This window comes from Stutzerimonas stutzeri RCH2 (genome assembly GCF_000327065.1).
GTDB lineage: Bacteria > Pseudomonadota > Gammaproteobacteria > Pseudomonadales > Pseudomonadaceae > Stutzerimonas > Stutzerimonas stutzeri_AE.
Window position 1 is genome coordinate 3,105,468 of sequence record NC_019936.1, and the last position, 111,217, is coordinate 3,216,684.

113 protein-coding genes, 4 tRNA genes and 1 riboswitch (2 of these 118 only partly in view) are annotated in these 111,217 nt (G+C 62.5%); of the genes, 40 read left to right on the forward strand and 77 right to left on the reverse strand.

From position 1 onward, the window contains the following. The 3 genes from PSEST_RS14175 to PSEST_RS14185 all read right to left on the reverse strand — a co-directional run. Window positions 1-369: the beginning of a S1 RNA-binding domain-containing protein gene (locus PSEST_RS14175; protein WP_015277664.1), read on the reverse strand. The gene continues 468 nt to the left of window position 1, outside the view; the window shows 369 of its 837 coding nt (coding positions 1-369); its start codon is at window positions 367-369; the stop codon falls past the left edge of the window. Window positions 370-410: 41 nt separating this feature from the next. Further along, a complete protein-coding gene (locus PSEST_RS14180) occupies window positions 411-2,741 on the reverse strand; it encodes a glucose/quinate/shikimate family membrane-bound PQQ-dependent dehydrogenase (RefSeq protein WP_015277665.1) in 2,331 nt (776 codons plus the stop codon). 171 nt (window positions 2,742-2,912) lie between these two features. Beyond that, window positions 2,913-4,061, reverse strand: coding sequence for a PQQ-dependent sugar dehydrogenase (locus tag PSEST_RS14185; RefSeq protein ID WP_015277666.1), 1,149 nt, complete (start codon window positions 4,059-4,061; stop codon window positions 2,913-2,915). A gap of 178 nt (window positions 4,062-4,239) precedes the next feature. Here PSEST_RS14185 and PSEST_RS14190 point away from each other — a divergent pair, with 178 nt between their 5' ends. The 4 genes from PSEST_RS14190 to PSEST_RS14205 all read left to right on the forward strand — a co-directional run bounded on the left by PSEST_RS14190 (window position 4,240) and on the right by PSEST_RS14205 (window position 6,749). Then, window positions 4,240-4,419 (forward strand): hypothetical protein, encoded by a 180-nt coding sequence (locus PSEST_RS14190; protein WP_015277667.1) that lies wholly within the window; start codon window positions 4,240-4,242, stop codon window positions 4,417-4,419. A 77-nt stretch (window positions 4,420-4,496) separates the two neighbouring features. Beyond that, window positions 4,497-5,222 (forward strand): RNA pseudouridine synthase, encoded by a 726-nt coding sequence (locus PSEST_RS14195; RefSeq protein ID WP_015277668.1) that lies wholly within the window; start codon window positions 4,497-4,499, stop codon window positions 5,220-5,222. A 129-nt stretch (window positions 5,223-5,351) separates the two neighbouring features. Beyond that, on the forward strand, window positions 5,352-6,122 hold the full coding sequence (locus PSEST_RS14200; RefSeq protein ID WP_015277669.1) for an ABC transporter substrate-binding protein: 771 nt from the start codon (window positions 5,352-5,354) through the stop codon (window positions 6,120-6,122). A gap of 78 nt (window positions 6,123-6,200) precedes the next feature. Beyond that, window positions 6,201-6,749: a hypothetical protein gene (locus tag PSEST_RS14205; protein WP_015277670.1), complete on the forward strand. Its 549-nt coding sequence runs from the start codon at window positions 6,201-6,203 to the stop codon at window positions 6,747-6,749. Window positions 6,750-6,774: 25 nt separating this feature from the next. On the opposite strand, the gene PSEST_RS14210 is transcribed toward PSEST_RS14205, so the two are convergent. Further along, window positions 6,775-6,963 carry a hypothetical protein gene (locus PSEST_RS14210; RefSeq protein ID WP_015277671.1) on the reverse strand — a complete coding sequence of 63 codons (189 nt, stop codon included), beginning with the start codon at window positions 6,961-6,963 and terminating at the stop codon, window positions 6,775-6,777. A gap of 180 nt (window positions 6,964-7,143) precedes the next feature. Between PSEST_RS14210 and PSEST_RS14215 the strand changes: the two genes are divergently transcribed. Next, on the forward strand, window positions 7,144-8,007 hold the full coding sequence (locus PSEST_RS14215) for a DUF6279 family lipoprotein (protein ID WP_015277672.1): 864 nt from the start codon (window positions 7,144-7,146) through the stop codon (window positions 8,005-8,007). A gap of 17 nt (window positions 8,008-8,024) precedes the next feature. Here the strand turns inward: PSEST_RS14215 and PSEST_RS14220 are convergent, their stop codons facing one another. Then, a complete protein-coding gene (locus PSEST_RS14220) occupies window positions 8,025-12,383 on the reverse strand; it encodes a DEAD/DEAH box helicase (protein WP_041757032.1) in 4,359 nt (1,452 codons plus the stop codon). Window positions 12,384-12,500: 117 nt separating this feature from the next. Between PSEST_RS14220 and PSEST_RS14225 the strand changes: the two genes are divergently transcribed. Both PSEST_RS14225 and PSEST_RS14230 read left to right on the forward strand, forming a co-directional pair. Beyond that, window positions 12,501-12,806, forward strand: a complete 306-nt coding sequence (locus PSEST_RS14225) for a hypothetical protein (RefSeq protein ID WP_015277674.1) — start codon at window positions 12,501-12,503, stop codon at window positions 12,804-12,806. 9 nt (window positions 12,807-12,815) lie between these two features. Next, window positions 12,816-13,514, forward strand: coding sequence for an SDR family oxidoreductase (locus PSEST_RS14230; RefSeq protein WP_015277675.1), 699 nt, complete (start codon window positions 12,816-12,818; stop codon window positions 13,512-13,514). Between the two features lie 2 nt (window positions 13,515-13,516). On the opposite strand, the gene PSEST_RS14235 is transcribed toward PSEST_RS14230, so the two are convergent. Beyond that, window positions 13,517-14,332: an OBAP family protein gene (locus PSEST_RS14235; protein ID WP_015277676.1), complete on the reverse strand. Its 816-nt coding sequence runs from the start codon at window positions 14,330-14,332 to the stop codon at window positions 13,517-13,519. Between the two features lie 149 nt (window positions 14,333-14,481). Here PSEST_RS14235 and egtB point away from each other — a divergent pair, with 149 nt between their 5' ends. From egtB to PSEST_RS14250, 3 genes are read left to right on the forward strand one after another with little or no spacing between them, the layout of a single operon-like run. Continuing rightward, window positions 14,482-15,777, forward strand: a complete 1,296-nt coding sequence (gene egtB / locus PSEST_RS14240) for an ergothioneine biosynthesis protein EgtB (protein ID WP_015277677.1) — start codon at window positions 14,482-14,484, stop codon at window positions 15,775-15,777. Between the two features lie 2 nt (window positions 15,778-15,779). Next, window positions 15,780-16,742: an L-histidine N(alpha)-methyltransferase gene (gene egtD, locus PSEST_RS14245; RefSeq protein ID WP_015277678.1), complete on the forward strand. Its 963-nt coding sequence runs from the start codon at window positions 15,780-15,782 to the stop codon at window positions 16,740-16,742. Between the two features lie 3 nt (window positions 16,743-16,745). Next, window positions 16,746-18,524 carry a S8/S53 family peptidase gene (locus PSEST_RS14250; RefSeq protein ID WP_015277679.1) on the forward strand — a complete coding sequence of 593 codons (1,779 nt, stop codon included), beginning with the start codon at window positions 16,746-16,748 and terminating at the stop codon, window positions 18,522-18,524. A 6-nt stretch (window positions 18,525-18,530) separates the two neighbouring features. On the opposite strand, the gene PSEST_RS14255 is transcribed toward PSEST_RS14250, so the two are convergent. Next, window positions 18,531-19,004: a MarR family winged helix-turn-helix transcriptional regulator gene (locus PSEST_RS14255; RefSeq protein ID WP_015277680.1), complete on the reverse strand. Its 474-nt coding sequence runs from the start codon at window positions 19,002-19,004 to the stop codon at window positions 18,531-18,533. 175 nt (window positions 19,005-19,179) lie between these two features. Between PSEST_RS14255 and PSEST_RS14260 the strand changes: the two genes are divergently transcribed. From PSEST_RS14260 to PSEST_RS14280, 5 genes are all read left to right on the forward strand, one after another. Further along, complete coding sequence (locus PSEST_RS14260; RefSeq protein ID WP_041756705.1) at window positions 19,180-20,952, forward strand: N-acetylglutaminylglutamine amidotransferase; 1,773 nt, start codon at window positions 19,180-19,182, stop codon at window positions 20,950-20,952. Between the two features lie 136 nt (window positions 20,953-21,088). Then, window positions 21,089-22,828, forward strand: a complete 1,740-nt coding sequence (ngg, locus tag PSEST_RS14265) for an N-acetylglutaminylglutamine synthetase (RefSeq protein ID WP_015277682.1) — start codon at window positions 21,089-21,091, stop codon at window positions 22,826-22,828. Window positions 22,829-22,947: 119 nt separating this feature from the next. Then, a complete protein-coding gene (locus PSEST_RS14270; protein ID WP_015277683.1) occupies window positions 22,948-24,153 on the forward strand; it encodes an osmoprotectant NAGGN system M42 family peptidase in 1,206 nt (401 codons plus the stop codon). 199 nt (window positions 24,154-24,352) lie between these two features. Beyond that, window positions 24,353-27,097 carry a hybrid sensor histidine kinase/response regulator gene (locus tag PSEST_RS14275; protein ID WP_015277684.1) on the forward strand — a complete coding sequence of 915 codons (2,745 nt, stop codon included), beginning with the start codon at window positions 24,353-24,355 and terminating at the stop codon, window positions 27,095-27,097. Window positions 27,098-27,141: 44 nt separating this feature from the next. Beyond that, window positions 27,142-27,369: a YheU family protein gene (locus PSEST_RS14280; protein ID WP_015277685.1), complete on the forward strand. Its 228-nt coding sequence runs from the start codon at window positions 27,142-27,144 to the stop codon at window positions 27,367-27,369. Between the two features lie 12 nt (window positions 27,370-27,381). On the opposite strand, the gene PSEST_RS14285 is transcribed toward PSEST_RS14280, so the two are convergent. From PSEST_RS14285 to PSEST_RS14305, 5 genes are all read right to left on the reverse strand, one after another. Next, complete coding sequence (locus PSEST_RS14285; protein ID WP_015277686.1) at window positions 27,382-27,810, reverse strand: hypothetical protein; 429 nt, start codon at window positions 27,808-27,810, stop codon at window positions 27,382-27,384. 110 nt (window positions 27,811-27,920) lie between these two features. Further along, a complete protein-coding gene (locus tag PSEST_RS14290) occupies window positions 27,921-29,051 on the reverse strand; it encodes a CynX/NimT family MFS transporter (RefSeq protein ID WP_041756707.1) in 1,131 nt (376 codons plus the stop codon). 128 nt (window positions 29,052-29,179) lie between these two features. Continuing rightward, entirely contained in the window at window positions 29,180-29,989 is an 810-nt protein-coding gene (locus tag PSEST_RS14295; protein WP_015277688.1) for an SDR family oxidoreductase, read from the reverse strand. 241 nt (window positions 29,990-30,230) lie between these two features. Then, window positions 30,231-31,886 carry a cation acetate symporter gene (locus tag PSEST_RS14300; RefSeq protein ID WP_015277689.1) on the reverse strand — a complete coding sequence of 552 codons (1,656 nt, stop codon included), beginning with the start codon at window positions 31,884-31,886 and terminating at the stop codon, window positions 30,231-30,233. Beyond that, window positions 31,886-32,200: a DUF485 domain-containing protein gene (locus PSEST_RS14305; RefSeq protein WP_015277690.1), complete on the reverse strand. Its 315-nt coding sequence runs from the start codon at window positions 32,198-32,200 to the stop codon at window positions 31,886-31,888. Before PSEST_RS14305 ends, PSEST_RS14300 begins: the two co-directional genes overlap by 1 nt. Before the next feature lie 278 nt (window positions 32,201-32,478). Between PSEST_RS14305 and PSEST_RS14310 the strand changes: the two genes are divergently transcribed. From PSEST_RS14310 to PSEST_RS14325, 4 genes are all read left to right on the forward strand, one after another. Next, entirely contained in the window at window positions 32,479-32,703 is a 225-nt protein-coding gene (locus PSEST_RS14310) for a DUF2061 domain-containing protein (RefSeq protein WP_015277691.1), read from the forward strand. A gap of 203 nt (window positions 32,704-32,906) precedes the next feature. Further along, the gene (locus PSEST_RS14315; RefSeq protein ID WP_015277692.1) at window positions 32,907-34,199 is read left to right on the forward strand and encodes a hypothetical protein; all 1,293 of its coding nucleotides are present in this window, start codon (window positions 32,907-32,909) and stop codon (window positions 34,197-34,199) included. A 4-nt stretch (window positions 34,200-34,203) separates the two neighbouring features. Beyond that, on the forward strand, window positions 34,204-34,959 hold the full coding sequence (locus PSEST_RS14320; protein ID WP_041756710.1) for a VacJ family lipoprotein: 756 nt from the start codon (window positions 34,204-34,206) through the stop codon (window positions 34,957-34,959). 92 nt (window positions 34,960-35,051) lie between these two features. Further along, window positions 35,052-35,894 carry a pirin family protein gene (locus PSEST_RS14325; protein ID WP_015277694.1) on the forward strand — a complete coding sequence of 281 codons (843 nt, stop codon included), beginning with the start codon at window positions 35,052-35,054 and terminating at the stop codon, window positions 35,892-35,894. A gap of 52 nt (window positions 35,895-35,946) precedes the next feature. Here the strand turns inward: PSEST_RS14325 and PSEST_RS14330 are convergent, their stop codons facing one another. Then, complete coding sequence (locus tag PSEST_RS14330; protein WP_015277695.1) at window positions 35,947-36,888, reverse strand: lipid A biosynthesis lauroyl acyltransferase; 942 nt, start codon at window positions 36,886-36,888, stop codon at window positions 35,947-35,949. A gap of 158 nt (window positions 36,889-37,046) precedes the next feature. Here PSEST_RS14330 and minC point away from each other — a divergent pair, with 158 nt between their 5' ends. The 5 genes from minC (at window position 37,047) to PSEST_RS14355 (ending at window position 41,043) form a co-directional block, all read left to right on the forward strand. After that, window positions 37,047-37,772, forward strand: coding sequence for a septum site-determining protein MinC (gene minC, locus PSEST_RS14335; RefSeq protein ID WP_015277696.1), 726 nt, complete (start codon window positions 37,047-37,049; stop codon window positions 37,770-37,772). A 95-nt stretch (window positions 37,773-37,867) separates the two neighbouring features. Beyond that, window positions 37,868-38,683 (forward strand): septum site-determining protein MinD, encoded by an 816-nt coding sequence (minD, locus tag PSEST_RS14340; protein ID WP_015277697.1) that lies wholly within the window; start codon window positions 37,868-37,870, stop codon window positions 38,681-38,683. Next, a complete protein-coding gene (gene minE / locus PSEST_RS14345) occupies window positions 38,680-38,937 on the forward strand; it encodes a cell division topological specificity factor MinE (RefSeq protein ID WP_003301267.1) in 258 nt (85 codons plus the stop codon). Before minD ends, minE begins: the two co-directional genes overlap by 4 nt. 61 nt (window positions 38,938-38,998) lie before the next feature. Then, a complete protein-coding gene (locus PSEST_RS14350; protein ID WP_015277698.1) occupies window positions 38,999-39,634 on the forward strand; it encodes an RluA family pseudouridine synthase in 636 nt (211 codons plus the stop codon). 119 nt (window positions 39,635-39,753) lie between these two features. Further along, on the forward strand, window positions 39,754-41,043 hold the full coding sequence (locus tag PSEST_RS14355; RefSeq protein ID WP_015277699.1) for a M18 family aminopeptidase: 1,290 nt from the start codon (window positions 39,754-39,756) through the stop codon (window positions 41,041-41,043). A 69-nt stretch (window positions 41,044-41,112) separates the two neighbouring features. Here the strand turns inward: PSEST_RS14355 and PSEST_RS14360 are convergent, their stop codons facing one another. Next, a complete protein-coding gene (locus tag PSEST_RS14360) occupies window positions 41,113-42,075 on the reverse strand; it encodes an NAD(P)H-quinone oxidoreductase (protein ID WP_015277700.1) in 963 nt (320 codons plus the stop codon). A 173-nt stretch (window positions 42,076-42,248) separates the two neighbouring features. Between PSEST_RS14360 and PSEST_RS14365 the strand changes: the two genes are divergently transcribed. Then, window positions 42,249-44,333: a carboxy terminal-processing peptidase gene (locus PSEST_RS14365; protein WP_015277701.1), complete on the forward strand. Its 2,085-nt coding sequence runs from the start codon at window positions 42,249-42,251 to the stop codon at window positions 44,331-44,333. A gap of 583 nt (window positions 44,334-44,916) precedes the next feature. Here PSEST_RS14365 and PSEST_RS14370 read toward each other — a convergent pair. From PSEST_RS14370 to PSEST_RS14455, 18 genes are all read right to left on the reverse strand, one after another. Then, window positions 44,917-45,384, reverse strand: coding sequence for a sel1 repeat family protein (locus PSEST_RS14370; RefSeq protein WP_015277703.1), 468 nt, complete (start codon window positions 45,382-45,384; stop codon window positions 44,917-44,919). Next, window positions 45,384-45,752: a hypothetical protein gene (locus PSEST_RS14375; RefSeq protein WP_015277704.1), complete on the reverse strand. Its 369-nt coding sequence runs from the start codon at window positions 45,750-45,752 to the stop codon at window positions 45,384-45,386. The genes PSEST_RS14370 and PSEST_RS14375 overlap by 1 nt, the downstream gene beginning before the upstream one ends. Then, window positions 45,749-46,078 carry a helix-turn-helix domain-containing protein gene (locus PSEST_RS14380; RefSeq protein WP_015277705.1) on the reverse strand — a complete coding sequence of 110 codons (330 nt, stop codon included), beginning with the start codon at window positions 46,076-46,078 and terminating at the stop codon, window positions 45,749-45,751. The genes PSEST_RS14375 and PSEST_RS14380 overlap by 4 nt, the downstream gene beginning before the upstream one ends. Before the next feature lie 157 nt (window positions 46,079-46,235). After that, entirely contained in the window at window positions 46,236-46,688 is a 453-nt protein-coding gene (locus tag PSEST_RS14385) for a YkvA family protein (protein WP_015277706.1), read from the reverse strand. A gap of 353 nt (window positions 46,689-47,041) precedes the next feature. Continuing rightward, complete coding sequence (locus PSEST_RS14390) at window positions 47,042-47,356, reverse strand: ComEA family DNA-binding protein (RefSeq protein WP_015277707.1); 315 nt, start codon at window positions 47,354-47,356, stop codon at window positions 47,042-47,044. Window positions 47,357-47,476: 120 nt separating this feature from the next. Continuing rightward, entirely contained in the window at window positions 47,477-48,745 is a 1,269-nt protein-coding gene (gene flgL / locus PSEST_RS14395; protein WP_015277708.1) for a flagellar hook-associated protein FlgL, read from the reverse strand. A 12-nt stretch (window positions 48,746-48,757) separates the two neighbouring features. Beyond that, window positions 48,758-50,773, reverse strand: a complete 2,016-nt coding sequence (gene flgK / locus PSEST_RS14400) for a flagellar hook-associated protein FlgK (protein ID WP_015277709.1) — start codon at window positions 50,771-50,773, stop codon at window positions 48,758-48,760. Window positions 50,774-50,776: 3 nt separating this feature from the next. Then, complete coding sequence (flgJ, locus tag PSEST_RS14405; RefSeq protein WP_015277710.1) at window positions 50,777-51,949, reverse strand: flagellar assembly peptidoglycan hydrolase FlgJ; 1,173 nt, start codon at window positions 51,947-51,949, stop codon at window positions 50,777-50,779. 10 nt (window positions 51,950-51,959) lie between these two features. Continuing rightward, the gene (locus PSEST_RS14410) at window positions 51,960-53,060 is read right to left on the reverse strand and encodes a flagellar basal body P-ring protein FlgI (RefSeq protein WP_015277711.1); all 1,101 of its coding nucleotides are present in this window, start codon (window positions 53,058-53,060) and stop codon (window positions 51,960-51,962) included. Between the two features lie 14 nt (window positions 53,061-53,074). Continuing rightward, entirely contained in the window at window positions 53,075-53,770 is a 696-nt protein-coding gene (gene flgH, locus PSEST_RS14415) for a flagellar basal body L-ring protein FlgH (protein WP_015277712.1), read from the reverse strand. Window positions 53,771-53,854: 84 nt separating this feature from the next. Further along, window positions 53,855-54,640 carry a flagellar basal-body rod protein FlgG gene (gene flgG, locus PSEST_RS14420; RefSeq protein ID WP_015277713.1) on the reverse strand — a complete coding sequence of 262 codons (786 nt, stop codon included), beginning with the start codon at window positions 54,638-54,640 and terminating at the stop codon, window positions 53,855-53,857. 35 nt (window positions 54,641-54,675) lie between these two features. Continuing rightward, a complete protein-coding gene (flgF, locus tag PSEST_RS14425; protein ID WP_015277714.1) occupies window positions 54,676-55,416 on the reverse strand; it encodes a flagellar basal-body rod protein FlgF in 741 nt (246 codons plus the stop codon). A 195-nt stretch (window positions 55,417-55,611) separates the two neighbouring features. Further along, window positions 55,612-57,198 (reverse strand): flagellar hook protein FlgE, encoded by a 1,587-nt coding sequence (locus PSEST_RS14430; protein WP_015277715.1) that lies wholly within the window; start codon window positions 57,196-57,198, stop codon window positions 55,612-55,614. A gap of 30 nt (window positions 57,199-57,228) precedes the next feature. Next, window positions 57,229-57,912 carry a flagellar hook assembly protein FlgD gene (gene flgD, locus PSEST_RS14435; protein WP_015277716.1) on the reverse strand — a complete coding sequence of 228 codons (684 nt, stop codon included), beginning with the start codon at window positions 57,910-57,912 and terminating at the stop codon, window positions 57,229-57,231. 19 nt (window positions 57,913-57,931) lie between these two features. Then, window positions 57,932-58,375, reverse strand: a complete 444-nt coding sequence (gene flgC / locus PSEST_RS14440; protein ID WP_013982229.1) for a flagellar basal body rod protein FlgC — start codon at window positions 58,373-58,375, stop codon at window positions 57,932-57,934. A gap of 11 nt (window positions 58,376-58,386) precedes the next feature. Continuing rightward, window positions 58,387-58,791 carry a flagellar basal body rod protein FlgB gene (gene flgB, locus PSEST_RS14445; protein WP_015277717.1) on the reverse strand — a complete coding sequence of 135 codons (405 nt, stop codon included), beginning with the start codon at window positions 58,789-58,791 and terminating at the stop codon, window positions 58,387-58,389. A gap of 195 nt (window positions 58,792-58,986) precedes the next feature. Then, window positions 58,987-59,856 (reverse strand): protein-glutamate O-methyltransferase CheR, encoded by an 870-nt coding sequence (gene cheR / locus PSEST_RS14450; protein ID WP_375708256.1) that lies wholly within the window; start codon window positions 59,854-59,856, stop codon window positions 58,987-58,989. Next, window positions 59,846-60,778, reverse strand: coding sequence for a chemotaxis protein CheV (locus tag PSEST_RS14455; protein ID WP_015277719.1), 933 nt, complete (start codon window positions 60,776-60,778; stop codon window positions 59,846-59,848). The genes cheR and PSEST_RS14455 overlap by 11 nt, the downstream gene beginning before the upstream one ends. Window positions 60,779-60,869: 91 nt before the next feature. Here PSEST_RS14455 and flgA point away from each other — a divergent pair, with 91 nt between their 5' ends. The 4 genes from flgA (at window position 60,870) to PSEST_RS14475 (ending at window position 63,365) form a co-directional block, all read left to right on the forward strand. After that, the gene (gene flgA, locus PSEST_RS14460; protein WP_041756714.1) at window positions 60,870-61,610 is read left to right on the forward strand and encodes a flagellar basal body P-ring formation chaperone FlgA; all 741 of its coding nucleotides are present in this window, start codon (window positions 60,870-60,872) and stop codon (window positions 61,608-61,610) included. 113 nt (window positions 61,611-61,723) lie between these two features. After that, entirely contained in the window at window positions 61,724-62,053 is a 330-nt protein-coding gene (flgM, locus tag PSEST_RS14465) for a flagellar biosynthesis anti-sigma factor FlgM (RefSeq protein ID WP_015277721.1), read from the forward strand. A gap of 36 nt (window positions 62,054-62,089) precedes the next feature. Next, window positions 62,090-62,560, forward strand: coding sequence for a flagella synthesis protein FlgN (locus PSEST_RS14470; protein WP_015277722.1), 471 nt, complete (start codon window positions 62,090-62,092; stop codon window positions 62,558-62,560). Between the two features lie 58 nt (window positions 62,561-62,618). Continuing rightward, window positions 62,619-63,365 carry a flagellar brake protein gene (locus PSEST_RS14475; protein WP_015277723.1) on the forward strand — a complete coding sequence of 249 codons (747 nt, stop codon included), beginning with the start codon at window positions 62,619-62,621 and terminating at the stop codon, window positions 63,363-63,365. Window positions 63,366-63,457: 92 nt separating this feature from the next. Here PSEST_RS14475 and PSEST_RS14480 read toward each other — a convergent pair. Continuing rightward, window positions 63,458-63,534 (reverse strand) — tRNA-Arg (locus PSEST_RS14480). Window positions 63,535-63,792: 258 nt separating this feature from the next. On the opposite strand from PSEST_RS14480, the gene PSEST_RS14485 reads away from it, so the two are divergent. The 3 genes from PSEST_RS14485 to PSEST_RS14495 all read left to right on the forward strand — a co-directional run bounded on the left by PSEST_RS14485 (window position 63,793) and on the right by PSEST_RS14495 (window position 64,785). Further along, on the forward strand, window positions 63,793-64,005 hold the full coding sequence (locus tag PSEST_RS14485) for a hypothetical protein (RefSeq protein ID WP_015277724.1): 213 nt from the start codon (window positions 63,793-63,795) through the stop codon (window positions 64,003-64,005). A 42-nt stretch (window positions 64,006-64,047) separates the two neighbouring features. Then, entirely contained in the window at window positions 64,048-64,233 is a 186-nt protein-coding gene (locus tag PSEST_RS22520; RefSeq protein ID WP_015277725.1) for a PA3371 family protein, read from the forward strand. Between the two features lie 225 nt (window positions 64,234-64,458). Then, on the forward strand, window positions 64,459-64,785 hold the full coding sequence (locus PSEST_RS14495; protein WP_041756717.1) for an Arc family DNA-binding protein: 327 nt from the start codon (window positions 64,459-64,461) through the stop codon (window positions 64,783-64,785). Between the two features lie 304 nt (window positions 64,786-65,089). On the opposite strand, the gene PSEST_RS14500 is transcribed toward PSEST_RS14495, so the two are convergent. The 4 genes from PSEST_RS14500 to mgtE form a co-directional block, all read right to left on the reverse strand. Continuing rightward, window positions 65,090-66,226 (reverse strand): sodium ion-translocating decarboxylase subunit beta, encoded by a 1,137-nt coding sequence (locus tag PSEST_RS14500; RefSeq protein WP_015277727.1) that lies wholly within the window; start codon window positions 66,224-66,226, stop codon window positions 65,090-65,092. Between the two features lie 10 nt (window positions 66,227-66,236). Then, window positions 66,237-68,015, reverse strand: coding sequence for a sodium-extruding oxaloacetate decarboxylase subunit alpha (gene oadA, locus PSEST_RS14505; protein WP_015277728.1), 1,779 nt, complete (start codon window positions 68,013-68,015; stop codon window positions 66,237-66,239). A 22-nt stretch (window positions 68,016-68,037) separates the two neighbouring features. After that, on the reverse strand, window positions 68,038-68,280 hold the full coding sequence (locus PSEST_RS14510) for an OadG family protein (protein WP_015277729.1): 243 nt from the start codon (window positions 68,278-68,280) through the stop codon (window positions 68,038-68,040). Between the two features lie 140 nt (window positions 68,281-68,420). Beyond that, window positions 68,421-69,857 (reverse strand): magnesium transporter, encoded by a 1,437-nt coding sequence (mgtE, locus tag PSEST_RS14515; RefSeq protein WP_015277730.1) that lies wholly within the window; start codon window positions 69,855-69,857, stop codon window positions 68,421-68,423. Between the two features lie 335 nt (window positions 69,858-70,192). Here mgtE and PSEST_RS14520 point away from each other — a divergent pair, with 335 nt between their 5' ends. Further along, window positions 70,193-70,675, forward strand: a complete 483-nt coding sequence (locus tag PSEST_RS14520; RefSeq protein WP_015277731.1) for a DUF4124 domain-containing protein — start codon at window positions 70,193-70,195, stop codon at window positions 70,673-70,675. Window positions 70,676-70,726: 51 nt separating this feature from the next. Here the strand turns inward: PSEST_RS14520 and PSEST_RS14525 are convergent. From PSEST_RS14525 to rnd, 12 genes are all read right to left on the reverse strand, one after another. Continuing rightward, a tRNA-Arg gene (locus PSEST_RS14525) sits at window positions 70,727-70,803 on the reverse strand. 70 nt (window positions 70,804-70,873) lie between these two features. Beyond that, window positions 70,874-70,950, reverse strand: a tRNA-Arg gene (locus PSEST_RS14530). A gap of 109 nt (window positions 70,951-71,059) precedes the next feature. Continuing rightward, a tRNA-Ser gene (locus PSEST_RS14535) sits at window positions 71,060-71,150 on the reverse strand. A 62-nt stretch (window positions 71,151-71,212) separates the two neighbouring features. Beyond that, window positions 71,213-71,398 carry a carbon storage regulator CsrA gene (gene csrA / locus PSEST_RS14540; protein WP_003283978.1) on the reverse strand — a complete coding sequence of 62 codons (186 nt, stop codon included), beginning with the start codon at window positions 71,396-71,398 and terminating at the stop codon, window positions 71,213-71,215. Between the two features lie 180 nt (window positions 71,399-71,578). Continuing rightward, window positions 71,579-72,817, reverse strand: coding sequence for an aspartate kinase (locus tag PSEST_RS14545; RefSeq protein WP_015277732.1), 1,239 nt, complete (start codon window positions 72,815-72,817; stop codon window positions 71,579-71,581). A 112-nt stretch (window positions 72,818-72,929) separates the two neighbouring features. Next, on the reverse strand, window positions 72,930-75,554 hold the full coding sequence (gene alaS / locus PSEST_RS14550; RefSeq protein WP_015277733.1) for an alanine--tRNA ligase: 2,625 nt from the start codon (window positions 75,552-75,554) through the stop codon (window positions 72,930-72,932). Window positions 75,555-75,725: 171 nt separating this feature from the next. Continuing rightward, a complete protein-coding gene (ltaE, locus tag PSEST_RS14555) occupies window positions 75,726-76,751 on the reverse strand; it encodes a low-specificity L-threonine aldolase (RefSeq protein ID WP_015277734.1) in 1,026 nt (341 codons plus the stop codon). A 49-nt stretch (window positions 76,752-76,800) separates the two neighbouring features. Further along, complete coding sequence (locus tag PSEST_RS14560) at window positions 76,801-78,021, reverse strand: hypothetical protein (protein ID WP_015277735.1); 1,221 nt, start codon at window positions 78,019-78,021, stop codon at window positions 76,801-76,803. Window positions 78,022-78,093: 72 nt separating this feature from the next. Further along, entirely contained in the window at window positions 78,094-78,543 is a 450-nt protein-coding gene (locus PSEST_RS14565) for a YcgN family cysteine cluster protein (protein ID WP_015277736.1), read from the reverse strand. Between the two features lie 112 nt (window positions 78,544-78,655). Then, window positions 78,656-79,060, reverse strand: coding sequence for a hypothetical protein (locus tag PSEST_RS14570; protein WP_015277737.1), 405 nt, complete (start codon window positions 79,058-79,060; stop codon window positions 78,656-78,658). Window positions 79,061-79,150: 90 nt separating this feature from the next. Beyond that, entirely contained in the window at window positions 79,151-79,444 is a 294-nt protein-coding gene (locus PSEST_RS14575) for a YcgL domain-containing protein (protein WP_015277738.1), read from the reverse strand. Further along, entirely contained in the window at window positions 79,441-80,565 is a 1,125-nt protein-coding gene (gene rnd / locus PSEST_RS14580; protein WP_015277739.1) for a ribonuclease D, read from the reverse strand. The genes PSEST_RS14575 and rnd overlap by 4 nt, the downstream gene beginning before the upstream one ends. 141 nt (window positions 80,566-80,706) lie before the next feature. On the opposite strand from rnd, the gene PSEST_RS14585 reads away from it, so the two are divergent. Both PSEST_RS14585 and PSEST_RS14590 read left to right on the forward strand, forming a co-directional pair. Continuing rightward, window positions 80,707-81,552 (forward strand): sulfurtransferase, encoded by an 846-nt coding sequence (locus PSEST_RS14585; protein ID WP_015277740.1) that lies wholly within the window; start codon window positions 80,707-80,709, stop codon window positions 81,550-81,552. A 195-nt stretch (window positions 81,553-81,747) separates the two neighbouring features. Then, on the forward strand, window positions 81,748-83,010 hold the full coding sequence (locus PSEST_RS14590; RefSeq protein WP_015277741.1) for an OmpP1/FadL family transporter: 1,263 nt from the start codon (window positions 81,748-81,750) through the stop codon (window positions 83,008-83,010). A 45-nt stretch (window positions 83,011-83,055) separates the two neighbouring features. Here the strand turns inward: PSEST_RS14590 and PSEST_RS14595 are convergent, their stop codons facing one another. After that, the gene (locus tag PSEST_RS14595) at window positions 83,056-83,604 is read right to left on the reverse strand and encodes a glutathione peroxidase (RefSeq protein WP_015277742.1); all 549 of its coding nucleotides are present in this window, start codon (window positions 83,602-83,604) and stop codon (window positions 83,056-83,058) included. Window positions 83,605-83,752: 148 nt separating this feature from the next. Here PSEST_RS14595 and modA point away from each other — a divergent pair, with 148 nt between their 5' ends. The 3 genes from modA to modC are packed head-to-tail and all read left to right on the forward strand — an operon-like array spanning window position 83,753 to window position 86,290. After that, window positions 83,753-84,511, forward strand: coding sequence for a molybdate ABC transporter substrate-binding protein (modA, locus tag PSEST_RS14600; RefSeq protein ID WP_041757035.1), 759 nt, complete (start codon window positions 83,753-83,755; stop codon window positions 84,509-84,511). Continuing rightward, a complete protein-coding gene (gene modB, locus PSEST_RS14605; protein ID WP_198286387.1) occupies window positions 84,492-85,196 on the forward strand; it encodes a molybdate ABC transporter permease subunit in 705 nt (234 codons plus the stop codon). The genes modA and modB overlap by 20 nt, the downstream gene beginning before the upstream one ends. Next, on the forward strand, window positions 85,193-86,290 hold the full coding sequence (gene modC, locus PSEST_RS14610; protein ID WP_015277745.1) for a molybdenum ABC transporter ATP-binding protein: 1,098 nt from the start codon (window positions 85,193-85,195) through the stop codon (window positions 86,288-86,290). The genes modB and modC overlap by 4 nt, the downstream gene beginning before the upstream one ends. 6 nt (window positions 86,291-86,296) lie before the next feature. Here the strand turns inward: modC and PSEST_RS14615 are convergent, their stop codons facing one another. Continuing rightward, window positions 86,297-86,701 (reverse strand): RidA family protein, encoded by a 405-nt coding sequence (locus PSEST_RS14615; RefSeq protein WP_015277746.1) that lies wholly within the window; start codon window positions 86,699-86,701, stop codon window positions 86,297-86,299. A gap of 130 nt (window positions 86,702-86,831) precedes the next feature. Between PSEST_RS14615 and PSEST_RS14620 the strand changes: the two genes are divergently transcribed. Further along, window positions 86,832-87,767 (forward strand): LysR family transcriptional regulator, encoded by a 936-nt coding sequence (locus PSEST_RS14620; RefSeq protein ID WP_015277747.1) that lies wholly within the window; start codon window positions 86,832-86,834, stop codon window positions 87,765-87,767. On the opposite strand, the gene PSEST_RS14625 is transcribed toward PSEST_RS14620, so the two are convergent. From PSEST_RS14625 to btuB, 13 genes are all read right to left on the reverse strand, one after another. Further along, the gene (locus PSEST_RS14625; protein ID WP_015277748.1) at window positions 87,764-88,495 is read right to left on the reverse strand and encodes an adenosylcobinamide-GDP ribazoletransferase; all 732 of its coding nucleotides are present in this window, start codon (window positions 88,493-88,495) and stop codon (window positions 87,764-87,766) included. The genes PSEST_RS14620 and PSEST_RS14625 overlap by 4 nt on opposite strands. 10 nt (window positions 88,496-88,505) lie before the next feature. Continuing rightward, window positions 88,506-89,084 carry an alpha-ribazole phosphatase family protein gene (gene cobC, locus PSEST_RS14630; RefSeq protein ID WP_015277749.1) on the reverse strand — a complete coding sequence of 193 codons (579 nt, stop codon included), beginning with the start codon at window positions 89,082-89,084 and terminating at the stop codon, window positions 88,506-88,508. Then, a complete protein-coding gene (cobT, locus tag PSEST_RS14635; RefSeq protein WP_015277750.1) occupies window positions 89,081-90,130 on the reverse strand; it encodes a nicotinate-nucleotide--dimethylbenzimidazole phosphoribosyltransferase in 1,050 nt (349 codons plus the stop codon). Before cobT ends, cobC begins: the two co-directional genes overlap by 4 nt. After that, window positions 90,130-90,648, reverse strand: a complete 519-nt coding sequence (cobU, locus tag PSEST_RS14640) for a bifunctional adenosylcobinamide kinase/adenosylcobinamide-phosphate guanylyltransferase (RefSeq protein ID WP_015277751.1) — start codon at window positions 90,646-90,648, stop codon at window positions 90,130-90,132. Before cobU ends, cobT begins: the two co-directional genes overlap by 1 nt. A gap of 2 nt (window positions 90,649-90,650) precedes the next feature. Then, window positions 90,651-92,108, reverse strand: a complete 1,458-nt coding sequence (locus PSEST_RS14645) for a cobyric acid synthase (RefSeq protein WP_015277752.1) — start codon at window positions 92,106-92,108, stop codon at window positions 90,651-90,653. Further along, window positions 92,105-93,094, reverse strand: coding sequence for a threonine-phosphate decarboxylase CobD (gene cobD / locus PSEST_RS14650; protein WP_015277753.1), 990 nt, complete (start codon window positions 93,092-93,094; stop codon window positions 92,105-92,107). Before cobD ends, PSEST_RS14645 begins: the two co-directional genes overlap by 4 nt. Further along, window positions 93,087-93,998, reverse strand: a complete 912-nt coding sequence (gene cbiB / locus PSEST_RS14655; protein WP_015277754.1) for an adenosylcobinamide-phosphate synthase CbiB — start codon at window positions 93,996-93,998, stop codon at window positions 93,087-93,089. The genes cobD and cbiB overlap by 8 nt, the downstream gene beginning before the upstream one ends. Then, entirely contained in the window at window positions 93,995-94,795 is an 801-nt protein-coding gene (locus PSEST_RS14660; RefSeq protein ID WP_015277755.1) for a cobalamin-binding protein, read from the reverse strand. The genes cbiB and PSEST_RS14660 overlap by 4 nt, the downstream gene beginning before the upstream one ends. Then, entirely contained in the window at window positions 94,792-95,439 is a 648-nt protein-coding gene (gene bluB / locus PSEST_RS14665) for a 5,6-dimethylbenzimidazole synthase (protein WP_015277756.1), read from the reverse strand. Before bluB ends, PSEST_RS14660 begins: the two co-directional genes overlap by 4 nt. Continuing rightward, complete coding sequence (locus PSEST_RS14670; protein ID WP_015277757.1) at window positions 95,436-96,728, reverse strand: cobyrinate a,c-diamide synthase; 1,293 nt, start codon at window positions 96,726-96,728, stop codon at window positions 95,436-95,438. Before PSEST_RS14670 ends, bluB begins: the two co-directional genes overlap by 4 nt. A gap of 124 nt (window positions 96,729-96,852) precedes the next feature. After that, window positions 96,853-97,464, reverse strand: coding sequence for a cob(I)yrinic acid a,c-diamide adenosyltransferase (gene cobO / locus PSEST_RS14675; RefSeq protein WP_015277758.1), 612 nt, complete (start codon window positions 97,462-97,464; stop codon window positions 96,853-96,855). Next, window positions 97,461-98,030, reverse strand: coding sequence for a hypothetical protein (locus tag PSEST_RS14680; RefSeq protein WP_015277759.1), 570 nt, complete (start codon window positions 98,028-98,030; stop codon window positions 97,461-97,463). The genes cobO and PSEST_RS14680 overlap by 4 nt, the downstream gene beginning before the upstream one ends. A gap of 46 nt (window positions 98,031-98,076) precedes the next feature. Further along, a complete protein-coding gene (gene btuB / locus PSEST_RS14685; RefSeq protein ID WP_015277760.1) occupies window positions 98,077-99,930 on the reverse strand; it encodes a TonB-dependent vitamin B12 receptor in 1,854 nt (617 codons plus the stop codon). Window positions 99,931-100,047: 117 nt separating this feature from the next. Further along, window positions 100,048-100,264, reverse strand: a riboswitch (cobalamin riboswitch). Between the two features lie 145 nt (window positions 100,265-100,409). Here btuB and PSEST_RS14690 point away from each other — a divergent pair. Beyond that, window positions 100,410-101,213 (forward strand): metallophosphoesterase family protein, encoded by an 804-nt coding sequence (locus tag PSEST_RS14690; RefSeq protein WP_015277761.1) that lies wholly within the window; start codon window positions 100,410-100,412, stop codon window positions 101,211-101,213. 24 nt (window positions 101,214-101,237) lie between these two features. Here PSEST_RS14690 and nhaD read toward each other — a convergent pair whose 3' ends face one another. The 13 genes from nhaD to PSEST_RS14755 all read right to left on the reverse strand — a co-directional run. Then, entirely contained in the window at window positions 101,238-102,491 is a 1,254-nt protein-coding gene (gene nhaD / locus PSEST_RS14695) for a sodium:proton antiporter NhaD (protein WP_015277762.1), read from the reverse strand. Between the two features lie 191 nt (window positions 102,492-102,682). After that, window positions 102,683-103,207 (reverse strand): C40 family peptidase, encoded by a 525-nt coding sequence (locus PSEST_RS14700; RefSeq protein WP_015277763.1) that lies wholly within the window; start codon window positions 103,205-103,207, stop codon window positions 102,683-102,685. 76 nt (window positions 103,208-103,283) lie between these two features. Beyond that, the gene (locus PSEST_RS14705) at window positions 103,284-103,916 is read right to left on the reverse strand and encodes a C40 family peptidase (protein WP_015277764.1); all 633 of its coding nucleotides are present in this window, start codon (window positions 103,914-103,916) and stop codon (window positions 103,284-103,286) included. 67 nt (window positions 103,917-103,983) lie between these two features. After that, a complete protein-coding gene (locus tag PSEST_RS14710; RefSeq protein WP_015277765.1) occupies window positions 103,984-104,748 on the reverse strand; it encodes an NAD-dependent protein deacylase in 765 nt (254 codons plus the stop codon). A 134-nt stretch (window positions 104,749-104,882) separates the two neighbouring features. Continuing rightward, the gene (locus tag PSEST_RS14715) at window positions 104,883-105,173 is read right to left on the reverse strand and encodes a cyd operon YbgE family protein (protein ID WP_015277766.1); all 291 of its coding nucleotides are present in this window, start codon (window positions 105,171-105,173) and stop codon (window positions 104,883-104,885) included. 5 nt (window positions 105,174-105,178) lie between these two features. Continuing rightward, entirely contained in the window at window positions 105,179-105,283 is a 105-nt protein-coding gene (cydX, locus tag PSEST_RS21845) for a cytochrome bd-I oxidase subunit CydX (protein WP_003292563.1), read from the reverse strand. A gap of 48 nt (window positions 105,284-105,331) precedes the next feature. Beyond that, window positions 105,332-106,474: a cytochrome d ubiquinol oxidase subunit II gene (gene cydB, locus PSEST_RS14725; protein ID WP_015277767.1), complete on the reverse strand. Its 1,143-nt coding sequence runs from the start codon at window positions 106,472-106,474 to the stop codon at window positions 105,332-105,334. Window positions 106,475-106,484: 10 nt separating this feature from the next. Further along, window positions 106,485-108,125, reverse strand: coding sequence for a cytochrome ubiquinol oxidase subunit I (locus PSEST_RS14730; RefSeq protein WP_015277768.1), 1,641 nt, complete (start codon window positions 108,123-108,125; stop codon window positions 106,485-106,487). Next, window positions 108,122-108,301, reverse strand: coding sequence for a cytochrome oxidase putative small subunit CydP (cydP, locus tag PSEST_RS14735; protein ID WP_015277769.1), 180 nt, complete (start codon window positions 108,299-108,301; stop codon window positions 108,122-108,124). The genes PSEST_RS14730 and cydP overlap by 4 nt, the downstream gene beginning before the upstream one ends. 328 nt (window positions 108,302-108,629) lie before the next feature. After that, the gene (locus PSEST_RS14740) at window positions 108,630-109,184 is read right to left on the reverse strand and encodes a putative natural product biosynthesis protein (protein WP_041757037.1); all 555 of its coding nucleotides are present in this window, start codon (window positions 109,182-109,184) and stop codon (window positions 108,630-108,632) included. 108 nt (window positions 109,185-109,292) lie between these two features. Then, window positions 109,293-109,658, reverse strand: coding sequence for a DUF2946 family protein (locus PSEST_RS14745; RefSeq protein ID WP_015277771.1), 366 nt, complete (start codon window positions 109,656-109,658; stop codon window positions 109,293-109,295). 58 nt (window positions 109,659-109,716) lie between these two features. After that, on the reverse strand, window positions 109,717-110,388 hold the full coding sequence (locus PSEST_RS14750; RefSeq protein ID WP_015277772.1) for a DNA-3-methyladenine glycosylase I: 672 nt from the start codon (window positions 110,386-110,388) through the stop codon (window positions 109,717-109,719). A gap of 76 nt (window positions 110,389-110,464) precedes the next feature. Next, window positions 110,465-111,217, reverse strand: the 3' portion of a protein-coding gene (locus tag PSEST_RS14755; protein ID WP_015277773.1) for a 3-deoxy-7-phosphoheptulonate synthase. It continues 321 nt past the right edge of the window; the window shows 753 of its 1,074 coding nt (coding positions 322-1,074); the start codon falls outside the window, past its right edge; it ends in the stop codon at window positions 110,465-110,467.

Here is a 111,217-nt window from a genome sequence, read left to right on the forward strand (position 1 = left end):
CTTGTCGATGTAGACGTAGACCACACAGTAATCGCCGACCTGCAACGGCCGCTTCTCTTCCGAGTGCGGCAGCAGCAGATCCTTGGGCAGCCCCCAGTCGAGGAACAGTCCGACACGGTTGATCTCGGCGACCTTGAGACTGGCGAACTCGCCGACCTGCACCTTGGGTTTCTCCGTGGTGGCGATCAGCTTGTCCTCGCTGTCGAGGTAGATGAATACGTTCAGCCAGTCATCCACCTCGGTCGGCGTGTCCTTGGGGATGTAGCGGTTGGGCAGCAGGATCTCGCCGTCCGGTCCGCCGTCGAGATAGAGGCCGAAACCGGTGTGCTTGACGATTTGCAGGCTGTTGTAGCGTCCGATTGCGGCCATGTGGGCGGTCCCGAATATAAAGGCGGCGATTCTAGCGCCAGTCAGCGTGGCAATGCATAGGCGATCACCGAATCACCGGCCTTGGTGCCCAGCGAACCGTGTCCGCCAGCGACCACCACGACCATCTGCCGGCCGGAGCGGCTCTGGTAGGTCATCGGCGTGGCCTGGCCTCCCGCCGGCAGACGCGCCTTCCACAATTCGCGTCCGGTCATTACGTCGTAGGCGCGCAGGTAGTAGTCCAGCGTGCCGCTCAGGAACGCGACGCCGCCAGCAGTAAGCATCGGCCCGCCGAGGTTGGGCACGCCCATCTTGAATGGCAGCGGAATCGGCGAGCGATCGCGTACGGTGCCGTTCTTGCGCAGCCAATGGGTCTTGCCGGTGCGCAGATCGGCCCCAGCCACATAGCCCCATGGCGGCGCGGTGCATGGCAGGCCGATGGGCGAGACGAAGGCCTTCAGCTCCACCGCAAACGGCGAACCGAAATTCTCGTTGAGGAACGGCTCCTGCTCGGATACGTAGGTCGTTTCAGCGTCCTCGCGCGGGATCAGTTTCGAGGTGAAGGCGAGATAGGCCGGGGTGCTGAAGACCATCTGCCGCACCGGGTCGACGGCCACGCCGCCCCAGTTGAACACGCCGAAGTTGCCCGGATGCACCAGCGTGCCCTGGGTTGAAGGCGGCGTGTAACGGCCTTCGTAGCGCAGGGAATGGAACTGGATATGGCACATCATCTGGTCGATCAGCGTGGCGCCCCACAGGTCCTTGCCCTGCAGCTTCGGCGGCTCGTAGGACAGCGCCGACGCCGGCTGCGTCTTGGCGACCCAGTCGCCTTCGGCCGCACCCTGCGGCGCGGGTACCTCGCGCACCGGCAGGATCGGCTCGCCGGTGCGGCGATCCAGCACATAGATGTCACCCTGCTTGGTCGGCGCCACCACGGCGGGAACCGGACCGTTCTCGGTCTGGATGTCGACCAGGCTCGGCTGCGCCGGCACGTCCATGTCCCAGAGATCATGGCGCACGGTCTGGAATACCCAGCGCAACTGGCCGCTGTCCAGATCCAGCGCGACGATGGACGATGAAAAACGCTCGCTGTTCTCGTTGCGCCGACCACCCCACTGGTCCGGCACCTGATTGCCCAGCGGCACGTAGACCATGCCCAAGGCCTCATCGGCGCTGGAGATACTCCAGCTGTTCGGACTGCTGGGGCTATAGGTCTGCCCCGCGGCGATGGGCTCGGTGGCGTCGGGGTTGCCGGGGTCCCAGTTCCACTTCAGTTGGCCGGTATAGACGTCATAGGCACGGATGACGCCAGACGGCTCCTGAGCACGCACGTTATCGTTCACCGCGCCGCCGATGATGACCAGATCCCGCGCCACCACCGGCGGCGAGGTGGAGTAATAGAAGCCTTCTTTCGCGTGGGGCATGTTTGCCCACAGGTCGATCTCGCCGTTGTCAGCGAAGCCGGGGCAGATTTCGCCGGTCTTGGCATCCAGGGCGATCAGCCGCGCGTCCGCCGTGGGCATGAACAGCCGCTGCCGGCAGGCCTGGACATCGCTGCCCTGCGGCGCAGCGTGATAGGACAGGCCACGGCAGGTCAGGTGCTGGCGGTTGACCGAGTGCGGCACCTTGGGATCGAAGCGCCAGCGCTCCTGGCCGGTTTCGGCATCCAGGGCGATCACCAGATTATGCGGCGTACACAGATAGAGGCTGTCGTCGACCTTGAGCGGCGTGACTTCGTAGGTGGTTTCGTCCGGATCATCCGGACCACGCAGATCACCGGTCTGGTAATGCCAGACCGGTTCGAGGCGGTCGACATTCTGCGGCGTGATCTGCGCCAGCGGCGAATAACGCTGGCCGTGCTGGCTGCGCCCATAAGCATGCCAGTCGCCCGCCGGCACGCTATCGTCCGCAGCAGGGGCTTGGGCCAGCGGAGCCGGCAACATGCCCTTGATGTCGTGGCCGTCGTGTCCCACCGCATACACCGTCGCCGCGCCCCAAAGCCCGACCGCCAGCATCAGCGGCAGCGCCGCACCACCCCAGGCACGAAAGCCGAAATGCTGCCAGCCGAGGCGCCGGGCGATCCACGGCGTCAGCAGCCACAGCCCGAACGGCGCGATGATGCTGCCGCGTGGCGCCAGCTGCCACCAGTCCAGCCCCACCTCGTAGACCGCCCAGCCGAGCGCACCAAGCATGAGCAATGCGTAGACCCACAAGGCGGTGCGACGTCGCATCAGCAACAAGACACCGGTCAGCAGGAATCCCGCCGCCACGATGGCGAAATACCAGGTACCGCCCAGGCTGACGACCTTGGCGCCACCGACGCCGAGTGCAATGCCAACGATGATGCAGAACAATCCGCTGATAACCACAGCCACGGCCCATCTCCCTCGATCTTGTTATCGAACCCGCCAGACTTCCGATGGCCAGCAGGCGTGGCCATCAATGAGAGTGGGACAGGCGATGGGCGGGAATGCTCCGTGGGATAAGAAGATTGGCGCGACACAGATGGTCGACGGCGGCACCGACCGTGCCGCCATGCCTGCAGATCACTCGGCCTGCAAGCCCACCTGCAGCAGCTTGCCGTCGCCGGCGTCGGTCAGCAGGTAGACGTAGCCGTCGGGGCCGACCCGGACATCGCGGATGCGCGCGCCGAGATCCTTGAGCAGGCGCTCCTCACCAACGATACGATCGCCATCGAGCCGCAGGCGAATCAGCGACTGGTCCACCAGCGCGCCGATGAACAGGCTGTGTTGCCAGGCCGCAAAGCGCTCGCCATCGTAGAACGCCATGCCGCTGACGCCCGGCGACTTCCCCCAGACATGATGGGGCTGCTCGGTACCCTCCACCGCCTTACCCTTGGCCTCGGGGATCGGCAGCATGCTGTAGTTGATGCCGTGGGTCGCCAGCGGCCAGCCGTAGTTCTTGCCGGCCTGGGGAATGTTCACCTCGTCGCCACCGCGCGGGCCGTGTTCGTTAGTCCAGAGCACGCCGCTCCACGGGTTGAGTGCGGCGCCCTGCTGATTGCGGTGGCCGTAGGACCAGATCTCCGGCCGCACGCCCTCCTGGCCGATGAATGGATTATCGTCCGGCACGCTGCCGTCCAGACCGATGCGCACCACCTTGCCCTGGTGCTTGTCGAGGTCCTGCGAGGTCGGTCGCTGATTGTTCTCACCGAGCGCGACGAACAGATGTCCGTCGTTATCGAAGACCAGCCGCGAACCGAAGTGGATGCCGGTGGACAGCTTCGGCAGCTGGCGGAAGATGACTTCGAAGTTCTCGAGCTTCGAGTGATCATCGCTCAGCCGCCCACGCCCCACCGCGGTGCCGGCCTTGCCCTGTTCGCCCGCCTCGGCGTAGGTCAGGTAGACCAGACGATCGGACTCGAAGTCCGGAGACAGACGCACGTCCAGCAGCCCGCCCTGGGCCTGGGCGAATACTTCAGGTACGCCTTCAAGCGGCTTGGAGCGGCTGCCGTCCAGCCCGACCAGTCGTAAACGACCGGGCCTTTCGGTCACCAGCATGTGCTCGCCGTCCGGCAGAAATGCCAGCGCCCAGGGATTCTCGAAGCCCGCGGCGATCTCGCGGACCGTCACCTCGCCGGCCTCACTGGGATAGCGCTGCGCTTCGGCGAAAACCTGGAACGAAGCGGCAATGGCGAAACCGCAGAGCGTGGTGCAAAAGGCATGACGCAGCATGATGGTCCTCCGGATTGTTCAATGTCGCGAAACCTGCGTAGCCGCTTCATTGAAGACCAGACGGCAGCCTTGGTGGTTGCCAAAAACGCATCAAGAAATGACGGGGCACAAATAACTGAACAAAATTTGATCAAATCTGTATAATGCCCGGTTCGACTGATTAAAGGACAAGCGACCCATGGCTACGAAAACCACCAGCGCCAAGCGCAAACCCGAACCCGCCTCTGAAACCAGCCAATCCCTTGCTGCGCAAATGGCGGCATTCCTCAAGGCCGGCGGTGAGGTCCAGACCATCCCCAACGGCGTCAGTGGCCAGACCAACGGTCCGTCCCGCCAGATCACCATCAGCAAGAAGTGATCATCTGAACCGCTTTCGGCGAGCCTGCAGTTTGGCTCGCCGCGTTCAACCCCTCCTTTCTCGTCTTCGAGCGCACCATGACTGACCCCGTACGCCTTGCCAAACGCCTCGCCGAGCAACTCGGCTGTTCCCGGCGCGAGGCCGAGCTGTATATCGAGGGCGGTTGGGTAACGGTCGACGGCGAACTCGTCGAAGCGCCTTTCCTCAAGGTCAGCCCCCAGCAGCGTATCGAGCTGCGCGACGGCGCTACAGCGCGGGAAATCGCGCCTGTAACCCTGCTGCTGCACAAGCCTGCCGGCCTGGCGATCGACGTCGATGCCGACAGCGTGCGCCGCGTCTTGGTGGCCAGCGAACACTGGAGCGACGACCCCAGCCGCATCGAGCCGCTGCAGCGTCATCTGCTCCAGCAGAACATCCTGCTGCCGCTGGACCCCGAGGCCAGCGGCCTGACGGTGTTCAGCCAGCAGCGTGAAGTGATCCGCCTGCTGACCAGCACGCGCGACAAGCTGGAGCAGGAATACGTCGTCGAAGTCAGCGGCGAAGCCGAAGAAAACGGCTTCGCGCTGCTTGCCAAGGGCATCGGCCATCGCGGCAAGATTCTGCCCAAGGCCAAGGTCAGCTGGCAGAGCGAGAACCGCCTGCGCCTGGTGATCAAGGAACCTGCGCCCGGCGAAGTCCGCCTGCTCTGCGAAGCCATCGGTCTGCGCGTACTGGCCTGCAAGCGCATCCGCATCGGTCGCCTGTCCATGGCCAAGCTGCCGGTCGGACATTGGCGAATCGTCGGCGAACACGAGCGTTTCTGACGCCTCTGACTACGCCTTCGGCAGCACCGATCGGCGGAGCGCACTTGCGTTACAGGTAACGCTGAATCAGTCTTGAGCGGCTCGTTGCGGCAGATCGCCACGACGGTTCCTTCGCCGAACAGGATCGCGATGCCGAAACTGCTGCTCTTGCTGCTGACCCTGTTTCCACTGCATATCCTGGCGGCCAAGCCTGTTGCCGTCTGGGCATACCAGCCTTCACCGCCTTTCGCCTCCGAGCACAACCCGGGTCTTTCCGAATCCCTGGTGCAGCTGCTCAATGAGCATCCGACGAACCAGGGTCTCTACGACTTCAAGCTGACTCAGCTGCCGCGCAAGCGCCTCGATGCCCGCCTTGCCGCCAACGCGCCTGGCGTGCTGCTGTGGGCCACACCCGAGTTCTTTCCCGAGCGCCTGACCGCCAATGCGAGCTGGACCCGACCACTGCTGTGCGACATTCAGGATTTCGTCTCCCGCAGCGACGCACCTTTCGACTACAAGGGGCCGCGCTCGCTGCACGGCATGCGCCTGGGTGGTGTTCTTGGCCACCGTTACCGGGAACTGCAAAACGACATCGACCGCGGGCTGATCCGGCGCGAGGACGTGCACAGCGATCTGCAGAACCTCAACAAGCTGATGTCCAGGCGCATCGACGTCGCCCTGATGCCCCGTTCCTCCCGGCTCTTCTACGGTCTGACCGAGGTCGCGGACGCGCAGCTGCACGTATCGCCCAGCCCACTCTACATTTTCGATCGACATGTGCTGATGACCGCCAGCCTGCCTGCCGAGACCACGCAGTTCGTCCAGCAGCTCATCGCCGACCTGCCGCACAGCGCGCGCTGGCAGACGCTACTCAGACGCTACGGCCTGCAACAGATGAACGCGCCCTGCTCCACCTACTGAGCGAACGTAAGCGGCGCTGGCGAATCGAAGCTGGCACGGCCCATACTGGCAAAAAGAGAACGGAGTACCAATTCAGCCATGAAAAAGGCAATGCTGTTCGGCCTGCTATTGACCCTCGGCGGCTGTGCCAGCCAACCCTGCGATGAGTCCCGTAGCGACAGCTGCCGTGCCGAACGCCTGCTCTATCAGAACGATCTGATGCAGGCGAAGATTCTGATCTCCATCGCTGACGAAGACAGCTACGAATTGGCCCAGGCCCTGCTCGACCGCAGTGCGAAGCTGGACCGGCGTGGCGAGACCGAGTTCTATCAGGCCTTGCTGCTGATTCGCCAGGGCCCGGAGACTTCGGAAGTGCTGGAGTTGCTGGAAAAGGCCAAGAGCAAGGGTCATCCCCATGCGGTGGCACTGCTCTACAAGATCTATGGTGAGCCGTACCTGCTCACCGAAGCCGATGTACTGCGCGCGGAGTACTACCGCGAAGCCTACGGCGAGCTGGATGTCGCTCGCAGCGGCTATCCGTCATTCGACAAATCGCTGGAGCTGGTCAACCAACTGGTCGCGCCGCCGCCACCATCGGTGCCATACCAGGCGCCGTGCCCGCAGCACTGCCTGGATCAGTCGCGCTAGCTACGGGCTGCGGCGTGTGTGGCGTTCAGGGTGCCGGGGTTTGCGAGATGCGTGGCTCTTCCTTGCCTTCGGCCACGGCGCGGGCTTCTTCTTCGGTGGCGTAGGGGCCAGCGACGACGGTGCCGTTCAGTTCCACTACCCAGCACACGGCCCAGGTCGGGCGCCAGGCTTTGGGTACGTCGTCGCCGCTGAGGTGCTTGATCTGAGAGGTCATGGCATTTCTCCATCATTGCTGGGATAAGACGGCCGCCTCGCCGCGACAAGGCCGGCCCCATGCAATGCAGACCACAGGGCGGCCGTCTTTGCTCGTCCGGCACGACGAAACGGCCCAGCGAACGAACCCCTGGCAGCGTCACGGCTCTACACAACAGGCGCCGCACAGCGAGGAGAGACGATGCGCACCACCACCCGCCTGCTACTGCTGACGCTGCTCACCGCGCTGCTGATCTCCGGTTGCAGCCGCGCAACCCTGGTCTATCGCAACCTCGACATGCTGGTGCCCTGGTCGCTGAACGATTACCTGGACCTGGATCGCAGCCAGCAGCGCGACCTCCGCGAACGCTTGCGCCAGCACCTGGCCTGGCATTGCAGCACGCAGCTGCCGGAGCTACTCGCCAGCCTCCAACAACTGGAACGCGAAAGCGCCAGCGGCCGGCTCGAGCGCGAGGATCTGGCGCCGCATTACCACGGCGTTCGCGAAGCCATGCACAGCATCGCCGTGGAGGTCACCCCCACTGCCACCGACTTGCTGCGTGCACTCAGCGATGCTCAGGTTGACGAGCTGCGCCGCTCGCTGGCAGAAAACCGTCGCGAGCACCGGGAGAAGTACCTGGAGCCGCCCCTGGAACAGCAGATTCGTGAGCGCGCCGAGCGCATGCAGGAGCGCCTGCAGTACTGGTTCGGACCGCTCAACGCGGAGCAGCGCCAGCGCGTACTGCTCTGGGCGCATACCCTTGGCGAGCAGAACAGGCGCTGGCTGGACAATCGTGAACGCTGGCAGCAGATGCTGCTCGCTGCCGTCGAGAAGCGTCACAGTGACGACTTCGACGCCCGCATTGCGCGGCTCTTGCAGGAGCGCGAAGCGCTGATGAACGACAGCGATCGAGCAACCCTGCAACGTGCCGAACGGGCCGGCCTGGAGCTGGTTGCCGACTTGCATACACTCGCCGACGATGGCCAGCGTGCGCACCTGACCAACCGACTCGCCCAGCTGCAGACGGATTTCGGCAGCCTCAAGTGCCTGCCGCCGACGGCCTGACGAGCGCGCTCGGCGCCCTAACGTCTAGCCGATAGCAGCAGGCGACGCGCCTCGAGCTGCCCGGTTTCGTCCAGCTCGACCAGCCATTGCGGCTTGCCGGCGACCAGCACCGCCAATGGCGTCCCGTCACGGTAAAGAATCCGATTGGCCGCAAGCGCTGGCACCTTGCTCCCGGGCAACAAGGTACCGAGCTGATTCAGCGGATCCACCGCCGATACCGCCAGCATTTCTCCCGTCAGCGGCCGCTTGCGCACTTCGCGCAGCAGGCCGACCGCCCCGGGCAGGGCGAACTGCTCACCGGCCACACCGGCGACAAAGCGCCCGCCGCGGATCTCTCCCCGCGCCTCAAGCCGGTGATAGACCCGCAACAGTTCGCGCCAGGGCGGCAACCAGTCGGCCTCACGCGCCAGCAAGCGCCAGAACACCACGCCGTAGCGGCGCAGCAGTACACGGGCGATATGCTCCAGCGCCTCGGCGTCGACCTTGGCCGGGCGCGATGCATCGTTTGCCGTGCCCGGCTTGCGCACCAGCGCCCAGCGGCCGGCATCGTCCATGCCGCCGATGAAGGCACCGCCACGGCTGCGCCGGGCCGCTCGCGAGCGCTTGCTGGCAGGTGCCAACAGGCTGCGCAGACCGGCAAAGCTGTCCGCATTCACCAGCCCCACCGCCACCAGTTCGCCAAGGGCATCCTCCAGCTCGCTGCGCAGCAAATGCGCGTCATGTTGCAGCTCATCGAAGAACAGCGCGCCGTGGGTCTGCAGGTAGTCGAACACCCGCTGCGCCCGCGATGACAGTTCCGGCATCGGCGCGTCACCTGCCAGCGCATACCAGGCTGGCAACTGGCGGCGCGGCAGCAGCACGACGGGCGTGCCACGCACCGGTCCGCCGCTAGCCTTGAGCCGACCAGCCAGGCGCGTCCAGACGATGCGCCCGGAGCGGCACAGTTCGTCCAGCCAGGTGCCGCCGTAGTCTTTCAGGCGTGTTGGCAAAAGATCGGCTTCCCAGGCCGCGGCCGCTGCCTGATAGCCCTCCAGCTGCTCCACCACGCTGGCCAGCGCCTCACGACCCTGCATACGCGTGGTCGCGGACAGATGCTGCCAGTCGGCGAGAAAGCGCATGAAATCGGCACGCTCGACCGGCTCGATCTCGCGCCGGAGACGCTTGACCGTATAGCGATGGATGCGCGCCAGCAGATGCCGCTCGCACCACTCGTCCTCTACTGCGCCGGCGCTGAAACGGCCGCGCATCACATAGCCCTGACTTTCCAGGCGGATCAGCGCCATTGCGACGGCAGAGGCTGGCAAGGCCAGCGGCCGCGCAATCAACGACACGGGTAAAGGGCCGAAGCCGCTCAATCGAGCGCGGATCAGCTCGACCAGCGCATCCTCTTCCGCGAGCGGTTGGTCGTACCCGACGGGCGCCTGCAGATGCGGCTCGAAAGGGGCCTGCGGATAGATCGCGCGCAACAGCGCCAGCCGTTCGAGCGGCAGCCAGAGGACGCGGTCGTGGGCGATCTGCATGCGCGTCGCCCGCCCGGCACGGGCCAGCTCAGTCAGCCACGCCAGCCACTGTGGCTGCGCGGCGGCCTCGGCTTCGGCGATACAGCCCAGGGCCGTTAGCGCTTCGTGCATCTCGTCGGCATTACGCGCCTCGGGCCAGGCTTCCTCACGCACCGCGGCAATCGCCTCAGGGTCCAGCGCGCCAAGGTCATCGCTGGACTCCGGGTCGCTCCAGCGCCGCGCCAGCACCGCCTGGGTACGCCGCTCTTCCAGCGGCGCGTCATCGAGAAAGGCGTAGGGCCGCGCGCCGAGAATCTCCATCGCCAGCGGTGACGGCGCCGGCAGGTCCCGCGCCAACAGCTCGATCTCACCGCGCTCCATGCGGCGCAGCAGCGCGAGCCAACCTTCGCTGTCCATGGCCTCGTGCAGGCAATCGTCGAGGGTCTGGCGCACCAGCGGATGGTCGGGAATTTCGCGCTCGCCGACGATGTTTTCCAGGCAGGCCACCTGATCGGGGAACACCGTGGCCAGCAGGTCTTCACTCTTCATGCGCTGCAGCTGCGGCGCCACCTTGCGCCCGCCGGCCATGCGCGGCAGGGCCAGCGCGGTGGTGGCAATCCAGCGCCAGCGTACGCCGAACAACGGTGCATCCAGCAGCGCCTGGATCAGCACCTGCTCGGCGCTGGCCGAATGCAGGTAGCGCCAGACGTCCGCCAGCGGGAAGCTGTGGCTGGTGGAAAGCGAAAGGATGATGGCGTCTTCGGTGGCCGCGGCCTGCAGCTCGAAGTTGAAGGTGCGACAGAAGCGCTTGCGCAGCGCCAGCCCCCAGGCGCGGTTGATGCGGCTGCCGTAGGGCGAATGAATGACCAGTTGGGTGCCGCCTGGCTCGTCGAAGAAGCGCTCCATGACCAGCCGCTGCTGGGTTGGCAAGGCGCCCAGGGCCGAGCGGGCGCGGGCCAGATATTCGACGATCTGCCGCGCGGCGTCGTCCGAAAGGCCAAGGCTGCCAGTAAGCCAGTCGATGGCCGGCGCCAGGCGCGAGCTGGCGCTTGAAACGACGCCCGGCGACTTGGCGGCGTCGTCCGCCGCTGTTGCGGCATCGTGCAGCCGTCGATCGATCTCATCGCGCAACCGCGCCACGGCAAAGGACAGCTCGTCGCTGCGCCCCGGCGCTTCGCCCAGCCAGAACGGAATGCTCGGTGGCATGCCCTGGGCGTCCTCGACGCGCACCCGGCCCGACTCGATCTTGAGGATGCGATACGAGGTGTTGCCCAGCTGGAACACATCGCCCGCCAGGCTCTCAATCGCGAAGTCTTCATTGACGGTGCCGATGTTCAGCCCCTGCGGTTCCAGCAGCACGGCATAGTCGGCATTGTCGGCGATGGTGCCGCCGGAGGTCAGCGCGGTTAGCCGCCCGCCGCGCCGGCCACGCAGGCTTCGTGTAGCCAGGTCGCGATGCAGATAGGCGCCGCGGGTGCCATGGCGGGTGGTGTAGCCCTCGGCGAGCATCCGCAGCAGCGCCTGGAAGGTCGCTTCGTCCAGCGCGGCATAGGGCATCGCCCTGCGCAAAAGCTGGAGCAACGCGCCCTCTTCCCATTCCCGACAGGCCACCTCGGCGACGATCTGCTGCGCCAGCACGTCCAGCGGCGCCTGCGGAATCTTCAGTGTGTCCAGCTCACCGCGGCGCACGGCGTCGAACAGCGCGGCGCACTCGATCAGGTCGTCCCGCGAGCCGGGAAACAGCCGGCCTTTGGAGACACCCGCCACCTGATGCCCGGCCCGCCCGACCCGCTGCAGGAAAGCCGAGATCGAGCGTGGCGAGCCGAGCTGGCAGACCAGTTCGACATCACCGATGTCGATGCCCAGCTCCAGCGAGGCAGTCGCGACCAGTACCCGCAACTCGCCGCGCTTGAGCTTCTGCTCGGCGCTCAGCCGCTGTTCGCGGGCCAGGCTGCCGTGATGCGCAGCGACCACCTCTGCCCCCAGCCGCTCGGCCAGATGCCGGGTGGTGCGCTCGGCCATGCGCCGCGTGTTGACGAACACCAGCGTAGTGCGATGCTCGCCAGCCAGTGCCGCGAGGCGGTCGTAGACCAGCGCCCAGGCGTCGTTGCTCATCACCGCTTCCAGCGGCACCGACGGCACTTCCAGCGCCAGGTCGCGGGCGCGGCCATGGCCGATGTCGACGATCTCGCACGGCCGCTCGACGCCGGCCAGAAAGCGCGCCACCGCATCGATCGGCTTCTGCGTAGCCGACAGGCCGACACGCACCAGCGGCCGATTGCAGAGCGCTTCCAGTCGCTCCAGCGACAGCGCCAGATGGCTGCCGCGCTTGTTGCCGGCGATGGCGTGGATCTCGTCGACGATCACGCTCTGCACATCGGCGAGCATTTCCCGCCCCGACGCCGAGCTGAGCAGTACGTAGAGCGATTCCGGCGTAGTCACCAGGATATGCGGCACGCGCTTGCGCATCGCGTTGCGCTCGGCCTGCGGCGTGTCGCCGGTACGCACCGCCGTGCGGATTTCCAGCGGCGGCAGGCCCAGACGTGCCAGTTCCGCCGTGATTCCGGCGAGCGGCTCTTCCAGGTTGATATGGATGTCATTGGACAAGGCCTTCAGCGGCGAGACGTAGAGCACCCGCGTCGCGTCGGCCAGGCCTCCCTCGGCCAGCCCCTGCTGCACCAGACCATCGATGGCCGCGAGAAAGGCGGTCAGGGTCTTGCCCGAGCCGGTCGGTGCCGCCACCAGTGTCGAACGACCGGCGCGGATCAGCGGCCAGGCAGCCGCCTGGGCCGGCGTCGGCGCGGGAAAACTGCGGGAAAACCAGCCCGCTACGGCGGGGTGGAAACGGCCAAGCGGACCGGCGGATGAGATGCTCATGTCGATGAATATGGTGGCGCCCCCGGCATTGCACAAGCGACAGCCGGTCGGCGATAGGGAAACGGCCATGACATATGGCGGTCAACTTGAAACATCCGCAACGCAACGGAGACGACCATGACCACTACCCCGCTCAGCCTCGACAACGCCATGCAACTGGCCTCGGAAGCCTTTCTGCCCTGCGGTTGCGTGACCAGCGCCAACGCCGAGGACGATAGCTTCGGCTTCACCGTGATGAACGGCAATGGCGAGGAAATCACCCGTGTGGCGCAGGTGCGCGACTACGCCGACCCAATGCGCGTGGCGCAGGTGATCGAGCAGACCCGCCAGGAGCTGATCGGCAAGGGCTGCACGCTGGAACCCTGGACGATGCCCTTCATCACCGATGACAGCGCCATTCCGGAAACCACGCCGAACTACTGAGGAACGACCATGAGCGATCCAGTGCTGCTGATCACCGGCGCCTCGTCCGGTATCGGCGCCGCAACCGCGCGACTGGCCGCAGCCGCGGGGTATCGGCTGGCGCTCGCCGCACGCTCCGAGGACAAGCTGCAGCATCTGGTCGACGAGATCGGGCCGCAGCGCGCCCTCGCCATTCCCTGCGACGTGACCGATTACGCCGCGCAGCGGGCCATGGTGCAACGCGTGCTCGATCACTATGGCCAGCTCGACGCCGTCTATGCCAACGCCGGCATTCCCGGCAGCGAAGGCGGCTTCAGCGGCGCCGATCCCGAGGTGTGGAAAACCATGCTGCTGACCAACGTCTACGGCGTCGGGCTGACCCTGCGCTGCAGCCTGGCCGCGCTCAAGGCCAGCCGCGGCCATCTGCTGCTCACCGGTTCGGCAGCCGGGCGCTTCGTCATTCCCGGTTCGATGTACAGCGCCAGCAAATGGGCGGTGACCGGCATGGGCCTGAGCGTGCGCGAGGAACTGCGCGGCACTGGCGTGCGGGTCACGCTGATCGAACCGGGCATGGTCGACACGCCACTGTTCGACCAGCCGCCCGCCTATGCCCTGCAACCCGAAGACATCGGCCGCGCAGTGGTCTACGCGCTATCGCAGCCGGCCCATGTCGACGTCAACGAAATCCTGATTCGCCCGACGCCACCTGTGGTAGACGGCGATCAGTAACCTCAGCGCTCATCGCTGCGCTGCTGCTGTTGTTGCAGGCGTCCCGACTGATTGACTTCCGACCGCCCGGCAGCGTCGCCGTGGCGGTGCTCGCCGGCGCCGTGTACCCGCTGCAGCTGAATCACCTCGCCCTTCTCCCAGGCATTCGCCGCCGGATCGACGCGGGGCTGCGGTATCGATTTACGGCTGCGGCGAATGGCCTGGGTATCCACGCCGAGGCGCTGGTCACGGGCCGTCTCCAGCGCCGGATCGAGCTGACCGTCCGCGGTAAAGCCCATCATCAGCGCCGGGATACCGTAGGGCAGCTCCTTGTCGCGGTCGGTATGCCAGGTGTGCCAGGTCTTGCCATAGGTGCTGACAACTTGCTCCATCAGCTGCTTTTCCGCGATCTGCGGCAGGCCGGGGGCGACCAGCGAGCCGGACATCACCTCGTAATCGTGGCTGTGCCAGAGCTTCTTCTCGTCCTCGGGCAGTGTCGCGAACAGGCGCGCGCTGATGATGTATTCGACGCCCATGAGCTTGGCATCGCTGCCGTTGCCATCGTAGATCAGCGCCTGCATCACGTCTTCATTCAGCCGCGTGACGTAATGGTGCGCCTCCATCTGTCCATCCATGTCGCCGTTATAGAAGTGAAAGCCATTGAGGTACGCGCTGACCGCATTCAACGGCGCCTTGCCCTGCAACAGCTTTGCGCCGGCCTCCAGCGTGCGCGTTTCTGCGCTTTTCGGCGCGCCCGCGGCGGCCGTATAGGACGCCGTATTGTGCTGCCCACAGGCAGCCAACAGCAGCGCGGAACTCAGAACGAATAACTGTCGCATGGCTCGATCCCCTGCTTTGCTCATACAGAGTGACCAGGGCGCCGCCGGTTCTTCTTCAACATTGCCAGGCCGGCCGGCAGAAACTTTTGCCCGGCGCACCGGGTCGCTATGGGAGGCCGTTTCGGTCGTCAAACCGTAGGGGGACAGCCATGGGCAACCTGGCAGAGCAGCCACATCCGCATCCGGCACTGGCAGAGCTCGATCTCTTGCTGCAGCGCTACCGACAGGTTCGCGCCACCAGCGAGGCGATCTGCACACCGCTGCAGGTCGAGGACTACGTGATCCAGAGCACACCGGAAGTTAGCCCGCCGAAGTGGCACCTGGCGCACGTCAGCTGGTTCTTCGAAACCTTTCTGCTGTTGCCCTACCTGCCCGGCTACCGACGCCTGAACGATGCCTACGACTACTTGTTCAATTCCTATTACCAGACTCACGGCCTGCCGTTTCCGCGGACGAGCCGCGGTGTGCTGTCCCGCCCGGGCGTGGATGAAATCTACCGCTACCGCCGGCATGTCGATCAGGCCATGGGCGAGCTGCTGAGCAACCCGCCTCGCGAGCAGGCCGCTGAGATCGTCCGTCGCGTCGGCCTGGGCCTGCAGCATGAGCAGCAGCATCAGGAGCTGCTGCTGATGGACATCAAGCACATTCTGGCGCAGAACCCGCTGCATCCGGTCTATCGCCATGACCTCGCCAAGCCGCAGCCAAGCGGCCCGGAGCGCCCGCGCTGGCACGAATTCACTGGCGGCGTGCAGCACATCGGGCATGCCGGCAACGACTTCGCCTTCGATTGCGAAACCCCGCGCCATCGCCAGTTCGTCGAAGATTTCCAGCTTGCCGAGCGGCTAGTGAGCAACCGCGAATACCTGTCGTTCATCACTGATGGCGGTTATGCCCGTCCGGAGCTGTGGCTGTCGGATGGCTGGGATCTGATCCAGCAGGCCGGCTGGAACGCCCCGCTGTACTGGCTGCGCGAAGACTCCAGCTGGCACGAAATGACCCTCGGCGGCCTGCGCACGCTGGATCTGGAAGCACCGGTCTGCCACATCAGCTACTACGAGGCCGATGCCTATGCCCGCTGGGCCGGGGCACGCCTGCCGAGCGAAGCGGAATGGGAAGTCGCCGCCGCTGACCAACCGCTGCGCGGCAACTTCCTCGAAAGCGACTACCTGCAACCGGTCGCCGCCCTGCCGGGGCACGACGGCCCAAGGCAACTGTTCGGTGATGTCTGGGAATGGACAGCCAGCGCCTACCTGCCCTACCCGGGTTTCCGGCCGCTGGAGGGCAGCCTCGGTGAATACAACGGCAAGTTCATGTCCGGCCAGATGGTGTTGCGTGGCGGTTGCTGCGCCACGCCGGAATCCCACGTGCGGGTCACCTACCGCAACTTCTTCCAGCCGGCGATGCGCTGGCAGTTCGCCGGGCTGCGCCTGGCCAGAGGGCTCTGAACATGGCGCTGGCAATTCATTTCCACGATCAGCTGCAACAGCCACACGACGCCTCGCTGCGCGACGAAACCCTTGCCGGATTTGCCGCGAAGCCGAAATGGGCTTCACCAAAGTTCTTCTACGATCGCCGCGGCTCCGAGCTGTTCGAGCAGATCTGCCAGCAGCCGGAGTACTACATCACCCGCACCGAGGAGCAGATCCTCGCCGGTGCGGCCAATGACATCCTCGATATCGCCGGCCCGCACAGCGACCTGATCGAACTGGGCAGCGGCGCGAGCCGCAAGGTCCGCCTGCTGCTGGAGGCGCTGCACCCAACCAGCTACCTGGGCATCGACATCTCCGAGGACTTCCTGCTCAGCAGCACCCAGCGCCTGGCTGCGGACTACCCGTGGCTGGAGGTGCATGCCGCCTGCACCGACTTTTCCAACGAGTTGAACCTGCCGGATGACTTCAGCAGCGAACATCCGCTGATGTTCTTTCCCGGCTCGAGCATCGGCAACTTCACCCCAGGCGAGGCCGCTGCCTTTCTGCAGCGCTTGCACGACGTGCTGCCGGCCGGCGGCGGGTTGGTGATCGGCGTCGATCTGGTCAAGGATCGTGCGGTGCTGGAAGCGGCCTACAACGACCGCGCTCATGTCACAGCCGCCTTCAACCTCAACCTGCTGCAGCGCATCCGCAACGAGCTGGACAGCGATATCGACCCGTCACGCTTCATCCACCGCGCCTTCTACAACGAGGCCGAGTCGCGCATCGAGATGCACCTGCTCAGCCCCGAGGCGCAGGACGTGAGCATCGAGGGCCGACGCTTTCATTTCGATGCGGGGGAAAGCCTGCACACCGAGAACTCCTACAAGTACACGCTCGAATCGTTCGCCGCCCTGGCCGGTGCATCCGGATTCGACTGCCTTGGCCAGTGGACCGATCCGCGCGACCTGTTCAGCGTCAACTACCTGCAACGGCGTTAATCAATGACAACCCGTCAACTCACTGGTCTTGCCCTCGGCCTCGGCCTGCTCAACGCGCTCTATACATTTCCCGCCACCGCGCAAGACCCGATCCGCGTCACCCAGCTCAAGCGCTGCGGCGATCTCTTCGCCGAAGACGCGCAGAGCTGGTGTCTGAGCGCCAGAGGCCTTCCACGTGGCGAGGTGCAGCTCTATCTGGATGGCAAGCGGCTGAATGCCGACACGCTCCAGCGCGACCGCGACCAGCTGCGCCTGACGCTCGCGCCGGATGCAGTACGCAGCGCTCCGCTGTGGCTGGAACACGATGGCAAGCGCAGCAACCCGGTCTGGCTCTCGGCCGGCCGCAGCCAGGTGCTCGCCGCCACGCCCGACGAAGTGGCGCGCAACATGGATGACCTGACCACCTATGTCGATCTGGTCAGTCTGATCATCGAGGAGGATCACCAAGGCCTGGACAAGGCGCGCCAGCTTGCCGAGAAGTACGGCGCCGAGGTGGTCGGCGCCATCCCGCCGTTGAACACCTACCAGCTGCGCCTGCCGGTGAAGGACCTCACCGAGCGCGACGCCATGGTGCTGCGCCTGGGCAGTGAGGTGGGTGTGGATGCCGTGGTTATCGAGGAATCGGCCGCCGAGAACGACGAGCAGGAAACCGGCAAGAGCGCGGATCAGAAGCGCCCGCAGAACCGCGAATGGGCCGCCAATCGCTTCCTCGACGCGGTGGACTACTACCGCGAACGCATTCCCGCCGGCCAGCGCGCCGGCGAAAAACAGCCGGTGCGTATCGGCATCATCGAGCGTGCGGTGGACTTCGATGCCCCGCATTTCGCCGAGTACCTCGGACCCTGCGATCCACAACAACAGCGCACCTGCCTCTACGCCCGCGACGCCGACCGGCCGGACAATCACGGCAGCAGCGTCGCCGGCATTCTCGCCGCCCACGCCAGCGATGCCCGCGACCAGGGCTTTCTCAGTGCACTGGACGGCACCGGACCGGGCTTCGAGGTGATCGTCGAGCGCAATTCGGATGCCGGCATCACCGCCAACGTCGCAGCCTCGGTGAATCTGGTCGAGGACGGCGCGCGCATCCTCAACTGGAGCTGGGGCATCCATCGCATCGGCACGGTGGATGTGGAAGGCGAGCCGGTGGACTCGCTGCTGCGCTCGGGAATTGCCATGAGCGGCTACGAGGAGCTGCTGGAGGAATTCTTCCTCTGGTTGCGCCGCGAACATCCCGACGTGCTGGTGATCAACTCCGCCGGCAACGGCTCGGCCCACTCCGGGCGCGACGATTACCGCCTGCCCTCCTCGTTCATTACAGAGCAGCTGCTGGTGGTCGGTGGCCATGAGCGCAACGACCAGAAAAAGGTCTCGGTGGAACACCCGGACTACGTGCGCAAGCGCAAGTCATCCAACGTCGATATGCGCGTGGACATCACCGCAGCCGCCTGCACCCGCGCCGCCACGCTCGATCCCGAACAGCGCGGCGACGTGCATTGCGGCACCTCCTACGCCACGCCGCTGGTAGCCGGCGCGGTGGGCGCGATGCTGTCGGTCAATCCCGAGCTGGCACCCGACCAGGTGCGTGAGTTGCTGCGCCGCAGCGCGATGACCATCGGCCGCGACTCGGATTTCGAGCCCGCCGAGGCGGATGACCTGACCGCGCCGATCCTGCCGTCGGAGCGTGGTTACCGGCTGGATGACAACGATGTCGGTCGCTCGGCACGGCTGGACATGCGCAAGGCGCTGGAACTCACCGTGAAGAGCCTGGAGAACACGCGCTAGGTCGCTTCACTCCATGTCGCCGCACAGCTCGGCGGCACGCAGCAGTGCGGCGGTAAGCGCGTGGCGCTCCCATTGCGGCAAGGCGGCGAAACGCGCGCGGAATTCCGGCGCCAGCAACGCTGGCGCCTCCTGCAGCAGTTCCCGGCCGCTGTCACTGAGCAGCAGCCACTGGCGGCGGCGATCCTGATCATCGCGCTGGCGCTGCAACAGCCCGCGCTCTTCAAGGCGATCGAGCTGGCCGGACAACGTCGCAGCGGTGAGGCTGACGCGTCGGCTCAAGGCGCTCGCGGTCATCTGCCCGTCGCTCGCCAGCACCTGCAGGATCATCAGCTGTACCGGGCTCAGCCCGCCGTAACGCGCCAGCCGTTTGGCATGCACCTCGGCGTCCTGCTGCAACCGGCGCATGGCCTGGAACAGCGGCATTTCGAACGCGTCCAGCACAGCATCATTGGTTTCGCCTGAAACTGTCTTTTCGCTCATTCTAAAGCCTTCGCACGACCAGTAACTTTGACATCAAAGCATTTTTTTGCTTTGGTGTAAAAAGATGACTGAGCCGAGCCAGGCCGGATCGACGCCGCTGCGCTGGTCCGAAAAGCTGAACTTCGCCCGTGACGGGTCAGTCACACTCCCCAACGGCAAAACCGGTAAGGATCTTATGTGTGGCATAGCTGGAGAACTTCGCTTCGATAACCGCCCGGCCGATCTGGCTGCGGTTGAACGCATCACTCAACACCTGACTGCGCGCGGCCCCGACGCCTGCGGTTTCCACAGCCAGGGCCCTCTCGCCCTCGGCCATCGACGCCTGAAGATCATGGATCTGTGCGAGGCCTCCGGCCAGCCGATGATCGACTCGGCCCTCGGCCTGTCGATGGTTTTCAATGGCGCCATCTACAACTACCCCGAATTGCGCGCAGAGCTGGAAGGCCTGGGTTATCGCTTCTTTTCCGAAGGCGATACCGAAGTGCTGCTCAAGGGCTTCCACGCCTGGGGCGAAGCGCTGCTGCCGCGGCTGAATGGCATGTTCGCCTTCGCCATCTGGCAGCGCGATACGCAGCAGCTGTTCATCGCCCGCGACCGTCTGGGCGTCAAGCCGCTGTACCTGTCGCGCACAGATCAGCGCCTGCGCTTCGCCTCGTCGCTGCCGGCATTGCTCAAGGGCGGTGATATCGCCGGTGTGTTGAACCCGGTGGCACTGAATCACTACATGAGCTTCCACGCCGTGGTTCCGGCACCGGACACGCTGATCGCCGGCATCGAGAAACTGCCGCCGGCCAGCTGGATGCGCGTCGACGCCAATGGCGCGACCACCACCCAGCGCTGGTGGGAACTGCAATTCGGCGCCCGTGAAGAGGAGCGCAACTACAGCTTCGAAGACTGGAAACAGCGCACCCTGGATACGATGCGCGAAGCGGTGGCGATCCGACAGCGCGCCGCGGTGGATGTCGGTGTGCTGCTCTCCGGCGGTGTCGACTCCAGCCTGCTGGTCGGTTTGCTGCGCGAAGCCGGCGTGGCCGACAACCTGCTGACCTTCTCCATCGGCTTCGAAGATGCCGGCGGCGAGCGCGGCGACGAGTTCAAGTACTCCGATCTGATCGCCAAGCACTACAAAACGCGCCACCACCAGCTGCGCATTCAGGAAAAGGAAATCCTCGAGCAGCTACCGGCCGCCTTCCAGGCGATGAGCGAGCCGATGGTCAGCCATGACTGCATCGCCTTCTACCTGCTCTCGCGGGAGGTGGCCAAGCACTGCAAGGTGGTGCAGAGCGGCCAGGGTGCCGATGAGCTGTTCGCCGGCTACCACTGGTATCCGCTGGTGGATGGCGCCGAGGACCCGGTGGCGGCCTACCTCGCCGCGTTCCGCGATCGCAGCTACGAGGAGTATGCCGAGACCGTGCAGCAACAGTGGGTGCAGGGCGACTTCTCCGGCGACTTCGTCCGCCAACACTTCGCCCAGCCTGGCGCCGATGCTGCGGTGGACAAGGCGCTGCGCATTGACAGCACGGTGATGCTGGTCGATGACCCGGTCAAGCGCGTGGACAACATGACCATGGCCTGGGGCCTCGAGGCGCGCACACCGTTCCTCGACTATCGCGTAGCCGAACTGTCGGCCCGGATTCCGGCGAAATTCAAGCTGCCGGAGGGCGGCAAGTACGTGCTCAAGGAAGCGGCGCGCCAGGTGATTCCCGCCGAAGTGATCGACCGGCCGAAGGGCTACTTCCCGGTACCGGGCCTCAAGCACCTGCAGGGTGCGACGCTGAACTGGGTGCGCGAGATGCTGCTCGACCCGAGTCAGGAGCGCGGGCTGTACAACCCACAGGCGCTGGAGAAGCTGCTCGCCGATCCGGATGGCCAGCTCACGCCGCTGCGCGGTTCAAAACTCTGGCAGCTGGCGGCGGTCAATCTATGGTTGAGCGAACAAGGCCTCTAATAGTGGTCGAGGCAGGCGCCCGACCACGAAGGCCCCGATAACCCGCTCACGAACGGCTGCGGTTGCCACGCGCCACGGGGGCGAAGACTTCGCCCCACCGCTTGCCGGTTCGTGACTTAGCATCAAGGAACGCACCATGCAGAAGTCCCAAGCCTATGGCCAGCGTCTGTTGCGCGGACAGGCACCGACCTACCAGAGGCTGCAGGCACGCTTCGCCGAGGACGGTCAGGAAGAACCCTGCGGCCCGGTGGTCCTGCACTGCGGCTGGGGCCGCATCCTGGTCGGCCACACCTATTCCGACCCTGCACAACTCGCCGCCGAATTGCTCAACGAGCAGGCTGGCGAGCGCGACATTGCGCTGTATGTCGCTGCTCCGCATCAGGTGCTGTCCTATGCCCCGCAGCAACTCTTTCTCGATCCCTCCGACACGCTGCGTATCTGGTTCACCGACTACCGCCCGTCACAGAAGCGCTTCCGCGGTTTCTGCGTCCGCCGCGCGCAGAGCGATGCCGACTGGCACGCCATCAACGGCCTGTACCAGTCGCGCGGGATGATGCCGGTCGATCCGGAGCGCTGCACCCCGCGCGAACAGGGCGGCCCGGTTTACTGGCTGGCCGAGGACGAAACCTCCGGGCAGATCATCGGCAGCGTGATGGGTATCGATCATCACCGCGCCTTCAATGATCCGGAAAACGGCTCTAGCCTCTGGTGCCTGGCGGTTTCGCCAAGCTGCCCGCGGCCAGGTGTCGGTGAGGCGTTGGTGCGCCACCTGATCGAACACTATATGGGCCGCGGCCTGGCTTACCTCGACCTGTCGGTGCTGCATGACAACCAGCAGGCCAAGGCGCTTTACGCCAAGCTCGGCTTCCGTGACCTGCAGACCTTCACCGTCAAGCGCAAGAACAGCTTCAACCAGCCGCTGTTTCTCGGCCCCGGGCCGGAAGCGAAGCTCAATCCCTACGCCAAGATCATCGTCGACGAAGCCCGCCGCCGCGGCATCGAGATCGAAGTCAATGACGCCGAAGCCGGGCTGTTCACGCTGACCCAGGGCGGGCGCCGCGTGCGCTGCCGCGAATCGCTGTCAGACCTGACATCGGCCGTGAGCATGACGCTCTGCCAGGACAAGCGCCTGACCCACCGCACGCTGGCGCAGGCAGGCATCTGCCTGCCGGCGCAGCAACTGGCCGGCAGTGCTGCCGAGAACGCTGCCTTCCTCGCCGAACACGCCAGCGTGGTGGTCAAGCCGGTGGACGGCGAACAGGGTATGGGCGTTGCCGTCGACCTACGCGATGCCGCGGAAATAGAGGAGGCCATCCTGCGCGCCCGGCAGTTCGACAGTCGCGTACTGCTGGAGAGTTTTCACCCGGGGCTCGACCTGCGCATCGTGGTGATCGGCTTCGAAGTGGTCGCGGCGGCGATACGTCGCCCCGCCGAAGTCATTGGTGATGGCCGCACCAGCATCGGTTCGCTGATCGAGAAGCAGAGCCGTCGTCGCCAGGCGGCGACCGGCGGCGAAAGCTCCATTCCTCTCGACGAAGAAACCCAGCGCTGCCTGCGCGATGCCGGCTTCGACTTCGAAAGCGTATTGCCGGACGGACAGCGCCTGGCCGTGCGTCGCACTGCCAACCTGCATACCGGCGGCACGCTGGAGGATGTCACGGCGCAGCTGCATCCCGAGCTGATCGACGCAGCCGTACGCGCCGCCCGGGCGCTGGATATCCCGGTAGTCGGCCTGGACCTGCTAGTGCCGTCCCCGGATCAACCGGAGTACGTCTTCATCGAAGCCAACGAGCGCGTCGGCCTGGCCAATCACCAGCCGCAGCCGACCGCCGAACGCTTCATCGACCTGCTCTTCCCGCTGAGCACCGCCGGCTGATCACACAGGCGTCCCGGCACCGAGCCGGGACGCCTACGCCGCGCGCCGTACCAGCAGGTCGCTCTCCTACATTCACCTCCATTCGGTGGCTGAGAAAGTCGCCGCTCAAAGGAGCTCCCATGACCGCACAACTTCCCGAACCTGATCTCAATTACATGCAACGCGTGTTGCTGGAGATGCTCGCCATCCCCAGCCCCACTGGCTTCACCGATACCATCGTGCGCTATGTCGCCGAGCGTCTGACGGAGCTGGGGATTCCCTTCGAACTGACCCGCCGCGGCACCATTCGCGCCACCCTCAAGGGTCGGCGCTATAGCCCGGACCGCGCCGTCGCCGCGCATTTGGACACCATCGGCGCCATCGTCCGCGAGATTCACGATACCGGCCGCCTGGGCCTGGCACCCGTAGGTTGCTGGTCGAGCCGTTTCGCCGAGGGCAGCCGCGTCAGCGTCTTCACTGACACCAGAGTGATCCGTGGCAGCGTCTTGCCATTGCTGGCCTCCGGGCACGCCTTCAACACCGCGGTGGACGAAGCACCGGTCAGCTGGGACCACGTCGAGCTGCGCCTGGACGCCTACACCTACAGCCGTAACGAAACCTGCGCGCTAGGGGTGAATGTCGGTGACTTCGTCGCCTTCGATCCGATGCCCGAGTTCACCGAAAGCGGCTATATCAGTGCCCGCCACCTGGATGACAAGGCCGGGGTCGCCGCCCTGCTCGCCGCGCTGAAAGCGATCGTCGAAAGTGGCCGCGAACCGCCCATCGACGTGCATCCGCTGTTCACGATCACCGAGGAAACCGGCTCCGGTGCCGCCGGTGCCCTGCCCTGGGATGTCAGTGAGTTCGTCGGCATCGACATTGCACCCGCAGCCAAGGGCCAGGCATCCAGCGAGCACGCCGTGACCGTGGCGATGCAGGATTCCGGTGGTCCCTATGATTTTCATCTGTCACGTCACCTGCTCAAGCTGGCCGGCGAACACGAGATCCCGGTACGCCGCGATCTGTTCCGCTACTACCACAGCGACGCCCAGTCCGCTGTCGAGGCGGGCCATGACATCCGCACCGCGCTGGTGGCGTTCGGCTGCGATGCGACCCACGGTTATGAGCGCACCCATATCGACAGTCTCGCCGCCATGAGTCGCCTGCTCTGTGGCTACATGCTCAGCCAACCGGTCTTCGCCAGCGATTCGCAGCACTCGAACGACTCGCTGGAGCGCTTCAGCCATCAACTGGAGCACGACGCGCAGATGGAAAACGATACCCGCGTGCCGCCGGTCGACACCCTCATCGGCCGCCAGGCCGACCCGCACGACCGCAACGGCTGAGCGGCCGCCTTCCGTGACAAGTCGCGTGCTTCGGGCAAGCTGTACTTGCCGCATCACGGGTAACTCGGCAAAGATAACCGGACAAGGACGTGCGGCACTCTGAAGGCGCCATGTAGAGCCCGAAGGAATCGGTACCGTCACATCGCTCTACTAATATGTGTCGCCCTGCCACAGGGCACACACCCTTCCGGAACGAAACATGTTGCCGCGTGCATGCTTGGCTCTGCTGCTGTGTTGCCTGTCGCTCCAAGTCTGGGCATTCACGCCTGTGGTGGTCGATTCCATCGATTCCCGCCAGTCGCTGGGCGGCGGCACGCGCTATCTGGAAGACCCGGATGGCCAACTGAGCGTCGACGATGTCATGGCGCTGTCATCGGAGCGCTTTCGACCAGTCACGGGCGGGCACGTCAACGAAGGCAAGAACGGCTCGACCTGGTGGTTACGCGCCGACCTGAAAAACCGCCTCGGCAATCCCGTCGGCGGCTTCATCGAGATCAACTATCCCCTGCTCGATCATATCGAGTTGTTCCTGCAATACCCCGACGGCAACATCAGCCGCCAGCTCACCGGCGATATTTACCCATTCGCGCAGCGGCCGGTAAAAGTCAGCAATTTCTGGTTTCCGGTCGAACTGCCTCCAGGCGACACCACGCTACTGCTGCGGATCAAGACGACCAGCACGCTGTACGTCCCGCTGTACTTCAGCACCTACAACGCCAGCGCCGCCGAGGAGCAGGAGCTGAGCGGTCTGAGCGGTGCGTTCTATGGCGTGCTGTTCGCGATGTTCTGCTACAACCTGTTCCTCTTCGCCTCCCTGCGCGAGCCGGCTTACTTCTGGTATCTGGTCTACACCCTCAATGTCGGGCTGTTCGCCCTTTCCTTCGATGGTCTGCTGGTCAAGTGGCTGGCCGACGATGGCGGGCTGGTGGCGCTTGGCATCTATGCCCTGATGTTCAGCCACTGCCTGATCGCCATTCAGTTCAGCCGGCACTTCCTGCACACCCGCGAGCTATTCCCGCGGCTCGACCTGCTCCTGCGCTGCACCCTGTTGGCTGCGTTGGGCAGCATGATTTCCGGCCTCGTGCTGGACGTGCAGAGCTGGAGCATCCTGGCCAGCGTGACGGTGATCGTCGTGTCTGCCGGGCTACTGCTGGCCGGCGCCTTCGTCTGGCGCCGTGGCGTGCGCTATGGGGTTTACTACACGCTGGCCTGGGGCGTGCTGTTGGCTTCATTTATCCTTGTCACCGCCGGTTCGCTAGGCATCGAGCTATTCGGTCTGTATGGCGCTGGGGTGGTCAAAGCCAGCGTCGCGTTCGAGCTGATCACCCTGTCCATTGGTCTGGCCGACCGTATCAACCTGCTCAAGGAAGAAGGTTACCGTTCGCGCGAAGCCGCCGAGCGGGCCGCCAGTGAGAACGAGGCAAAGAGCCGTTTCCTGGCCAAGATGAGCCATGAGATCCGCACACCGCTGAATGGCGTGCTTGGCATGCTGCAACTGCTGCGTGAAACGCCGCTGGACCGCAGCCAGCAGTTCTATCTGGATACCATTTCCAGCTCCGGCAATTCGCTGATGGCGGTGATCAATGACATCCTCGACTACGCACGGATAGGCTCCGGCAAGCTGAGCCTGGAAGACATCGACTTCGACCTGGAAATCCTGATCTCCGAAACGATCAGACTGTTCACCGCCCAGTCACTGGAAAAGCAGTTGAGCCTGCATGTTGGTCTGGAACCCGGTGTGCCGCGGCGAATCCGCGGCGACCCGACGCGTCTCAAGCAGATCCTGATGAACCTGCTGAGTAATGCTTTGAAGTTCACCGAACACGGCCACGTATTACTTGAAGTGTCCTGCCGCCAGACGCCGGATGGCGGACCGCGGCTGGTGTTCTGCGTCAGCGATAGCGGTATTGGCATGCGTCAGGAAGTGCTGGCGCAGCTCTTCGAATCATTCTCCCAAGGCGACTCGAGCACCACCCGGCGTTACGGCGGCAGCGGGCTCGGCCTGGCAATCAGCAAAGAGCTGGTGGAAATGATGAACGGCCATATCGAGGTGCAGAGCGCCCCGGGCCGCGGAAGCCGTTTCTGCTTTGAAATCCCACTGCGAACCGCCACCGACGTGGAAGACCCGCTAACACAGCTGCTGGCAGGCCGCCCCGCTCTGCTTGCCTCGCAGGATGCCCAGGGTCTGGAGGCGCTCAGCCATCTGCTGCGGCGCTGGGGCATGCGCACCGAACGCTGCCTGACGCCGGATCGTCTACCGGACTATCTCGCCGACTTCACTGCCCCGCCGCTGCTGGTGTTACTGGCGCCATGGCCAGGCAGCCCAAGCCAATGGCTGGAACGCCTGCGGCCATACCTTGAGGCGAATCAGCGGATGCTCATGCTCTACTCGCCGATTCACGAGCCGCCGCCGCTGACGCCTGATCTGCGCCTGATTAGCCTGGCGCTACCGCTCCAGAGCGCCCCGCTGCGAGAAGCGTTGCAGGCGCTCTACGAACGCGAGCCAGCGCAATCGGCCGAAACCGACAAAGCCTCGATTGCGCCGCTGCAAAGCGAACCCTGCATCCTCGTGGCTGAGGACAATCCGGTAAATCAGATGGTGGTTCGTGGCCTGCTGAAAAAACGCGGCTACGCCGTGCAGCTTGCCGACAATGGACGTCAGGCCGTGGACCTCTACCGTCGCGACCCGGACGCCGTGCAACTGATTCTGATGGATTGTGAAATGCCGGAGCTGGACGGGTTCGAGGCCAGCCGGCAGATACGCAAGCTCGAAGCCGACCAGCAATTGCAGGCCGTGCCGATTATCGCGGTGACGGCCCATGTGCTGGCCGAGCATCGCCAGCGCGGCCTGGAGTCGGGGATGGATGAGTTCATCGGCAAACCACTGGAAAGCCGGCAGCTGTATGCTTGCCTGGACAGTTATCTGCAGAGCGGCGCGAGCTAGGTTGCGCTGCTCTGCGCCACGCTCGATCCATCCGAAGAAGCCCCATGCTCATACCCCACGACCAGCTCGAACCGGACACCCTGACCCGCCTCATCGAAGATTTCGTCACCCGCGAGGGCACCGACAACGGCGACGAAACCCCGCTTGAAACCCGCGTGGCACGGGTGCGCCGGGCGCTGGACAAAGGTGAAGCGGTGATCGTCTTCGACGCCGACAGTCAGCAATGCCAACTGGCACTCAGGCGTGACGTGCCACGCGAGTGGCTGGACTGAGCAGCGCCCGAGTCAGCCGAACAGACCGCTTTCCCGCTCCCAGGCGCAGCGCATGCGCAGGTCGCTCTGCTGCGGGCTGTGACTACCCGCCTCGGTCTGCCAGCGAAAGGTGTGCGTGCCGTTGAGCTCGGTTTCCAGATGCACCACGGCGCTGGTCCAGTACAGCTGCTTGAGCAGCTCTTCGAAGCGCTGCACCCAGAGCGTCCACTCGTATTCCACCGCCCGGTAGCTGGCGCCGAAGTGAATGACCTGGGTTTGATAGAGACCCAGCTCCTCGTTACGGCAGAGGGAAAACATCTCACGCCCGATGAAGGGCCAGGCTTCGCCCTGCGGCAGCGCTTGCACCGCAGCCAGATTGTTCGCCCGGCGTTGGCGGCTTTGCTCGGGGTCGGCGGAAGGCCAATCACGGATGCAGCCATAAACGATGGACTCAGACTCCACTCGAAACTCCGGGAACGCAGGGACGGGACGGCGAGCTTTCTAGCACAGCGTGGCTGGCGGGTCACCCGCGGCTTGGGAAGTGGTGAAACAGGCCACAGCCCTGAGTGCGTTCAGCCGCCTGTGTGCCTCGACCGCAGGCGCATCGCCAGCATCGACATGCACGCGGCCATGCCGGTCAGGACCAGGAACGGCATACGATAGTCGCCGGCCAGGTCGCGCCCGAGCCCAGCCAGGACCGGCGTCAGGCAGGCCAGACAATAGCCGGTGCAGAGCATCATCGCCGTGAGTCGACTGACCGCCAGCGGCGTGCTGGCTTCGTACATCGGCGAGATCAGCGCCAGGGAAAAGGTGCCGTTGAGCGCAACACCCAGCAGCATGCAGACCAGCAACGGCTGCCAGCCCGGCAGCAGCGCGATCAGGGCCAGGCATAGTGTCGCCAGCACGCCGCACGCCGCCATGATCCGGTGCCGGTTACCCAGCCGCTGCGCCAGCCAGGGCATGGCGAAGGCGCTGGGTAGGCCGATGAGCATGAAACCACTGAAGAACGCATTGCTTTGCAGCAGGCTGTAGCCCACCTCGTGATAACGCGCCACCAGCCAAGTGGCCAGCGCATAGAACAGACCGGCCTGCAGGGCAAAATAGATGCTCAACAGCCAGGCCCGCGGCTCCTTCCAGGGCAAACCGGCACGACTGTCGTTGGCAGTTTCCGGCTGGTTGGGCAGGCGCAGCCAGATCAGCAATGCCGCTAATGCCGGCAGCGCCCAGAGCGCCAAGCCCCGCGTCCACTCCTGCCCCATCGCTTCGGTGGCCGGTGCTGTCACCACTACCCCGAGGGTGCCGCCGACCGCCATGCTCAGCGAATACCACGCCGCCGTCTGGCCCATGCGTTCGAGGAAGTAACGTTTGATAAAGCCGGACAACAGCGGCCCGGCGACGGCGATCCCCGCACCGACCAGTCCAGCGGTAGCGATCAGCAGTGCTGCGCTATGGCCGAACAGTCGCAACAGCAAAGCCGCAGCGATCAGACCGAGGCACAGCGCGATGCTGCGCTCCAGGCCGAAGCGTACGGCCAGCCGCGGCGCCAATGGCGCCAGAAGGCCCATCAGGAGCACCGGCAAGGCGGTGGTCAGACTGATCAACCCACGGGAAAGCGCGAGTTCTTCGGCGATGCGTTCGATCAGCGGAGCGAAGGAGGTAATGCCGGGGCGGAGGTTGATCGCGGCCAGCACCAGGGCCACCATCAACAGTCCACGGGAGGGGAATTTCACAAGCGATCCATAGGGTTACGGCGAAAAAAGCCTGACCGGCAACCCTACTCCCGACCCTTCCCTGAAGCAACCGCAGCGGCCACCGGAGCGGCCGGACGATCTCAGAGTGCCTTGCTCTTGGCGCGTTTCTTCTCCGCCAGCAGCGCCATCTCGTCGTAGATCGCCTGCGGATTCTGCTGCTTGACCTTCCAGGCCATGCGTCCCTCATCGTGCGGCAGGATCATGAATTCGCCCTTGGCGACCTGCTGATGGATGTAGTCGGCGATGTCCGCCGCAGTAATCGGCGAAGACTCCAGCAGCTTGCCGATCTGCGCCTTCACGTTTGGCGTCGGGCCACGGAAAGAGTCCAGCAGGTTGGTCTGGAAGAACGACGGGCAGACCACATGCACGCCAACCTCGGCCTGGCGCAGCTCCACCAGCAGGCTCTCCGAGAGCGCCACCACGCCGGCCTTGGCCACGTTGTAGTTGCTCATGCCCGGCGCCTGCATCAGCGCCGCCATCGAGGCGATGTTGATGATCTTGCCCTTGCTCTTCTGCACCAGTGGCAGGAAGGCCTTGCAGCCCTTGACCACGCCCATCAGGTTGATTGCGATCTGCCATTCCCAGTCTTCCAGCGACAGCTCGTCGAAGAAGCCACCGGACGCCACGCCGGCATTGTTGACCACGATGTCGATGCCGCCGAGCTTCTCCTCGCAGGCCTGGGCGAAGGCGATCAGCTGGCTGTAGTCACGCACGTCGCAGCGCATGGTGAAGCCGTCACCGCCCGCCTCACGAACCATTTTCAGGGTTTCCGCCAGGCCACCTTCGTTGACATCGGAAAGCGCCAGCTGCCAGCCCTCACGCGCCCAGCGCAGGGCAATCTCGCGACCGAGTCCGGAGCCGGCACCGGTGATCATCATGCGGTTATGCATTGTTCTGCTGCCTTTTGTTGTTCGGGTAGTGGCAGCGAGTCTAGCGAATGCCGGCGCGCGTACCGGCATCCATCAGACTGCTGAATGCCCTTGGCAAACCCGCGGCTCATGGGGCTGACCGCGCGGTTGCGGGCAGGCAATATGGGTGCAGGATGGGGCTGTTACAGCCGGTCGACAGCCTTTGCTGCACGCATGAAAAAGGGCAGCCCGCAGGCTGCCCTCTTGTATTGCTAGCAGGGCGTCAGTGCGCGACGGCGCCAGTAGCCCCCAGGCCAGTCTGCGAACGGACGAACTGGGCGAAGAAGCGCTCACGCTCTTCCCCGGCACGCTTGGACTTGTCGGTGACCGAGAAGAACCAGATGCCGGCGAATGCCGCAGCCATCGAGAACAGCGCCGGGTACTTGTAGGGGAAGATCGCTTCGGCAAAGCCGAACACGTCGACCCATACGGTCGGGCTGATGATGGTCAGCAGCAGCGCAGTGAACAGCCCCAGCGAGCCGCCGAACAACGCGCCGCGGGTGCTCAGGCCTTTCCAGTACATGGAAAGGAACAGCACCGGGAAGTTGCAGCTGGCGGCGATGGAGAATGCCAGGCCGACCATGAAGGCGATGTTCTGCTTCTCGAAGATGATGCCCAGCAGAATCGCCACCACGCCCAGAGTCAGGGTGGTCAGCTTGGTCACGCGCATCTCGTCTTCTTCCCGCGCCTTGCCCTGCTTGATCACGCAGGCATACAGGTCATGGGAAACCGCCGAGGCACCGGCCAGGGTCAGACCCGCGACAACGGCGAGAATGGTGGCGAAGGCGACCGCAGAGATGAAACCGAGGAACAGGTTGCCGCCCACGGCGCTGGCCAGGTGGATGGCGACCATGTTGGTGCCACCGACGATGGCGCCGGTCACGTCCTTGAACTCCGGGTTAGTGCTGACCAGCAGGATCGCGCCGAAGCCGATGATAAAGGTCAGGATATAGAAGTAGCCGATGAAGCCGGTGGCGTAGAACACGCTCTTGCGCGCTTCCTTGGCGTCGGAGACGGTGAAGAAGCGCATCAGGATGTGCGGCAGGCCGGCGGTACCGAACATCAGCGCCAGGCCGAGGGAGATCGCCGAGATCGGGTCGGAGACCAGGCCGCCCGGGCTCATGATCTGCGCACCCTTCTCGTGAATCTTCACCGCTTCGGCAAACAGGCTGCCGAAATCGAAGCCCACGCTCTTCATCACCATGATGGCCATGAAACTGGCGCCGGACAGCAGCAGGACCGCCTTGATGATCTGCACCCAGGTGGTCGCCAGCATGCCGCCGAACAGCACGTACATGACCATCAGCACACCGACCAGCACCACGGCCACGTAGTAGTCCAGGCCGAACAGCAGCTGGATCAGCTTGCCGGCACCGACCATTTGCGCGATCAGGTAGAAGGCCACGACGATCAGCGAACCGAACGCCGAGAGCAGACGGATCTGCGTCTGACCGAGACGATAGGACGCCACGTCGGAGAAGGTGAATTTGCCGAGGTTGCGCAGGCGTTCAGCCATCAGGAAGAGGATGATCGGCCAGCCGACGAGGAAGCCGATGGAGTAGATCAGACCGTCATAGCCGCTGGTGTAGACCAGCGCGGAAATGCCGAGGAAGGACGCTGCCGACATGAAGTCACCGGCAATCGCCAGGCCATTCTGGAAGCCGGTGATGCTGCCACCCGCGGTGTAGTAATCAGCCGTGGAGGTGTTGCGCTTGGCCGCCCACTTGGTGATACCCATGGTGAAGGCGATGAACACCACGAACATGATGATGGCGGTGTAGTTGGTGGCCTGCTTCTCGACCTCGCCGGTAATGGCGTCGGCGAGCAGTGCAGGCGAGACTGCCAACAGCAGGGCAGTCATCAGAAAACGCAGGATCATTATTGCTGGGCCTCGTTGAGGATTTCCTGGTTGATGCGATCGAACTCACCGTTGGCACGCTGCACATAGACACCGGTCAGGATGAAGGCCATGAAGATCACGCCCACGCCAACCGGGATGCCCCAGGTGGTCACGGTGTCGGCAGAAAGCGGAACACCAAGGATCTGCGGCTCGAAAGCGATCAGCAGGATGAACGCCAGGTAAGCGCCGAGCATGACGGCCGACAGCAGCCAGGCGAAACGCCCGCGCTTGGCGACCAGCTCTTGGAAACGCGGGTTGGCATAGATCTGCCGGTAAACATTTTCATTGTTCATTGGAATCTGTCTCCACGGTCACTACCCCCTGGTGGGAGCAGGGCGGCTACTTTAGGGCCGGACAATGCGAACACCACCCGACTTTGGTCTGAGGACCGCTCTTCAGAAAGCCCGCTCTAGAGCCTTCAGGCCACGCAAACCGGGGCCTTGCAACAATTCCAAATACAAATAGTGTGGCGCTATGCCGCAGATACAGAACGTTGATTTCAGACATTGCTGGCGCGCAACCACACTGTGCAAACACGAGAACAATTCTCGATCGCGCAAGGAGACGGGCCATGTTGAAGACCGTGACGTTCACCCTGATGCACTTCTGCATCGCCTTCTCGGTCACCTACGCGCTGACCGGCAGCATCGCCATCGGTGGCCTGGTGGCAGCCGTCGAACCGCTATGCAATTCCGTGGCGTTCTACTTCCATGAAAAGGTCTGGCAACGCTTTGAGCGCAACCCCGGCGGCGCACGCAGAGTTCCCAAGCACGCCTGGCTGCATCACCAGGCATAAGATGCCGGCCACCACCAGCAGCTCGACCGCCCATATCGAGCCGTTCGCATTTCCGCATCGATCCACGGATCGAATTGCACGCGATGCTGCCAAAGCGATGTTGGCTTGCATGTGAAAGCCGATGCAGTTCTGATTGGAACGGGTGGCAGGCGAAGCACTGTCACCTCGCTACAGGCCGCGAACGGCCTGCAATGGAGAAGTACATGCAGCTGTTGTTGCGCCTGACCGCCCTGCTCGCCCTGATCGTTACGCCGCTGCATGCCGCCGATCTAAGCGTTGAGGAATACGGCTATCCACTGGCCAACCCGTTCGAAGCCACGATTGCCGGTACACCGGCCGACCTGCGCGCAGAAGTGCCGAGCGATGACGCCATCGATCAGGCCGACTACAGCCTGCGCCTTCGTCCGGAGCGGGAATTCACTCTGCCGGACAACTTCTGGCCGGTGAAACAGTTGCGCTATCGACTGGCCCGCCAGCGCGGCCCGGCACCGCTGATGTTCATCATCTCCGGAACCGGCGCGCACTACTCTGCCGGCAAGACCGAGGCACTGAAGCGGCTGTTCTACGGCGCCGGCTATCATGTGGTGCAGCTGTCTTCGCCGACCAGCTACGACTTCATGTCGGCCGCCTCGCGCTATGCAACTCCAGGCATCAGCAGCGACGACGCCAAAGACCTGTACCGGGTCATGCAGGCGGTTCGCGCGCAACAGCACAAACTGCAGGTAACCGAGTTCCACCTCACCGGCTACAGCCTGGGCGCGTTGAATGCCGCCTTCGTCAGCCAGCTGGACGAGACGCGGCGCAGTTTCAATTTCAAACGGGTCCTGTTGCTGAACCCTCCGGTGAATCTCTACACCTCGGTCGCCAATCTCGACAAGCTGGTGCAGACCAGGGTCGACGGGATCAACGACCACACCACCTTCTATGAAGTGGTACTGGAAAAGCTCACCCGCTATTACCAGCAACGAGGCTACATCGATCTCGACGAGGCGATGCTCTACGACTTCCAGCAATCGACGTTGAAGCTCAGCGACGAACAGATGGCGATGTTGATCGGCTCGGTTTTCCGCTTCTCCGCCGCCGACATCATCTTCACTTCCGACCTGATCAACCGCCGCGGGCTGATCGTCCCGCAGGACTACCCCATCAACCAGAGCACCAGTCTTGAGCCCTTCTTCAAGCGTGCCCTGCTGTGTGACTTCGATTGTTACATCACCGAGCAGCTCATCCCCATGTGGCGCGCACAGTACGACGGCGGCAGCCTGACTCAGCTGGTGCAACAGGTCAGCCTGTACGCCCTTGAAGACTACCTGCGGCAGAGTCCGAAGATCGCGGTCATGCACAACGCCGACGACGTCATTCTCGGCGCCGGTGATATCGGCTTCCTGCGCCGTACCTTCGGTGATCGTCTGACGCTCTACCCGCGAGGAGGCCATTGCGGCAACCTCACTTACCGAGTCAACGCCCAACATATGCTGGAGTTCTTCCGTGGCTAAAGGAATGCTGCTGCCGTTGCTCCTGGCCAGTGGACTGGCCTTCGCCGAACCACCGACGGCCGACGAGGATGGCTTCACCCATCCACTACGCAACCTGGAGTTCAATCCCGGGCTGGACCAACGCGAGTTCGAGCGGGCCACCTTCCAGGCGCTGGACGTGTACGACCCGTTCGAATCGATTAACCGACGCATCTACCATTTCAACTACCGGCTCGATCAGTGGGTCATGTTGCCGGTGGTGCGCGGCTATCGCTATGTCACGCCGCAGCCGGTGCGCACCGGAGTGAGCAACTTCTTCGGCAACCTGGGAGAAGTGCCCACCCTGTTCAACAGTCTCGCGCAGCTCAAGGCCCAGCGCGCCGCGAACGCCACGGCGCGCTTTCTGTTCAACACCATTCTCGGCGTCGGCGGCGTCTGGGATCCGGCGACCCGTATGGGCTTGCCGCGCCAGAGCGAAGACTTCGGCCAGACGCTTGGCTACTGGGGAGTGCCGCAGGGGCCCTATCTGATCATCCCGGCCCTGGGGCCATCGAATCTACGCGATGCCACCGGCCGCGTGGCCGACTTTGCGGTCGAGCGGCAGATGGACTTTTTGCAGTACTCCGAAACCACCGGTGGCGAGTTGAGCCTGACAGCGTTGCGCGCCATCAATGCGCGGCATGTCACCAGCTTCCGTTATGGGCAACTCAACTCGCCGTTCGAATATGAAAAGGTGCGCTATGTATACAGCCGTGCGCGCGACCTGCTGGTCGAGGAATGATCTACCGCTTCGATTCGATATAGCAGAAAACAGCAACCATTGATCGAACCTAGCTGCCTATCCTTGGCGTAATAACCAGGAGGCAAACGATCATGTCCCACCGGGAAATTCTCTCCATCACCACCGGCCGGCCCACCTCCGATGGCGCCGGCGTCAGTCTTACCCGCGTGTTCGGCGGCGCCGCACCGGAACGATTCGACCCGTTTCTGATGCTCGACGAGTTCGGTTCGAACGACCCGGACGAGTACATCGCCGGTTTTCCGCCACACCCGCATCGCGGCTTCGAAACCATCACCTATATGCTCGAAGGGCGTATGCGCCACGAGGATCACATGGGCAACGTCGGGCTGCTGGAAAGCGGCGGCGTGCAATGGATGACCGCAGCGCGTGGCGTGATTCACAGCGAAATGCCGGAGCAGCAGGAAGGCAACATGCGCGGTTTCCAGCTGTGGCTGAACCTGCCCGCCCATGCCAAGCTCGGCGAGCCGGGCTACCGCGACTTCGCACCCGCAGAGATTCCCCAGGTTCGCCTCGACAACGGCGTACAGGCCAAGGTCATTGCCGGAACCTTGAAGGCGCAAGGCATCGAGCAACAGGGCGTGGTACAGCGGCCCGATACGGAGCCCCAGCTGTTCGATCTGCACTTGCCCGCAGACAGCACGCTCTCGCCGCAAATTCCGGACGGCCATCTGTTACTGCTTTATGTATACGAGGGCGCGTTGCAGCTCGGCGATCAGCCGGTCGGCAGGGGCCAGCTGGTGCGCCTGTCCGAACAGGGCGAGCTGCAGTTACACAGCGAGACCGGCGCACGACTGATGCTGCTGGCCGGCCGACCGCTGAGAGAACCGATCGTGCAGTACGGTCCGTTCGTGATGAACAGCCGCGAGGAGATCGAGCAAGCGCTGCGGGATTTCCGCGACGGGACGCTGGCCTGACAGCAGCAGATCGACTCGCAGCGCCCCTCAGCCTGCGCGCCGCCAGCGGAGCCTACCGACCGGCCGATCGCTTGCTGCGCTTCGTATAAAGGCCAGGCTCACCGACTGGGCGGGTCTTGAAGCGGCGATGTGCCCAGAGGTACTGCTCCGGCAATGCGCTCACAGCCTCCTCGACCCACTGATTGATCCGCAGGCAATCGGCCTCTTCACTCTCGCCGGGAAAATCCTCCAGCGGCGGATGGATCACCAACCGATAGCCCGAGCCATCCGCCAGGCGCTCCTGGGTGAACGGCACGACCCTGGCCCTGCCCAGCCGCGCGAACTTGGTGGTGGCGGTCACCGTGGCTGCCTGGATGCCGAACAGCGGCACGAACAGGCTCTGCTTGCGCCCATAGTCCTGATCCGGCGCATACCAGATGGCGCGACCGGCACGCAAAACCTTGAGCATGGCCCGCACGTCCTCACGCTCGATGGCGCTGGCGTCGCGGTTATGTCGTTCGCGCCCGCGGCGCTGGACGAAATCGAATACCGGATTCTTGTGCTCACGGTACATGCCATCGATGGTGTGCCGTTGGCCAAGCAGCGCCGCGCCGATTTCCAGGGTAGTGAAATGCAGCGCCATCAGGATTACGCCCTGCCCCGCCAATTGCAGATGCTCCAGCCCTTCGATCCGGGCCAGGCGCTGCAGGCGCGCCTGTGGCCACCACCAGCTCATCGCCATCTCGAAGAAGGCAATGCCGTTGGAAGCGAAGTTTTCATGCAGCAGCCGTTCGCGCTGCTCCTGGCTGAGTTCTGGAAAGCACAGCTCCAGGTTGCGCCGGGCGATGTAGCGCCGCGAACCGGCGAAACGGAACATCAGCGCGCCGAGCCCACGGCCCAGTTGCAGCAACAGCGGATACGGCAGCTGCACCAGCAGCCAGAGCAGCCCAAGCCCCAGCCACAACGGCCAGAAACGCGGGTGCAGGAAGTACGCACGAAACTGAGGACGGTCCATGAATAGCTCGACAGCCGATGAAGCGGCGCATTCTACCGGCAAAAGCTCGCATTGACCGAACCTCGGCGCACCAGTGATCGCTCCGCAGGCGGTTGGCGGGTTGCAGGCGGCGGCACTCCCCGCTATAAGTCCTCGCCATTTACCGCAGCAGACAGACCATGAGCCAAGCCGACCTCACCGATCAGTCCCCAGCCTTCCAGCTCAAGGGCAGCATGCTCGCCATCACCGTGCTGGAACTCGCCAGCAACGATATCGAGCGTCTCGACGAGCAACTTGCGGCCAAGGTCGAGCAGGCGCCGGACTTTTTCAACAACACACCGCTGGTGCTGGCTCTGGACAAGCTGCCGGAATCAGCCCGCGAGATCGATATCGCCGCGCTGGTCAGCCTGTGCCGCAAGCATCGTCTGCGCACCCTGGCGCTGCGCGCCAGCGAACCGGTGCATCTGGAAGCGGCGGCCGCGCTCGATCTGCCCGTACTGCCCCCCTCCGGCGCACGTGAACGCAAGGTCGACCTGGGTTCGAAAATCCCGCCGAAACCTGCCGAGCCGACCTACCGCCCGACCCGCGTCGTCACCACCCCCATTCGCGGCGGCCAGCAGGTCTACGCCCAGGGCGGCGACCTGATCGTTCTCGCTCCGGTCAGCCCCGGTGCGGAACTTCTCGCCGATGGCAACATCCATGTCTACGGTCCGCTTCGCGGTCGCGCTCTGGCAGGTATCAAGGGCGATACCAGCGCGCGGATCTTCTGTCAGCAGCTCGCCGCGGAAATGGTCTCCATCGCCGGCCAGTACAAGGTCGCCGAGGACCTGCGACGCGAACCTCTCTGGGCTGAAGCGGTGCAGATCAGCCTCTCTGGCGACGTGTTGAACATCACCCGCCTTTAACGGATACTGCCGCGAATTTTCAAGGACCAAACGGGCAATCCTGACGCTGAAATCAGCGGAAGGTCCCGATTTTTTAATTTTTAGGGTGAATCACCTTGGCCAAGATCATCGTAGTCACTTCCGGCAAAGGTGGCGTTGGTAAAACCACCACCAGCGCCGCCATCGGCACCGGCCTCGCTCTGCGTGGCCACAAGACCGTCATCGTCGACTTCGACGTCGGTCTGCGGAATCTCGACTTGATCATGGGCTGCGAGCGTCGGGTGGTTTATGACTTCGTCAACGTCATCAATGGCGATGCGTCCCTGACCCAGGCTCTGATCAAGGACAAGCGTCTGGAGAACCTGTTCGTGCTGGCGGCCAGCCAGACGCGTGACAAAGATGCCCTGACTCAGGAAGGCGTCGGCAAGGTCATCGACGAGCTGAGCAAGAATTTCGAATACGTTATCTGCGACTCGCCGGCTGGTATCGAGAAGGGCGCGCACCTGGCCATGTATTTCGCCGACGAGGCCATCGTCGTAACCAACCCGGAAGTGTCCTCGGTTCGTGACTCCGACCGCATGCTCGGCCTGCTGGCGAGCAAGTCGCGCCGCGCCGAAAGCGGCGAAGAGCCGATCAAGGAACACCTGCTATTGACCCGCTACAACCCCGAGCGCGTTACCAAGGGCGAAATGCTCGGCGTCGAGGACGTCGAGGAAATCCTTTCCATCCGCCTGCTCGGCGTGATCCCCGAATCGCAAGCCGTGCTCAAGGCGTCCAACCAGGGCATTCCGGTGATTCTCGATGACCAAAGCGATGCGGGCCAGGCCTACAGCGACGCCGTCGACCGCCTGCTCGGCAAAGAGGTCGCGCACCGCTTCCTCGACGTCAAGAAGCCAGGCTTCCTGCAACGACTTTTCGGAGGCCGCGAATGAACCTCTTCGACTTCTTCCGTGAACGCAAGAAGAAGGAAACTCCAGCCGCGATCGCCAAAGAGCGCCTGCAGATCATCGTTGCCCATGAGCGCGGCCAGCGCACCGAGCCGGACTATCTGCCGGCGCTGCAGAAAGAGCTGGTCGAAGTGATCCGCAAGTACGTCAACATCGACAGCGATCAGGTCCAGGTAGCACTCGAGGATCAGGGCAGCTGCTCGATCCTGGAACTCAATATCACCCTGCCGGATCGCTGAGCGACACCGGTGCATAGAAACGGCGGCCCACGGGTCGCCGTCTTCGTTTGTGGAAAAGCGAATGCCTCTTAGCGCTATCGAGATCGTCCACCAGGACGCGGCCCTCCTGGTCATCAACAAGCCAACCCTGCTGCTGTCCGTACCCGGCCGCGCCGAAGACAATCGAGACTGCCTGGTGACCCGCCTGCAGGAAAACGGCTATCCCGAGGCCCGCATCGTGCATCGACTGGACTGGGAAACCTCCGGGCTTATCGTGCTCGCCCGTGACGCCGATACCCACCGTGAACTGTCCCGCCAGTTTCACGACCGCGAAACGGAAAAGGCCTACACCGCACTGTGCTGGGGTGAGCCCGAGCAGGACAGCGGCAGCATCGACCTGCCACTACGCTACGACCCGCCGACCAAGCCGCGTCACGTGGTCGATCACGAACTAGGCAAGCATGCGCTGACCTTCTGGCGCGTGCTCGAACGCTGTGGCGACTACAGCCGCGTCGAGCTGACACCCATCACCGGCCGCTCCCACCAGCTGCGGGTGCACATGCTGTCGATCGGTCATCCGCTGCTCGGTGATCGCCTGTATGCCCACGAGCAGGCCCTGCAGGCCCATGAACGCCTGTGTCTGCATGCGAGCATGTTGACGCTGACCCATCCGCAAACCGGCGAGCGCCTGCGCTTCGAGTGCCCGGCCCCGTTCTAGTAGTGGCAACATCTGCCCGCCTGCCACCCGCTCACCCAAACCGCGAGGCAGGTGCCGGCGCGCTTATTCGCCAGAGTCGAATGCTATAGACTTCGTGACCTGGCAGTCCGGAGTCCGAAATGCGCAAAGCTCTCAATCAAGGCCTGATCGAATATCTGCAGGCGTCCCCCACCCCCTTCCATGCCACCGAGAACCTCGCCCAGGCGTTGCAGGCCGCCGGCTACCGTGCGCTGGACGAACGCGAGGTCTGGCATACCGAGGCCGGCGGGCGCTACTACGTCACTCGTAACGACTCGGCCATCATTGCCTTCCAACTGGGCAGCAAGCCGCTCGTCGAGCACGGCCTGCGCTTGGTCGGCGCGCATACCGACAGCCCTTGTCTACGAGTCAAACCGCAACCGGAGCTGCAGCGTCAGGGCTTCTGGCAACTCGGTGTGGAGGTGTATGGCGGTGCCCTGCTCGCACCCTGGTTCGACCGCGACCTGTCGCTGGCCGGGCGCGTTACCTACAGCCGAGACGGCCGTATCGAAAGCCAGCTCATCAACTTCAAGCTGCCCATCGCGACAATACCGAACCTGGCGATCCACCTGAACCGGGAAGCCAATCAGGGCTGGGCCATCAACGCCCAGAACGAGCTACCACCGATCCTTGCGCAGATTGCCAGCCAGGAAAGTCCGGACTTTCGCGCATTGCTGGCCGATCAGCTCGGCCGCGAACACGGCCTGGTCGCCGACGTGGTCCTGGACTTCGAACTGAGCTTCTACGACACCCAGGCTGCAGCCATTATCGGCCTGCATGGTGACTTCATCGCCGGTGCCCGCCTGGATAACCTGCTCTCCTGCTTCGCCGGGTTACAGGCGTTGCTGAACACCGAGCCCGAACACAGCTGCGTGTTGGTCTGTACCGACCACGAAGAGGTGGGTTCCACCTCGCTCTGCGGCGCGGACGGCCCGTTCCTCGAACAGGTGCTACGCCGCCTGCTGCCGGATGAAGATGACTTCCAGCGCACTATCAGCCATTCCCTGCTGATCTCGGCCGACAATGCCCACGCGGTGCACCCCAACTACGCCGACAAGCACGATGGCAACCACGGGCCGAAGCTCAATGCCGGCCCGGTGATCAAGGTCAACAACAATCAGCGCTACGCCACCAACAGCGAAACCGCGGGCTACTTCCGCCATCTCTGTCTGGAAAACGAGGTGCCGGTGCAGAGTTTTGTCACTCGTAGCGATATGGGCTGCGGCTCGACCATCGGCCCGATCACGGCAAGCCAGTTGGGTGTGCGCACAGTCGATATCGGCCTGCCGACCTTTGCCATGCATTCGATCCGAGAGCTAGCCGGAAGCCAGGATCTGGCGCATCTGGTCAAGGTACTGACCGCCTTCTATAACAGCAGTCAGCTGCCCTGAACGGATCTCGCGATGAGCAGGCCAGGCTGCTCATCGCGATGCGTTGCTCCGTTTGACGATCTGTACGCGTCAGGAAATGGTGCTATCGATCACCAGCGCCACTTTGCCGGAAACGGTGTTGCTGGCGAGTGCAGCAAATGCCGCCTCTACGTCTGCGATGGCGAAGGTTTGCTCCAGACGCGGCGAAAGCTTGCCCTGGGCAAACAGCGGCCAGACCTTCTCCTCCATTTCTGCCAGCAGCCCTGCTTTGTAGTCGGCGTCACGGCTGCGCAAGGTCGAGCCAATCAACTGGATGCGCTTGGCCAGCAGTCCGCCCAGATCCATCTCGGCCTTACGGCCGCCCATCAGACCAATCATCACCCAGCGTCCGTCCATTGCCAGCAGCTGCGTGTTAAGCGCCGCGTACTTGGCACCAACGGGATCGAGGATCATGTCGAACGGAGCGAAATCTCGCAGCGCCTCTAGCGAGTCTCCACGCAGCACGCCCCCCTGAGCGCCCAACGCTTCGCAGTAGGCCAAGCGCTCTGCGGAACCAACACTGACCCAACAGGGATTGCCAAACGCCTTGCACAGCTGGATCGCCGCCGAACCGACGCCACTCGCTCCGGCATGCAACAGCACCTTGTCACCGGCCAGCAGCGCGCCAAGCCGATAGAGATTCAGCCAGGCCGTGGCGTAAACCTCGGGGATCACCGCCGCTTCCTGCAGCGTCATGCCCTCGGGAACCGGCAGTGCGTGGCGCGCATCGACCACCACTTCTTCAGCCATGCCGCCGCCAGCCAGCAATGTGCAGACGCGATCACCCACCTTCCAGCGGCTGCGACCGTTTACTTCAGCAATCACACCGGCGCACTCCAGGCCCAGGATGTCGGTAACACCGGCTGGCGGCGGATAATGCCCGGCGCGTTGCAGCAGGTCCGCGCGGTTAAGCCCAGCGGCCGCGACACGGATACGGACTTCGCCTTCGCCGCACGCCGGAGCCGGTCGTTCGGCCCACTCCAGATGCCCCTCGATACCTTGCAATGCCTTCATGCTGCCTCCATAGTGGTTCTATCTCTGCCCACCCAACTGATCGCTCGCTGGCCTTCTTTGACCATTCTTACCATCGGGCTTGTGCTTTCCACCGCCGGACGGAAAACCGAACCGGCGCCTACTTTAGATGGCCTAATATGCGTTATTCCTTAGCCTTGCGTCGCCCCCAAGCCATGAAACGTACGCTGACCTGCACCGTTCTTGCCGTCCTTTTCGGACTCCACGCCTCCCTGGCGATGGCCAAAGCCGTCAGCACGCCGGAGAGCTGGGATTACCTGCAACCCGATCGGGACCAGGTGATTGCCAGCCTGAACGTCGTCGAACTGCTCAAGCGTCATCATTACAACAAGCCGCCGCTGAACGACGCGCGCTCCGCGAAGATCTTCGACAGCTATATCCAGATGCTCGACCCTTCGCGCAGCTACTTCCTGGCATCCGACCTCGAAGAGTTCGGCAAGTGGCGTAACCAGTTCGATGATTTTCTTAAAGGCGGAAATCTCGAGCCCGGTTTTGCCATCTACAAGCGTCACCTGGAGCGCTTGCAGAATCGCCTCAACTACGCGCTTGGCCTGCTCGACAAAGGCGTCGGTAGCTTTGATTTCACCAAAGATGAAGAGCTGCTGATCGATCGCGAGAAAGCCGCATGGGCCAAGAACATGGCCGAGCTCGACGACCTGTGGCGCAAGCGAGTCAAGGACGAGGTGCTGCGCCTGAAACTCGCCGGCAAAGAGCCCAAGGCAATCGAGGAACTGCTGACCAAGCGTTACAAGAACCAGCTGGCGCGCCTCAACCAAACGCGCGGCGAGGACGTGTTCCAGACCTACATCAACGCGTTCGCCCAGTCCTACGATCCGCATACTCAGTATCTGTCTCCGGACAACGCCGAAAACTTCGACATCAACATGAGTCTCTCGCTGGAAGGCATCGGTGCGGTGCTGCAGAGCGACAACGAGCACGTGAAGATCGTGCGTCTGGTCCCCGCCGGCCCGGCTGAGAAGAGCAAGCAGCTGGCGCCAGCGGACAAGATCGTCGGCGTCGGCCAGGCCAACGACGAAATGGTCGATGTGATCGGCTGGCGCCTGGATGAGGTGGTCAAGCTCATCCGCGGCCCGAAAGGCTCCGTCGTCCGCCTGGAAGTCATCCCGGCGAGCAACGCACCGAATGACCAGAGCAGCAAGGTGGTCGCGATTACTCGCGAAGCAGTCAAACTCGAGGAGCAGGCGGCGAAGAAGTCAGTGCTGAACCTTGAGCACCAGGGCCAGAGCTTCAAGCTTGGCGTTATCGAGATCCCGGCGTTCTATCTTGACTTCAAAGCCCTGCGCGCCGGCGACCAGAACTACAAGAGCACTACTCGCGATGTGAAGAAGCTGCTCTCCGAGCTGGAAGCGGAAAAGGTCGATGGCGTCGTCATCGACCTGCGCAACAACGGAGGCGGCTCACTGCAGGAAGCCACCGAGCTCACCGGCTTGTTCATCGACCAGGGTCCAACCGTACTGGTGCGCAACAGTGATGGCCGTGTGGATGTACTCGCCGACGAACAGACCGGCGCCTATTACAAGGGGCCACTGGCCGTTCTGGTCAATCGCCTCTCGGCATCCGCGTCAGAGATCTTCGCAGGCGCCATGCAGGACTATCACCGTGCGCTGATTCTCGGTGGCCAGACCTTCGGCAAAGGCACCGTGCAGACCATCCAGCCGCTCAACCATGGCGAGTTGAAACTCACATTGGCCAAGTTCTACCGTGTATCGGGTCAGAGCACCCAGCATCAGGGCGTGATTCCAGACATCACCTACCCCGCTGATGTCGACACCAAGGAAATCGGCGAAAGCGCACTTCCCGAGGCCTTGCCGTGGGACAGCATCCGCGCGGCAATCAACCCGGACATGAACCCGTTCAAGCCGTTCCTTGCCGAGCTCAAGGCACGCCATGAGGCGCGCACTGGCGAGAACCCGGATTTCGTCTTCACCCGCGATCGCTTGGCGCTTGCTCAAGAGCTGATGCATGACACCACTGTCAGCCTCAATGAAGATAAACGTCGCGCTCAGCAGGCGGATATCGAGAAGCGCCAGCTGGCGTTGGAGAACGCGCTGCGCCTGGCCAAAGGCGAGCAGCCGTTGGCCAAACTAGAGAAGGAAGACGAAACCACGCCACATAAGGAAACGGACAAACCCAAGCCCGAAGACGATGCGTACCTTTCCGAAAGCGGACGCATCCTTCTGGACTACCTTGGCCTCAGCTCGGCAATGGCCAAGCACTGAGAGCAAACAGCGCGTCCAGCTATCAAAGCGGCATCGCTGCATCGCGTAAAAATCAAGGGCCACATTCGTGGCCCTTTTTCTTTCACGGCAGAGTTTCTATAACAAGTCACCAAGCCGTTGAGCATGCTGATAGTTGTCCTTGCTCACAGCACCATCAACCACGCTGCTCCAGGCTCATCCTCGTGCTTAGAAGCGGTACTCGGTTAAGAAGCCGTCGAGCAAGTGCCCTTGAGTGACCTCTACGGCAACGAAAAGCCGATAAGGTAACGTTGAGTCCCACTCGGTGCCTGAAGACCTCCTGCTGGCACTGGCTCCCGACTGGGACGGTGCATAGCGCAGTTGCAGCATGGTCTTCTGCTCCGCAACGAGGCGTCTTACCGATAAACCTTGAGGACGAGGGCTTGATCTTCGTAAACGAAGATGGAGGGGCAGCAATGCGGCTTGTTGTCACCGGTGTCAGCGCACGCTCGGCATATAGACCACTTGGACGTGCAGGCCTGCTGCACTGGGCTTCAGCGGCCAAGCATCACGCGAAAAGGCAAGCAGCCCCCGAACTTTCATCTGTTTGATGCAGGCGAACCGCTCACAGCCCCAGCTGCGCTGCCTTTGCCTTGTAACGGTCTGCCTTCTGGGAATCAGCGGCCAGGCCGTGACCTCCGGCGCGATACAATTGCTCCAGCCGAACGGCCGCCAGGGGATGCCCCGCTTCAGCCGCTTGGGACCACCAGCGAGCCGCCTCGCTGCCGTCCGGCCCATGTGACGCATCTTCACTCAGGCTGACGACCCCCATCTGGTAGGCAGCCTTCACATCGCCCGCCTTGGCCGCAAGGCGCAACAAGCGAACGCCCTCCTGCTTGGCACCATGACCTCGGCCGCGAAAATACAGAATATGACCGTAGAAGCTTTGCGCACCGACGTCTCCCAGAGCCGCCATACGCGCAAACTGACCTTCCATCCAGCTCCAGAGTTTCGGTTGCTGAACGGCATAACGGGAAGTCATCAACTTGCGGGCAGTTAAATAACCGAGCCTCGCACGCAGTTTCCACAGCATCAGTCTTCCTCCGGATATTCGAACTCGAACACCCGCGCCACTTCACCTGCATGCCAAGACGCAGCAGCAGTACCGTCCGCCGCTCCGGAGAAGCGCCCCAGGCGCGCAGCGCACTCGAAAAAGCCCGGCCGCGGTAGGCGACTAGCACCCTGACTGATGACCAGCGCGCTACGCAGCGGGCGACCATTACGGGCATCCAGTGCTGCTAAATGCTCCAGCGCTGCGGTAAGTGTCTGCATCGCGGGGGTTGGCAGCTGAAGGCGCTCGACCAGCGCCCGATAGGTCACCAGATGCCTCTGCCGACGTGCGGCATCAAGCTCTCCGAGCAAGGCCTGCCAGTGCTGGCGGCTGATGGATACTGACGTCAAGCGTCCCCCTCCCAACCGGTGATTTCCAATGCACGGGCCAGCGCACGGCGAATCGCGGCATCGGGCTCGCGCTCACCCGCCTCGATTAACGCCAGGTAAGCCGGACTGATGCCTACCGCACGCGCCAGAGCTTCCACGGTGAGACCCTTGGCGTCGCGCAGAAATGGTAACTGGCTAAGCGGAGGACGCGGCTGTGCATCCGGGGAAGCAGGAGCTGCTACAGCGGGTGGTCGCGCTCCGACAGCGTTGAGGAGTGCCTGGTACTCGTCCCATGGCAGAACGGCGTATTCCGGCGAGCCGTCACGCATGATGACCTGTACATTCATCCGTATTTTCCCTAGGCGTCTTCGATAAGAGGCGGAATCTTAACAGCCCGCGCCGCTCCTTGAAGCTACCAAGCTGCCGCACGCATAGCGAATCGGGAATGGTGCCGCAAAATGTCCGACGAGTGTCGACCAACGGCTGGACGATGATGTGCTCTGCCTAGACTTGCGGCGAGTCATCACCTTGAGGCTCGTCCAGCGCGGGCAATCTTAGCAGCCCTGCCTGGCGTTCGGCTGACTGCGCCTGCTTCCAGGCTTTGAACGCTTCCATCTCTCCAGACCATTTGCGCATTACCCAGCCCAATACGGCCAGATCATCAACAAATCCGAGACCAGGCAACCAGTCGGGGATGGCATCGATGGGCGACAGGAAATACAGCAGGCCAGCCACTACCGCTATCAACGCGTTCGGATTGATCGCCCTGTACTCACCACGCCACCATGCCACACAAAGCGCTTGTAGCAACGCCAGATCCTCGCGAAGCCCCTTTAGCAATCCCCGCTTCGACGATGACTTGCGTGCCACTGCGAGCAACAGCGCGGGGATTTTTCCGCGCTTGATAAGGCGCTGCGCCAGCGGTAAATATCTCAGCAAATTCCACGGAGCTTTCATCGACCCCCCTTCCAGCCTGCGCCATCCGTGACCTTGAGAATGTTATCCACCGAACCTGTGGATAACCTTGTGAACAGATTATGGATGACCGCCGCAAAAGCCCTGCCTACGGGGCCGCCCGACAGATCGGCGCTTTTTTATCCAACCGGTTAAGACCTTTTAAATCAGTCACTTACGAAAACACGAAAACGGACGCTAAGCGTCAGGGCAGGACATCTGCTTTTCTATTCCGAATGTGCATAACCGAAGATTGTCAATGGCTTCACAAGCACTTTGACTGGTGGCTGCACAGGGCGTTCGGTCTAGGAATGGACAAGAGGCCGGTCGTTGCGACCGGCCTCTGCGCTGCGCTCTTACTGCACGCTGAGCTGGCTGCGGATCTTTTGCAGGGTGGCCGAGCCGATCCCTTTTACTTCAAGCAATTCGTCTACCGAACTGAAGGGGCCATGCTCTTCACGGTAATCGACGATCGCTTTGGCTTTGGTAGCACCGATACCTTTGAGCTCACGGGTAAGTGTGGCGGCATCAGCAGTATTGAGGTTCACCGACGCCTGAGTGACGGCGGCAACCGGTGCAGGTGCGGGCTGAGATTGAGTGGCGGCATGAGCGCCGAAGGAAAAACTGGTAAGCACGGCGAACGCCGCAGCGGCAAGAAAAGCCTTGTTCATGAAGATGTCCTTATCCGAGAAATGTTCTATGCGGGACTTCCTGCTCCGCGTTAGCCAATCTAGCCGCCTGCTTGCTGATGTCAAAACGAGGCTGCATTTTTGCCAACCTCGTCAAACTCCTCAGCGCATGGCGTTGAACAGGTTCAGACCACTGATTTTGACGTAGCTCTGCTGCGCCGCCTCGAGAATGATGGTCTGGAATGACAATCTGGAAAGGGCTTCGGCGTAATCGAGTTCGCGCAACTCGGCCTGGACAGCCTTGTTCACCAATGTCACATCCTCGTTATCGGTCTGTGTAGTCTCGATTACGTTGAGCCGCGCGCCGATGTTACCGCGCGCCGCGTCGACGCTAATCATGCCGTGATCGAGGTTGGTAAGCGCTACTGCTACAGCGTCGCGTACACCGGCATTGCCAGAGGATGGATCCTCCAATGCCTTACGCAGGTTGGAAATCGTCTCTAGGATGCCCTGCTTCTGCACAGCGGGGTCCAGCTGAACCTCCACCGTCTCACCGCCGACGGGAATGCCATCGAACTGGACGACCACGCCGCGGAAAACCAGCTTTTCGGTTGTTTTCTCCTGCTGATCAACCACCCCTGAAGCGAGAACAAGGTTAGGGTCGATTGGCGGATTGGCAAAGTCAGGCGCAGCTGCCAGATCGTAGACTACGTACTCAGTATCGGACGTAAACCGTACACCAACCCCAGCAGCAGGAAATGGCGGATTGCCGCTAATGGCAACCTCATCCTGCACCAATGGCGTCGAAACGCGAAGAGTCGACCCCGGTTGTCCAGTGATATCCAGGCTGCTCAAGTAACGTCCAGCATTTGTCACATTTTCGAATATCGACTTACCGCTATCGCTGATGGCTATATTCAACGAGCTGGCAATTTGCAGCTTCCGCTGCCCCTCATCGCCTTGGTAGCTATAGCTGCCGGCACCATCGCGCACGAATGGCTGCGTCTTGCCTTGAAAACCCGAAAATAGATATTCGCCACGGGCGTTACGGGTGTTCATCAGTGACAGCAATTCGTCCTCGCGCTCAGTAAGCTCCGCGGCGATCGACTTGCGATCGTCAGCGCTCAAGCCTCCATTACCCGCCTGCACCGCCAACTCGCGCACTCGCTGCAAAACCGTATTCACCGAATTGAGGGTGACTTCCTCCTGCGTAAGGCTGTTCTTCGCAGCGGTCAGATTGGAGTTGTATTGGCTCAACACGTTCTGTTGCTGCTCTAGCTGCAGAAGGCGCACCGAAGCGACCGGATCGTCTGCCGGCGTAAGAATGCGGTTGCCCGTACTGATCTGCTCTTGCGTACGGGTCGCGTTGGCATAGTTACGCTGCAACCCGGCGACGCCGTTATTGAACGCTTGCACGGTAGAAATGCGCATAGGTCGGGCCTGTTACCTGAAGGAGCTGATCAATGTATCGAACAAGGAGCGGGCAACTTGAATGATCTGGGCCGAAGCGTTGTAGTACTGCTCGAACTTGATCAGGTTTGCCGCTTCCTCATCCAGGTTTACAGCCGATAGCGAATCGCGGTTATCAGTGGCCTGCTTGAGAATTGCGCCAGTCGCTTCGCTGTCCATCCGTGCCTGGGCGGTCAAGGTTCCGACACGCTCGACCAGTTCGCCATAGCCGTCGGTGAAGCTGAAACCGGAACCAGCGACGCCAGGGGTCACGCCTACGGTCTGCTTGGTCTGCAGATCCACTAGCTTCAGGGCATTGCGGTTGTCGGAGACGCCACTCTGGTTGAAGTTGAACGAGAACGTATCGCCCGTCTCGGGCCGGCCGCTTACGGTGAACTCGAAACTGTATTGCTGCACATTGGGCGCCGTGCCCGTGGTAAGAGTCAGGTTCAGCGTATTGGTCTGTCCGGCGGTAATGCTCGAAGGCGACAGCGTGAGCCCCGCTGGCGCAGGTGCCGGGAGCGTCAGCCCGTTGCCGTCATAACTCAGCGTCAACCCTTCGAACGCCGCCGATAACGCAGCCGCATTGATGGGCGATGGAGCAGATAGCAGATTCGGCTGGCCGATCACCCCTGTCCCGCTGTTCTGCAAGGTGCTCTGGGCCCGCACCGGCGCTGCAAACGCCAGCTGATCGGCTTGATCCAGCGTCGCCTTGATATCAGAAGCGCCACGCCGGGTCGGCTGCAGGCTGAACTTGTCACCAGGTGCCGGCGGCGGATTGCCCAGTACGATCTGAAAGCCCTGGTCGCGGCCATTCTTGTCAGTGATCGACAGCGTACCGGCCGGATTCTCCGTAGCCGTCATCAGCTGGTTATCGCTCAGCCGCCTTATCTTGAAGCTGCTACCGTCATACTCCATCAGGTAGTCGCTGGTGCTGAGCTGACTGGTGTTGGTGATGTTCAGTACCGGCTGTGCACTGCTATTGCCAGCAAACGCATTGACACGCAACTTCGCCAGCGCCGGGTCGTTGTAGTCACCAAACAGCGCCGAACCGACCTGCCCCTTGAGATCCAGCCCCTGCCCCAGCTGCGTGTTGACCTGGTCGCTCACTGCAAGCGCCAGGCGGCCCAGGGAGTTCATGGTGGAGTCCAGCACTTCCTCGCGATAACGAATCAACCCGCCCAGCTCGCCGCCGGTGATCTGCGACGTGATCCCCTGCCGCGAGCCACCGCTGATGAACTGCACTTCATGCCGATTGGGGTCGCCCTGCCCTGGCACGACTTCGAGGCGCGCCACCGTGCTGCCGACAACCAGCGGCTGGCCGCTACCGATAAAGATATTGAAGCTGCTGTCATCTTGCGGAACTACAGTCACGCCGATGTAGCCCGACAACTGGCGCACCGCCTCATCGCGAGCGTCGAGCAGATCGTTCGGCTGCTTACCATTGGCCGCAGCGATGGCGATCGCCTCGTTCAGGCTGCCGATGCTGCCTGCCAGCCGGTTTACCTGATCGGTGACGGCAGACATCTGCTTGTTGGTGAAGTTGTTCTGCTCGGAGAGCCGGTCATAGACAGTATTGAAGCGCCGCGCCAGCCCCTCCGCCTCAGCCAGAACCAACTGGCGTGCCGGGATATTGGCCGGATCCTCGGCGGCAGTCTGCAGGGCTGAGAAGAACTTCTGCAACGAGGGCGTGATGCCGGTTGTAGTGCCGGCTAGCAACGAATCGAGCTGATTGATCTGGCTCTTGTAGGCCTCCACATCCGCGCTCAGCGAAGTACTACTACGCAGCTGGCTGGTGAGGAACTCGCTGTAGCTGCGGCGAACTTCCACCAGCGTGGTGCCCGAGCCGATATAGCCGGCACCGCTGAACTGTGGCGAGCGAGTAGCCTGGGTCGCATCCTGGCGGCTATAGCCAGGCGTATTGACGTTGGTGATGTTGTGGCCGGTGATCGACAGTTGGGTCTTGCTGGCAGCCAGGCCGGAAAGGCCAATGCTCAATAGGTCAGCCATGGTTTAGCCTCTGGTCCGCATCGCGGGCACCGAATTCGCGTCGGCAACGGTCTGATAAGTCTGCATCTTGCGCGCGATCTGGCTGATCTTGCGGGCGTATTGCGGATCGGTGGCATAGCCGGCTTTCTGTAGTTCCTTGACGAAACGCTCCGAGTCGCCGGTGTTGCTCGCTACCTGGATAGCGGTCCGGTAGCGGTCGTTGTTCTCCAGCAGACTGACGAAGTCGTCGAAGCTCTGCTCGAATGAATCGTAGGCGCGAAAGCCCGCCTTCTCGCGGGTGGCCTTGCCATTGACGTATTCGGTCGTCGTGACGGTGGCGGATGCACCTTTCCAGCCGGTCGCCTTGATACCGAACAGGTTGTGGCTGTTGCTGCCGTCCTTCTGGCGAATCATGGATTTGCCCCAGCCGGTTTCCAGCGCCGCTTGTGCAACCAGGAAACGTGGCTCGATCCCAAGGCGTTCGGCTGCCTTCTCCGCCATTGGCAGCATGGTGGCGATGAACTCCTGCGAGGAGCTGAAACGCGTCTTGCTGGGCGCGTTCGGAGCACCTTTCTCCACGCCGTTTATGGTCAGCGGCTTGTCCGCGGGCGGCACAAACGCGGTGGCCGGCTTCCAGTCGACGTTGACCAATGGCTGCACGGCATCGCCCGCTGGAGGAACGGCTGTGGCTGATACGTTGGCAACCTGTCGTTCGCTCAGCTTCCCAGGCAAGGCGAGCCTGCGCTGATTCAACAGCCTTGAATCATCTCGAGCAGATTCGACGCCAGCTGCCGGTTTGCTCGGCCAGGCCGCGCCCTCGGTCTGCGCAACCTGGGCGAATGGATTGTTGCGCGTAACCGTTTCGGTCTGCTTGCTGAGTTGGCGGACCAGCACATCCGCCAGGCCGATGCCGCCACCTTCCTTGGACAGACTCACCGATAGCTGCTGATCGTACATGTCCTGATACTGCTTGCTGGCCTGGCTATTCAGAGGATTGTCCTTGGCCAGCACCTCGGTAGCCGCACGCATCGACTTGAGCATCTCGTTGAGGAACAACGACTCGAATTCCTGCGCAACTTTGCGCACGTTCTCCTCGCCATCGCGGTCCTTGCCGACCTTGAGCTGGCTGAGACGATTGAGGTCGGTGTAGCTGCCGCTATCGAGACCGCGTGCTCCGCTACCGAGACGATTTTCCATATCGCTACCCTTAGATCACGATCAGGTCGGCTTGCAGCGCGCCGGCCTGCTTCAACGCTTCGAGAATGGCCATCAGGTCGCTGGGCGCAGCGCCCACCTGATTCACCGCTCGGACGATTTCATCCAGCGTGGTACCCGGGCCGAACTTGAACATCGGCTTGGCTTCCTGCTCTGCTTTGACCTTCGAGTTGGGCACCACCACTGTCTGCCCATCCGAGAAGGGCTCCGGCTGGCTGACCTGCGGCTCCTCGGTGATGGTCACGGTCAGACTGCCATGGGTGACGGCGGCAGGCTGAACCCGCACGTTCTGGCCTATCACGATGGTGCCGGTACGCGAGTTGATGATGACCTTGGCCACGGCCTGGCCGACTTCGACTTCGAGATTTTCCAGGATCGACAGGTAATCAACGCGCTGGCTCGGATCGAGCGGCGCGGTCACACTGATCGACCCACCGTCCAACGCCTGCGCCACGCCAGGGCCGAGCAGGTCATTGATCTGGTCGACGATATTCTTGGCGGTAGTGAAGTCCGGACGATTGAGGTTGAGAGTCAGCGTATTGCCCTGATTGAAACCACTCGGGACCGGCCGTTCCACAGTCGCGCCACCGGGAATGCGGCCCGCCGACGGAGAATTGACGGTAATCCGCGAGCCATCCGCGCCACCGGCGTCGAAGCCCCCCACCACCAGATTGCCTTGAGCGATCGCGTAGACATTGCCGTCGATACCCTTCAATGGGGCCATCAACAAGCTACCGCCGCGCAGGCTCTTGGCGTTACCGATGGACGAGACGGTGATGTCGATGGTCTGACCAGGCTTGGCGAAAGGCGGCAATTCGGCATGGATCGAAACCGCGGCGACGTTCTTCAGCTGGATATTGCCGCCGGCCGGCACCTTGATCCCGAACTGGGCCAGCATGTTGTTGAAGGTCTGCACGGTGAACGGCGTCTGAGTGGTCTGGTCACCGCTACCGTTCAAGCCGACAACCAGGCCGTAACCGATCAGCTGGTTGCTCCGTACACCATGGATGGTCGCGACGTCCTTCAGACGCTCGGCCTGAGCGCCAGCGCAGAGCGTGAGCAAGCCCGCGAGCAGAAGCAGTTTTTTCCACATGACATCAGCTCCGGTCAGAAGGGCCACATCGGGCTCATGAAGAATCGGTCGAGCCAGCCCGGCTGGCTTGCATCGGCAAATGCGCCGGTGCCCGAATAGGTGATACGTGCATCGGCAATGCGTGTTGACGGAACGGTGTTGTCGGTGGAGATATCGTCCGCGCGCACCAGGCCCGCAATGCGCACCAGTTCGTCGCCGGTATTGAGCGTCATCCACTTCTCACCGCGCACGGCGAGGATGCCATTAGGCAGCACTTCGGAAATGGTGACAGTGATGGAGCCGGACAGGCTGTTGCTCTGCCCTGCCTGGCCAGAGCCGGAAGTGTCGCGCGACGCCTCGTACTCGGCCCCCAGATTCATCGAATTGCCCGTCAGCGGGTTGGCCATGGACACCGCCCCGCCGAACAGCGAGCCGAGACCGATGTTCGCGCTGCTGTCCTTCGAAAGCTTGGAGGTCGCGTTCTTACTGGCCTGGGTTCGCTCGTTGAGGGTAATGGTGATGATGTCGCCAACCCGATGAGCCTTGCGGTCGTCATAGAGGTTGGTCTCGAACCCAGCCTGATAGATTGCGCCGTTGTTCTGCGCCGCCGGCAACGGCGTGCGTGGCAGCACCGGAGCGTAGTACGGGTCGTTCGGTTTCGGCGCAGGGGCAACACATCCGACCAGCGCCAGGGCAGACGACATCGACACAACAATCAACAAACGGCTCATAAACACCTCAAGCCATGACAGGCCATCGAAACTACAGCGAGCAGCACGAGGCGTGCTTGCCCGTATACAACGGCGACTACGCGATCAGAGTTGCTGCGTGACGAACGACAGCATCTGGTCGGCGGTGGAAATGACCTTGGAATTCATCTCGTAGGCGCGCTGGGTGGTGATCATGTTCACCAGTTCCTCGACGACGCTGACGTTGGAGTTTTCCAGGGTGTTCTGCAGTACCGTACCCAGGCCGTTGAGTCCTGGCGTGCTGACCTGCGGTGCACCACTGGCAGCGGTCTCGAGGAACAGGTTGCTGCCCATGGCCTGAAGGCCTGCCGGGTTGATGAAGTCAGCCGTCTGCAAGTTGCCGATGATCTGCGGCTGCGGGTTACCCACGGTGGTCACCGAAACGGTGCCGTCTTCGCCAACAGTGAACGTCTGGGTTTCCGGCGGAACCACGATGGCCGGCTCCAGTGCGTAACCGTTGGAGGTCACCAGCTGGCCGTCGGAGCTCAGGTGGAAACTACCGTCGCGTGTGTAGGAAACCGTACCGTCCGGCAGTAGCACCTGGAAGAAACCGCGGCCATTGATCGCCATGTCCAGCGGCTGCTCGGTGGTCTGCAGGCTACCGGCGGTAAAGATCTTCTGGGTACCGGTCACGCGCACACCGGTACCCAGCTGCAAGCCGGACGGCAGTTCGCTGTCCTGGCTGGATTGGCCGCCGGGCTGGCGACGGATCTGATACAGCAGATCCTGGAATTCGGCACGGTCACGCTTGAAGCCGGTAGTTGATACGTTGGCCAGGTTGTTGGAAATGGTCGTCAGGTTCATGTCCTGGGCGGACAGACCCGTCTTGCTGACCCAAAGTGCTGGAAGCATGAGCTTTCTCCTCGTGCGCCGCCGGCGCCACGCTATTAGCTGAGTTGCAGTACGCGCGCCATGGCAGCCGCATCATCTTCGGCGGTGCGCATCATCTTTACGTGCAGTTCGAACTGGCGGGACAGCGCCAGGATGGAAGTCATTTCGGATACCGCGTTGACGTTGCTCGCCTCGAGAAACCCCGAAACGACTCGTACGTTTGCGTCCGGCTCGACGGGCTGGCCATCTTTCAGGCGAATCAAGCCATCCGTACCCTTTTCCAGCTGCTTCGGATCGGGATTGACCAACTTGATCCGATCCACCGTGACCACGATGTTCGGGTTTTCGCCCAGCGCCCGGATACTGATGGTGCCGTCATGACCGACGTCGATCTTCTCCTCCGGCGGAATCGCGATCGGGCCACCGTTACCCATCACAGGCATGCCGTCGGCGGTGCGTAACATGCCCAGCACGTCAATATTCAGGCTGCCGGTGCGAACGTAGGCCTCACTGCCGTCTGGTGCCTGCACGGCAATCCAACCTTCCCCTTCAATAGCGATGTCCAGATCGCGACCGGTTTCCTGCAATGTGCCGGAGGTGAAATCGGTGGCGGGACGCTCGGACATGGCATAGACCCGAGCAGGATGGCTATCACCAAAAACCTGCATCGAGCGGGCCTGTTCGAAATCCCGGCGAAAGCCCGTGGTTGATATGTTCGCCAGATTGTTGGCATGGGCCTGCTGTGCCCGCGCATTCTGGCTGGCACCGGTCATGGCCACATAAAGCATCTTGTCCATCGACATCTCCGAGACGCGAGTTTGACACTTGCTGATCTGTTGGAGATGAAAAATGCAAGGCCCGTGCCATAGCCGAACCAACAGGCAACAGATTGATTTATAAGAGTTTTATAAATAAAAAGAAGGCCCGGATGGGCCTTCTTTCAGAGGAGTGGCGGAATACTGCCGCCAGCGGCAATCACACCTGCCGCACTATTACCGCAGATTTATGATGGTCTGGGTAATTGCACTCTCGGTTTCGATGGTCTTGGCGTTAGCCTGATAGTTACGCTGAGCGACGATCAAGTTAACCAGCTGGTCAGACAGTTCGACGTTGGAGTCTTCCAGAGCCCCCGCCTGCAAAGCACCGAGCGTCCCAGAGCCCGGCGTGCCAACAACCGGCTCGCCAGATTCGAACGACTGCACCCACTGGGTCTTGCCCACCGGAGTGAGGCCTTGAACGTTGGCAAAATTGGCCAGAATGATCTGTCCCTGGACCTTGGATTGGCCGTTGGTGTAACGCGCAAAGATCACGCCGGTATCGTCGATTTCCAGGCCCGCCAGCTCACCGGTGGTGTAGCCATCCTGGGCAACGCTGTTCACGGCGAAGGCACTGGCGTACTGCGTTGACTTCGAGAAATCGAGCACGATGCCGCCTGGGTTTGCCAGCGCGCCATTGGCAGACCAGGTCGCCGGGGTGGCGCCGTTGGAGATCGCTGGAATCCAGCCTCCGCTGGGCGGATTGCCCGTAGCGGAATTCAGCGTAACTTTCCGATCAGGCGAAACGCTGAAAAGTCCAGAGCCACCATTATCGATAGCTGTCAGCGCACCGGAAGCATCGAATGTCAGCCCCATGACGTAAGGCTGAGGCGGCTCCTGTGCAGGACTAGCCGGGTTGCGACCATCAATGAGTACTTTCATGTCCCATGTATTGGCACTCGTCTTGACGAAATATTGCGTCATGACGTGGGCATTACCTTGCGAGTCATAGATGTTCAGCGACGTCGAACTGTTGTAGGTCGTGGGGTCGGCAGGGTTAAAGGTTCCGTTGGCGGCAGTCAGAGCTGCTGCCTGATTGGCTGGCAACGCCTTGGCTGCATTTCCCGCAGCCTGCGCATTGGTGATATTTGTTGCATTGACGAGCGCGGCAGCGCGTGCATCTTCAGCCAGCGCTGGGTCACCGCTCACCGCGAACTCAGCGTCATATGCAGCCTGCCCTGCAGTAGTAAGCGAGGTGTTATAGGCCGCGTCATACGCAGGCTGTAATGAAGCGTCATAGGCAGACTGCCAGGTAACTGGAGACTTCTGCGTCGAGTTCAGATTGAATGCCGTATTGATCTGACTGGTCGCCTTCGGCGCCTGATTAGTAGTCTGAATTTGCAGATCACCAATTACACCATTCTGCAGATTGCCGTTTCCGTCCACAGGGAAGCCTTGCAGCTTATAGCCGAAGTTGTCGACCAGGAAACCGCTGCGATCAGTACCAAAATAACCAGCGCGGGTATAACTTACCGCGCCGTTATTGCTGATCTGGAAGAAGCCATTACCATTGATGGCCAGATCCAGCGCGTTCTGTGTGTAGTTGATATTCCCCTGATTGAACTGCTGGGAAATATTCGACATCAACACACCGCTACCCTGAGGGTTCTTGCCCGTACCGAGCACGGACGCCGCGTAGACGTCGGAAAACTCCGCACGCGACTGTTTGAAGCCTACGGTGCCGGCGTTGGCGATGTTGTTGCCGGTGACGTTGAGATCCTTGCTCGCGGCACGCAGGCCGCTAAGACCGATATTGAAGGACATTGAATCGCTCCTTTGCCGAGAGTGCGGCGGTTATTGTCCGATGATCTGGACCTGGGAGAGGCCGATGCTGCCGATACCGGCAAGGTTGAGCATCAGCTCCCCGCCGTTCTGCCCAAGCGTGACGCTGTCGACGTTCGCCGGCAGCAAGGTGTACAAGCCCTTGGTTTCACCCTGATAGGTAGCCTGGGCCTCGAAGCGATAGGTACCCGGCGGCAAGACATTGCCGCTGGAATCCTTGCCGTCCCACATGAACGAGATGTTGCCGGCCTCCTGCTGCCCCATGTTCACACGCCCGACTGCAGCACCGGTGCTGTCGTAGATATTGACGAACACGTTGCTGCTCGAGGTTGGCAGCACAAGGCTGGCCTTGAAGGTTTCGCTGGTATCCACCACCGCCTTGTCAGTCGGCACGATCACCTTGCGGCCAACCAGCGAGGAAGCCTGCAACGCCTGGGACGACTGATACCCGGACAGGATGGTCTGCATGCTCGAGTTCAGCTTTTCAACGCCCTCAACCGTACTGAACTGCGCCAGCTGGCCGATGAACTCGCCATTCTCCTGCGGCTCTAGCGGGTTCTGGTTGTTCAGCTGGGCAACCAGAAGCTCCAGAAACTCGTTCTTGCCAAGATCATTGCCCTTGGCTTCGCGCTTTTCGCCGAACTGGTACTGATCCAGTATCGAGCCGGTTCCACCGACGCCGTTCGTAGTGCTCATAAGTGCGCTCTCGTAACTATCACTGACCCAGCGTCAGCACTTTCTGCAACATGGTCTTGGCCGTATTCATCAGCTCGGCATTGGTCTGAAACGCACGGCTGGCTGAAATCATGTCGGCCATCTCCTCCACCACGTTGACGTTCGGGTAGTAGACGTAACCGGCTTCATCCGCTGCCGGATGGTTGGGCTCGTAACGCGCCTGAAGCTCGCTCTGATCCTCCACCACGCCCAATACCTGGACACCAACCCCGGCCTGGTCCTGCCCGGCGAACAGCGATTGATCGGGCTGGCCGTTGGCCTGCTGAAAGACGGTGGCGAATACCGGATGGCGCGCCCGGTAAGTCTGATCGACGCTTGACGAAACGGTCTCGGCGTTGGCGATGTTGCTGGAAATGGTGTTCAGGCGGGTGCTTTGGGCACTCATGCCGCTGCCGGCAATGTTGAATACGCTGCTAAGGGACATGGGCTACTCCTTCATTCGCCGCGCAGGGCGCTCATCAGCCCCCTGAACTTGCTATTGAGCAGGGTGAAGCTCGCCTGGAAGTCCACGGCGTTCTTCGCATAATTGGATTGTTCGATCTGCAGATCGACGGTGTTCTGATCGAGCGACGGGTGTGCAGGCGTACGAAAGCGCAGGGACGCATCAGCGATTTCCAGCCCTTCGGCTGCAATATGTCTATCGCTGGTCCGCGTGACGCCGAACCCACCCTGGCTGCGCGCCGACTGCGCGGCCAGCACACTGCTGAAATCCAGATCCCGTGCCTTGTAGTTAGGCGTATCGGCATTGGCGATGTTGTTGGCCAGCACCTCGGCGCGCTGCGAGCGAAAGCCAAGCGCCTTTTCGTGGATACCCAATGCCTTGTCGAAACTGATGCTCATGATCTGGCCCTCTGCCGGATACAAGTCTGCTTACGCAAACTGCAGCAAAGCCCATGCCACTACATGCAACATATTGATTTACAAGGGTTAGGCTCGCGACAAGGACCAGCAATGCGTCAAAAGCGGCAAGGCTTTACCGCTTGCCTGCCACAACCGCCACATTGCATGACGGTTTTCTGCCGCCTGGAGCAGCGCTCATTTCGCCTTGTAGATGATACCTGGACTGCATTGGACCATCTGGTACAGCTCGGGAAGTCCATTAAGGGCTTCCGAGGCGCCCAGAAAGAGATATCCGCCTGGGCGCAGCGTGGCGTGAATGCGCTTGAGAATGTCCTTCTTCACGTCCGCGGAGAAATAGATCAGCACATTCCGACAGAACACAATGTCGAATTTGCCCAGCGCGGCATAGCTGTCCAGAAGATTCTGGACCCTGAACTCGACCCGCGAACGGATTGCCGGCTTTACCGCCCAACGCCCCGGTGCCTTAACGTCAAAATAGCGTTGCAGACGGTCGCTGGACAGGCCGCGCGCAATAGCCAGGCTGTCGTACTCAGCGGCTTTGCAGGCAGCGAGCATGGTTCCGGAAAGCTCAGTGGCAACGATTTGCACCCCGGTCTTCGCCTGGCTTGGGTTGCTGCGCTCGTACTCATCGATCGCCATCGATAGCGAATAGGGCTCCTGTCCCGATGAGCAGGCCGCCGACCAGATTCGCAGGCGCTGGCCGGAGCCGGTTTTGAGCATTTCAGGCAGAACTCGACTCTTGAGCACCTCGAACGGGTACGTATCGCGAAACCAGAGCGTTTCGTTGGTCGTCATCGCATCAACGACCAGTTCCCGTAACCCACCACGCGGCTGTGCCTGGATTTTGCGCACCAAGTCGCCGAGCGTCTTGATGCCCTGCTGCTCCATCAGCTTGTTCAGCCGGCTGGACACCAAATACTGCTTGTTGCTGCCCAGCAGGATGCCGCACGTTTTCTCAAGAAATACCCGGAACTGCTCGAAATCCAGATCGACTGACACCAATAAAGCCTCACCATCATGAGAGGAGCTAGCCTCAGTTTGCATCCGCCTGCCTGATCCGCTCGGCCACGCGGGCAGCGAGATCGTCAGGCTGGAACTTGGCGAGGAAATCATCCGCGCCCGCCCGCTTCACCATGTTCTGATTGAACACACCGGAAAGGGAAGTATGCAGGAGTATATGCATACCCTGCATGCGCGGATCGTGTCGCACCTCGGTAGTCAGGGTATAGCCATCCATTTCCGGCATTTCAATATCAGAAATCATCATCAGGAATTCTTCTGCCGGCTTCTTGCCTTCGTCCGCCATCCGCTTCAGATAGTTCAGCGCTTCGCGCCCGTCGTTCAACTTGACGACCTCGATGCCTATATTTTCCAGACAGCGAGTGATCTGCTTACGCGCCACTGATGAGTCATCGACAATCAGCACGCGACAGGAGAGCGCCTTGGCTCGAGTGTCGGCATCGATCACCCCCGAAGAAACCTCCTCCGAGGTGGGAGCCACTTCTGCCAGCACCTTCTCCACGTCGATGATTTCGACCAGCTTGTTGTCGATGTGGGTGACCGCCGTCAGGTAATGATCACGCCCCGCGCCTTTTGGCGGCGGCAGTATCGCCTCCCAGTTGAGGTTGACGATCCGCTCGACTGAACTCACCAGAAAACCAAGTGTTCGGTTGTTGTATTCCGTAATGACTGCAAAGGAGTTCTGCAGGTCCATCAGCGCCGACTTGCCTGTTGCCAGCGAGAGATCGAGGATCGGCAGCGTAGTGCCGCGAATGCTCGCCACCCCGCGCACCACTCGTCCACATTTGGGCATGATGGTCAGACGCGGGCACTGCAAAACTTCGCGCACCTTGAATACGTTGATCCCATAAAGCTGCTCGCCCTCGAGACGAAACAGCAGCAACTCCAGACGGTTCTGCCCCACCAATTGGGTACGCTGGTTCACCGAATCCAGTACACCGGCCATGCCAGTCTTCCTCTCTGCTTGCAGATAATTGGGGCCAGACGAATATTAGACGCGGCACGCCCCTTGCTTTGGTTGGGATATGAACGTCCATATGACCATTTTCCGGCGCAGTCGCCAGATGCTGTGCGGCTACTTGCTACTCACAGCGCTGTGCGCGATGAGTCAATTCACACACGCATCAACCATGTCACACCCTGACCAGCTTATCGACGTGACTGAGCAGTTTCTTGAGCGCGCAGTAGTGGACTATTTAAATCGCAGCAGCATCGTTGCGCGCCACGAAATCGCAGTCAGCCGCCTGGACCCCAGACTGCGCCTGAATCAATGCGACCAGCCGCTTGCGGCGAGCTTCGCTAATTCTGCGCCCCCCATAGGACGAGTCACGGTACGGGTAAGTTGCGAAGGCAATGCCCCCTGGTCAGTGTTCGTCCCGGCGCAGGTCCGACTCTACCGCGAGGTGGTCGTCGCCAATCGATCATTACTGCGTGATACGGTATTGGCCGACGCTGATGTGAGCCTCGCCGAGCGGGACGTGTCGAACCTCAACCAAGGCTATCTGACGCGACTCGACGAAGTACTGGGCAACAAGCTCACCCGCCCCGTACAGCCAGATCAGGTGATCACACCCAACCAAATGGAGCTGGCCAAGGTCGTACGGAAAGGCGATCAGGTCGTCATTACAGCCAGGAGCGGATCCATCAGCGTCCGGATGCCAGGCGAGGCGATGACGGATGGCGTCCCGGGCAAGCAGATCCCTGTTAAAAACCAGCGCTCTGGTCGAATAATCAAAGCCCGCGTTACTGGCCCCGGTCAGGTTGAAGTTGCAATGTAGCTGCAATGGGCCTGGCGCACTTTTCCGGTGTGCGATCCCGAAAAAAAAGCTAAAGTTTGCTCCATTGTTGCCGAACACATGGCAAGCGTCCTGATTCCTTCGAGGTTTGCATCATGGTCATCGACTTCAATCGACCGAACAGCCCATTGAACGCCCCTAACGGGCGCAGCAGTGTGCAAGGTAACGAGCGTCCCACCGGCACCCCAGCAGAGCCCGCAGGCGACGCACCGAAAACCGGCAGCGCGAGTACCAGCACTGGTGACACCGTACAGCTGAGCCCCGAAGCCCAGCGCCTGCAACAGGCGACCGACAAGCTCAACGAGCAACCTGCGGTCGATCAGGAGCGGGTATCCAAGCTTAAGCAGGCCATTGCTGACGGTTCCTATCAGGTCGACAGCAAGCGTGTTGCAGCCAAGTTATTGGCTTTCGAAACGCAGCGCTGAGCCTGATCCCACTCGCGAGCACGCCCAGAGTCTGAAATGAACGAAACCACCCTGCTGGAGCAGCTGACCGATGATATCGGCATGGCCCGCGAACTCCTTGAGCTGATCGACCAGGAATTCAAAGCACTGAGCGATCGCAACCTGACGGAGCTGGAAGCGCTGCTCACCAAGAAGCAGCCGTTGCTTGCTCTGCTTGGCCAGCACGGAGCCCTGCGCAGCCAGTGGCTGATAGATCAGCAGCTGAGCGCCGATCGTGCAGGACTGGAAAATGCCGTGAGCAAATACCAAGAAGGCGCCAGCATTCTGGAAACAGCTCAGCTGCTCGAAGCCGAGCTTGAGAACTGTCGTGGCGCCAACGAGCGCAATGGCCGATTGATCCGCGCGAACCAGGGAGCACTTGGAAGCATGTTAAGCATTCTCCAAGGCAAGGACGACACGCCCAGCCTGTATGACAATCGCGGCGGCGCCTCCAAAAGCAAGCAGCAGCGGCCCCTGAGCCAAGCCTGAATCAACGCACCAGGACACAACGTGATGGTTATGAAGATGTGCCAGGGATCCGCGGACCGTGTCTAGCCTACTTCTGGACGAAGAAGGTCCGCAGCCGCCGAAACTTCTTACGGCGCCCCTAGAGATATACGCCAATCTGCGGCCACTCATCGATAACAACACCCCCCTCACCCTGCGCTTTAACGAGCGTAGTCAGCGTTATCAGACCTTCCTTGTGGAAATGAATCGCGAGACCGGTTGGATTGCGCTCGACGAATTGATTCCGAATGATGGCGAGCGCTTCCTGTTACAGGGCGAAGCCTTTCATATCGAAGGCTTCTATGAGGGAGCACGGGTTTCCTGGGCGAATGACGAGAAAGTCCACGTCGGCGAAATAGATGGCGCTCGCTGTTACTGGATACCGACCCCAGCGGAACTGACCTACCATCAGCGCCGCAACGCCTACCGCGCGCAACTGAAAGAGCCAGCCGTTGCCGCCCAGCTTGGTGGTGCCGCTTTACGCAAAGCATTGGAAGGCAGGCTGCTCGATATCTCAGCTACTGGCTGCAAGCTCAGCATCAAAGGCAATCAACAAGCCAGCCTGCAAACCGGACAGGTGTACGAGCTGTCAGCAAGATTATCGATAGGGACCATCCAGGCAGCAGTCGAGCTGCGACATCTGGTGATTGATGAGAAGCTTGATGCTTCCCTATGCGGACTGCGCTTTCACCGCCTTAGCGGCCTCACACAACGCCACATCGAGCGCCTGGTCTATCAACTGCAGCGCGACGCCCGTCGCGAGACGGCCGAAAGCCCTTTCGGCTAACGCATCAGCGATCCCACCGCCGCAAGCGCAGCCCCAGCCTTACCGCCCAGACTGAGGAAAACTCGTCTAAACCGGTGCCACGAACGAGAAAATGGCGTCCCAGAGAGGGGTCGAACCTCCAACCTTCCCCTTAGGAGGGGGATGCTCTATCCGATTGAGCTACTGGGACGTAATTGCGCGCCGAATGTTAGCGAGCCAAACACCATTTGTCATGCCTAAGGCCGTTATTGCTGACTTCTACACGAACTCAGCCTGGCCATTCTTGCATATTGCACGACGCCATAAGGCCTGCCGTGCAAAGCGCACGCCAAACACATCCTATAATTGATATAACTAATTGATTTCAAAGGATTTTATTTACTATCAGTCTTGGCATACCTGCTGCAAAGGAGAAGCAACCTAAACGTGACGCGAAGGATGACGCCTCATGAAACAGCCGGTTTATCTCCTCACCGCAGGTTTCGCACTTGCCGCGCTGACCGCCTTGCAATTGCCAGCCGCACAAACACCATCGCCACGGGTTGAAATGAATATGCAGCCGACCTTTCAGCGCACCAGCGCAGATGAGGGTGCTCGGGTCATCACCCTCACCGGCAGCGAAACCAACACACGTCCACAGCCTCAGCGCTGGGTTTTTTAAGCCGCCTCGAAACGCAATCGTTCCAAAAAGGAGAGAGGTTCGATGTCAAAATTCGCACTTACCTGTTTAGCCATGACTGCCGCATGCCTGTACGGAGCCTTCCTAGCCCCAGAGCTCACGAACAGTCTCATCCAGGCGAGCCGGGCCGGAATAGGTGTCTTTGGCACGCTGTTCATTCTGGCGATGCTTATCGGGCGCAGGATCAAATTCGACCCAGTGCTTCGCTAGCTGATGATGATGAGCAGGTCCGGATCCGCATAGGGCACTGCTTCACAATAGAGGCACATTGATGGCACAGCGACTTTACTAATCGCTCAGACGACGTACAATTGGCGCCATGAAGCCGTCTAGAGATTTTTCGGTGATAAGACGGAACAGCAAGTACTGTTGGTTGTCAGACCGGTGACCACCCCGGCAATACGCCAGCACGCCCACCTGACTAACCGGTTAATTATGCGCCCTATGAAACAGGCAGTTTATTCCAGCCGCACGGCTGACAAGTTCGTCGTTCGCCTTCCCGATGGCATGCGCGAGCGCATCGCTGAAGTCGCACGCAACCACCATCGCAGCATGAACTCAGAGATCATTGCGAGGCTGGAGCAGAGTCTTTTACAGGAAGGTGCGCTGGACGATGATCTCAGCATGCGCTTGGACAGTCCTGAGCTTTCCCTGCATGAGCGAGAGCTTTTGCAACGCTTCAGACAGCTCGCGCATCGCCAGCAGAACGCGCTGATCGCCCTGATTGCGCAGGATACCGAGCTGAACAAAGAAGACGACTAATTGATCGCGTGGCGTGAGAGGCAACAGCCGCCTCACGCCGCCTGCTCTGCAGGCTCGAGTAAAGTAGACCCCGCCTCCCCTGCGCCTCACCAAACACGACCCAGCCTAATCATGGCGCAGACCGCGCTTATCGTGCCGGCAAGGCAAAGACTAGACTGCGCGAGGCCGCCCCCCCCCCCGAATCATCAAATGCGGCAACGAACGCTTCGCTGTGGCCCCGCCGCGCCATCGAATGATTGGTCATGAGGACTGCTTGTGACACTCCAGGCGAGTCCGCCGACCGCCTGGATATGAGGGAGCTTGTTCAGCCGACGAAGTTGAGCAGAACGCCTGCTGCAACGGCAGAGCCAATGACGCCCGCCACGTTCGGCCCCATGGCATGCATCAGCAGGAAGTTTTGAGGGTTCGCCTCCAAACCGACCTTGTTAGAGACACGGGCCGCCATCGGGACCGCCGAAACCCCAGCAGAACCAATCAGCGGATTGATCTTATTCTGGCTGAAGCGGTTCATGATCTTGGCCATGAAGATCCCGGCCGCGGTCCCACCGCAGAAGGCAACCATTCCCAGGACGAGAATGCCCAGGGTCTTGATCTGCAAAAACGCCTCAGCAGAAAGTTTCGACCCCACCGTTAGACCAAGCGCGATGGTGACGATGTTGATCAGTGCATTGCGTGACGTGTCGGCCAGGCGGTCTACAACGCCGCATTCGCGCAACAAGTTGCCAAACGCGAACATACCTACCAGCGGAGCCGCATCGGGCAATAACAGGCCCACCAGAAGGCAGAGCACCAACGGAAAGACAATCTTCTCGACCTGACTGACATGACGCAGCTGCGTCATGACAATCGCGCGCTCTTCCTTGGTAGTAAGTGCGCGCATGATGGGTGGCTGGATCAAGGGCACCAGCGCCATGTAGGAATAGGCGGCCACTGCAATCGGACCGAGAAGCTCCGGCGCCAGTTTGGACGTTACAAAGATGGACGTAGGACCATCCGCGCCTCCAATGATGGCGATCGATGCCGCTTCGCGCAGGGTGAACTCCATACCTGGAATTCCAGCCGCTGTGAGAGCCAGGGCACCGAGCAGGGTAGCAAAGATACCGAACTGCGCAGCCGCACCGAGCAACAGGGTCTTAGGATTGGCAAGCATCGGACCGAAGTCCGTCATGGCGCCGACGCCCATGAAAATCAGCAGCGGAAAGACGCTGGTCGGCAAGCCCACTTCATAAAACAAATGAAGGATTCCCGCGCCCTCTCCCATATTAGCGACTGGAATATTGGCCAGAATGCCGCCGAAACCGATCGGTATCAGCAGCAGAGGCTCGAATCCTTTGCGGATAGCCAGATAGATCAATCCAAGGCAGACCAGGATCATCAGCGCCTGCCCTGGCTCCAGATGATAGAGACCGGTCCCTTGCCACAGCTTGAGCAACTTATCCATGCAACTCCCCTTAAGCGATGCTCAATAAGCTGTCGCCGACCGAAACCGCGTCGCCAACCTTTACATTGACCGAGGCAACCGTGCCGGCCTTGAAGGCCCGGATTTCGGTTTCCATCTTCATGGCCTCGAGGATGATCACCAGGTCGCCTTCCTGAACCAACTGTCCCGGCTGCACAAGCACCTTGAAGATATTTCCAGCCAACGGCGCCGCCTGAGGTTCGCCACTGGTTGGCGCAACCGCAGCGGTGCTGGCGGCATTCGCCGGAGCGCCACCGAGGGGTTTGATACCCTCGATATCACCGCCGTCTGAAACCTGCACAACGAACGATTTGCCATTGACGTCTACGGTATACACCTCCGGCTTGCCAGGTTCGCGCGCCGGCAAATCGCTGCCATTTGGCGCGGGTTCGAACGCAGCAGGGTTGCCTCGGTTCTCGAGGAATTTCAGTCCGATCTGAGGAAACAACGCATAGGTCAGAACATCATCAATCGAGTCCGCCGCCAGGGTAATGTTCTTTTCTTGCGCCAGCCCCTTGAGCTCGACGGTCAAGCGCTCCATCTCCGGCTGTAGCAAGTCGGCAGGACGGCAAGTAATCACCTCGGCACCGTCCAGTACGCGCGCTTGCAGCGCCGAATTGAACGGAGCCGGCGCCGCTCCGTACTCCCCCTTGAGCACACCAGCCGTCTCCTTGGTAATCGACTTGTAGCGCTCGCCGGTCAGGACGTTGATGACGGCCTGCGTGCCGACAATCTGCGAGGTCGGAGTTACCAGCGGAATGAAGCCCAGGTCCTCGCGGACTCGCGGTATTTCCGCGAGGACGTCATCGAATTTGTCCAGGGCGCCTTGCTCCTTGAGCTGGCCTTCCATGTTGGTCAGCATGCCACCCGGGACCTGAGCCACCAGGATCCGGGAATCGACACCTCGCAACGTCCCTTCGAACTTTGCGTACTTTTTGCGCACCTCACGGAAGTACGCTGCGATTTCTTCGAGCAACTCCAGATTCAGGCGAGTATCGCGATCTGTCCCCTGGAAAATCGCGACTACCGACTCAGTCGGCGAGTGGCCGTACGTCATCGAAAGCGAGGAAATAGCGGTATCGACATTGTCGATACCGGCCTCGACGGCCTTCAGAATCGCGGCAGTGGACAGGCCAGCGGTGGCATGACACTGCATATGGATCGGAATGGCGAGACTGGCCTTCAAACGCGAGACAAGCTCGAAAGCCATATACGGCGTAAGGATGCCGGCCATGTCCTTGATCGCTACAGAGTCGGCCCCCATGTCTTCGATCTGCTTGGCCAGGTCAACCCACATTTCCAGGGTATGCACCGGACTGGTGGTATAGGAAATGGTGCCCTGCGCATGCTTGCCTTGTTGCTTGACCGCGCGCAGAGCGGTTTCCAGATTGCGCGGATCGTTCATCGCATCAAAAACACGGAACACGTCGACGCCGTTGACAGCAGCCCGCTCGACGAACTTCTCCACCACATCGTCGGCGTAGTGGCGGTAGCCCAAGAGGTTCTGTCCACGCAGCAACATTTGCTGGCGGGTGTTGGGCATAGCCTTTTTGAGTTCTCGGATACGCTCCCAGGGGTCTTCTCCCAGGTAACGGATACATGCATCAAAGGTCGCTCCGCCCCAACTCTCGACCGACCAGAAGCCGACTTGATCGAGCTTAGCGGCGATCGGCAGCATGTCTTCCAGGCGAACACGGGTGGCAAGGATGGATTGGTGCGCGTCACGCAGCACCACGTCGGTAATGCCGAGCGGCTGTTTAGCAACTGTCATGGAAGGAACTCCCTGTCCAGAGTCATCCGCGTCGCGCGCGGTGTTGATGAATCGCGGCCTGGATGGCTGCAAGAGTATCCGCATCTGTTTCAGCACTCGCTGCCTGGGCAGCCGCTACCTGAAGCGGCTGCTCGCTGACGAAGCGGCCGGTCAGATAGGACATCAGGCGAATGCAAAGGATCAACAGAACGAGGAAGGCGAAGACGAAACCGATGCCGAACAGCATGAGTTCGACGCCTTCGAGCAGGAGTTGGCTGGGGGTCATCGGGAGTTCCCTTGTCAGCAGCTCAAGCTGCTTGTTATTCGCTGCGTTAGTTCGGACACGTTTCGCGACACACGAAACGGCCGAACCTTAGCCCGAAACAGCGAAACAAGGCAAACCCCAATAAAGCGCGAAAACGCCAGTTACAGCAGAAAAATTGTCGCCAATCCGAGGAAAATGAAGAACCCGCCACTATCGGTCATGGCAGTAATCATCACGCTAGCCCCCATCGCCGGGTCACGCCCAAGCCGGGCCAGCGTCATCGGGATAAGGACCCCCATGAGCGCCGCAAGCAACAGGTTCAACGTCATCGCTGCCGTCATCACCACGCCTAGAGACCAGCTACCGTATAGCCAATAGGCAACTGCACCGATTACCCCACCCCACACCAGACCGTTGACCAAGCCAACGCCAACTTCCTTGCGCAACAGCCTGGCAGTATTACCCGTGCCCACCTGATCAAGAGCCATGGCCCTTACGATCATGGTGATCGTCTGGTTGCCAGAGTTGCCGCCGATGCCTGCGACAATTGGCATCAGGGCTGCCAGGGCCACCAGCTTCTCGATAGAGCCATCGAAAAGGCCGATCACCCGCGACGCAATGAAAGCGGTAACCAGATTGACTGCCAGCCAGGCCCAACGGTTACGGACGGATTTCCAGACCGAGGCAAAGATATCTTCCTCCTCGCGCAGACCAGCCATGTTGAGCACTTCGGTTTCGCTCTCTTCACGGATCAGGTCGACCATCTCATCGATAGTCAGACGGCCGATGAGCTTGCCGCTCTTGTCGACTACTGGAGTCGATACCAAGTCGTAGCGTTCGAATGCCTGGGCGGCGTCGTAGGCATCTTCATCCGGATGAAATGTCACCGGATCACTGGCCATGACCTCCGCTACCTGTTTTTCCGGATCATTCACCAGTAGCCGCTTGATGGGCAGCACACCCTTGAGCACGCCGTCGTAATCGACCACGAACAGCTTATCGGTGTGGCCTGGCAGCTCCTTGAGCCGCCGGAGATAACGAAGCACCACTTCCAGGCTAACGTCCTCTCGGATCGTCACCATCTCGAAGTCCATCAGCGCCCCGACCTGATCCTCTTCGTAAGACAGAGCCGAACGGACTCGCTCACGCTGTTGAGCATCAAGGGTTTCCATCAGCTCGTGGACGACGTCACGCGGCAGTTCGGGCGCCAGGTCGGCCAGCTCGTCCGCGTCCATTTCTTTAGCAGCGGCAAGCAGCTCGTGATCGTCCATGTCGGCGATCAGCGTTTCCCGAACCGCATCGGAGACTTCGAGCAGGATGTCGCCGTCGCGCTCGGCCTTGACGAGCTGCCAGACGGTCAATCGCTCATCAAGCGGTAGCGCCTCGAGGATGTGCGCGACGTCCGCAGGGTGCAGCTCGTCGAGTTTGCGCTGCAGCTCAACGAGGATCTGTCGCGGGTCTTCGCCGGGCTCGCCTTGCAGGCCGTCCTGGCGATACTCAAGATCCTCACCAAGGCGGTAGCGCTGGAGCAATTCGACCACCTGCGCCAGGCGGTCTTGCAAGGTCTCTTGAGGCTTTTTTGCTTCTACTTCTGTCATGGCGCACTCCACCCCCGGCCGGGGAGTGCGCCAGGGGAAATCAATCAATCAGTACGTGATTGGCAAACTGGAAACTTGAGCGACTACTGGGTAAGTCCATAAGGGAAGGTTGTTCCACAGACCCTAGGGGGCAGATGCGGCAATCATAACATCGCGCTCGCCGGCACGACGCGCTCAAGCGCAGCCATTGCAGATAGCCGGGATTGAACTGCGCAAATCGACGGTGGCGAAGCCGACATTCTGTCGACGCCTTCACGCCGCGGCGAGACACGAATGAACGGGCAGCTTTTATTGAGTAGCCTGAGCGACCAGTCGTTCAGTCATGGAGGACGAACATGAAAGTACTGATAGTTGGCGCAAGCCTTTTCCTAATCGCCGCCCCGGCATTTCCAGCGAGCGTGTTTCGCTGCGTTGACCAATCGGGGCACGTCACCTTCAGCCAGCAAGGATGCCCGGAAACACAACACCAACAGCGACAACAGACAGCAAACCCAGCACCCGGGTCCGGCAAAGCCGTGCTGATGGCGCCTCCACGGAGCAAAAGCGATGCGGCTCGCAGCGGGAATGCCGGATTGGCCATCGTGGCAGAGAAAGATGACGGATGCGGCAACCGGGTGAACGGAAGCGCACGACGCAGCGCGATCATCAGCAAACAGATCCGCACTGGCATGACGCGCCGGGACGTCGAAAGCGCCTTAGGCCGGCCGGAGAATGTAACCAGCAACAACGGCCGGGACCGCCTGCGCTTTCGCGATAGCAGCGGTCAGGTGCGCACGGTCAGTTTCGACGAGCACGGCTGCGTGCAGGGCAAGCGCTGACCGAAGCGAAAACGAAAAAGGGCCTGCATCGCTGCAGGCCCTTCTCTTGATTGGCGCACTCAGGAGGATTCGAACCTCCGACCGCTCGGTTCGTAGCCGAGTACTCTATCCAGCTGAGCTATGAGTGCATAAGTGATTGATAGACCAGTTCACTACTGGTTTCTTGAACAACCCGCATTTCTGCATATCGTTCGAGTATGGCGCACTCAGGAGGATTCGAACCTCCGACCGCTCGGTTCGTAGCCGAGTACTCTATCCAGCTGAGCTATGAGTGCGCTGAGCGTGCGCATTATAGGGAGTAAACATTGAGGGTCAAGCACTTTGCCGTAACGCTTTTCAGTGAAACAGGCTGCCGCGAGAATCAAAAAACCCTAGAACGCAAAATGGCGGAGAAGGGGGGATTCGAACCCCCGACACCCTTTTGAGGTGTACTCCCTTAGCAGGGGAGCGCCTTCGGCCACTCGGCCACCTCTCCGCAACACGGGGCGCATAATACCCATCTTTACCCCGTTTGCAAAGCCAAAAATTACAGAAAAATTAGTGGCTTGGTTCCTGATCCTTCTCTTTCTGGATCCGTTGGTAAATCTCCTCGCGATGCACCGCCACCTCCTTGGGCGCATTGACGCCGATACGTACTTGGTTTCCTTTCACACCCAACACGGTGACAGTCACGTCGTCACCCACCATGAGGGTTTCTCCAACCCGGCGAGTCAGAATCAGCATTCCTTTCTCCTTAAACGGATTCAGTTCAGTAAACAGTCTGCAAAGAAAAATACGGAAAATATCCGTAAAACATTGAAGCTAGAGCCTTTCACCAGCTATTGACCCGCACGTGTGAACCTAAAGTTCCTTTTCGCGCGGCCCAATACGACAGAAGGCGCGGACTAGCGCGCCTTCTGAGAATCATTCCGCAGTATTACCGGCCGGAGCGTCCAATTCAAACGCGGTATGCAACGCACGCACGGCAAGCTCGAGGTATTTCTCCTCGATTACCACTGACACTTTGATCTCCGACGTCGAAATCATCTGAATGTTGATGTTTTCCTTGGCCAACGCCTCGAACATCCGACTGGCAACGCCAGCGTGTGAGCGCATCCCGACACCCACAATGGACACCTTGGCAATATCCGTGTCACCAATGACTTCGCGAGCGCCCATTTCCGCAGCGATGCCCTGCAGTACCTGGAGGGCGTTGTTGTAATCGTTGCGATGCACCGTGAAGGTGAAATCGGTGGTGTTATCGTGCGCAACGTTCTGCACGATCATATCCACTTCGACGTTCGCCGCACTGATCGGCCCGAGGATCTTGAAAGCGACGCCGGGTGTATCTGGCACACCACGGATGGTCAGCTTGGCCTCGTCGCGATTGAAGGCGATGCCGGAAATGATGGGCTGTTCCATGGATTCCTCTTCATCAAGGGTAATGAGGGTACCCGGACCCTCCTGAAAACTGTGCAGAACACGCAGCGGGACACTGTACTTCCCGGCGAATTCGACGGCTCGAATCTGAAGCACCTTGGAGCCGAGGCTGGCCATTTCCAGCATTTCCTCGAAGGTGATCTTGTCCAGTCGCTGAGCCTTGGCAACGACCCGGGGATCGGTGGTGTAGACACCATCAACATCGGTGTAAATCTGGCACTCATCAGCCTTCAGCGCCGCAGCCAGCGCCACGCCCGTGGTGTCGGAGCCGCCACGGCCCAGTGTCGTGATATTGCCTTTCTCGTCCACACCCTGGAAACCTGCGACCACAACCACACGACCGGCCTTGATATCACGCTGGATGCGCTGCCCATCGATCTGCAGGATTCGCGCCTTGGTGTGCGCACTGTCGGTGAGGATCCTGACCTGATTGCCAGTGTAGGAAACTGCCGGAACGCCGCGCTTGATCAGCGCCATCGCCAGCAGCGCGATGGTTACCTGCTCACCAGTGGACACCATCACATCAAGCTCGCGGGGGACCGGCTGTTCGCTTATCTGCTTGGCAAGATCGATCAGTCGGTTGGTTTCGCCGCTCATGGCCGAGACGACCACGACGATATCATCACCACCTTCGCGGAATTTCTTGACCTTCTCGGCCACCTGTTCGATCCGCTCGACGGTGCCTACCGAGGTGCCCCCAAACTTCTGTACGATCAAAGCCATTGTTAGCCGCCTAAAGCCCGTAACGGGCATTCATTAAACATACAACCCCGAAAACCACCAAACACGTCATCAGCCGGGTCTGGCATTTATCGCTATCTGATGCAGTTCGGCCTCAAAGCCCCTGCTCGGCAAACGAAAGAGCAAGTGCCAGCGCATCGTCCAGCCTGGCCGGCTCGCTACCACCGCCCTGAGCCATGTCCGGACGACCGCCGCCCTTGCCGCCCACCGCAGCTGCCGCCTGCTTCATCAGGTCGCCGGCTTTCAGGCGAGAGGTCAGGTCCTGTGTCACACCAGCGACGAGCACCACCTTATCGTCCTGAACACCACCAAGGAGAATGACGGCACTACCCAGCTTGTTCTTCAACTGGTCGACCAACGCCAGTAATGCCTTGCCGTCCAGACCATCCTGGCGCGCCGCAAGCACCCGCACGCCTTTGACTTCGACCGCAGAGCCAGCCAGGTCATTACCTGCTGCACTGGCTGCCTTGGCCTTGAGCTGTTCGAGCTCCTTTTCCAGTTGGCGATTGCGCTCAAGGATGCCACCGAGCTTGTCCAGCAGATTGTCGCGGCTGCCCTTGAGCAGATTCGCCGCTTCTTTCAGCTGTTCCTCCGCCGCGTTCAGGTAGGCCAGCGCCGGCGCTCCGGTGACCGCCTCGATACGGCGCACACCAGCAGCCACGCCGCCTTCACTGGTTATCTTGAACAGACCGATGTCACCGGTGCGGTTCACATGGGTGCCGCCGCACAGCTCCACCGAAAAGCCACCGCCCATCGTCAGCACCCGCACGGAGTCGCCGTACTTCTCGCCGAACAGCGCCATCGCGCCCTTGGCCTTGGCGGTATCGATATCGGTTTCCTCGATTTCCACAGCGGAATTGCGGCGAATCTCGGCGTTTACCCGATCTTCCAGCGCGCGGAGCTGCTCAGGCTTGATCGCCTCGAAGTGGCTGAAGTCGAAGCGTAGACGCTGACTGTCCACCAGCGAGCCCTTCTGGCTCACGTGCTCGCCGAGGATTTCCCGCAGCGCAGCGTGCAGCAGGTGCGTGGCCGAATGGTTGAGCGCGGTAGCCTGACGTACAGTCGCGTCGACCGTAGCCTGAACACCAGTACCGACGCGCAGCGTGCCGCTGTCGACGATGCCGTGATGCAGGAACGCGCTGCCGGCCTTGCTGGTATCGCGAACGTCGAAACGCAGCCCCTGTGCCTCGAGGTAACCACAGTCACCGATCTGACCGCCGGATTCGGCATAGAACGGCGTCTGATCGAGCACCACGACGCCCTCCTCCCCGGCGCTCAGGCTGTCGACCACCATGCCTTCCTTGAACAACGCCAGGACCTTGCCGGTGCCCGATGTGCCCTGATAGCCGATAAAGCGCGTTTCGCCTTCGACCTTGACCAGGCTGTTGTAGTCCATGCCGAAGGCGCTAGCAGAGCGCGCACGCTCGCGCTGGGCCTGCATCTCGCGCTCGAAGCCTTCTTCGTCGAGCGTCAGATTGCGCTCGCGCGCGATGTCGCCGGTCAGGTCGACCGGGAAGCCGTACGTGTCATACAGCTTGAACACCACGTCGCCTGGAATGACGCTACCGGCAAGCCCGGCCAGATCCTGCTCGAGAATCTTCAGGCCCTGCTCCAGGGTCTTGGCGAACTGTTCTTCCTCGTTCTTCAGCACCCGCTCGATATGCGCTTGCTGCTGCTTGAGCCCTGGGAAGGCCTCGCCCATCTCCGCGACCAGAGCGGCAACGATACGGTGGAAGAAGCTGCCTTTGGCGCCCAGCTTGTTGCCGTGGCGGCAAGCGCGGCGAACGATACGGCGCAGCACGTAGCCACGGCCTTCGTTGGACGGTGTCACGCCATCGGAGATGAGGAAGCCGCAGGAGCGAATATGGTCAGCAACGACCTTCAGCGAAGCCTGACCTTCGTTGGCGCAGCCGATGGCATCCGCCGCCGCGTTGAGCAGGCTCTGAAACAGGTCGATTTCATAGTTCGAGTTGACGTGCTGCAGGACCGCACTGATGCGTTCGAGGCCCATGCCAGTATCGACGCTCGGTGCCGGCAGCGGGTGCAGTACACCGTCAGCTGTGCGGTTGAATTGCATGAATACGTTGTTCCAGATCTCGATGTAGCGATCGCCATCTTCCTCCGGCGAGCCGGGGGGACCGCCCCAAATGTGCTCGCCGTGGTCGAAGAAGATCTCGGTGCAGGGGCCACACGGGCCGGTGTCGCCCATCGCCCAGAAGTTGTCCGACGCGTACGGGGCGCCCTTGTTGTCACCGATTCGGACCATGCGCTCGGCCGGCACGCCGACTTCCTTGGTCCAGATGTCGTAGGCCTCGTCATCGGTCGCATAGACCGTGACCCAGAGTTTCTCCTTGGGCAGATTCAGCCACTTGTCGCTGGTGAGAAATTCCCAGGCGTAGTGAATCGCGTCGCGCTTGAAGTAGTCGCCGAAGCTGAAGTTGCCGAGCATCTCGAAGAAGGTATGGTGACGCGCCGTATAGCCGACGTTTTCCAGGTCGTTGTGCTTGCCGCCGGCACGCACGCACTTCTGGCTGGTGGTGGCACGGGTGTAGGCGCGCTTCTCCAGGCCGAGGAAGCAGTCCTTGAACTGGTTCATGCCGGCGTTGGTGAACAGCAGGGTCGGGTCGTTCGCCGGAATCAGCGAACTGGAGGCCACGCGAGTGTGGCCCTTCTCTTCGAAGAAGCGGAGGAAGGCTTCACGGATTTCTGCGCTTTTCATAGATTTCTTCCAGAGGACTGCGGCCGAACGGCTGCAAAACGACACGGCGAGGCGGGACCACCGAAAGCCGGTTCGCAACTATCCAAACGGATAGCCGGCAAAGGGCCGCATTATATCGGGCCTGCGCGCCGGGTATAGGGGATAAAGCCGATTGAATCAAGCAATTCGACGTCAGTTGCGGCCCATGTTTTCGGCAAATTCGGCAAATTCGGCGAACGCGCCGACCACCCGAGGCACATGCTCATCGTGCACATCCAAATGGGTGACCAGCCGCAGCCGCGCCGCAGGCGTCAGCCGGATACCCCGCTGCGCGCAAAAGGCCGTCAGCGCCGTCGCTTGAGCGCCCATCTCGACGTAGACCATGTTGGTCTGCACCGGCTCCACGGCAAAGCCCAGCGCCGCCAGCTCGTTGCCCAGCCATTCTGCGCGCCGATGATCGTCGGCCAATCGATCGATATTGTGCTCCAGCGCGTATAGCCCCGCCGCAGCGAGAATCCCGGCCTGGCGCATGCCGCCGCCGACCATCTTGCGCAAGCGCCTGGCTTTGGCGATGAAAGCGTCATCACCGCACAGCACCGAACCGACTGGCGCGCCCAGGCCCTTGGACAGGCACACCGATACCGTATCGAAATGCCGGGTGATCTCCCGCGCATCGCAACCGAGCTTCACCGCGGCGTTGAACAGTCGCGCGCCGTCCAGATGCAACGCCAGATCGCGCTGGCGGGTGAAATCGCGTGCCGCAGCCAGATAGTCCAGCGGCAGGACCTTGCCGTGCATAGTGTTTTCCAGCACCAGCAGGCGGCTGCGGGCGAAGTGGAAGTTGTCCGGCTTGATCGCAGCCTCGATACGCCGGAGATCCAGCGTGCCGTCGGCCTCCATTTCGATGGGCTGAGGCTGGATCGAGCCGAGCACAGCCGCACCACCCCCCTCGTATTTGTAGGTATGCGCCTGCTGCCCGACGATGTACTCGTCGCCACGCTCGCAGTGCGCCATCAATGCCAGCAGATTGCTCATAGTTCCAGAGGGCACGAACATCGCTGCGCTGAATCCAAGATCCCCCGCCAGCTGACGTTCGAGGCGGCTTACCGTCGGGTCTTCGCCGTAGACATCATCGCCGGTTTCGGCACGAAACATCGCCTCGCGCATATCGGCGGTGGGCTGCGTTACGGTGTCGCTGCGTAGATCGATGTCGCTCATGAGCTCACCTCTGTAGGGGGTCAGGCCACTGGTGACGCCTGCGATGCGATCAGCGCAGCAGGCGCGTGTTGAGCACTTTCGAGCCTCCGCCCAGCAGCGTTTCGGTCATGGCGATGAAGTCATCGGTGCTGACGGCATCCATGCGCATCAACCCGCGGCTGACATCATCGAGCGAATGACGGCTCTTGCTACGCTGACGGATCTCCTTGTCCAGATCCTGCAACAACAGAACCGCGCGAGCAGTCACTGGGCCGGTGGAATTTTCGGTGCGCAGACTGTCGACCTTGCGGCTCCATTTGGTCAGATGCTCGCGCACCGCCTGGTAGCGATCCTCACTCATGCCGCCGGCACGTCGCACCAGTTCGATGGCGTAGTACTCGGCCAGACCCTCGCTGATCCAGTCGCTGCGGTCGGTGTCCTTGATGCGGCTGAACACATGCACCAGCTCATGCACCAGCGAGCTGGTGCCGTTCTCGCTGACCAGCGGGCGATCGGCATGCATGTACAGGGAATTTGGTCCAGACAGCCCGCCGCGCCACATGGGATCGCCGGCGCCGACGATCAGCAGCTTCGCCGGATCGCGGGGGAACACGTTCTGCACCTGCGGCCAGACGAAGGTCAGCATCGTCAGGATATCCATGCGCCGCACGCCCTCACCGACGGGGGCGGCAACGGTAACCTCCGTTTCGCCAAGCCTGGCGCGACGGGTGCCAAGCTTGCCGGCAAGCATCCAACCGGTCGGACGGTCGAACAGTCGCTCGCGGTTCTCCACACGGAAGCGGTTCTTGCCGATACGCGGCCAGCCGGTTTCGATGCTTTTCCAGCCCTCGGGTAGCTCGAAGGTGATTCGCGATCTCAGCTTCACACCATCCACCTGATCGAGCCGTGCCGGCGGCACCAGATCATCGCCACGGAACAACGCCCAGTCGCTGGTCATCCGCGCATCGAAGCGCCCATTATCACGAGGATGGCTGATGCGGACGCGATAGCTGAGTCGAGCCTTGCCAGGCGCAGGCAGCCAGGTGCCCTGCTCCGGCGCGTCCTGCTGCCATTCGCCGTCTGCCTCGAAGTCGCTGTAGTAGCCCTCGTCGCCCAGATTGAACTGCAGACGACGAACCGCCTCGCCTTTTTCCAGAATCAACTGCACCACAGCCTGATCTTCCTCGGGAAGAAAGCGCACGTGGTAATCCAGATCCACCGACTTGGCAGCCTGAGCCTGCGCACCGACAAAAAGAACGAGAGCGAACAGCGACAGCAGTCGAGCGAGCATCGAAGAGAACTCCAAGGATCGGTAAACGCGAGGGAGGTAATGGTCTTGAGACGATGCAAACGAGGCTTAGATTCAACCGGCACGGAAAATCAGATGGTCTTCCCAGTTCTCCTCGGCAACGCTGCCTTCGGCGAGCATCCGGCCCGCCTGGGAGATTCGCTCGACATGAACGGCTTCGCGGTCACCACAAACCAGATGATGCCAAAGCGGCAAATCTTTACGCTCGGCGACCAGGCGGTAGGCGCAAGTCGGCGGCAGCCATTTGAATTGAGCAGCATCGGAAGCGTTCAGCTGAATGCAGTCCGGCACACTGGCGCGCCGGTTCGGATAGTCGCTGCACTGACAGGTCTTCAGGTCGAGCAACTTGCACGCAATGCGCGTGTAATAGACTGCGCCATCTTCCTCGTCCTCGAGCTTCTGCAGGCAGCAGAGGCCGCATCCATCGCACAGCGACTCCCATTCGACCGGGTCGAGCTCGGCAAGAGTTTTACGCTTCCAGAAAGGTTCGACCTTGGCCGCCATGATTGTAACTACCGGTGAAAACCGGCAAGTCTAGCCATTGGTGGATACCAGGCCAATAGCCGGCAGGCGGATGCGGCGGCCGTCCGCCACAGGGAAGACGGCCGCACCCAGGTTATTGCTTGTCGAGCATCTGTCGATGGCTACGCATTTGCTCGAGCATTTGCTCCATGTGCTCAATGCGCATATCCAGCATTTCCTTGGACGGGTTGCCCATCATGCGACCACCGCCCATTGCGCCCGGCATCTTGCCGCCCTGCTTGCCCATACCGGGTCCGGGGCCACCCATCGGGCAGCCACCCATCGCACCCATTCCGGACTGCATGCTCTGCCAATGCTCGTCACGCAGCTTCTGCCGCTCCTCTGGCGTCTTGGCAGACTGCCAGGCCTGCCGATATTCCTGCATCTGCTGCCAATGCTGCTGCCAGGCTGCATTGTCATCAGCGGGTGTTTGCTGAGCACTGGCCGACATCGCCAGACCTACCAGCACCGAACCGACAATCAAAGAACGCGCTTTCATGAACCGTCTCCTTATGCATGTGCAGTCAGAAGAGAGTAGTCCCGATCCCCTCGCTAAACCTTGTCTTCAATCAGTCCGGCGCTGGCGGATTTACATCGGATCGTTCATGCGCAGCAGCTCTTCGGGGAGATGCTCGATGTAATCGTCTTCGGCCGGCGGCATCTGCAGGTGATACCCCTGCTCCTTGATATTGGCGAGCACCTTGGTGATGTCCTCGCGCGCCAGCTGACGCTCGGGCGTCAGTACCATTTCGAAGGCCAGCTGTGGCGCACCGAAAGCGGCGATCAGCCCCTCGGGAACGCGTTTGAGCGCATCGCGCTTTTCCACGTAGAGGTACATGCCGTCCTTGCGTGGACTTTTATAGATGGAACAGATCAGCTTCATGGTCGTTTTTCCAGAACTTCAAGCAGGGCCTGCCCCATCCGTTCGCGGCGCCAGCCACGGAGCGAATCGGGCAGTTGATAGGGGCCATCGGGGTATCCGCTTTTCAGCAACGCTTCGAGGGTTTTCTTGCGCAGCATCAGCTCCGGAGCAATATCCAGCACCTTTGCTTCGTGTTGGCCGACCGCGCGCAGCTTTTTCAGTACGGACGAGACCTCCAACGGCAATGGCTCAGGCAGCGGCGCGGGCCAGTCCTGCTCGGGCGTTGCGGCCGCCTGGCCGATCATCTGCAGCAGGGCCTCGCCATCCTGGCGCACTGTGCGTGGATGCATGTCTTCGATACGAGCAAGGGTTACCAGATCCCGCGGCTGGGTGCGCGCCAACGGCCACAGACTGGCCTCGCGCAACACGCGATTGCGCGGCTGGTTGCGAGCCCGCGCCTGCCGCTCGCGCCAGGCGGTGAGCACCTTCAGCACCGCCAGTTGTTGGGGTTTCAATCGCCACGCCTGCTTCACCTCACGATAGGCCTCCTCCGGGTCGGACTCGCGTTGCAGATTGGCAACCAGCTCCGCCCCATCCTCAAGAACCCAGGCACGTTTGTCTTCGGAGAGTTTCGGCAACAGCGCCTCGTAGAGTTCGGCCAGATGTTGCGCATCCTCGGCGGCGTACTGCACCTGCATGTCGCTCAGAGGCCGCTGCAGCCAGTCCGAGCGCGTTTCGCCCTTGGGCAGTTCGATACCAAGCACGGCCTGCACCAGGCGCGAATAGCCCATGGAAAAGCCGATGTTCAGGTAACCGGCCGCCAATTGGGTATCGAACAGCGGCTGCGGCAGGCTGCCGGTGAGGCGCAGCAGCACTTCGAGATCCTCGCTGCAGGCGTGCAGCACCTTCACCACTGCGTTGTCCTGCAGCACCGCGGCGAACGCGCTCCAGTCATGCACGGCGAGCGGATCGATCAGGTAAGCGCGCCGGCCGTCGCCGACCTGGACCAGCCCGGCAATGGGATAGAAGGTATCGACCCTCATGAATTCGGTGTCCACCGCCACATAGGGCAGTTGGCGCCACTCGGCGCACAGGTGGGTCAGATGTTCATCATCCAGAACCCATTGGGTTTCGATGGCCACACGGCCCTCCTTTTCGGCTGACGACCGGCGCGCGGCCGAACGAGGCGCGCAGTATATATCGAGCGTCCGACCAGCCGGGGGCATTCATGGCCGGCGTGCACGCTGGTAGTGTTCGCCAACAATTCGCTGCGGAGTCGTCCGATGCCACTCGCCCAACTCATCACCACCAATCAGCTTGCCAAGCGCCTGCATGAGCCCGATCTGCTGATTCTCGACTGCCGTTTCGCGCTGGAAGATCCAAACTACGGCGAATGCAGTTACCAGCAAGGACACATTCCCGGTGCCCACTTCGCCGATCTGGAAAAGGACCTGTCCGACGCGGTGGTCCCCGGCGTGACTGGCAGACATCCCCTACCCGACCCACAGCGGTTGCTGACACGCCTGCAGCAGTGCGGCCTCGATGAGCACAGCGACGTAGTGCTCTATGACGACGGGCCCGGCGCATTCGCTGCGCGGGCGTGGTGGCTGCTGGTGTGGCTGGGTAAACGCGAAGGTATCTATCTGCTCGACGGCGGATTGAAAGCATGGCGGGAAGCCGGACTGCCGCTGAACGACGCGATCCCGGCCAACGAGTCCGGCAGTTTTTCCGGAATGCCCGATAGCAGCATGACTGTGGACGCCAGCTGGCTGCAGGATCATCTGCAAAGCGCCGCGCTGACGATGCTCGATGCCCGCGCCCTACCGCGATTCCTCGGTGAGGTAGAGCCCATCGACCCGGTTGCCGGGCATATACCAGGCGCGATCTGCGCACCGTTTACCGAGAACCTGGGCAACACTGGCTGCTTCCTCTCGCCAGAGCAGCTGCAGCAGAGGTTCGCTCAGCTGTTCGGCGACAAATCGCCTGAAGCCGCCGTGGCCTATTGCGGCTCAGGCGTCACGGCTTGCCACAACCTCTTCGCGCTGTGCCTGGCCGGATACCCGCTGGCGAAGCTGTATCCGGGGTCCTGGAGCGAGTGGATTACCGATCCGGTCCGACCGCGCGCCTGATCTGCGGATCACGCTGCGCATGACGCGCAGCGTGGCCGACCAGTCAGAAATTGCCTATATGGTTTTCACCGAAGTTACATTTATTTTCACGACCGTTAGTCGTCATCTTTACGAAAAATTGCAATTCATTGTCTTGCTACCTGTCCGAAAAAGTTGCTAGGTTCCGACCCGCTTTCATCCCGGAGTAGTAGAACAATGAAAACAACATGGTTGAAGACCGCGCTCGCGGTAGCCGTAGGCGCCTTGTCCACCCAGGCCATGGCGGCCGGCTTTGCCCTCAATGAACAAAGCATCAGCGGCATGGGCACCTCGTTCGCAGGCCGCTCATCTTCCGCCGACGACGCCACCACCCTGTTTGGCAACCCAGCCGGCATGTCTCGCCTCAAGCGCGAAGAAGTCAGCTTCGGTCTGGCGGCGATTCATGCGAAGACGGAGATCAAGAACACATCTGCCACCACAGCGCTAGGCACGCCAGTTGGCGGCAGTAACGATGGCGATATGGTCCCGTTCACTGCGGTGCCGATGGGCTACTACGTCAAGCCGATCGATGACAAGTGGGCCGTCGGCGTGGGCTTATACGTGCCATTCGGCATGATCACCGACTACGAAAGCGGATATCAGGGTCGCTATCACGGTGACTACAGCGAAGTCCGAGTAATCACGGTTCAGCCGACGATTAGCTACCGCTTCAATGAAAAACTATCCGTTGGTTTTGGCCCAACCTTGAACCGTGTCGACGGAGAGCTTCAAAGCGCGACCTTCTTGGGAGCGGCCGACGGGCGCGTGAAAGTTAAGGGTGACGACACCGCTGTAGGTTTCAATGCCGGCATCCTTTACGAATTCACCCCCCACACCCGGATGGGCCTGACCTACCGTTCGAAAGTCGAATACACCCTTGAAGGTGATACCAAGCTGAAAGAAGGTTTCAGCCAAACTCCACTTGGGGGCAAGTACGATGCCTCGCTGGATCTAACGACGCCCGAGTCCATTGACATCTCTGTCACGCACGAGCTCAACGACCAGTGGACACTGTACGCAGGCGCAATGCTCACTCGTTGGAGCCGCTTCGAAGCGATCGTCATCGAAAATGATGGTCTGCCCTCCGGCCCGCTCAACCCAATCGTGGAAGATCAGGAATGGCATGACACTTGGTCCTATGCCATCGGTACATCGTACAAGCTGAACCGCGAGTGGACCCTGCGTACCGGCCTGGCTTTCGACCAGAGCCCTACCAACAACGTGGATCGTTCGCCGCGCATTCCGAGCGGGGATCGTACCGCCGTGAGCTTCGGCTTGGGCTGGAACCCGACTGACGACATCACCGTCGATCTGGCCTATTCCTATCTATGGGAAGAAGACACCAAGGTTCGTCGGGATAGCCCGACTCGCGGCACATACTACGCAGACTACGAAAACAGCGCCCACGGCTTCGGCGCAGCTCTGAGCTACCGTTTCTAACGTAGCAAAGACATAAAAGCCCCGGTTCGCCGGGGCTTTTTCGTTCTAGCGCGCCAACGCTTTCTCGACTGCAGCGATCAGGCGCGGATCATCCGGCGTCACCTTGCTGGAAAAATGCTCGACGACGCGCCCTTCCCGATCGACCACATACTTGTAGAAATTCCAGCGCGGCGCCTTGCCCGCTTGTTCGGCAAGCTCGCGGAACAGCGGTGTAGCGTTTCGCCCGCGCACGGGCTGAGTCTGGGTCATGGTGAAGGTCACGCCGTAGTTCACGTAACACACTTCTGCCGTCTCGGCCTCGTCGTCGGCCTCTTGGAAGAAGTCGTCCGAAGGAACGCCAAGCACCTCCAAGCCGTCGTCCTTGTAGCGTTGATAGAGCGCTTCGAGCCCCTTGAATTGCCCGGTGAATCCGCAATGGCTGGCGGTATTGACTACAACCAGGGCCCTGCCCTGGAACTGGCTGCACAGATCGACGGTTTCCTTGGAACGCAGCTTGGGCAGCTCGTGCTGCAGCAGGGCCGGGCATTCGGCGGCAACTGCCGAGGCGCCGGCAAAGGCCAGCATCAGTGCCGCCAGTGGACGAGTGATATTCATGGCCAGTTCTCCGGTCGCGGGCTCACAACGCTACTCCGCAGCGGTGGCCAGGACAATGCCCGTGCAGGCCGAAGCGCGTCCGGTCAATCACAGCTCGGCCAAACTGCAATATGATGCGCCCCAGCCGCTCAGCATTGAACGAGGCCGCATGCATCCATCTCGAGCACTCCGCTACGCACTGATACTCCTCCTGCTGCCCTTCGGCAGTGCCTTGGCGGCGCAGGTACAGGTGGCCGTCGCCTCCAACTTCACCGCTCCGATGCAGGAGATTGCAGCACGCTTCGAGCGCGACACAGGCCATCAGGCACGCCTTGCCTTCGGCGCCAGCGGGAAGTTCTACGCTCAGATTCGCAATGGCGCGCCATTCGAGGTGCTGCTTTCAGCGGATGACACCACGCCGCAACGGCTTGAGCAGGAAGGCGCGGCCGTACGCGGCAGCCGCTTCACCTATGCCGTAGGGCGGCTAGTGCTGTGGTCGCCGGTATCCGGGTGGGTCGAGGATGGCCCTGCTCAACTGAAGGCCGGCGATTTCCGTCACCTCGCCGTGGCCAATCCGAAGACCGCGCCCTATGGCGCTGCCGCCGTGGCCACACTGGAGCAGCTCGGCCTTGCCGAAACGCTCCGCGGTCGATTGGTGCAGGGTGAAAACATCGCCCAGACCTACCAGTTCGTCGCCAGCGGCAACGCGCAGCTGGGCTTCGTTGCGCTGTCTCAGGTGTCGAAGGATGGCGCGATCACCGCCGGTTCGGGCTGGATCGTGCCCAGCGACTTCCACGCGCCGATTCGTCAGGACGCCGTGCTGCTGACCAAGGGCAAGGACAATCCTGCTGCCAAGGCTTTGATGGGTTACCTGGCCCAGCCGCAGATTCGCGAGCTGATCCAGTCCTATGGCTACGGGCTGGAGTAGCAGCATGCCGCTGGACAGCGTGGACCTGGCAGCAATCTGGCTGACCTTCAAACTGGCCAGCGTGACCACGCTGATCCTGCTGCTGATCGGCACCCCCATCGCCTGGTGGCTGGCGCGCACTACCTCGCGCATGAAGGGACCGATCGGTGCCGTAGTCGCACTGCCGCTGGTACTGCCACCCACGGTGCTGGGCTTCTACCTGCTGGTGGCCATGGGGCCCAACGGTTTCATCGGCCAGTTCACCCAGAGCCTTGGCTTGGGCACCCTGCCTTTCACCTTTGCCGGGTTGGTGGTCGGCTCGGTGTTCTACTCGCTGCCGTTCGTGGTGCAGCCCTTGCAGAATGCGTTCGAATCCATTGGCGAGCGGCCCCTGGAAGCCGCCGCCACACTACGCGCCAGTCCCTGGGACACCTTCTTTAGCGTGGTTCTGCCACTCGCCCGCCCCGGCTTCATCACGGCTAGCATCCTCGGCTTTGCCCATACCGTCGGCGAGTTCGGCGTGGTGCTGATGATCGGCGGCAACATTCCGGGGCAGACGCGCGTGGTGTCAGTGCAGATCTACGACCATGTCGAGGCCATGGAGTACGCACAAGCGCACTGGCTGGCCGGCGGCATGCTGCTGTTCTCCTTCCTGGTGTTGCTGGTGCTGTATGGCAGCCGGCTGAAGCAAGGGTGGCGCGGATGAACGACGCTGCAACCCACAGCGGAATCCAGGCACGTTTTCGCCTCGACTATGCCGACTTCAGCCTGGATGTCGACCTGCAGCTGCCCGGCCGCGGAGTGACCGCGCTGTTCGGTCACTCCGGCTCAGGCAAGACCACCCTGCTGCGCTGCGTGGCGGGCCTGGAGCGCTCAGACCAGGGCGAGCTGACCGTCAATGGTGAACGTTGGCAGAACAGTGCGCAGAACCTGTTCGTACCACCACACCGTCGCCCCATTGGTTACGTGTTTCAGGAGGCCAACCTGTTCACGCACCTTTCCGTGCGACGCAATCTGGAATTCGGCATGCGCCGAGTACCGGCACCACAGCGCCGCGTAGCGCTGGAGCAAGCGGTGGAACTGCTGGGTATCGACCATCTGCTCGAGCGCATGCCGGACCGACTGTCCGGCGGCGAACGCCAGCGCGTTGGCATTGCCCGCGCACTGCTGACCAGCCCGCGCCTGCTGCTGATGGACGAACCGCTGGCCGCGCTCGACCTCAAGCGCAAGAGTGAGATCCTGCCTTATCTGGAACGCCTGCATGACGAGCTGGATATCCCCGTGCTCTACGTCAGCCACTCGCCGGACGAAGTGGCGCGGCTGGCCGACCACGTGGTGCTGCTGGAGCAGGGCCGCGCCATCGCCCAGGGCGAACTGCGCGAGACGCTGGCGCGACTGGACCTGCCGACCGCCTTCAGCGATGACGCCGGTGTGGTGATCGAAGGCGAGATTGCCGGACATGATGCTGAGTACCACCTGACCCGGCTGAGCTTTCCCGGCGGAGAAGTACTGGTCTCGCAGCGTCCGGAAGCCCTGGGCCAGCGCCTGCGTTTTCGTGTGCACGCCCGCGACGTGAGCCTGGCGCTGCAGCGCGCCGAAGGCAGCAGCATCACCAACCTCCTGCCGGCCCGGGTCGAAGCCATGGTCGCGGCCGATACCCCCGCGCACGTGCTGGTGCGCCTTGATGCCGGCGGCACGCCGCTGCTGGCACGCATCACCCGGCGCTCGGCCGATCAGCTGGCCATTACGCCCGGTCAGGCGCTTTGGGCGCAGATCAAGACTGTGGCGCTGCTGGGCTGAGCCGAATCAAGCCTCGGCCGGTTCCGGCAGCTTGGCGATCACCTTGATCTCGAACTGGAAGCCGTACAGCCAGGTAACCCCGACCGCGGTCAGCGTCGGATGCGGCGCAGCGCCCCAGTATTCAGGAACAACGCTCCAGACCCGCTCAAAGATCGATTGCGGATCGACCATGAACACGGTGACATCGATGACGTCGTCAAAGGTGCAGCCAGCCGCCTGCAGGATCGCGTTCAGGCTATTGAAGGCGCGCCGGACCTGCGCCTCCAGCTCCGGTTCGGGTGAGCCGTCCTCACGACTGCCGACCTGTCCAGAGACGAACAACAAACCATTGGCACGAATGGCCGGGGAATAGCGATTGCGCTCGTAAAGCGCTTGGCGTCCTGGCGGAAAAACAACGTCACGCGGTGTCATGTGCAACCTCCAGCAAGGGTCGGAGCGACCCGTTGAATGAAGGCCTCACTGTAGAAGGCGCATAGCGCTGGATAAACGCGCCAGGTCGCTCAACACTATTTGCATAATCCAAGCAATCCGCGGAGTTCAGATGGACCGTTTCGATGCGATGCAGGCTTTCGTTCGTGTGGTGGAGACCGGCAGTTTCACCAAGGCCGCCGAGACCCTGCGCATCAGCAAGACCAGCGTCACCCAGCAGGTCCAGCAACTCGAGGCGCGGCTCCGCGTCAGGCTGCTCAACCGCACCACGCGCAAGGTCAACGTCACCGCCGACGGTGCGGCCTATTACGAGCGCGCCCTGCACCTTCTGGCCGATCTGGACGACACCGAAACAAGCCTGTCCGCCGCAGCAGCAGTGCCCCGAGGACGCTTGCGCGTGGACGTCCCCAGCCCACTGGCGCGGATGATCCTGATTCCGGCATTACCGGCCTTCTATGCGAAGTATCCGGACATCCAGCTGGACATGGGCGTCAGTGATCGGCGGGTGGACCTGATCGGGGAGAACGTGGACTGCGTCGTGCGCGGTGGGGAAATCACCGACCAGTCACTCATCGCCCGTCACGTCGGCGACCTGCGCCTGGGCGTCTATGCGGCACCAAGCTACCTGGCGCGCAGCGGCGTGCCAGCCCATCCGAGTGAACTGGAAAACAGCTACCACCGCGTTGTCGGCTTTCTCTGGGCGCGCACCGGCAAACCCACACCGTACGTCATGCAGCGGCAAGAAGAGCAGGTTCAAGTACACGGCCGCTATGTGCTTGCCGTGGATGATGGCAACGCCTGCCTCGCTGCGGGCCTGGCCGGGCTGGGTGTCATCTGGCTGCCGGAGTACATGGTCAGAACGCACCTGGCGAACGGCGAGCTGTTGGCACTGCTGGAAGATTGGCGACTCGATGAAATGCCGCTGTATCTGGCGTTCCCGCCGAATCGACATGTCAGCGCCAAGCTGCGCGTGTTCATCGACTGGGTCATCGAACTGATGGCGCAGCATGCGCCCGTGCTCGACCGCCGACCGGTTGCCGACCGCTAGAGCTGCAGCGCCAGTCCCACCAGCACCGCACACTCCACCAGCTCCAGCAGCGCACCGGCGGTGTCGCCGGTGGTGCCGCCGAGGCGACGCAGCATGGCGCGCCGCGCCAGCAGGAACGTCACCACAGCCAATGCCAGAGCGATCAGCCCGCTGCTGCCGAACAGCAGGCATCCGATTGCTACCAAGAGCAGAACGCCCTTCGCCCCGGTGCGCGGCAGATTCGTTGCCAAAGCATGGCCAAGGCCATTAGGCCGCACGTACGGCGTGCCAAGAAACAGCGCCAGCAGCGCCGCGCGACCCAACAGGGGCGCCAACAGAAGCGCCACATAGTGCTGGGCCTGCAACAAAGCCAGCAGCGCCGCTAACTTGAGTAGCAACAACAGCACCAGGACCACCACGGCCACCGGGCCGCTGCGCGGGTCCTTCATGATCTGCAGTGTGCGCTCGCGGTCGCCGAAGCCACCCAGCCAGGCGTCGGCGCTGTCGGCCAGGCCATCGAGGTGTAGGCCGCCGGTTAGCGCGGCCCAGAGGGTGAGCAGCAAGGCCGCCTGTAACAGCGGCGGCGCCCCATCCAGCACAAACGCGGCCAGACAGAGCAACGCGCCGAGCAACAGACCGACCACGGGGTAATACAGCAATGAGCGCCCCTGCTGCTCGGGCTCCGGCATTGCCGGCAAGCGGATCGGCAGGCTGGTGAGAAATTGTAGGGCGATCAATAGCGGCAGCATCGGCACGTCCCTATTCGCCAACGGCGGTGAGTTCGCCCGCCGGAAAAGGGCTGAGCGGAAGCAGCTCACCGTGGGCGACTACCACCTCCAGCAGCTGCTCCCGTGGCAAGCCGCGCGCGCGCGCCAGCAGCAGGCGCATCACGCCGGCATGCCCGACGATCAGCACGCGCTGCCCGGCGAAGCGTTGCTGCAGCCGGGTCATGGCAGACAGAACCCTCGCCTCGAACTGCACCAGCGGCTCACCACCAGGCGGCGTAAATCCATAGGGATCGGCCCAGAACAGGCCGAGCGCCTCAGCGCTGTCCTGCATCAACTCTGCGGCGCTACGGCCTTCCCAGTCGCCGAAATGCAGCTCGCGCAGATCTGGCTCCAGCCGCAGCGGCACGTCGTGCTGCGCGGCGAGCTCGTGAGCGAACGCGGCACAGCGCTGCAACGGCGAGCTGACCAGCACGTCCCAAGGCCCAGCATGGCCTACGGCATCATGCATTTGCTGCCAACCACGCTCAGTCAGCGCATCGTCGAGGCTGCCGCGAAAGCCGCCGCCCTGCTCGGTCTCGCCGTGGCGCAGCAGGTCGATGCGGGTCGTCACGCCGACTGACCCGAAACCGCCGCCTCGGCGAAGGTGGCCATCTCGTTGTGCAACGCGCAGGCCTGCTGCAGCAGCGGCACCGCCAGCGCCGCACCGCTGCCCTCGCCGAGGCGCAGGCCGAGGTCGAGCAGCGGCGTCGCCTCGAGCGCCTCCAGCAACGCCAGGTGGCCGGGCTCGGCGGAGCGATGGGCGAACAGCAGCCAGGGCCGGGACGCCGGATTCAGGCGAACCGCGCACAGCGCGGCGGCGCTGCAGATGAAGCCATCGACCAGCACCGGGACACCGAGCTGCGCACAGCCCAGATAGGCTCCGGTCAACGCCGCCACTTCGAAGCCGCCAAGTCGGCGCAGGGCTTCCAGTGGCGCGCCGCAGTGCGCGGCATGCAACCGCACGGCGCTCTGGATGACCTGTTCCTTGTGTCGAACGCCGGGTACATCCAATCCTGTCCCCGGCCCGACCAAGGTTAGCGGTGAACGCGGCAGCAGCACGGCCGCCAGCGCGGCGGCACTGCTGGTGTTGCCGATACCCATCTCGCCGCCGATGAATAGCTGCGCCCCGCCGGCTGCCGCGCGCTGCGCAGCTTCCCGCCCAGCCGCCAGCGCCTGCCACAACTGCTGCTCGCTCATCGCCGGCTGCCGCATGAAGTTGGCCGTACCCGGACCGAGCCGCAGATGGCTGACGCCGTCCAGCTGCAACGGCTCGACCGTGCCCAGATCGATCACTTCCAGCGGCGCAGCCAGCCGGCGTGCCAGCACGCTGAGTGCCGCGCCGCCAGCGACGAAGTTGCGCAGCATCTGCCCGGTCACCGCCTGCGGGAAGGCCGAAACGCCCTCCTCCATCACCCCGTGATCGCCGGCGAACACGCTGATATGTACGCGCTCCGCCTGCGGTCGTTCGCAGCCCTGCAGGGCTGCCAGCTCGACCGCCAGCTGCTCCAGCCGCCCGAGCGCGCCCTGCGGCTTGGTCAGCTGGTCCTGCCGGGCCAGTGCGCGCTCGCGCATCACCGCATCCAGTGGCTGGCATGCTCCATTCCACCATTCGTCCATCATGTCGCTCCTTTGAGAATCATCGGCAGCCCGGCGACCATGAAGGTCACCCGCTGCGCCCGTTCCGCCACGGCCTGGTGCAGCCAGCCGGCTTCGTCCACATAACGCCGGGTCAGCTCACCCAGCGGCACCACGCCGAGGCCGGTCTCGTTGCTGACCAGCAGAATGCGGCCCGGCAACTCGACCAGGCATTCGAGCAAGGCATCGCGCTCTTCGGCAAGGCGCGGCGGATCGTCGAGCATCAGCAGATTGGTCAGCCAGAGGGTCAGGCAATCGACTAGCAGGCAGCGCTCTGCGCCGGCCTGCTCGCGCAGCACCCGGGCCAGCTGCAGCGGCTCCTCAACCATCGCCCAGTGCGCCGGGCGCCGCTCACGGTGATGGGCGATGCGCTCGGCCATCTCGCCATCCAGCGCCTGGCTGGTGGCGATATAGGTAACGGCGAGGCCGCTCTCCAGGGCTTGCCGCTCGGCAAAACGACTCTTGCCCGAGCGGGCGCCGCCAAGAATCAGTTCCCGCATGCTCAGCCTCCAAGCCCGCAAAGCGCGCGTAATCGCGGTGTATCCAGATGCATCTCGACCAGATCGGCCAGGCGCTCAATGTCGCGTTCGCGCAGCGCGTGGTAGTCGACGGTATGCACCGCGTCGAGCCCGGCCCAGCGCAGCAGCGCCGCACAGGCCTCGGGCCCTTCGAACAGGCCGTGCAGATAGGTGCCGAGAATCTGTCCATCGGCACTGATGGCGCCATCGCAGCGCCCGTCGTCCAGTCGCACCGCTGGCTGCTCGAGGGCCGGGCCACTGCTGACGCCGGCATGGATTTCGTAGCCGGTAACGCAGGCGCCGCCCGGCAGCAACCGGCCGGTGACGTTGCGCAGCTGTTTTTCAGCCTCGAGCACGGTGGCGATATCCAGCAGGCCGAGCCCTGCGCTTTCGCCCGCCGCGCCTTCCAGCCCGAGAGGATCGGCAATGCGCGTGCCGAGCATCTGCAAGCCACCGCAGATGCCCAGCAGCTTGCCGCCATAGCGCAGGTGCTTGCGGATGGCCGTCTCCCAACCATTGGCACGCAGCCAGGTGAGGTCGGCGCGCACGCTTTTCGAGCCGGGCAGGATGATCAGATCGGCGGCGGGAATCGGATGGCCGGGACCGACGAATTGCAGGTCTACCTGCGGGTGCAGGCGCAGCGGATCGAAATCGGTGTGATTGCTGATGCGCGGCAATACTGGCACCACCACCTTCAGCGCCTCGCCGGTCTTGCCGGACTGGCGCACGTCGATGGCATCCTCCGCCTCCAGATGGAAATCCATCAGGTACGGCAGCACGCCCAGTACCGGCTTGCCGGTGCGTTGCTCCAGCCAGTCGAGGCCGGGCTGCAACAGCGCGATATCGCCACGGAAACGGTTGATGACGAAGCCCTGCACCCGCGCCTGCTCGCTTTCCGAGAGCAACGCCAGGGTGCCGACCAGATGGGCGAACACACCACCCTTGTCGATATCGGCGATCAGGATCACCGGGCACTCCACCGCCTCGGCGAAGCCCATGTTGGCGATGTCGCCGGCGCGCAGGTTGATCTCGGCGGGCGAGCCGGCGCCCTCGACCATCACCACGCGATACCCCGCGGACAGCCGCCGATGCGAGTCGAGCACCGCCTGCATCGCCACACGCTTGTAGTCGTGGTAGGCGGCGGCATCCATGCTGGTCACCGCGCGGCCGTGGATGATCACCTGAGCACCGATGTCGCTGTTGGGCTTCAACAGCACCGGGTTCATGTCGGTGTGCGGCGCGAGATTCGCCGCCTGCGCCTGCACCGCCTGAGCCCTGCCGATTTCGCCGCCATCGGCGGTCACTGCGCTGTTGAGTGCCATGTTCTGCGGTTTGAACGGCACCACCGAGACACCCTGGCGTGCCAGCCAGCGGCACAGCGCAGTCACCAGCGTGCTCTTGCCGGCATCCGAGGTGGTGCCCTGCACCATCAGCGTGGTCATGGATGTTGCTCCCTGAAGGATTGCAGCGCCTGATCCAGGCGCGCCCAGCCGACATCGGTCGGCAGGCCGAAGCGCAGGCTGGAAGGCTGAGCGAAAAGCCGGGTGAGAATGCCGCGACGGGCGAGAAAGTCATGCAAGAGCGCGGCGTCGGCGCTCACCCACCACTGGAACAGTGCGCAGCCACCGAGCGGCGCCAGCTCGTGGCGCCGCAGCAGATCAACCAGACGCTGGCCGTCGCAGTGCAGGCATTCGCGCTGACGCTGTTGAGCGGACTGATCAGCCAGCAGCTCGGCAGCGAGCTGCCGTGTCGGGCCATTCACCGTCCAGGGCCCGAGCAGCCTGGCGAGGGACCGCAGCAGGCCGGCATGAGCCAGGACGAAGCCCAGTCGCGCGCCGGCCAGGCCGAAGAACTTGCCAAACGAGCGCAACACGATCAGCCCCGGCAGGTGGCTGTGCGCAGCCAGGCTGTGCTCGGGCGTGCAGTCCATGAACGCCTCGTCCACCACCAGCCAGCCGCCGTAGGCTGCCAGGTCGCTGCGCCATTCGAGCAGCCGTTGCGGTGCGACCAGCTGACCGGTGGGGTTGTTCGGGTTGACCACCACCAGCACGTCGAGCTGGTCCAGGGCACGCGGTACGCTGGCCTCGCAGAGCTCGACCACGCGATGACCGGCGCGGCGCCAGGCCTCGGCGTGCTCGGCATAACAGGGAGAGATGATGCCGACTCGTGCCGAACCGCGCAGGCGCGGCAAGGCCTGAATCGCACTCTGCGAACCAGCCACTGGCAACAGCGCACGCGCGCCATAGCACTGTCGGGCCGCCGCTTCCAGGCCATCGTCGGGCTCCGGCAGGCGTGTCCAGGCGCCGCTGGAAATGCTCGGCAACGGCGGATGATAAGGGGCGATACCAGTGGAAAGGTCGAGCCAATCCGAAAGCGGAATGCCATAGCGCTGCGCGGCTGCGCGTAGACGTCCACCGTGCTCAAGCATAGAGCCAGCCACCGAACAGCAGCGCCAGCAGCCAGACGCCGACGCCCGCCCAGACCAGATCCAGCGCATGCTCGATATGCCGCGCCTGCGGAGCCTTGCCCCGCCCCAGCTCGGGCCGCGCATGCACTTCACCGTGATAAATGGCGGAGCCGCCCAACACCACACCCAACGCTCCAGCCCCGGACGCCATCACCGGGCCGGCGTTGGGGCTGTCCCACAGCGGCGCCTGGGTGCGCCAGCAGCGCAGCGCGCGCCGGGTTCGCCCAAGCAATGCATAGGTCAGCGCAACCAGCCGCGCCGGCAGGTAGTTGAGCAGGTCGTCGATGCGCGCCGCAGCCCAGCCGAAGCGCTCGAAGCGCGCGTTGCGATAGCCCCACATGGCATCCAGCGTATTGCTCAGGCGGTACAGCACCACACCCGGCGCACCAGCGACGATAAACCAGAACAGCGCGGCGAACACCGCGTCGCTGCCGTTCTCCAGCACCGACTCGGTGGCCGCGCGGGCCACGCCCTCCTCGTCCAGTTGCGTGGTGTCCCGGCTGACGATCCAACCTACGCGGCGTCGCGCCTCTGACAGGTCGTTTCGCCACAGCGCCTGCGCCACCGGCAGTGCATGCTCGCCCAGGCTGCGCAAACCCAGGGCCAGATAGAGCAGCACGATCTCCACCAGCCAGCCGACACTCGGTAACAGGCTTAGCAGCCAGGCCAGCAAGGTCAGTGGTAGCACCGCCAGGCACCAGGCGGTCACCCCGTGGCTGCGCCAGCCGCGCGCCGCAGCCCCGTTGAAATGCTGTTCCAGGCGATCGGCCAGGCGACCGAACGCCACGAGTGGATGCGCCCGCTTCGGCTCGCCAAGCAACGCATCCAGCAGCAGCGCCGCGCTAACGCTGAGGAAAAGACTCACTCGGCCCTCTGCGCGCAGGCACTGATCAGCGCATGCAGCTGGCGTACGCCATCGGTCAGCACCGCCGGGCCGGGGTTGAGGATGTCCGGCGACTTGATCTCGTGCAGCTGGCCCGTGCGCACCGCCGGAATCGCCTGCCAGCCCGGCCGGGCGGCAACCTGCTCCGGCCGGAAGCGGCGCCCGCACCAGGAGCCGACGATCAGCTCCGGCGCGCGGCGCACCACTTCCTGCGGGTCCTCGATGACCCGGTCCTTGGCGCGCTTGCATGGGGCCAGCTCGGCGAAGCAGTCCTCGCCACCGGCCAGTTCGATCAGCTCGCTGACCCAGGCGATGCCGGAGATCAGCGGCTCGTTCCATTCCTCGAAATACACCCGCGGCCGGCGCGGCAAGGCGGCGGCGCTGGCGCGAATGACGTCCAGCCCCGCCTGCAGTTCAGTGGCCAACGCCCGCGCGCGCTCGCCGGCGTGCACCAGCGCACCCAGGGTCTCGATCATGCGCAGGATGCCGGCGATATCGCGCTGATTGAACAGGTGCACTTCCAGCCCTTCGCGCGCCAGCTCGGCGAGCATGTCGCCCTGCAGGTCGCTGTAGCCGAGCACCAGGTCCGGTTCCAAGGCGAGAATCTGCTCATGCTTGACGCTGGTGAAACCGCTGACCTTGGGCTTCTCCTTACGCGCCTGCGGCGGGCGCACGGTGAAGCCGGAGATGCCGACGATGCGCGCCTGCTCGCCCAGCAGGTACAGCGTTTCGCAGGTCTCGGTGGACAGGCAGACGATGCGCTGCGGCCCCTTGCTCATTTCGCCTCCCAGGCATTCTCAAAAACCAGTTCGTGCAGCGGTCGTGGCGTGGTCCAGCCTTCCAGTGCCAGCATCGGTGCCGGGTAGAACTCATGAACCGGCCCGAGGCAAAGGATCGCCACCGGCTTGGCACCATCCGGCATGCCGAGCAAGGCAGCCAGCGCGGCGGGATCGAACAGTGACACCCAGCCCATGCCCAGACCTTCCGCCCGCGCCGTGAGCCAGAGGTTCTGGATCGCGCAGGCCAGCGAGGCGAGGTCCATCTCCGGCAGCGTGCGGCGGCCGAAGATATGTTGCTCGCGGCCATCCATCAACGCGGCAACCAGCAGCTCGGCACAATCCTCGATGCCCTCGACTTTGAGCCGCATGAACTCGGCGGAACGTTCGCCGAGCGCCTCGGCCGTGCGCTGGCGCTCCTCACCGACCAGATCGGCGATGGCCGTGCGCAACTCGGCGCGGGTAATGCGGATCAAGCGCCACGGCTGCATCAGGCCGACGCTGGGCGCCTGATGCGCGGCCAGCAGCAGCCGCGACAGCAACTCCGGCGCCACCTCGCCGCCGGCGAAATGGCGCATGTCGCGGCGCTCACCGATGGCGCGATAGACCGCCGCGCGCTCCTGCTGGCTGAAGGCATGCGCGCTCATGGCTTGAGCAGCGCCGAGGCCGCCACCGGATCGGACGGCAGGTAGAAGTGGATATAGGAGGCCGTCAGCCGGCCATCTCGATAAACCGCTTCGGCTGTGCGCTTGTAGTTCGGACACTCGCCGCGAGCCAGCGGCTCGAGTGGCGACTCCAGCGCGGAATGATGGAACGTGTGGCCGCGCAGACGCCCTTCCGGCAGCTCAACTTCCTGCAACGCCAGCGCAGTCAGACGCTTCTGCATGCGCGCCTCGCCGGGCAGCAGGCCGAGCATCTGCGCGCGCTCGTCGCCGCGGTCGGTCAATCCGTCGAGCAGGTAGAGCATGCCGCCGCACTCGGCGAGGATCGGTTTGCCAGCCGCATGGTGCGCGCGAATCGCCTCGACCATCGGCCCGTTGCGCGACAGTGCGCGCAGATGCAATTCGGGATAACCGCCCGGCAGGTACAGGCTGTCCACGGCCGGCAAGCGGGCGAAGCGCAGCGGCGAGAAGAACAGCAGCTCGGCACCCAACGCCTGCAGCAGGTCGAGATTGGCCTGGTAGAGAAAGGCAAAGGCGGCATCGCGTGCAACGCCGATGCGCACACCCGCGAGCAGCGGTTCGAGCGGCGCACTGGCCGGCGCGGCGAAGCTGACCGGGGCAGGCAACTCGGTGTCCGCACTGAGCGCCAGGGCATTGGCCGCCGCATCCAGACGGGCGTCCAGATCAGCCAGTTCCTCGGCCTGCACCAGGCCCAGGTGTCGGCTTGGCAGCTCCACCTCGGCGCTGCGCGGCAGGGCGCCGTACCAGCGGATCGCCTGCGGCAGGCTGTCGCGCAGAATCTCGCCGTGCCGGGCGCTGCCGACCCGATTGGCCAGCACGCCATCGAACGGCAGGTTCGGCTGGAAGCTGCTCAGCCCATGCGCCATGGCGCCGAAGGTCTGCGCCATGGCCGAGCCGTCGATCACCGCCAGCACCGGTACACCGAAGCGCCGTGCCAGATCGGCCGCCGAGGGCGAACCATCGAACAGGCCCATCACCCCTTCGATCAGGATCAGGTCGGCCTCGCCCGCCGCTTCCCAGAGCAGGCGCCGCGACTCCTCTTCGCCGACCATCCACAGATCGAGCTGATAGACCGGCTTGCCGCTGGCACGGGCGAGGATCATCGGGTCGAGGAAGTCCGGCCCGCATTTGAACACCCGCACGCGCTTACCCTGCCGCGCATGCAGCCGCGCCAGAGCGGCAGTGACGGTGGTCTTGCCCTGGCCGGAAGCAGGTGCGGCGATCAACAGCGCCGGGCAGTTTCTACTGGTCATCGCGGTCTCTCATCAGCATCGTAGGGTGGATGACGCTTCACCCATCCACCGACCACGCCGATGGTGGATGAAACAGACGTCATCCACCCTATGCAACGGTCCGTGAATGTCTTGAGCGCTGGCATCAAAATTCGACGCCTTTCTGCGCCTTAACACCCGCCTTGAACGCATGCTTGACCAACGCCATCTCGGTGACGGTGTCCGCCGCCTCGACCAGACCCGGCGGGGCGCCGCGGCCGGTGACCACCACGTGCTGCAGCAGCGGCCGCGACTCGATGTCGGCGAGCACCGGCGCCAGCTCCAGGTAGCCGTACTTCAGCGCGATGTTCAGTTCGTCGAGCACCACCAGGCCGATCTCGGGATCGGCCAGCAGCTCGGCTGCGACCGCCCAGGCTTCGCGGGCCTTGGCGATGTCCCGCTGGCGATCCTGGGTTTCCCAGGTGAAGCCCTCGCCCATCACGTGGTAGCGCACCTCGTCCGGGAAGCGCCGGAAGAATGCCTCCTCGCCGGTGCTGGCTGCGCCCTTGATGAATTGCACCACGCCGACCTTGATGCCGTGGCCGAGCGCACGCGCCACCATGCCGAAAGCCGAACTGCTCTTGCCCTTGCCATTACCGGTGTGCACCAGCAGCAGGCCGTACTCGTCCTGCGCCTCGGCAATCTTCTCGTCGATCAGCGCCTTCTTGCGCTGCATGCGTGCCTTGTGGCGATCGTCGCGTTCGCTGGACTCGCTCATGCGCGGGCCTCGTCACGCTGCCCGGCCCAGGCGCGCAGGCCGACGAACAGCAGCGCGGCGACGCCGACATACAGCGCGAGGGTCGACAGGTAGCGCGGGTAGTAAGTAGCGATGCGCTCGGCCAGCAGCGCCAGCGTCGGCTCGGGATAGCGCCCGGAGAAATAGAGGAAGCCGCCGCCGGAGAACAGGTAGCAAACGAAGGCGCTCGCCATCACGCACAGCGCCAGGGTCGCCAGGCTACTGAAATGGTCACGATGCAGACGTGCATAGAGTCGACCGCCCAGCCACAGCGAACCGTATGCCGGCACGAGCATCCAGTACGCCGGCGACATGCACCAGTCGCTGACACCGGCCCACTGGATGGCGGCGAAATCCAGCAGCGAAGCCTCGAGAAACAGTGCCGGAAACACCCACTTCGGCCGCACCAGCACGCCGGCGAGGAAGAACACCGCCCAGGACGCGCTGGGCAGGTTCACGCTGGCGAAGTGCTGTCCGCGGGTCATGGCCAGCAGCGCGGCAAGCGCGAGGCCGACCAGCAGCTGGTATCTCGGGGCAAGCTTGATCATTGCAATCTCCTCTGGTGGGCGCGGGCGACATGCCCGCGCCGCGGTCTTACAGCGCCTGGTAGCGCACGGTCAGGTAAGCGGCCTGGCCGGGCTGGTTGTAGCCCTCGGCGGTTTCGTAGTCGGCGTCCAGCAGGTTGGCGACGCGCGCCTGCAGACGCCACTCCGGGGTGATGCGGTATTCGCCACGCAGGTCGAGGGTGGCGTAGCCGGACAGCTCGCGGGTGTTGGCCAGGTCGTCGTAACGCTGCCCCTCGGCGTGCAGGCTGGCGCCAACGCTGAAGGCACCGAGCCGGCGGTCGAGGTCAAGGTTGAACAGCTGCTTGGCCCGGCGCGCCAGCTCGTTGCCGCGGTTGGCGCCGGCGGAGCGGTTCTCCGGCTCCAGCAGGCTGTAGTTGGCGTTCCAGTCCCAACCGAGCAATTGGCTGCCGAGCACCAGCTCGACCCCGCGGATACGCGCTTCCTGCACGTTGGCCGGCGCGGAAATGCTGGCGTCATAGGCGATGAGGTCATCGACCACGGTGCGATAGGCATTCACCGCCCAGTGGCCCCAGCCATGCTGCCCGGCAAGGCCGACTTCGAGGCTCTCGGAGGTTTCCGCGTCCAGCTCGGGATTGCCGTAGTCGGGGAAATACAGCTCGTTGAAGGTCGGCGCCTTGAATGCCGTGCCATAGCTGATGGTGCCGCGCAACCAGTCGGTCAGCGCATAGCCGTAGCCGATATTGCCGGTGTCGTGCTGGCCGAACTGCTCGTTATCATCACGTCGCAGCGACAGCTGCCAGTCATGGCGACCGACCTCGCCCAGGTACTGCGCGAAATAGCCGTCGTTGTCCCGGGAATCCTCGGCATACACCGTGGTGCCGTTGACCTCGTCGCGCTGGTGGTCGGCACCCAGAATCAGCGTATGCCCCGCGGCCAGCTCGATATCGTTCTGCCAGCTGAGCGTGTCGCGACGGCTGTCGAAGCGTGAATAGAACTGCCCGTCCTGATAGGCATCGGATTTGTCTTCGCTGCGCCCGGCCTGCAGCGTCACCAGCCAGGGTTCCAGCGGACTGAAGCGCGCACGGGTGCCGAAGACCCTCGACTCACCATCGGCATTGGCGCCGAAACCGGACGTGCGGGCGCGGTTTACGCTGTCGTAGTCGTTATGGGATTTGGCCTGCAGCAGGTTGGCGTCCAGCTCCAGGCCGTTGTCGAAGCGGTAGCCGGCGCTCAGCGTCGCGGACAGGTTGCGATAGCCATCGGCATCACGTTCGTAGCCGCTGGTGTCCGCCGACTTGACGTTGATGCCGTCGGTGTCCGAGCCACTGACGCCCAGGCTGTACCAGCCACGACCGTCACCACCGGAAACGCCGGCGCTGCCCGTGTAGGTGTCATGGGTGCCGTAGCCGGCCGAGAAGAACGGCTTGACGCCCTGCCCCTGGCCCTTGCGGGTGAAGATCTGGATCACCCCGCCGATGGCCTCCGAGCCGTACAGACTGGAGCGTGGACCGCGGACCACCTCGATGCGCTCGATCAGCTCCAGCGGCAGATCCTGCAGGGCCGCGCCGCCGCCCGAGACCGAGCCGATCTTGATGCCATCGATCATCACCAGCACATGATCGGATTCGGTGCCGCGCATGAACAGCGAGGTGGACTTGCCGGGCCCGCCGTTGTTGGCCAGCGAAACGCCAGGCACCTGCTTGAGCAGCTCGGGCAGCGAACTCGCCTGGCTGCGTTCGATCCGCTCGCGGTCTATCACGGTCACCGCGGCCAGGCTCTGCTGAGCCGTCTGCGCGGTGCGGGTGGCGGTCACCACCTGTTGCTGGAGATCCAGCGGGGCTGCGGCCAGCTGGCCAATGGAAAGGGGAAAACTGCCGAGCAGCACATAGGCCGCTGGCTTGAAACGGGGCTTGCAAGTCAAGGTACAGGTCTCCGTCGTGCCCACCCGCACGACTGAAAGTCGACGAAGACAGACGGAGGAACCGCAAAAGGAAGTGAATACCGCGAGGGATATGCACCCGCCCAGCGCCCGCCGCACTGTCAGTGAAATGCGACAGGCCGGTCTCCGGGCTTGCGAGCGTACGCCTTGCGGCGTCCCGAAACCGCGCCTTCCCATGCGTTGAGCACAGTGGCTATTAGGGTTTCTCGACTCGCCTACCGTTGCGGGGGCAGCGCCGGAATCTTCGTGAGAATGGACCGGCTTCCCTGTTTCACCCCCTCGCTGAAGAGGGGGCACCTGAGGCGACGCGGAGGTTAGTCCAAGGCCGGGCTTGGCGCAACCGCGGGGTTGTCGCAGCGCCCTGCAATTTCCGCTTGCATCTCGGCGCTCGGAACGGCGGACGGCAAAAGGCTTCGAATGCAACAATGCCAGCAATCAGCCAGGACCCATATCCGACGCCCATGACCAGCATCGTGCAGATTTCCGACACCCATTTCGGTACCGAACAACCTTCCGTGGTCCAGGCCCTGGAGGACCATGTACGCGAACACCAGGCCGACCTGCTGGTGTTCTCCGGCGACATCACCCAGCGTGCCCGTCGCGGGCAGTTCGCCAGTGCCGCCGCCTTCGTGCGCCGCGTGCAGGCCGATGGCGTCGGCGAGACGCTGGTGATTCCGGGCAATCACGACATCCCGCTGTACAACCTCTTCGCCCGCCTGTTCACGCCGTACGGCAACTACCGGCGACACTTCGGCGATGAGCTGGAGCCGGTATTCGAGAACGACGACATGCTGGTGATCGGGCTCAATACCACCCATCCGCGCCGGCACAAGGACGGCGTGGTGACGGGGCGACAAGTGGAGCGGGTGGCGCAGCGGCTGGCCGATGGCAACCCGCACAAGATTCGCATCGTGGTGGCCCACCAGCCATTCGGCGCGATGGTGCCGAGCGATCTGAGCAACCTGCAGCACGGCGCCGAACCCGCGCTGCAGCGCTGGGCCGAGCACGGGCTGGACCTGGTCATGGGCGGGCACATCCACCTGCCATACGTGCTGCCGTTGTCCAAGCAGTACAGCGGCCTCGCGCGGGAGATCTGGATGGTGCAGGCCGGCACCACGCTCTCGACCCGCCTGCGTGGCACCTCGCCAAACTCCTTCAACCGGCTGAAGCTGCATCCCGGCGAACAGAAGAAGGTCTGCGTCGAGCGCTGGGACCTGCTCGACGGTCGCTTCGTGCTGGGTTCGCACTTCAACCTGAGCTGGTGACCCGCGCTCGCACGCAAACCGCGGTCAGCCCACCGACAGGCCGACCAGATAGACACCGGCGAAGCCGATGTTGAAGGCGATGAACAGGTAGAGCATGTAGCGCAGGTAGCTGCCGAAGGTCAGCCCCGGCACCTTGCTCATGGCGACGATGCCCGACGCCGAACCAATCACCAGCAGCGAGCCGCCGACACCGACCGCATAGGTCAGCACCATCCATTCGGCGACACCCATTTCCAGCCCGGATTTCAGCAGCGCTGCGGTCAGCGGCACGTTGTCGATGGCCGCCGACATTACGCCCATCAGGTAGTTGGCCATCACTGCCGGCACCTGGTCATAGATGTGCACCAGCCCGTCCAGCACGCGAATCTCCTTGAGCATGCCGACCAGCAGGAGGATGCCGAGGAAGAAGAACAGCGTCTCGAACTCCACCTGGCGCACGTATTCGAGAATCGGATCGGAGTCGTTGTCGTCACTGAAGAAGCGCGCAACCAGGAACATCACCGAGAGGCCGGCGAGGAAGGTCAGCACCGGCGGGATCTGGAACAGGAAGTTGCCGACAATGGTGCTGAGGATGGTGCACAGGAAGATCAGTGCAATCGCCACGTCGACACCGCGCACATCGTTGCGCTGGCCCTGTACCACCACCTCGCCCTTCATGCCGATCGACAGCATGGCGGCCAGCACCATCACCGCGACGAATGCCGGCACGGCCAGTGCCAGCAGCTGGAGGATCGCCACCTTGCCAGCGAGGAAGATCATCAGCGTGGTGACGTCGCCGGTAATCAGCGCGACGCCGCCGGAGTTAACGGCAAACACCACCAGCGTGGCGAACTTGATGGTTTTCGCCCGATCCAGCTGCAGCGACAGGATCAACGTGATGGAGACCAGCGTCGCGGTGATGTTGTCGGCGAGCGACGAGAACACGAAGCAGAAGGTCGCTGTGAGAAACAGCAAGGCCCGCTCGCTGATCCGCTTGGGCAACACCAGATAGATCAGGTTCTCGATCATGCCCTTCTTGTTCAGGTAGGCAACGAAGGTCATGGCCGCCACCAGGAAGATCCACAAGCCGGCGATCTCGGCGATGTTCTCGTTGAGGCTTTCCAGCACGGTTTCGCGCGCCTCGCCCACCGGTGTGAAGATGAACAAGAGCAGCCAGGCCAGGGTGCCGAAGAACAGCGTCACCTTGGCCTTGTTCACGTGGGTAATTTCTTCGAGCACGACGCCAAGCAGCGCCGCGACCGCCAGTGCAATCAGCACGTACGTCAGCAATTCAGGCATATCTCACCTAATGGGAAGTGGGGAAAAAGGGCTGTGCGCGACCGAACGACGCACGGGGAGGAATTGGGGATGCGCATGGTAGCCAAAGCGCCAGGCGAGCGAAATCACCGCATGTCAAACGGGGAATGTTTCAGCATGTGAGTACGACTAAAGACAGGACGTCTACAACGGGGGTTCTATGCGGATGACGCTCAGGGGTTGCGGGCCAGTTGCTCCTGGTCGAGCACGCGCTTGGCGCCCAGATAACTCTTATGCCAGTAGCCGGCGGTAAGACTGTCCAGGCGTACCATGCCGCCAGAAGATGGCGCGTGAACGAAGCGGTCTTCACCAACGTAGATGCCCGCGTGGCTGACCCGGCGCCCACCGCTGGTAGCGAAGAACACCAGATCACCAGGCTGCAGGGCATGGCGTCGTACGGCTGGGCCGCGCAGATTGCTCATTTCCTGAGTGGTGCGAGGAAGGTTGATGCCGGCAGCCCCGCGATAGACATAGCCGATCAGGCCGCTGCAATCGAAGCCACTGTCAGGTGTATTGCCACCCCAGCGATAAGGCGTGCCGACCAGGCCGAGCGCACTGAACAGCACATCCGCGGCAACACCCGGCATGGGGTGAGAGGTAGCGGATTCCTGAACGACTGGCGGAGCCGATGGCTGACCGGCACAGGCGGCCAGCAGCGCAAACAGAACGACAAGCGTGAGGCGGGCCAGGTAGTGCATCGCAGAGCGGTCCAGGCAAATGAGCCATCACTCTGCCGGCATGCGGGGCGAGACGCAACCCCCGCAAGTCGCCGAATCAGCGTTGAACCGTGTGCGGCTCCAGGTCGGTAGCCAGTGCCAGGACGCGTTTGGCTTCCATGTAGCTGGCGCGCCAATACTTGTCATCGAGACTGTCGACCCGAACCCCGCCACTGCGACTGCTGGAGGCATGGATGAATTGGTCATCGCCGATGTAGATGCCGGCGTGGCTGACGCGACCGCGGCCGCGGTTGTTGAAGAACACCACGTCACCCGGCTCCAGCTCGTTACGCTTGACCACCGGCGCGTCGAGATTGATCAACTCGCGGGTGGAACGTGGCAGCTCGAGGCCGGCCTCCTTGCGGAACAGAAAGCCGACGAAGCCGCTGCAGTCGAAGCCGGTCTTCACCGAACTGCCGCCGAAGCGATAAGGCGTGCCGACCAGCGTGAAGCCGCGCTCCAGAATGCTGTCAGCCAGCTCCGGCAGCTGGTATTCGTGCTCGTCGGTGAGCTCGGCCAGCGATTCTTCTTCGCTCTTGTCGAGCGCAGCGAAGTCGAAACCAGCCAGGGGATGATTGTGCGACAGCCGAGGCGATGTGATCTGCTGCTCGGTCTGTACGGGCTGGCCGGCACATGCGGTCAGCAGGGCGATAAGTGCGAGAGGCACGAGGGGTGCGAAGCGTTGGCGCATGGGCACGACCGTGTCGGTGATTTCAAAGTGCCGGCGACTATGCCTTCTATCGCTTCGATGATCAAATTTAATCGGACGAAATGTGACGGATTAAATGCGACAAAACGTCTACGGCCCTTCCTTCCAGCCGCACGTCGGCGAACGGACTGATATCGGTCGGCTGTAGATTTACCTCGCCGACGAAGCCCCCGCTCTGCCGGGCTTGCCAGACCGGTTCGAGGATGTAGCCGAAGCTCGCCGTAGTGCCGACTACCAGCACGGCATCAAAGCCGATACGCGATTGCTCCTGCAACCTAGCCAGAGCGTTCGCCGGCAGCATTTCCTCGAACAGCACCACCGCCGGACGCAGCACGCCTGCGCAGCCCTGGCAACGAGGCGGCAACGGCTCATGCAAAAGCGACCCCAGCGGCCGCACATCGGTTTTGCCGCATGCCATGCAGGACAGCGGTGCCAGCTGGCCGTGAATCTCGATCAAGCGTTCCGGCGGACTGCCGGCGCGGCGGTGAAAGCCATCGATGTTCTGCGTCAGCACCCAGGTGCCCGGCTTGCGCCGCTGCAGCGCGGCGATGGCGAAGTGGCCCGCGTTGGGTTCGGCCGCCAGGCAGGCACGCCCGATCTCGGCGAGATACTTCCAGCACAGCGCCGGATCGCGCTGCAAGGTCGGCCCGGACAGCGCGACCTCGATTGGCAGGCCGTCCTCGGTCGCTCCGTTGTACAAGCCGCCCAGACCGCGATAAGTCGGCAGCCCCGAATCGGCGGAAAGCCCGGCCCCGGTGATGATCAGCAGGCGTTCAGCAGCGCCCAGCGCCTGGGCAACCTTGTCGATATTCATGAACAGCGGTCGGCTCGAGTCGACTGAAGAAGGCCGCAAGCTGGTGCTAGCGGTGCTCGATGGCCGCGCCGCGGCCACGACTTCAGACTACGGAAGCCGACTCATGACTGCAAAGCGGAACGCCCGCAGCCGATCTACATGCCCAGCGACATATCGAAAAGCACCGCATAGCCCATGGCACAGAACAACCATGCCGGCAGAGGCCCAAGCAACCAGCGCCAGCCCCACCACTGCGGCACGAAACCGACACCATGTACGAAGCCGGCGGAAATGCCCCACATCACCAGCATCAGCTGCGGATGACTGTAGCCGCCCTGCCCGTCCAGCATCGCGGCCGGATGGATCAGCAGCACCAGCGCCAGCGGCGAAGCCAGCAGCAGCGAGAGCAGCCGCCCGCCCGCGCCGTAAGCGCTTCTTGCCGCCATGCTGCTCACGGCTCGGCGTCCAGGTCCTGCGTGGCTTCCAGCCACAGCGCATTGATGATGCCGAAGCTGCAGGCCAGCAGCACACCGAGAATCCAGGTGAAGTACCACATAAGTCGTTTCTCCTTGGCTGGGCGAGCACAGGGGCCCGCCCTGCTCAGTCAGTACAGGCCGTGGGGATTGGCTTCGATGGTTTTCTGATTGAGTCGGCCCCACATCCGCACGTAGCTCCACAGCGTGTAGCAGAGAATCAGCGGCACGAAGATGCAGGCCACGACGAACATGATGCCCAGGGTCTTCTTACTCGACACCGCATCCCAGATGGTCAGGCTCGACGCCGGATCGAGGCTGGACGGGAAAACGAACGGGAACAGCGCGAAGCCGGCGGTACAGATGCTGCCGACGATCATCAGGCTGGTGCCGACGAAGCTCGCACCACCGCTGTTGCGACTGGAACCGAGCAGCGCCAGCAACGCACCGAGAATGCCCGCGACCGGAGCGATCAGCGTGATCGGATAGCGACCATAGTTGCCCAGCCAACCCGCATTGTCCTGTACCACCTGCTTATCCAGCAGCGGATTGAGCGCGGCCCCCGGATCGGTCACTGACAGTTGGGTAAAGCCCTGGACACCAAGCATCAGCCACAACCCGGCAGCGAGGAAACCAACCAGAAATACCAGTGCACACAGGCGTGTCGCCTGCCGCGAACGCTCGGCCAGGGCGCCATCGGTGCGCAACATCAACCAGGCGCCACCGTGAGCGCTGAGCATGCTCAGGCTGACGATGCCGCAGAGCAACGCAAAGGGGTTGAGCAGCGCGAAGAACGAGCCCTGGTAGGTCGAGCGCATCAGCTCGTCGAGCTGGAACGGCAGACCGAGGAACAGGTTGCCGAAGGCCACGCCGAAGACCAATGCCGGCACCGCACCGCCGACGAACAGTGCCCAGTCCCAGGCGCTGCGCCAGCGTGGGTCTTCCACCTTGCTGCGGTAGTCGAAGCCCACCGGCCGGCAGAACAGCGCGAACAGCACCAGCAGCATCGCCCAGTACAGTCCGGAGAACGCGACCGCGTAGACCATCGGCCAGGCAGCGAACAGCGCACCGCCCGCAGTGATGAACCACACCTGGTTGCCATCCCAGTGCGGCGCGATGGTGTTGATCGCCACGCGCCGCTCGTTGTCGGTCTTGCCGACGAAGGGCATCAGCGCCATGGCGCCCATGTCGAAGCCATCGGTCAGGGCGAAGCCGATCAGCAGCACGCCGATCAGCACCCACCAGACGAGTTTGAGAACCTCGTAATCGAACATCTCGTTTACCTCACACTGCGGTAGGTTCGGGGGGCACATCCTTCGCGACAGTCGGCGCGGCGACCGCGTCGCGCCGCCGCTGCACCTGGCTGGCGGCGATAGCCTCAAGCTCGAAGTGGTAGCGTCCGGTATGCAGACTGCTCGGCCCGAGACGGGCGAAGCGGATCATCAGGAACATCTCGATCACCAGCAGCAGGCTGTAGAACGCCACCAGGGCGATCAGCGAGCCCCAGATATCCCCCGCGGCCAGCGTCGAAGTGGACAGATGGGTCGGCAGCACCTCGGCGATCGACCAGGGCTGACGGCCATGCTCGGCGACATACCAGCCGGTCTGCGCAGCGATCCACGGCAGCGGCAGGCTGAACAGCGCGAACCTGAGCAACCAGGGTTTGCTCTCCGCATCGCGCTTGATCGATGCCCAGCTCGCCAGGGCGAACAGCAGCAACATCAGGAAGCCAGCGGCGACCATCACCCGGAAGGTCCAGAACAAGCTGAACACGTTGGGAATGGTGTCCAGCGCAGCAAGCTTGATCTGCTCCTCGCTGGCATCGACCACATCCGCGGTGTACTTCTTCAGCAGCAACCCGTAACCCAGGTCGTGCTTGACCTCATTGAAGGCGGCGATGGCCTCGGCCGACTTGTCGCCGCTACGTAGCACCTGCAGCCGCTCGTAGGCGAGCATGCCGTTGCGGATGCGCAGCTCATGCTCGGCAACCAGCTGCTTGATGCCCTTGATTTCCTCGTCCACCGAACGAGTAGCAATCAGGCCGAGTGCGTAGGGAATCTTCACTTCGTAATCGGTGCGCATCTCCTGCTGGTTGGGCAGGCCGAACAGGGTGAAGCCGGCCGGCGCCGGGTGGGTGTCCCACTCGGCCTCGATGGCGGCCAGCTTGACCTTCTGCACGTCACCGATTTCGTAGCCGGACTCGTCGCCGAGGATGATCACCGAGATCGTCGAAGCCAGGCCGAACACCGCGGCGATGGCGAACGAACGGCGAGCGAAGCCCAGGTCGCGCTTCTTCAATAGATAGAAGGAAGAAATCGCCAGCACGAAGATCGCCCCGGTGACGTAGCCGGCCGAGACGGTATGCACGAACTTGACCTGCGCCACCGGGTTGAACAGCAGCGCGCCGAAGTCCACCAGCTCCATGCGCATGGTCTCGAAGTTGAACTCCGAGCCGACCGGGTTCTGCATCCAGCCGTTGGCGATGAGAATCCATAGCGCCGAGAGGTTCGAGCCCAACGCCACCAACCAGGTCACCGCCAGGTGCTGCACCTTGCTGAGGCGATCCCAGCCGAAGAAGAACAGACCGATAAAGGTCGATTCGAGGAAGAACGCCATCAGCCCCTCGATGGCCAGCGGCGCACCGAAGATGTCACCGACGTAGTGGCTGTAGTAGGCCCAGTTGGTGCCGAACTGGAACTCCATGGTCAGCCCGGTGGTGACGCCCAGGGCGAAGTTGATGCCGAACAGCTTGCCCCAAAACTGGGTCATGTCCTTATAGACCTGCTTGCCGGTCATCACATAGACCGACTCCATGATCGCCAGCAGGAACGCCAGCCCCAGGGTCAGTGGCACGAAGAGAAAGTGATACATCGCCGTCATGGCGAATTGCAGGCGTGAAAGATCTACAACGCTTTCCGAGATCATCTCGGCCCTCCCTCGGGATTGGCATCCCGTTTATCAAGCAAATGTTCGGCAACACGTACCGAACCGTTCTCGGGAATGCTGGGAGCATCGAACCAGACGTTTTTTATGGTTATGAGGATCGCGACCTTGACCAGCAGCACCAGCACGATGTCCCGCCTGAGCGATGACTTGAACATGCCTACCTCCTTGCTCGCCCGCCCCGGCGCATTGCGCCAGGACAGCATGCTGCGATTGAAGGCCCCCTTTGGGGTCGGGAGCCGAAACCTGAACGCAGCAGTCCAGGCTCAATCGCGGCGCCCCGGTCCCACCCGTGGAAGCAGTGCTCGGGCTCGGGGCACGCAAAGTGTCCTGCCGCCCCCTTGCCGCCACAACTGCGACAGCCTGCCTCACCTGTGCGGGGCCGCTGCGCTTCGCGTGCCGCTTCGCTTGAAAAGCATAGACGCACGGGTTGGCGATATGGGGCAGCGCGGTACCGAAACACCGCCATGCGGCATCCTGTCGCGCTCATGGCACGCGCAACCAGCGGCGAAAGCCATTGCCAGCAGTGGTCGATAACGGGCTCCAGGCGAAATCCCATGGCGCCGGGGGCAGCTCTTCCTCTTCCGCAGCAAGCAGACGCGTGCCTGGTCGCACCCGTGGTTTCCAATCGAAGACGTGCTCGCTGCCGCCGCGCCAGCCGAGCACTATGCCTATAGCCGGGCTGTCATCGCTGGCGACCCAGCGTGCGGCGGCGGCAAGCATCATGGCCTCGATATGCTCCGGCTCGACCAGCTCGCGATAATCTGATGCCAGCAGCCAGCGGCAGACGCCGAGGTGGAAGGTCCAGTCCAACGCCAGCTGGCAGCCGTAGGCCCAGGTCATGAACTGGCGAAAGATCTCCAGCCCCTCGGGTGGGTCAAGCTTGAGCAGCCGCGGGCAGACATCGAACAGCGCATGCCAGTACGGCAGCAACTTGGCATCCAGATGCACGAAACTACGGGCGTTGCTGGGGTAATCGGGAAAAGGCAGCCGATAGCTGACGCGGCTGTCGGCGCGGGTGAATCGTTCCATCATGGTCATGCTGAAAGCCCCTGAATCTGACAGTGCCATCGGAAAACTCCGACAGTGATCCGTCCATTTCGCCGCTACACAGCGGCCGAAGGACGGGCGGAACTCGTCAGTGGGGTTTCAGGGCGCGCGGGGATTCAGCGCCGGCCAGTGATGCCGCGCTCCGCACCACGCTCGCTGCGGCAAGGGTGTCGCGCCTGCTCCGCGGCGGCCAAGCCAGGCCAACGCGAACAGCGCGACGGTCGCGAACAGAACCGAACTGCACAACGGGCAGTCCAGCGCATGCTGAGACAGGTCATGCACATCGGTGGGAAGTGAAACGGGGCCAGCCGACTTATCGCCAGTGACGCAGAAAGCGTCCTGCCCCATGGCCAGCCCAAAGCCCACATGAGTGGCGTGGTTCAGGCTGCAGACAAATGCATTGAGCAGGATGCAGGTGAGGAGCACCCATAGGATCTGCGCACGCTTGTCTTTGACGATGGTCATGTTTCGACTTTACACCGCCCGCGTCACGACGGCGCTGCGCTAAACCGTCGCAGCCTCGTCAGTGGTTGACGGTGAATGCCAGCATCGCCGATAGCTGGCACAACGGACGGCCGCTGTCTGCCTGCCACTGATTGAATGCAGCCTGCACCGCGGCTTGGTCGCGCTGACTGCTGGGCACCTTGTCGACAATCTGCTGTGCCTTGAGTGCTGCGACAACATCATTGCTGGGAACGAACGTGTCCTTGCCGGCCATGCGCAACAGCCGCGGAGCCGACAACCCGCCGAGTTGGCTGCCGTGCTTGGTCAGGTAACGCCAGAGACCGACGATATCGCTGCTTGGCCAGTCGGCCAGCAGATTGCCGAAACTGCCCTTCTCCTTCGCCACGTCGAGCACAAACTGGGCGTTGCGCGGCACGCTCTTGAGCTTGCCCAAATGACGAATCAGCCGGGCGTCCTGCATCAGCCGCTCGATGTGCTCGCCACCCATCAGCACTACCTTTTCCGGATCGAAACCGAAGAAAGCCTGCTCGAAGGCCGGCCACTTGGCGTCCACCAGGCTGTGCTTGAGGCCGGCGCGAAAGATGCGCAGGCTGATCAGCGAAAGGTAGCGATCATCCGACACGCCGCGCAGTTCATCGGCACTGCGCGGTTGCGGCAGGCGCGCCTCCAACGCCGCGGCCGAGCCGAAGCGATTGAGGCAGTATTCGTGCAGCCATTTGTAGTCTTGCATGGGTGGGATCCGGTGGTGACGGCAGCGGCACAGGGTGCCGACGACGGGCCCGTCCCGCAAGCCCGTCGCCCTCAGCTCAACCCCGTAACCGATGTGCCGCGTCACGCAGCATCTGCTCGGTTGCCGTCCAGCCCAGGCAGCCATCGGTAATGGACACGCCATAGCGCAACGCAGCGGAAAGCGGCTGACAGCCATCGAAAAGATGACTTTCGAGCATCACACCACGCAGGCTCGCGTCGCCGGCCAGGCGCTGTGCGATTACCGATTCCAGCACTTCTGGCTGGCGCAAAGGGTTCTTGCCGCTATTGGCATGGCTGCAATCGACCATGATCCGCGGCGCGATGCCTTGCTTCTCCAGCGCCCGGCGAGCGACAGCGACACTGGCCGCGTCGTAGTTGGGCGCGCCATGTCCGCCACGCAGCACCAGGTGGGTATCCGGATTGCCGCGCGTCTGCAGCAGCGCCGGATGGCCGAGATCATCGATACCGAAATGCTGATGCGGATGCTCGGCCGACCGCATTGCGTCACAGGCGATGCCCAGACTGCCGTCGGTGCCGTTCTTGAAGCCCACTGGCAGGTCCAGCCCACTGACCAGCTCGCGATGAATCTGCGATTCACTGGTACGTGCACCAATCGCCGCCCAGCCGAGCAGGTCGTCGAAGTATCCGGCCGCCAGCGGCTGCAGCAGCTCGGTGGCAATCGGCAGACCAGTCTCCAGAATATCCAGTATCAGCCGCCGCGACAGGTGCAGCCCTTCGGCCATGTTGCCACTGCCGTCCAGATGCGGGTCGTAGACCAGCCCTTTCCAGCCGACGGTGGTGCGCGGCTT

Bases quoted from the DNA above. Each gene is read 5' to 3' on its own strand.
- PSEST_RS14390 (WP_015277707.1), bottom strand. From the start codon at position 47,356: ATGAACAAGGCTTTTCTTGCCGCTGCGGCGTTCGCCGTGCTTACCAGT.
- cobU (WP_015277751.1), bottom strand. From the start codon at position 90,648: ATGCGGGAACTGATTCTTGGCGGCGCCCGCTCGGGCAAGAGTCGTTTT.
- cobO (WP_015277758.1), bottom strand. From the start codon at position 97,464: ATGAGCGAGTCCAGCGAACGCGACGATCGCCACAAGGCACGCATGCAG.
- PSEST_RS14310 (WP_015277691.1), top strand. From the start codon at position 32,479: ATGTTGAAGACCGTGACGTTCACCCTGATGCACTTCTGCATCGCCTTC.
- PSEST_RS14715 (WP_015277766.1), bottom strand. From the start codon at position 105,173: ATGGCGGCAAGAAGCGCTTACGGCGCGGGCGGGCGGCTGCTCTCGCTG.
- PSEST_RS14565 (WP_015277736.1), bottom strand. From the start codon at position 78,543: ATGGCGGCCAAGGTCGAACCTTTCTGGAAGCGTAAAACTCTTGCCGAG.
- PSEST_RS14260 (WP_041756705.1), top strand. From the start codon at position 19,180: ATGTGTGGCATAGCTGGAGAACTTCGCTTCGATAACCGCCCGGCCGAT.
- mgtE (WP_015277730.1), bottom strand. From the start codon at position 69,857: ATGACAGAAGTAGAAGCAAAAAAGCCTCAAGAGACCTTGCAAGACCGC.
- PSEST_RS14620 (WP_015277747.1), top strand. From the start codon at position 86,832: ATGGACCGTTTCGATGCGATGCAGGCTTTCGTTCGTGTGGTGGAGACC.
- PSEST_RS14365 (WP_015277701.1), top strand. From the start codon at position 42,249: ATGAAACGTACGCTGACCTGCACCGTTCTTGCCGTCCTTTTCGGACTC.
- flgB (WP_015277717.1), bottom strand. From the start codon at position 58,791: ATGAGCATCAGTTTCGACAAGGCATTGGGTATCCACGAAAAGGCGCTT.
- PSEST_RS14680 (WP_015277759.1), bottom strand. From the start codon at position 98,030: ATGATCAAGCTTGCCCCGAGATACCAGCTGCTGGTCGGCCTCGCGCTT.
- PSEST_RS14215 (WP_015277672.1), top strand. From the start codon at position 7,144: ATGCGCACCACCACCCGCCTGCTACTGCTGACGCTGCTCACCGCGCTG.
- PSEST_RS14250 (WP_015277679.1), top strand. From the start codon at position 16,746: ATGACAACCCGTCAACTCACTGGTCTTGCCCTCGGCCTCGGCCTGCTC.
- PSEST_RS14360 (WP_015277700.1), bottom strand. From the start codon at position 42,075: ATGAAGGCATTGCAAGGTATCGAGGGGCATCTGGAGTGGGCCGAACGA.
- PSEST_RS14370 (WP_015277703.1), bottom strand. From the start codon at position 45,384: ATGCTGTGGAAACTGCGTGCGAGGCTCGGTTATTTAACTGCCCGCAAG.
- ltaE (WP_015277734.1), bottom strand. From the start codon at position 76,751: ATGAGCGACATCGATCTACGCAGCGACACCGTAACGCAGCCCACCGCC.
- PSEST_RS14330 (WP_015277695.1), bottom strand. From the start codon at position 36,888: ATGGACCGTCCTCAGTTTCGTGCGTACTTCCTGCACCCGCGTTTCTGG.
- PSEST_RS14560 (WP_015277735.1), bottom strand. From the start codon at position 78,021: ATGCTCGCTCGACTGCTGTCGCTGTTCGCTCTCGTTCTTTTTGTCGGT.
- PSEST_RS14380 (WP_015277705.1), bottom strand. From the start codon at position 46,078: ATGAATGTACAGGTCATCATGCGTGACGGCTCGCCGGAATACGCCGTT.
- PSEST_RS14230 (WP_015277675.1), top strand. From the start codon at position 12,816: ATGAGCGATCCAGTGCTGCTGATCACCGGCGCCTCGTCCGGTATCGGC.
- PSEST_RS14385 (WP_015277706.1), bottom strand. From the start codon at position 46,688: ATGAAAGCTCCGTGGAATTTGCTGAGATATTTACCGCTGGCGCAGCGC.
- PSEST_RS14350 (WP_015277698.1), top strand. From the start codon at position 38,999: ATGCCTCTTAGCGCTATCGAGATCGTCCACCAGGACGCGGCCCTCCTG.
- bluB (WP_015277756.1), bottom strand. From the start codon at position 95,439: ATGAGCGCGCATGCCTTCAGCCAGCAGGAGCGCGCGGCGGTCTATCGC.
- PSEST_RS14320 (WP_041756710.1), top strand. From the start codon at position 34,204: ATGCTGCTGCCGTTGCTCCTGGCCAGTGGACTGGCCTTCGCCGAACCA.
- modA (WP_041757035.1), top strand. From the start codon at position 83,753: ATGCATCCATCTCGAGCACTCCGCTACGCACTGATACTCCTCCTGCTG.
- cydB (WP_015277767.1), bottom strand. From the start codon at position 106,474: ATGTTCGATTACGAGGTTCTCAAACTCGTCTGGTGGGTGCTGATCGGC.
- PSEST_RS14520 (WP_015277731.1), top strand. From the start codon at position 70,193: ATGAAAGTACTGATAGTTGGCGCAAGCCTTTTCCTAATCGCCGCCCCG.
- cobT (WP_015277750.1), bottom strand. From the start codon at position 90,130: ATGGACGAATGGTGGAATGGAGCATGCCAGCCACTGGATGCGGTGATG.
- PSEST_RS14615 (WP_015277746.1), bottom strand. From the start codon at position 86,701: ATGACACCGCGTGACGTTGTTTTTCCGCCAGGACGCCAAGCGCTTTAC.
- PSEST_RS14280 (WP_015277685.1), top strand. From the start codon at position 27,142: ATGCTCATACCCCACGACCAGCTCGAACCGGACACCCTGACCCGCCTC.
- PSEST_RS14585 (WP_015277740.1), top strand. From the start codon at position 80,707: ATGCCACTCGCCCAACTCATCACCACCAATCAGCTTGCCAAGCGCCTG.
- modB (WP_198286387.1), top strand. From the start codon at position 84,492: ATGGCTACGGGCTGGAGTAGCAGCATGCCGCTGGACAGCGTGGACCTG.
- PSEST_RS14470 (WP_015277722.1), top strand. From the start codon at position 62,090: ATGAACGAAACCACCCTGCTGGAGCAGCTGACCGATGATATCGGCATG.
- PSEST_RS14210 (WP_015277671.1), bottom strand. From the start codon at position 6,963: ATGACCTCTCAGATCAAGCACCTCAGCGGCGACGACGTACCCAAAGCC.
- PSEST_RS14200 (WP_015277669.1), top strand. From the start codon at position 5,352: ATGCCGAAACTGCTGCTCTTGCTGCTGACCCTGTTTCCACTGCATATC.
- cheR (WP_375708256.1), bottom strand. From the start codon at position 59,856: ATGCAAACTGAGGCTAGCTCCTCTCATGATGGTGAGGCTTTATTGGTG.
- flgA (WP_041756714.1), top strand. From the start codon at position 60,870: ATGACCATTTTCCGGCGCAGTCGCCAGATGCTGTGCGGCTACTTGCTA.
- PSEST_RS14225 (WP_015277674.1), top strand. From the start codon at position 12,501: ATGACCACTACCCCGCTCAGCCTCGACAACGCCATGCAACTGGCCTCG.
- PSEST_RS14410 (WP_015277711.1), bottom strand. From the start codon at position 53,060: ATGTGGAAAAAACTGCTTCTGCTCGCGGGCTTGCTCACGCTCTGCGCT.
- PSEST_RS22520 (WP_015277725.1), top strand. From the start codon at position 64,048: ATGTCAAAATTCGCACTTACCTGTTTAGCCATGACTGCCGCATGCCTG.
- PSEST_RS14595 (WP_015277742.1), bottom strand. From the start codon at position 83,604: ATGAATATCACTCGTCCACTGGCGGCACTGATGCTGGCCTTTGCCGGC.
- modC (WP_015277745.1), top strand. From the start codon at position 85,193: ATGAACGACGCTGCAACCCACAGCGGAATCCAGGCACGTTTTCGCCTC.
- minC (WP_015277696.1), top strand. From the start codon at position 37,047: ATGAGCCAAGCCGACCTCACCGATCAGTCCCCAGCCTTCCAGCTCAAG.
- PSEST_RS14270 (WP_015277683.1), top strand. From the start codon at position 22,948: ATGACCGCACAACTTCCCGAACCTGATCTCAATTACATGCAACGCGTG.
- PSEST_RS14740 (WP_041757037.1), bottom strand. From the start codon at position 109,184: ATGACCATGATGGAACGATTCACCCGCGCCGACAGCCGCGTCAGCTAT.
- egtD (WP_015277678.1), top strand. From the start codon at position 15,780: ATGGCGCTGGCAATTCATTTCCACGATCAGCTGCAACAGCCACACGAC.
- csrA (WP_003283978.1), bottom strand. From the start codon at position 71,398: ATGCTGATTCTGACTCGCCGGGTTGGAGAAACCCTCATGGTGGGTGAC.
- ngg (WP_015277682.1), top strand. From the start codon at position 21,089: ATGCAGAAGTCCCAAGCCTATGGCCAGCGTCTGTTGCGCGGACAGGCA.
- cobD (WP_015277753.1), bottom strand. From the start codon at position 93,094: ATGCTTGAGCACGGTGGACGTCTACGCGCAGCCGCGCAGCGCTATGGC.
- PSEST_RS14690 (WP_015277761.1), top strand. From the start codon at position 100,410: ATGACCAGCATCGTGCAGATTTCCGACACCCATTTCGGTACCGAACAA.
- PSEST_RS14315 (WP_015277692.1), top strand. From the start codon at position 32,907: ATGCAGCTGTTGTTGCGCCTGACCGCCCTGCTCGCCCTGATCGTTACG.
- PSEST_RS14275 (WP_015277684.1), top strand. From the start codon at position 24,353: ATGTTGCCGCGTGCATGCTTGGCTCTGCTGCTGTGTTGCCTGTCGCTC.
- PSEST_RS14430 (WP_015277715.1), bottom strand. From the start codon at position 57,198: ATGTCCTTCAATATCGGTCTTAGCGGCCTGCGTGCCGCGAGCAAGGAT.
- flgJ (WP_015277710.1), bottom strand. From the start codon at position 51,949: ATGGAAAATCGTCTCGGTAGCGGAGCACGCGGTCTCGATAGCGGCAGC.
- nhaD (WP_015277762.1), bottom strand. From the start codon at position 102,491: ATGCCTGAATTGCTGACGTACGTGCTGATTGCACTGGCGGTCGCGGCG.
- flgK (WP_015277709.1), bottom strand. From the start codon at position 50,773: ATGGCTGACCTATTGAGCATTGGCCTTTCCGGCCTGGCTGCCAGCAAG.
- PSEST_RS14495 (WP_041756717.1), top strand. From the start codon at position 64,459: ATGCGCCCTATGAAACAGGCAGTTTATTCCAGCCGCACGGCTGACAAG.
- PSEST_RS14325 (WP_015277694.1), top strand. From the start codon at position 35,052: ATGTCCCACCGGGAAATTCTCTCCATCACCACCGGCCGGCCCACCTCC.
- PSEST_RS14255 (WP_015277680.1), bottom strand. From the start codon at position 19,004: ATGAGCGAAAAGACAGTTTCAGGCGAAACCAATGATGCTGTGCTGGAC.
- PSEST_RS14295 (WP_015277688.1), bottom strand. From the start codon at position 29,989: ATGCATAACCGCATGATGATCACCGGTGCCGGCTCCGGACTCGGTCGC.
- PSEST_RS14355 (WP_015277699.1), top strand. From the start codon at position 39,754: ATGCGCAAAGCTCTCAATCAAGGCCTGATCGAATATCTGCAGGCGTCC.
- PSEST_RS14195 (WP_015277668.1), top strand. From the start codon at position 4,497: ATGACTGACCCCGTACGCCTTGCCAAACGCCTCGCCGAGCAACTCGGC.
- PSEST_RS14485 (WP_015277724.1), top strand. From the start codon at position 63,793: ATGAAACAGCCGGTTTATCTCCTCACCGCAGGTTTCGCACTTGCCGCG.
- alaS (WP_015277733.1), bottom strand. From the start codon at position 75,554: ATGAAAAGCGCAGAAATCCGTGAAGCCTTCCTCCGCTTCTTCGAAGAG.
- PSEST_RS14305 (WP_015277690.1), bottom strand. From the start codon at position 32,200: ATGAACAATGAAAATGTTTACCGGCAGATCTATGCCAACCCGCGTTTC.
- PSEST_RS14570 (WP_015277737.1), bottom strand. From the start codon at position 79,060: ATGAAAGCGCGTTCTTTGATTGTCGGTTCGGTGCTGGTAGGTCTGGCG.
- flgG (WP_015277713.1), bottom strand. From the start codon at position 54,640: ATGCTTCCAGCACTTTGGGTCAGCAAGACGGGTCTGTCCGCCCAGGAC.
- cydP (WP_015277769.1), bottom strand. From the start codon at position 108,301: ATGTTCAAGTCATCGCTCAGGCGGGACATCGTGCTGGTGCTGCTGGTC.
- oadA (WP_015277728.1), bottom strand. From the start codon at position 68,015: ATGACAGTTGCTAAACAGCCGCTCGGCATTACCGACGTGGTGCTGCGT.
- PSEST_RS14750 (WP_015277772.1), bottom strand. From the start codon at position 110,388: ATGCAAGACTACAAATGGCTGCACGAATACTGCCTCAATCGCTTCGGC.
- PSEST_RS14205 (WP_015277670.1), top strand. From the start codon at position 6,201: ATGAAAAAGGCAATGCTGTTCGGCCTGCTATTGACCCTCGGCGGCTGT.
- PSEST_RS14510 (WP_015277729.1), bottom strand. From the start codon at position 68,280: ATGACCCCCAGCCAACTCCTGCTCGAAGGCGTCGAACTCATGCTGTTC.
- PSEST_RS14185 (WP_015277666.1), bottom strand. From the start codon at position 4,061: ATGCTGCGTCATGCCTTTTGCACCACGCTCTGCGGTTTCGCCATTGCC.
- PSEST_RS14645 (WP_015277752.1), bottom strand. From the start codon at position 92,108: ATGACCACGCTGATGGTGCAGGGCACCACCTCGGATGCCGGCAAGAGC.
- PSEST_RS14745 (WP_015277771.1), bottom strand. From the start codon at position 109,658: ATGACCATCGTCAAAGACAAGCGTGCGCAGATCCTATGGGTGCTCCTC.
- PSEST_RS14500 (WP_015277727.1), bottom strand. From the start codon at position 66,226: ATGGATAAGTTGCTCAAGCTGTGGCAAGGGACCGGTCTCTATCATCTG.
- flgM (WP_015277721.1), top strand. From the start codon at position 61,724: ATGGTCATCGACTTCAATCGACCGAACAGCCCATTGAACGCCCCTAAC.
- PSEST_RS14660 (WP_015277755.1), bottom strand. From the start codon at position 94,795: ATGAGCAAGGGGCCGCAGCGCATCGTCTGCCTGTCCACCGAGACCTGC.
- PSEST_RS14730 (WP_015277768.1), bottom strand. From the start codon at position 108,125: ATGATCTCGGAAAGCGTTGTAGATCTTTCACGCCTGCAATTCGCCATG.
- PSEST_RS14290 (WP_041756707.1), bottom strand. From the start codon at position 29,051: ATGGTGGCCCTGGTGCTGGCCGCGATCAACCTCCGCCCCGGCATTACC.
- PSEST_RS14670 (WP_015277757.1), bottom strand. From the start codon at position 96,728: ATGACCAGTAGAAACTGCCCGGCGCTGTTGATCGCCGCACCTGCTTCC.
- minE (WP_003301267.1), top strand. From the start codon at position 38,680: ATGAACCTCTTCGACTTCTTCCGTGAACGCAAGAAGAAGGAAACTCCA.
- flgD (WP_015277716.1), bottom strand. From the start codon at position 57,912: ATGAGCACTACGAACGGCGTCGGTGGAACCGGCTCGATACTGGATCAG.
- PSEST_RS14575 (WP_015277738.1), bottom strand. From the start codon at position 79,444: ATGAAGCTGATCTGTTCCATCTATAAAAGTCCACGCAAGGACGGCATG.
- PSEST_RS14590 (WP_015277741.1), top strand. From the start codon at position 81,748: ATGAAAACAACATGGTTGAAGACCGCGCTCGCGGTAGCCGTAGGCGCC.
- flgH (WP_015277712.1), bottom strand. From the start codon at position 53,770: ATGAGCCGTTTGTTGATTGTTGTGTCGATGTCGTCTGCCCTGGCGCTG.
- flgC (WP_013982229.1), bottom strand. From the start codon at position 58,375: ATGTCCCTTAGCAGCGTATTCAACATTGCCGGCAGCGGCATGAGTGCC.
- flgL (WP_015277708.1), bottom strand. From the start codon at position 48,745: ATGCGCATTTCTACCGTGCAAGCGTTCAATAACGGCGTCGCCGGGTTG.
- PSEST_RS14705 (WP_015277764.1), bottom strand. From the start codon at position 103,916: ATGCGCCAACGCTTCGCACCCCTCGTGCCTCTCGCACTTATCGCCCTG.
- egtB (WP_015277677.1), top strand. From the start codon at position 14,482: ATGGGCAACCTGGCAGAGCAGCCACATCCGCATCCGGCACTGGCAGAG.
- PSEST_RS14300 (WP_015277689.1), bottom strand. From the start codon at position 31,886: ATGATCCTGCGTTTTCTGATGACTGCCCTGCTGTTGGCAGTCTCGCCT.
- PSEST_RS14700 (WP_015277763.1), bottom strand. From the start codon at position 103,207: ATGCACTACCTGGCCCGCCTCACGCTTGTCGTTCTGTTTGCGCTGCTG.
- PSEST_RS14710 (WP_015277765.1), bottom strand. From the start codon at position 104,748: ATGAATATCGACAAGGTTGCCCAGGCGCTGGGCGCTGCTGAACGCCTG.
- PSEST_RS14190 (WP_015277667.1), top strand. From the start codon at position 4,240: ATGGCTACGAAAACCACCAGCGCCAAGCGCAAACCCGAACCCGCCTCT.
- flgF (WP_015277714.1), bottom strand. From the start codon at position 55,416: ATGGACAAGATGCTTTATGTGGCCATGACCGGTGCCAGCCAGAATGCG.
- PSEST_RS14545 (WP_015277732.1), bottom strand. From the start codon at position 72,817: ATGGCTTTGATCGTACAGAAGTTTGGGGGCACCTCGGTAGGCACCGTC.
- PSEST_RS14235 (WP_015277676.1), bottom strand. From the start codon at position 14,332: ATGCGACAGTTATTCGTTCTGAGTTCCGCGCTGCTGTTGGCTGCCTGT.
- cydX (WP_003292563.1), bottom strand. From the start codon at position 105,283: ATGTGGTACTTCACCTGGATTCTCGGTGTGCTGCTGGCCTGCAGCTTC.
- PSEST_RS14220 (WP_041757032.1), bottom strand. From the start codon at position 12,383: ATGAGCATCTCATCCGCCGGTCCGCTTGGCCGTTTCCACCCCGCCGTA.
- PSEST_RS14455 (WP_015277719.1), bottom strand. From the start codon at position 60,778: ATGGCCGGTGTACTGGATTCGGTGAACCAGCGTACCCAATTGGTGGGG.
- PSEST_RS14625 (WP_015277748.1), bottom strand. From the start codon at position 88,495: ATGCTGCCGCTATTGATCGCCCTACAATTTCTCACCAGCCTGCCGATC.